Raw genomic sequence first — 115,343 nt, 5'->3', positions numbered from 1 at the left:
CCTCGCCGCTCGTGAGCCGGGCGCAGCCGTGCCCCGCGCCGACGGCCACCGACGCGACGCCGTCGAGAAAAGGAACGGGTTCGGCCTCGAGCCCCGCGCCGAGCCCCGGTTTGCCCGCGCCCCAGCATTGCACGGTGCCGTTCGCGAGGGCGGCACATCCGAGACGCCCTCCGACGCCGATCGCCGTCGCTCCCACGACGCCGCGCACTTCTTCACGCGATGGCATCGAGGCTCACACCGGGATCCCCGGAAAGCAACACCCCCCGCTCCGAACACCGACCCCCCGTATCCGACCTCACACCCCCCTGCTCCCAACAACGATCCCCCTGCTCCCAACAACGATCCCCCGCCTCCGACCAACGATCCCCCGTATCCCACTTCACATCCCCCTGCTCCCAACAACGATCCCCCGCCTCCGACCAACGATCCCCCGCGGGGGATGACCTCCCGGAGCCGGGGGCTCGCTGGCGCGAGCAGCTTTTCGACGGCTTCGCGTCCGTCACATACGTTCCCGTCGGGAACTGCCTGGATCCACACCCCCCTAGGGAGGTTCCGTCATGGCAAAGCTCACCATTGGTCAGAAGGCCGAACGCGTCCTCAAGCTCCTCATCGCGCTCCGCAACCCGCGGATCGCCGCCGCCCTCGCCCGGCACGGCTTCACGAACGCCGACCTCGACGAGGGATGGACGCTGCTCAAAAACGTGACGCGCACGAAGCTCGATGTCGTCGAGGCGCCACAAAACACGGACCCCGATGCCCTGCGCGCCCTCGACGCCTGGGAGAATCAATGGTTCGTGATCGCAGATGCGACCTTGAAGCGGCACGCGCCGGAGATCCACGCGCAGGTCTTCCGGAATCTCTCCCAGACCGACGGCATGGCCGTCATCGTCTCGGTCGGCACGTTCGTCGAACGACTCGACATCATCGACCACCCCGAATGGGACGGCGGATTCGGCCCGGCGGGGAAAGACGCGCGAAGTCTCCTCGCCCAGCGCGGGCTCACGGAAGTGGTGGTCGACGAGGCCAAGGCGCTGCTCGAAAGGTTCCGCAACGTCGACGGGCCGATCCCCGATCTCGCGAAGATCGCCGCCGAGGACGAGAGCTTCGAGAAGGCCGAGGGGGCGCTCTGGGCCTGGTACCTCGAATGGAGCGCCATCGCGCGAAGAGCCATCACCCAGCGCAGCCTGCTCCGGCAGCTCGGATTCCTGCGCACCGCGCCGAACGGAAAAGACATCGAGGTGACGGACGACGAGGTCCTGGAAGACGCGCCGGCCGCACGCGCCCCGTCGCTTCGAGATGACGCCACCGCGATTCCGGCGTAATCCATCCCTATCGTCCTCCCCCTGCTCCTCGGCGTCCTCGCCGCCCTGATCCTCGGGCTGCTGCTCGTCACGGCGAGCGGGATGATCCCGCGCCCGCGCGCGGAGCGCCGCGCGCGGGAACGAAGCACCGAACGCGCGAACGCCGTCGCGGACGCCCTCGGGTTCGTCGCCGAGCAGGACGCCGAGGTTCCCACCACGTTCCGGCTGTATTCACCCGCCGCGCCCGACGACGTCACCCTGTGCATGGGCTCGCCCGCGCTCGTCGCGGGGTTGTTCGAAAAAGAAAAGCTCATCGACTGGATGACGCTCGAAGGCAAAGGCCCCAAAGGGTTGCCCGCAGGCGTGAACGTGCGGACGCCCGTGCGGACCGTCTTCGAATGGCGCGACGGCCTCCCCGGCGAGGCGCCAACGATGGTCACGCCAGGCGGCGTCGAGCTCGTGATCGAGAACGAAACGGGCGCGGCGTTCGATAGCGAGGCCCTCGCCGGATGGATCGATTCGTTCCCCAAAGGAATTTGGCTCGTCCTGATGAGCGAAGGCGCGCTGGAGCTACGTGCCCATGCGCCCGCGACCGACGACGCCGTGCACTGCGCGCGGTCGCTCCTCGGGGTCGCTTCGTCCCTGCCCAAGGTATCCGCCAGAAGACGCGGCGATTGACACCCTCCCCCGGCTCGTGCTCCCGTGCCGACATCTTGGGACCTCAAAGGATCCACGCGCAGGGAGGATGATGCCGTGAGCCGAACGATGACGTCCGCGATGGTTGCTTCGTTTCTCTTTCTCGTCGGTTGCGGAGGCGGAGGCAGCGCCCAGGTCGAGCTGAAGACCGGCGGCGACGCGACCCCGCCGCCCTCGGACACCGCGGCAGCCGCTGCCGGCAACGACGTGGGCGAGGCGCACCTCAAGGGAGATCACCTGGAGATCGATCACCAGATCCTGTTCGACACGGACAGCGATCACATCAACGAGGCGCAGTCGCAGAAGGTCCTCGGCGACCTCGTGGCCCTGCTCAAAGCACACCCGGAGCTCGTGCACCTGCGCATCGAGGGGCACACCGACGTGCGTGGCTCGGCCGAGCACAACCAGGATCTGTCGGAGCGACGCGCCAAGGCCGTCGCGCAGTACCTCAACAGCCACGGCCTGCCGAACGTGAAGATCGACTCGAAGGGCTACGGCGTCACCAAGCCGCTCTGCTCGGAAGACACCGACGCGTGCCACGACAAGAACCGGCGCGTCGAGTTCCTCGTCGTGAAGGACTGAGCCCTCGTCACGCCACCGACGGGATCGCGGGCTCGCTCGGGGCCCGCAGGATGATCCGACGCACGGCCTCCGGGTCCGTGATGCGACGAAGCACCGGCTGGAGGCCTTCGGCGTCACGCTCGCCGAACGCGCCGCTCGACGCAAAGGCGCGCGCACGCGGTCCATCGAGCACCAGGAACAGATCGTTGAGCCCGCCTGCCGCAGGGCTGTCGATGACGTCGACGATGCGCGTGCGCTCGAGGTGCAGCTCTTCGTCGCCGCGCTGGATGAGGACCCGCCGGTTCGTCACCCAGTAACGCGTCCGCGTTTCGAGCCGCGCAGGCCGGACGATCGAGGCGTACACGACGAGCGCGCCCGCCGAGACGAGCAGGAGGATCGTCAACGCGAGCGAGGTAACGAGCGCGAAGAAGGAGAGCGATTCGGGCGAGAGGCCACCACGCACGACGGTGCGGGTCGCGTGCACGGCGTGGGTCGACGAGACGATCGCGGCCACGAAGAGGCCGATGCCGAGGGCGAGGCCGAGCGCCGCGCGTCCACTCGACGGGAGCCACTTGCGAAGGCCGTCGGGCGGATGGCCCGACCAGAGGACACGCTCGCCGTCGTCGAGGCGCTGCGCGAGGAGGCGCTGGCCGTCGCCCGCCGGCGTGGAGGGCGTGACGCCGCGGACGATGGCCCAGACGCGGTCGGGCGCGACGAGGCCGGTGAAGACGATCGCGAGGCGGCGGCGCAAGGCGCCCGTGGGCACGGCGCGCACGAGCTCGAGGTCGCCGATGCCCGGGCGCTTGGGGTCCCAGTGGATGCGGGCGAAGCTGATCGCCGAGCGATCCATCATGCGCCGGAGGTGGCCGCGCTGGAGGATGACGTGGCGCTCGGTGACGACGAACTCGAGCTCGCTGCGCCACCACTTGGGGCCAAGCGCGAACGCGACCGCGAGCACGGCCATCCACGCGGCGAACGCGAGGAGCGCGCCGGGGCTCGCTCCGAGCGCCGTGGCGACGACGATGGCGGACGCGGTGGTGATCGCCGAGACGACGCCCGCGATCCCCGCCACGATCTGGTAGAGCACCGGGCACGTGACGGCCTTGGGGCGCCCCGACCAGACTACCGACTCCTCGAAGAGCGAATCCCGCTTCAACGAACGCCCTCCGCCGTGGTGACAGTGGAGCGTGGAGCGTCCTTGGGTCACCGTAAAGGGGGGTCCGTACGATCTCAGCGTCGTCGCGCCGCCGAAAGGACCCGATCCCGCTCCTTCTTGCAAGCTTCGAGGCGCACGCGGCCGAGCGGCGCCCAGCGGTCGTCGTCCGGCGCACGTTCGAGGTACGCCTCCCAGCCCTCGATGGCACGCGAGTACGCCTCGGCGCGCACGGCGCCGAGGTCGGTGGCGCGCGCCGTGCTCCAGGCGCCGAGCGCGTCGTACCAGGCCTCGTCGTGCGGCGGCGAGAAGAACCAGCTCGGCTCGTGGATCTTCCGATCGTCACGATCGTAGGCGCGCGCGAGCGCGATCGAGGCGAGCGCGCCGTCGAGGTCGCCGTCGCGATCGGTGGCGACGGCGAGGCCCCAGAGGGCCGTGACGCCGTACTGGAACATCTCGATCGGCAAGAGCGAGCGGAGCGCTTGGCGGTAGCCCTGGATGGCGTCGTCGAGCCGGCCCATGCCCATGTACGACTCGGCGCGGTTGGCGAAGAGGACGGCGCGGTGATGGCCGAGCGGCTCGTGCGCGAGCGCCTCGCCGTACGCGTGGACCTCTTGATCCCGCTTGCCGAGGATGGCGTAGGCGATCGCGAGCTCGTTCCACGCAGAGGTCGTGATCGCAGGCGGCGCGCTGCCGTGCGCGACGGTGAGGAGCACGCGGATCGCCTCCTCGATGCGGCCCGGGTTCGGCGGCTTGCGATCCTGCCCGAGCCGGCGCAGCACGTGGCCGAGGCGCAAGCGCACGCGCGCATCGGGGCTCTCCGCGCCGCCCGCTTGTTCGAGCCGCTTGAGCGCTTCGAGCAGGTAGACGTCCCGCATGCGCAGGAGGTCGACGCCGGTCGCGTCGAACATGGACTCGCTCTGCGCGAGGTCGTGCTTGAGGAGGAACTGATCGGCCTCTTCGAGCAACGTGGCGCGCGACGCGGCCGCGGGATCACGCACCTGCGTCCACACGGAAGGCCCAGCGAGCGCCTCGCGCGGGGCGGGCATGACGAGGGCGACGGCGAGCGCGGTCGCGACAAACGCGGTGCGGAACCACCTTCGCTTCACGGTCCCCCCTTCCCGCCCGCAGGGCGCGGCGCCTTCTTTGCAGCTTCGAGCCGCGCCCGCGCGGAGGCCGCCCACGGGGTCTTGCCGCCGGGGCCCGCGAGGTACGTCTCCCATGACTTCACGGCTGCCGCGCCCTCGGCCGCGAGCGCTTCGAGGCAAGCCTTGTCCTCGACCGCCGCGAGGTAACTCGGCCCGCCCGCGCGCAAGCGCACGCCGGAGGCGCGCGCGTCGGCGAGCGCCGCGTCGGCCTGCACGCGATCCCCGTTGCGATCGAGGACGAGCACGAGCGAGAGCAGCACGTCGCCCGAGAGCGCGCTCGGCGGACGCTGCCGCGCCTCGCGCAGGTACGCCGCGGCCTCGTCGAGCGACGCGCGCTTCGGCTCGGTCGAAGGCGCTTCCGCAGGCGCAGCCGCGCCGCTCGACGCACGGGCGGCCGCGACGGCCATGGAGACGTGCGCGGCTTCGAGGAGCACGGCGACGCGACGATCGGACGAGCCGAGCAGGTCGATGCGCGGCACGAGCGCGCGGTAGACGGCGAGCGCGTCGTCGAGTTTGCCCGTGCGGCGGAGGACCTCGGCGAGGTCGTGCATCGTGGGCGGGTCCTCGACGCTGCGCGGATCCTTGGTGCGCGCGGCTTCGAACTCGCGCGCGGCGTCGTCGATCTTGCCGAGCGCGAGGGCCGCGCGGGCGAGGAGCACACGCGGGGCGGCGTGGCCGGGCAGCACCTTCTCGGCGCTCTCGGCAGCACTCTTCGCAGCGGCCGGGTCCGAGACGAGCAGCGCCTTGGCGCGCGCGACGAGATCACAATACCGACCGAGCTCCGGGGCACGCGCGAGCTCCCACACCGTGGGACGTCGGGACAATCCACGCCGGACGGTCGAAGCGCACTCCCGTGGACGCCCCGACGCGGCGGCAGCGGCGACGAGGCTCGCGCCTTGTCCGCTCGATGGAGGCGTCGGGGACGCGAGGACGATCGAGGCGAGGAAGACGCTCGGAATCACGCGCCGCAGTATACCGGTCCCTCGCGTGACGCGCATCACGAGGTCCTCGCGAGAGCGAACTTGGACGGAGAGAGCGCACGCATTCGTCGCCCTTTGGCCGTATCTTTCGGGCCTCGCCTCCGGCAGTCTGTAGATCCGGAAAGAACGACCTCGAAGGGTTTCGACGTGATGGAGGGCGACCGCTGGCTCGAGCGAGGGGCGCGGGTCGAGGACTACACCATCGAGGATCTCCTCGGCGAAGGTGGGTTCGGCGCGGTGTTCCGGGCGCGGAGCGACGCCGGCGTGCCCGCCGCGCTGAAGGTCTTCAAGACGACCACGGCTGAGCTCACGGCCGAGCGGCTCATCAGCCAGCAGAACGAGATCGAGGCGCTGCTCAAGCTCGATCATCCCTCGCTGATCCAGCTCTACGGATACGGGTTCGTCGAGGGCGTGGGGTTCTACCTCGCGATGGAGCTCGCGGCGGGCGAGACGCTCGACGCCTACCTCGAACGCGTCGGCGCGCTCGACACGCTGGAGGCGGTGCGGCTCATGCGCAAGGTGGCCGAGGCGCTCGCGCACTGCCACGCGCGCGGCGTGCTGCACCTCGACCTGAAGCCGAGCAACATCGTGATCGTCGATCCGCACGAGCCGCGCGTAAAAGTGCTCGATTTCGGGCTCGCCACGCTCACGTCGAGCTGGGAGCCGGATGACACGCGCGTGACCGCGGGGACCGTGGGCTACATGGCGCCCGAGTGCCTGCGCAGCGGGCGCGCGCGGCCGGATCCGCGCATGGATCTCTACGCGCTCGGGACGATCCTGTACGAGCTCGTCTCGGGGAAGCTGCCCTTCGAGGGGCGCGGGCAGCGGACGATCATGATGAACCGGACCGTCGGCGAGATGGTGCCGCTGCGCGAGGCGTCCCCAAGCGCGCCGCCGGCGATCACGGCGCTCGTCGACGAGCTGCTCGCGCAGGATCCGTCGCAACGGCCGGGGAGCGCGGCGCAGCTCTGCGCGCGGCTGAAGGAGATCTACTACGACACGCTCCGCGGCGAGGAGCCGGACGCCGAGCGCGGGCCGCAGAGCACGCGGGCGCCGCCGAGCGCGCGCACGTCGATGCCGCCGCGGCACAACATCGAGGAGGCGCCCTTCGTGGGCCGCGAGAGCGAGCTGTCGCTGCTCGCCTCGCGCGTGCTCGGGACGACGTCGCGCGGCGCGGCTCCCGTGGTGATCGTGGGGGACGCCGGGATCGGCAAGAGCCGGCTCGTCTCGGAGCTGCTCAACGTCGTCGAGCAGGATGGCGCGGCGGTGGTGATTTACGCGCGGTGCCGCGAGCTCAGCGCGCTCGTGCCATACTCGCCCCTGCGCGAGGCGCTGAGCCGGGTCGCCGCGGCCACGCGGCGCAAGGGCATCACGGGCGCGCTCGTGCAGGCCGCGATCGACGCGGCCAACGACGAGGACGCGGAGCTGCTCACGGCGCTCGTGCCCGAGCTCGGCCGGGGTCTCGGCGACGCCGACGTGCGACGAACGCTGCTCCGGCCCTCGTCGGCGCGGCGGGTGGCCGAGCTCGTGCGCAGGCTCGTCACGCGCATCGCCGCGGACCTGCCCGTGCTCGTGGCCATCGAGGACCTGCACTGGGGCGACGAGGCGACGCTCGCGGTGCTGGAGGTCCTCTCGGGGACCCTCGGCGCCGCGAAGGTCTTCTTGCTGGGCACGACGCGGCCTCCTTTGCGCGCGGCGTGGCGCAGCGTGAAGCTCATGGATCTCGGCCCGCTCGATCGCGAGGAGAACCAGCGGCTGCTCGCCGAGCTCGGCCGCGGCGGAGACGAGTCGATCCTGCGCGAGCTCGAACGGCACGTGCCGCTGCTCGCCGCGGGAAACCCGCTCTTCGGGATCCAGGTGATCCGCAACCTGGAAGTCGAGGGGTTCGTCGGTCGAACCCCGTTCGGCACCTTGTGCCTCGGCTCGCGCAACCTCGCCGATTACCGCGCCCCGGCCTCGATCACCGAAGCGCTCCGCCGCGGCGTCGACAGCCTCTCGCCCGAATCACGCGAGGTGCTCGGCGTGGCCGCGCTCCTCGGCCGCAGCTTCCTGCGCTCGGACCTCCAAGCGCTCGGTATCTTCTCGATCGGCCGCATCGATCGCGCCCTCGAAGAAGCCGGACAGCGATGCCTCGTGCTCGACGAGCCGACGAGCACCTCGTTCGTGCACGACGTCGTGCTCGAACAACTCGAACGACGCGCGGTACGCGCGGATCTGCGCCAGCACCACCTGCGCATCGCGCACCAGCTCGAACGACGCGGCGCCGATCTCGGCACGCTCGCGCGCCACCTCGAACGCGCCGGCGAGACGCGGAGAGCCGCGGACGCGTACCTCACGGCGGCCCTCGAAAGCCCCGCAAACGATCCCGGCGCCGGGCAGAAGCTCCACCACGCGATCGAGCTCGTCGCCACGCTCCCCGCCTCTCCGGAGCAGCGCCGCATCCAGCTCGTCGCGACGGCCGAGCTCGTGCGTCTGCGCTGCCTGCTCGGCGGCACGGAGGAGCTGCACAAGCTCGTGGAGCGGTGCACCGCGGACACGCCCGCGGCCTCGGCCATGCTCGGCGCCGCGCTCGCCCGCGTGCACGAGGTGCGCGGCGAGCTCGCGGAGGCGCGCAAGCACGCCGAGCAATCGATCGCGGTCGCGGGGAAGGAACCGTCGCTCGAACGGCACAGGTGCGCCGCGACGAACGTCCTTGGCCGCGTGGATCTCGCACGTGGCTTCGTCGAGGAGGCCGCGCGCTCCCTCGCCGTGGGCTCTTCGCTCGCCGAGCGCGAAGGCGACCTCGTCGAGCTCTGCCACGCGCAGAGCCTCTACGGCGTGGCGCTCGGCCGGACCGGGGATCTCGACGGCGCCGAGCGCGAGATCCAGGCCGCCGCCCACCTCGCCGAGCAGCTCGCCGATCCGGCGCGGCTCCTCGGCGCGTGGCACGCGTGCGCGCTCCTCGCCGAGGCGCGGTACGACTGGGACCTCGGCGTGAGCTCCACGGCGCAGCTCCTCGCCTACGCCGAGGAGCACAAGCTCGGCGGCCACTATCTCTCCACGGGCACGCTCTACGCGGGCCGCCACCAGTTCCACGTCGGCCACCTGCACCGCGCCCGCATGCTCGTCACCAACGCGCTGAACCTCGCGCGGATCGTGGGCACGAACCTCGGCCGCGCCCTCGGGCAAGCGTTCCTCGGCGACGTGCATCTCGTCGAGGGCCACCTCGCCGACGCGCTTCTCTCGTACGAGCGCGCCATCGAGCAGGGCTCGGGCCCGAACGGCGACGAGCAGGCCGTATGCCTCGGTCTCCTCGGCCGCATGCACGTCACCGCGCTCCGGCGCGGCGATCCGCGCGAGGTGCGTCGGCTCGGGGAGGAGGCCACCTCGCGCATCATCGTATCAGGCCAGCGCGCGCTCCTGCTCGGCGCGCTCGAGCGGTTTGCCGAGTCGCTCGCCGAGGTCCGGCTCGGCGACGATGCGGCGAGCGTGCGAGCCCGGCGCGAGGCGCTCGCGCATTCACTCGGCACGGCGAACGGCGGCTTCTGGCCGCGGATCCCGGACCTCGACGCGCGCGCGTCGGGCATGCGCGCGCGCGATTACTGGCGGAGCAAACAGGCCCGCAGCCGGGCCTCGGGCCCGTGGAGCTTGCCCACGCAGGCGGTCTCGCCGTCGCGGCTCCTGACGACGCGCGGACCGCAAAGCACGCAGGCGGCGGTGGCATCGACGGCGCAGGTGATGCCGAGCCGGACGGTGCTCGCGCCGCCCTCGGTGGGGCTCCAGAGCACGGTGCCACGCACGGGGCTCCTCGAAGCGCTGGCGACGGTGGAGGGGTTCGTCCCGGCGTTATTCGAGGAGGAAGCGGGGACGTAACAGTCCTGCCCCGACATTGCCGCGCCTTTGCTTTCCGTGTACGCAGGACGGATGATCAAAGCCCAAGGCTACGCCGCGCAAAACGCACAGTCTGGCCTCGCGCCGTTCACGTTCGATCGGCGTGACCCCGGCGCCAACGACGTCGTCATCCAGATCCTCTACTGCGGAGTCTGCCATTCCGACATTCATCAGGTCCGTGGCGAGTGGGGCAATTCGACGTTTCCCATGGTGCCGGGCCACGAGATCGTCGGCCGCGTGACCGGGACCGGCAAGGGCGTCACGAAGTTCCGCGCGGGGGATCTGGTCGGCGTCGGCTGCTTCGTCGATTCGTGCCGCGAATGTGGGAGCTGCAAGGAAGGCGTCGAGCAGTTCTGCACGGGCGGGATGGTCCTCACGTACAACGGCTTCGAGCGCGACGGCAAAACGCCGACGTTCGGCGGGTACGCGAGCACCATCGTGACGGACGAGAACTACGTGCTCCGCGTCCCGGAGGGCCTCGACCCCGCGGCCGCGGCGCCTCTGCTTTGCGCCGGCATCACGACCTATTCGCCCTTGCGCCACTGGAAGGTGAGCGCGGGGCAGCGGGTCGGCGTCGTCGGGCTCGGCGGACTCGGGCACATGGGCGTGAAGTTCGCCGCGTCGTTCGGCGCCGAGGTCACGGTGATCAGCACGTCGGCGCGGAAGGAAGCCGATGCGCGCCGGCTCGGCGCGAGCCATTTCCTCGTGAGCAGCGATCCGAGCGCGCTCGCCAAGGCGTCGGGCTCGTTCGACTTCATCCTCGACACCGTCTCGGCGACGCACGACGTCAATGCGCTGCTCGGCCTGCTCCGGCGCGACGGCACGATCGTGCTCGTGGGCGCGCCGGAGAAGCCGCTCCCCATCGGGGCGTTTGGCCTCGTCATGGGGCGCAAGACGCTCGCGGGCTCCTTGATCGGCGGCATCAAAGAGACGCAGGAGATGCTCGATTATTGCGGCGAGAAGGGGATCACCTCCGACGTCGAGGTGATCCCGATGCAGCAGGTCAACGAGGCGTACGACCGCACGGTCAAAGGCGACGTGCGTTATCGCTTCGTGATCGACATGAAGAGCCTGTCCGTTTGACCTTCAAGCAAATGCATCCCTGAGGACGATCGTCTCGTCCCGCCGCGGCCCCACCGACACCAAGAACACCGGCACGCCGATCTCGGCTTCGAGGTAGCGCACGTAGTCCTGCGCGGCCTGGGGCAGCTCTGCCATCGTCCGCGCCCGGGAGAGCGGCTCGCGCCACCCCGGTCGCTTCTCGTACACGGGCTTCACCGCTCCGACGTGCCGGATCGGCAATTCCTTCGTGCGTCCCTCGGGCGTGTCGTACGCGACGCACACCTCGATCGTGTCGAGCCCCGAGAGCACGTCGAGCTTCGTCACGGCGAGCCCGTCGAGCCCGTTCACCCGCGCCGCATACCGAAGCGCCGGCAGGTCGAGCCAACCCGTTCGCCGCGGCCGACCCGTCACCGAGCCGAATTCGCCGCCCGCGACCCGCAGCCGCTCACCGAGGTCGCCCGAGAGCTCCGTCGGGAAAGGCCCCTCGCCCACGCGCGTCGCGTACCCCTTCGTGATCCCGAGGACCCGCTTGATCCGCGTCGGCCCCACGCCCGCGCCCACACACGCGCCGCCCGCGACCGCCGACGACGACGTCACGAACGGGTACGTCCCGTGATCCAGGTCGAGCAGCGTCCCCTGCGCGCCCTCGAACATCACACGTTCGCCCTTCTGGATCGCCTCGTTCGCGAGCACCGCCGTGTCCGCGAGGAGCGGGACGATCCGCGGCGCGAGCGCCCGGAGCTCCGGCATCATCGTCTCGACGTCCGGCATCTCGCCGCCGAGCTCGCGCACCACCGGGCCCCACGCGCTCGCCGCCCGCGCGAGCTTCTGCGCGAGGCCGTCGAGATCCGCGAGATCCCCGACGCGGATCCCGCGCCGCGCCGCCTTGTCCTCGTAACACGGCCCGATGCCGCGCTTCGTCGTCCCGATCTTCTGCCCGTCCGTTGCGGCCGCCTCGCGCAGGCCGTCGACGAGCCGGTGGTAGGGCAGGATCAGATGCGCGAGATCCGAGACGAACAGGCGCCCGCGCGTCGCGTGTCCTTTCGCTTCGAGCACGTCGAGCTCCGACACGAGCACGGCCGGATCGACCACCATGCCCTGCGCCATGATGCACCGCGCCTGCGCCCGGAGGATTCCGCTCGGCACGAGCCGCACGACGATCTTGTCGTCGCCCACGACGAGCGTATGCCCGGCGTTTGGCCCTCCGGCGAAGCGCACGACGACGTCCGCGCTCTCCGTGTACAGGTCGACGATCTTGCCTTTTCCCTCGTCCCCCCACTGGGCGCCGACGATCACGACCGCGGACATCCGGCCTCCTTGCATGCTGCTCGGTCCGTCACGAGCCGGAACGTTAGTACACTCCCCGCAGCCGTCCCACCCATGAGCCGCTCGATCGTCCCGATCCCCCCCGGGCTCCGCCTCCTCGCGCTCCCCACCTGTCGGGACGTTTCGCTCGTGGCCGCGCTCGTCACCTCGGTCTCGCTCGCCGCGGGCCTCGTCCGTTCGATGCCGCTCCTCCTCGCGCCGAGCGTGCCCGCGCGGCTCGGCTTGCCGTTTGCCCGCGCCGCGCTCGCCGTCTCGCTCGAAGTCGCCCTCGTGCTCGCCCCTCCCCTCGGCGCGGCCCTCGCCGCAGCGCGGCTCGTCGATCGCGGCGAGGCGCGCGCCGTCTTCGCCCTGGGCGCTTCACCACGATCGCTCGTCGCTTCTGCCCTTCCCGTTTGGCTCCTCGTGTTCGTCCTGTCCGCGCTCGCCTCGCTCGCGTGGGGCCTCGAAGCCGAGGCGCCCGGCCGGCTCGCGTCTCGCCTCCTCGCGGACGGCCGTGCCGCCTGCGTCGATCGAGCCGCGCATGATCCCCAAGTCCCACACGCCGCGACGGTCCCGATGGCCGAGGCCACGTGGATCTGCTTGCCCGGCGAGCCCCCGCGCCTCGTCATGAGCCCTTCCCTCCTCGGCGGATCCGCGCTCGCGGCACGCTCGATCGAGCTCTCCGCCGATACGGCTTCCCTCGTGGCCGACGACCTCGTCCTTGCTTTGCCCTCGAACGAAACGACCGGCCCCATGACCGTCCGTGTCGCCCGCGCGTCGGTGCGGGGCCTCCTGCCCCTCGGCCGCCCCTCGAACCTCCGCGCCCCCGTGCGGGCTGCGCTCCTCGGCGCGACGTCGGCGGCGAGCGCCCTGCTCGCGAGCCTCGCCGTGCTCGTCTCCTCGATCAGCGGCCGCGCGCTCGCTCTTTTCGTCGGCCTCGCCGGCCCGGCGCTCGCGCTCCTCGTCCTCTCGGCGCTCGAACGCGAAAAGAGCCCGCTCTTCGCTTATGCCCTCATCCCTGCGCTCGGCCTGCTCGGTCCGCTCCTGGCGGCCCGCTTCGCGCGAATTCTCGGGTCACGCCGCGCCCCGGGCGCATGACGAAAGAAGACGGCGGATCCAGCGACCCGCGTCCCCTTCACCCGCGATCCTGCGGCCTTGGCGTCCATTGCCGGAGGCGCCCGAGGGTGGTACGGGTGGAGTGGACGCGGGAAGCTCGACGCTTCCCCGGGCAGGAGCACGACCATGGGCCGACTGAGCATCACCGAACTCCTTCTCATCCTGGGCGTCGCTCTGCTCTTGTTCGGCGCCGGGCGCATCTCCGACATCGGGAAGGGCCTCGGCGAGGGCATCCGAAACTTCAAGAAGGGCCTCAAGGACGAGGACCAACCCCCGCCGAAGCAGCTCCCGAAGAAGGAAGACGAAGGCGGCGAGAAGTCGACGTCGTAAGCGCGTCGGCCCGCGATCTTTCTTTCCAGGCGAGGGGCCGGCCGCGCAGCGCGTGGTCGACGCGGACGCCCTGAGGTTTATACTCGGGGAATCGTATGAAGGTCCTCGAGCGTCTCGGGAAGATCGGCATCGCGTTTGCCACGTTCGCCATCGCTGCGTTTTTCGCGGTGCAGTTCGGGGCGGGCGGTCTGTGGCGCGGGTTCGAACCCGCCCTCGCCGTGACGGGCGGCGGCCCCACGACGAAAGCGCCCTACGATCTGACGCGCCTCGAAGCCGTCAACGAGACGCTCAAGCTCATCCGCGACAAGTACGTCGAGCCGGGACGGGTCAAGCCGAAGGAGATGCTTCTTTCGGCGCTGAACTATGTCCAGCGTGACGTCGCCCAGGTGATCGTCGTGAACGACGATCCGAACGAGGTGACCGTCCGCGTCGAGACGGCGGAGAAGAAGTTCCGCATCGACAACGTGCAGGGCCCCTGGGACGTATCGGCGCGCCTGCGCGAGGTCTTCGCGTTCCTCCAGAAAAACCTGCGCGGCACCGAGGTCGATCTGCGCGAGGTCGAGTACGCGGCGTGCAACGGCATGTTGCACACGCTCGACCCGCACTCGGTCTTTTTGAGCCCCGAGGCCTACAAGGAGATGAACCTCTCCACGTCGGGCCATTTCGGCGGCCTCGGCATCGTGATCTCGATCCGCGATCAGGTCCTCACCGTGATCAACCCCATGCCGGACACGCCGGCGGGGCGCGCGGGCATCAAGCGTCACGATCGGATCGTCAAGATCAACAACGAGTCGACGCTCAACATGCCGCTCGACGACGCCGTGCGCCGCCTGCGCGGCGACCCCGGGACGAAGGTCACGGTGTGGGTCACGCGCGACGGCGAGCAAGGCTGGCAGACGCCGAAGCCCTACGAGCTCGTGCGTGAGGTCATCAAGGTTCGCTCCATCGAGTCGCGCCCACTCGAGGCCTCGGGCATCGGCTACGTGCGCATCAAGAACTTCCAGGCGACGACGTCGACGGAGCTCGACCTCGCGCTCGACGATCTGCGAAACAAGGGCTCGCTGAAGGGCCTTGTGCTCGACCTGCGCGGCAACCCGGGCGGCCTGCTCGATCAGGCCACGCGCGTCGCCGACAAGTTCCTCGCGGACGGCGTCATCGTCTCCACTGTGGGCGCCTCCGAGGGCCGCGACGAGAAGAAGGCCAAGGGCCCCGGCACCGAGCCTACGTACCCCATCGTCGTCCTCGTCAACGGCAACTCCGCCAGCGCGAGCGAGATCGTCGCGGGCGCGCTGAAGAACCACGATCGCGCGGTCATCGTCGGCTCGACGACGTTCGGCAAGGGCAGCGTGCAGCTCGTCTTCCCCGACGTCACGCCGGAGAAGGCCGCGCTCAAGCTCACGATCGCGCAGTACCTCACGCCCGGCGACGTCTCGATCCAGGGCGTCGGCGTCACGCCCGACATCGAGCTCGATCCGATGACGGTCGACGAGCTCGAGATGGATCTCACGATCCAGAAGGACGGCCTGCGCGAGCGTGATCTCTCGGCGCACCTGACGAACGGCAAGGCCCAGCCCGGGTCGAAGCCGCGCGAGGTCGTGCGCTACCAGCTCACGAGCGCCGAGCGCGAGGACATGCGCGAGCGCGGCGGCGAGACCGACGACGACTTCCGCGTGGACTTCCCGATCCGCTTCGCGCGTGACCTCGCGCAGCGCCTGCCCCCCGGCGCCGCGCGCAACGCGCAGATCGACGCCTCGCGCGACTACATCGAGAAGGCGCGCAAGGACGAGCTCGACAAGGTCGCCGCGGAGCTGTCGAAGCTCGGCTACGACTGGTCCGACGCACCCGAGGGCGCACAGGGACCGGCGAAGAGCGACCTCGAAGTGAAGGTCGAGACGGACCGCGCGAACAACGAGGTGACGGCGGGCGAGCCGATGAACCTCTCGGTCACGGTGAAAAACAACGGCAAGCTGCCGATCTACCGCCTGCGCGCCTCCACCGAGAGCGACAGCGGCTACCTCGACGGCAAGGAGCTCGTCTTCGGCAAGATCGCGCCCGGCCAGAGCAAGACCTCGAAGGCGCCGCTCGGCTGGTGTGAGGTCGAGGGCCGCAAGGTCGGCACGACGAAGCCGCGCCTCGCGAACCAGAAGCGCATCTGCAAGATCCCGATGGACGCGTTGAGCCGCGCCGACGGCGTGAAGGTGAAGTTCGAGGCCGCAGGCGGCTTCGAGCCCCCGGCGGCCGAGTTCCGCCCGACGATCCGCGCCCTCGAGCGCCCGCTCTTCCAGTACGCCTACCAGATCGTCGACGACCGCAGCGGCAACGGCGACGGCCGCATCCAGCGCGGCGAGGGCGTGTCGATGTACCTGACCGTGAAGAACGTCGGCAAGGGCCGCTCGTTCGAGACGCAGGCGAACATCGCGAACCTCTCGGGCGAGGGCCTGCTCCTGCGCGCCGGCCGGTTCGACATCTCGAACATGAACCCCGGCGACGTGCGCAAGGTGGTCTTCACCTTCGACGTGCAGCCCGAGCTGCAAGACACCGAGGCGACGCTGAGCCTGTCCGTCGGCGATCGCGATCTGCGCGAGGTCGCCACGGAGAAGGTGAAGATCCCCGTCGGCGGCCCGATCACGCTCACGAAGGCCGCGGGCACGGCGAAGGCCGGCCTGCAGGGCGCGACGCTGTTCGCGACGGCGGACGCGAACGCGCTCGTCTTCGGCAAGCTGCGGCCCGGCGAGACCGTGGCCATCACGGGCAAGGTGGGCGACTTCTACAAGGTCGACCTCGGTTCGAGCCGCTTCGCCTTCGTGCTCGCCGCGGAGGCCACGCAGGGCAGCGGCGCTGCGTCCGTCACGCCGTCCTTCGAGGACGTCTACTCGAAGGCGCCGCCCACGCTCGACGTGAACGCCTCGGCCATGGCCACGCGCGACGAGAAGGTGAAGATCACGGGCGCCGCCTCCGATGGCGAGCGCTTGCTCGACCTGTACGTCTTCGTCGGTTCGCGCAAGCTCTACTACAAGTCGAACCGCGACGGCGCCGACCCCAAGAAGGCGACGTTCGAGTTCGATGCGCCGCTCCGGCCGGGCGTGAACGTCATCACGGTCGTGGCGCGTGAGAACTCGGACACGATGACGCGCCGCACGCTCGTCGTGCGCAAGGACGGCTCCGACGGCACGATCCTGAAGACGCCGAAGACGGACGATCCGGTCGCCGAGTGGCTCGGCGAAGCGGCGCTCCCCGAGGATTGACCCCCGAGAATCACCCCGAGTACGTTGGTCTGTCGTGGGACTTCTAGCCTGGCTCGGCCTCAAGCGAGGGGACACGTATCCGAACGTGGATGCGCTCCTCGCAGAGCTGCGCCGCGCCCTGCCTGACGACGAGAGCGTCGTCCTTCGTTACATCGCTGCGGTGGTCGTCCTGCTCGGCAAGGTCGCGGGCGTGGACGGCCGCCTCACCGAGGGGGAAGAACAAACGCTCCGCGGCCTGCTCGCGCACATCGAGGGCTTGTCCCCCGAGGCGATCGAGGCCGTCACGCGCGCCCTCAAGGGCAAGCTGCCGGAGCTCCGCGAAGAGGAGCTCGCGCTCTGCGTGCGCGAACTCAAGACCCTCTGCGACGGCCGCGAGCGCGTCGAGGTGATCCGGTTGCTCGCCAAGGTCGCGGTGGCGGATGGAAGGCTCTCGCCTGCCGAGCGCGCGGAGCTGCACCACGTCGCCGCAGACCTCGGCGTGCCCGAGAGTGAGCTCGCCGCCGTCGAGGAAGAGGTCGACTAACGCTTCGCGCTCGTCTCCCCTCTCCCGGGAGGGAGAGAGGTTGAGGAGGAAGGCGTCGTTCCGCTAGCTCTTCGCGCTGCGCGCGGCTCGTTGCTTCATCGCCGTAAGGGCGACGAACAGGACGAACGTCACGGCCCCGCCGACCGCGAGGAACATCCCTGCGTTGAACACGTAGTGCAGGTCGCGCGCTCCCCCGAGACCCATCACGAAGATGCCGAACAGCGCGAGGCCGGCGCCGATCACCGGATCGGGCCCCTCTGCCTTCCTCGTGTCGAGCGCTTCCCCGGCACCTTCCTCGTCGCCGCCGGCTCCGTGCAGCCCGTCTGCGCTCTCGTCCATGCGCACCTTCCTTGCTCGATCCCAGTCTAGCGCAGACTCGGCGTTCGACGAAGCGCTGGCGGCGCGGGACCTGTGGGCGCACGATGGCCCACGTGTCTCCCGGTCCTGCCTCCTTCGGCGGCCGTCGGGTCGTCTCCTTCGAGAGCCGACGCGCGCCCGAGATGGCCTCGCTCGTCGAGCGTCACGGCGGTGAGCCCGTCCGCGCGCCTGCGCTCCGGGAGGTCGGTCTCGACAAGCCCGAGGGCGCCGTCGTGTTCGCCGAGGCCCTCGCCGCGGGCACGATCGACGTCGTCGTCCTGATGACCGGCGTCGGCACGCGCGGCCTCGCCGAGGCCGTTGCACCCGTGCTCGATCGCTCCGCGTTCGCCGCGGCGCTTGCCCGTGCGACCGTCGTCGCGCGTGGACCGAAGCCTGCCGTCGCGCTTCGTGAGCTCGGCGTCCCCGGTTTCGTCACGGTCGCCGCGCCGAACAGCCATCGGGAGGTCCTTTCCGCGCTCGACACACGAGGCCCGCTCGTGGGGAAGCGCGTCGCGGTCCAGGAGTACGGCGTTCCGAACGCCGCGCTCCACGAGGGCCTCGCCGCGCGTGGCGCCGAGGTCCTGCCCGTCTCCGTCTATCGTTACGCCTTGCCCGAGGACACGGCGCCGCTCCGCAGCGCACTTCGGAGGCTCGCGACCGGCGAAATCCCGATCGCCCTCTTCACGAGCCGCGCGCAGGTCGAGCATGCGCTGCTCGTCGCGGCCGAGGAGGGGATCGACGTCCCTGTTCGGGAAGCGCTCGGGCGCGGCCTTCTTGGATCGATCGGCCCTGTCTGCTCGGAGGCGCTCCGGCAGGAGGGACTTTGCCCCGACGTCGAGCCGGAGCATTCCAAGATGGGCCACCTCGTCAAGGAGGCGGCGAATCGCGCCGACGAGATCCTCGCGCGAAAGGGCCGCCCGTAACGCCGGGCGCGGCCCCTCGAATCATTCGAAATCTTCGTAATCGCTGCGGGCGACCTGGGGCTCCGAGCCCTTCTTCGTCTCGACCACGTGGCCGACGTTCAAGACCTCGGCGCGATAAATGACCGAGCCGTCCTCGGCCGCGATCTCGCCGGAGAGGTCGCCCCAGGGGAATTTGTCGCTGACGACCGTGGTGAGCGTGGCCTTCTTTTCGCCGATCTTCACGCGGAAGCTCGTGCGCTTCGCGGGCAGCAGATCGTTGCCCATCACGGCGACCACGTGCTCCGAGCCGAGGGCTTCCTCGTTCTCGTCGGCGACGACCATCGTCTTGCCCATCAGCGCCTCGTATTCGTCGGCGCCGGCCGGGACGAGCTTGCCTTTTTCGATGCGCTGCACCGAGAGCACCTCGCCGCGCGTGTCGGGCGCGTCGCTCAGGCGCACGCGGAGCTCGCTCGTCGCCTTGCCTTCTTCCAGGATGAAGTCGATCACGAGCGAATTCTTGTCGCGGCCCACGACGCGCTCGGTGAGCGTCACGGGCGCCTTCTGGAAGCTGCCCGAGAATCGATAGACCACGTAATCGCCGACCTCGCGACGACCCTTCACGGGCGCCTGCTCCTCGACGGCCTCAGGCTCGGCCTTCGCGACCGTTTCTTTTTGCGCGGTGACGACCGGCGCGGGCTTTTCCGGGGCGAGCGCTTGCGTGCGGACCGCGGCTTTGCCGCAGCCCATGGCGAGGAGCGATACGAGGGCGGGGAGCAGGATCCGATTCATGCGCATCGGGTACATCCGCCAGGCCGATCGGGACCAGTTTTGTGCGATCCAAAGATCGCCGCCGGTTGGTCCCCTCGACCTGGTTCAACGCAGATCCACCCTGGGGCATCTGTCATCCACCCCCTCGCAGCGAGGGCGTCTTCCGGGCCTCGTTCGTACGGCTCGGGTGCAAACACACAGGCAGAGCGGATGGCGCAGGGCGTGCAAGAGCGTTTGGGGCTTCTCGCCGCTCGGCGACTCGGCCATTCTCGACCCATGGGCATCCTTGCGACGATGAAACCAAAACAGCAATACTTTCGAGCGATTGCCATCGGCCTTGGGGCGCTCGCGGTCGCGGCTTCCGCGGCCGCAGGCTGCGTCGAGGCTCCCTCGGGCCTCGCGCCCGGACCGACGGGCGGCGGCGCGGAGGACGGTGGCCCCAGCGACAGCGGCGGGCTCCCCGTCGTCAGCGGGCGGGACCTTTTCGAGTCCATGCAGGCCGACCTGATGAGCGCGTGTGGCCTTTGCCACGACGTCGCGGGACTCGCCGACACGCCCTTCCTCGCGGGGCCGGATCGTTATCAATCGTTCGCGAGCTGGCCCGGGATTGTCTCGACGGACCCCACGCACAGCCTCTTGCTCACGTATGCAATGACGGGCAAGGGGCATAGCGGGACGAACCTCGATTCGCCGGCGCTGAAGGAGACGCTCTTGCCGAAGGTCAAGGCGTGGCTCGCGCAGGAGGCGAAGAACTTCTCGGAGCCGCCGCCGCAGGCCGGCCCGCACATCGATCCGTTCGTGCCCATCATGGGCTTCAATGCGATTTACCTCGGCGCGCTCGGGGCCGAATTCGAGGGCATGGCCGTCACGTTCCAGGCAGACGTGCTCGCCGAGACGACGCTCGAGCTCTCCAACATCGAGCTGCACCCGACCTCGAAGACGGGCTTGAAGGTCGTCCACCCGCTCTGGGTCGTGCACCCGCTCGGCAAGACTCCGAATCCGGATCCGGTCGACAGCTTCTCGAACGTGGACACGATTTACCAGGTCGGCGAATCTGGCCCGCTCGGGCCCGGCACGCTCATCCTCGTGAACTGGTCGAAGGACGCGAAGCTCTCGCTCGCGTTCGAGCTCATCGAGAAATACGAGCCGGCGTCGCCGGACGCGGGGGACGGCGGACCCACGGGCGGCTGCAAGAACGTCCCCTCGTTCGAGGCCAATGCGCGGCAGCAGCTTCAGACTTGTCTTAGTTGCCACGGGGGTGCCAATGGTCAGGCCGTCGCGGCGGTCGACATGACGTCGCTCCAGAGCGACTCGACGAAGGCGTGCGGGCAGATCAAAAATCGCGTCAATCCGAACGATCCCCCCGCGAGCCAGCTCTTCATCACCACGAATCCCGGCGGGAATGCCGCGCATCCGTTCAAGTTCGCCGGACAGAGCGGCGCGTTCAACAACTTCCGCGACAGCGTATCCATCTGGATCGCGGCGGAGAAATGAAGAGGACGAAAGGTAGGGGCCCATGAAGCGGACCAGAATGCTCACCTTGCTCGCCGCGCTCGCGGCGGGCGCGTGCTCGAGCTCGGGGCCTAGTAGCCTCGAGCCGCCGTCGGGAGGCAATTCAACCGGCGAACCCGACAACACCACCAGCGGCAACCCGACGACGAGCGGCGACCCCGAGGCGCCCCCGATCCCGGACAAGACCGTGCTCGACGATCGGGTCACGAGCTACACGGAGGCCCTGCGCACGGCGTCGCTCAAGCTCGTGCGAAACCTCCCGACGCTCCAGCAGATCAAGAACGTCGAGACCGCGACGGACCAGCGCGCCGCGTACGAGGCCGAGATCGACGCGCTGCTCGCCGATCAGCGTTTCACGTCGCGCATGATCAAATGGTGGCGCGATACGATGCGCCAGGGCGGCGGCGCGCAGGACAACAAGCCGAGCCGCGACACCGCGCCGGTGTTCGCGACGCGCGTGATGATCGAGGAGAAGCCGTACACCGACCTCTTCACGGCCAACACGAACACCTGCCCGACGTACGACGGCGCGACGAACACGTTCAACGACGGCGATTGCAACAATAACGTCCCCGCGCACGCCGGCGTGCTCACGAATCCCGGCGTCATGATGCAGTTCTACGGCAACATGGCGTTCCGGCGCGTGCGCTGGGTGCAGGAGGTCTTCGTCTGCACGAAGTTCCCGGCCGAATACGCGGCGGAGCCGAGGCAGATCAACGGCGCCGATTACACCGGCCCCTGGGCCTTCGAATCGGTGGGGACGGCCCCGATCAATTTCCAGGACACGTCGTCGGTCGTCTGCGCGAATTGCCACGTGACGATGAACCACATCGCACCGCTCTTCGCGAACTTCAACATGAACGGGCAATGGATGAACGACAGCCAGGTCGAGACGCCGACCGTGCCCGATCCGCAGAAGACGGTCATCTCCCATTGGCTCCGCAATGGTGAGACCACGTCCTGGCGCTTCGGCGAGCCCGTCGCGGACCTGCCCGCGCTCGGCCAGGCCATGGCCGCGGACACGGACGTCCACGATTGCGCCGTCGCGCGCATGTACAACTTCGCGATGTCGAAGGAAGACATCGTCTCGGACCTCGCGACGGTACCGCCCCAGGTCCTCAAACCCTATGTCGATGAGTTCCTCGCGAATGGCATGAACCTGAAGAAGACGCTGCGCACGATCCTGCTCAGCGAGGACTTCACCAAGTTCTAGGCGCATGCGGAAAGAAAGGAGAGAGACCATGAATCGCATCATCTCGATGTTCCTCCGCGGCGCGCCGATTGCTCTCGCCGCAGGCCTCTTCGCGACGGCCTGCGTGCAGGAGCCTCCGTCCGGAAACCTCTCGCGGCCGTCCCCCGTCATCGACGATCCGACGACGGACTTCGAAAACCAGCCCGGCGTCTTCGCGGGCGACGAGGACAACACGCACAGCCACATGGGCGACCTCGGCGAGGGCGTGTTCAAGGATCCGTTCGAGGTCCTCGCGCAGCGCCAGGAAGAGGGCCCGCCGGAGGTGCGCACGCGCCTTCATTCGTGCCAGAAGGTGCAAAACGCGGCGCTCCAGAACCTGCTCGTCTCGCTCGGCGTGAACATCGACGCGACGGCGCAGGTGCCCACCGCGGGCCAGCTCTTCAAGGGCGGCGGCGGCGCGCTCGGCGCGGCGAGCTACGACGCCCGCGTCGGCGAGGCGGTCGTGTGGAGCGCGGCTGGCGCGGCAAAGCTCTTCGACATCTTCGTGCAAGCGGCGCCCGAGATCATCGCGAACCTGCCGAACGTCGACCAATGCAAGGTCGGCGGCGTCGGGACCGAGATGTTCGACGCGAACAACCAGTGCAACCGGGACGCCATCGCCTGCATCACGGGTCGCCCCGCGACCGACTCGCACGTCGCGATCTGCAACAAGGTCGTGACGAGCGCCTCCGATGTGGAAAAAGGCAAGCGAATTGCGGTCGGTACGATGATGGCCGCAGCCCATTCGTGCGAGTGACGGAGGAGACCATGGTCGACGACAAGCTCAAGAGCCTCCAAGGCAATGCCAGGCGCAACTTCCTGCGCTGGACCACCGCAATGGGCGCCGTCCTCGCGCTCGATCGCGCGAAGGTGCTCGACGTCATCGCGGACTCGGCCGGCACGGCCATGGCCGACGACGCGTGCGCCGCGACGAACCGCTCGGTGCACCTCGTGGCCGGCGACGGCGGATTCGCGTGGTTCCAGCTCCTCTGGCCCCACACGCAGATCGCCAAGGCGAACAACGACAACTTCGCGTTCCACGCGTTCGGCCAGACGGAAGACGCGAAGGACACGGACAAACCGTTTGTCTACGCGCCCGAATCCCCCTGGAGGAACCTCGACAAGCGCAAGCGCATCTCGGCGTTCATGGCCGGGACGAACCAGACGCACACGCCGACGCCCGGCTCCGCCGCGACGCTCGGCAATGGCGTCAGCATGCTCGCCACGGCCGCCTCCATTCAGCGACAAACCCCGTCGCTCCTGCCGGTCATCGCGATCAACCCGCTGAACTTCGGCGCCGCCCCGGGCGCGCCGCAGGTCGCTACGGTGAACAACGCGGGCGGCATGGTCGATCTCTTCGACAGCGCGGCGTCGCGCGTGACGCTCGCCGTCGAGGAGGACGCGGCGCTCTTCGAGGCCTATTACAAGGCGTTCGTCGGCCTCAATGCGGCCGCCGGCCGCCCGACGTGGTCGCGGCAGCTCCGCGTGGGCAAGACGAGCGCGAACTTCCTCGGGAAAAACCTCTCCGCGCAGCTCGCGCCGTCGGCCGACGACCTCACCCGCTACAACATCGGGCAGGGCACGCCGAACCGCCTCGCCGAGATTGGCCGCGCCTTCATCACGACGGCGCGCGCGTTCAAGCTCGGCCTGACGCAAAGCGTGATGATGCCGGCCATGCGCGACGACCCGCACGGGGCGTTCAATGACATGAACAACCTGCGCAACACGGTCGCTCAGCTCGGCAGGATGTTCGACGAGTTCATGAACGACCTCGCCGCCATCCCCGACCCGGTCTGCACGGCGCGCAACCTCGCCGACAACATCGTCATGACGGTGCACGGCGACACGCCGAAGAACCCGCGCGACCGCGGGGGCTGGCCCGACGGGACGCCGAACAATTCGAACTGGCTCTACGTCATGGGCAATGGCTTCACGAAAACGGGCTGGTTCGGCGGCGTGCGGGCCGACGGCAGCACGGACGGCTTCGACCCCACGACGGGCGAGAACGTGCCGGGCCAGCAGAGCAATGCGACGAGCGCGGCGGCGGGCGCAGCCGTGGCCTTCGCAGTGGCCAAGGGCGACATGCGCCGGGTGCAGGACTTCTACACCGGTCCGAGCATCAAGGGCATCGTGAACGAGAACCCGGTCTGAGGACGGTGGGGGGGTTTTCGGGACAACCCGAAAGCCCCCTCTCCCCGATCGCGCAGCTCATTCCGGAAGGCGAAACGACGATTTCCGCTCTTTCGGGCCGCTCGGCGCACGCCCGCGCTGGCAGACGACCTCGCCATTCTGCGTGATGATACAAACCGCCGCGTGGGACATGGCCACGCTCGTGGCCTTCGGCAGGTCGAGGCGCACGGGCGTCTGACCGGTCGAAGACGCGGGGATCACGCTCGTTTGCCCCCAGCACCACACGGAATTTCCTTCGTCCACCGCGCAGGTCGCGCTCCTGCTCGCGACGACGTCGAGGACCTTCCCGAGGCCGACCGGCGCCACGGGCGTCGCGCTCACGCGCGCGGGCTCGTTTTCGGCCGCGCCCTGGGGCAGGCGCGGGCCGCCATTGCCGAGGGCGCCATACAGATCCTCCCCCCAGCAGCGCAATTCACCCGTCTGCAAGCGCGCGCAGACGTGCGCCACCGCCGCGGCGACCTGGACTGCGGGATCCGGGAGCGCCGCCGTGCCCTCGGCCATCACGAACCGCTTCGTCTTCGCGTCGAACGCGCCCTTTGCCGCCACCCGGCCGTCGCCGAGGATCCCCACGTCGGTGTCATTCACCCGGCATTGCACGGCGCCCTTATCGTCGAGGAGGCACGCGTAATAGCGGTTCATGTCCCATCCGGCCGCGCGCGCTCGGATCGACTTCACGTCGTACGCGGACACGCACGCATCGCCTCGAATCGGGCAGCGGGTCTGGATGAGCTGGCCCTCCGGCGTGATCGCGCCTGGGACCGCGGAATCGACGAGAGACGCATAACGACGTTTCGCCAGCGGGCCCTGGAGAGGCGTCGGCGCGCCCGCGACGAGCCTGTTTCCCTCGTGGAGGTCGAGCGGGATCTCGACGACGCTCCCGTCGCGCCGGAGCGCAACCACGCGCACGAGGTTTACGGTGATGTCGAGGGCATCCTGGATCGGCAACGCAATGGGCGCCGTTTCTCCGACGACCCAGCAAGAGACCGCGCCGCCGCGGGTCCGCGCGCAGGCAATGGGATGGTCCTTGTCCACGTCGGCGCTCAGCCGGACCTGCGCCACGTCGGCGAGGCCGGCGACGGGCGCGGGCTTGCTGGGCTCGCCGAAGCGACCATCGCCGAGCTGCCCTCGATCGCCGATTCCATGACATTCGATCCGGCCGTCGGGAAAACCTCCACAGCCTACCTCACTGCCCAAATAGTGCGCCACGGCGAAGAGCGGCGGCCGGGCCTCGAAATGCCGTCGCCACGCCGGGGGCGCATCGCTGAAATCGTCGAGGCCGATCTTTTCCTCGACGGGGCACGCGCGCCCTTTCGGGCCGAGGAAGCAGCCGTCGTCGTCGATCGCGGTCGCGCCTGCGGGCGCGGGGATCGTCTCGATGCTGCTCCGACAAACTGGCGTCCCCGGGGCCGGGAGGGTTTGTCCACAAACGAAAATGCTTTTGATGGCGCGGGGCCGATGGCCATCGCGAAACGGGACGAGCTGGTCGATTCGGCGCAGCGTGCCGCCAAACAGCGTGCTGTTTCCCGGGCCCGCCTCGACCTCGACGACGATCGTGTCGCCTCCGAGCGCCACATCGCGCGCTTTGCCAGGCAGTGGCACCACACGCGGCGTCTTCCAGCGCCCTTCGCCCCAGCAGGTGAGAGACCCATCGCCGACGATGGCGCACGTCGCTCGGCCGCCCGCGGCAATCCGGGTCGCGCCCGTGATCCCCTCGACCAGCCGCGGCGTGGCAATCGCCTGATCGTCGACGTTGCCCGCCTGAAAATCCTCGTTATGGCCCCAGCAGAGGACCCGGCCGTCGCCGCGCAGCGCGCAGAAATGCTTTTCCCCGGCCACGAGCGCACGCAGGCGCGGGGCCGCCGCAGGGGCGACGGTGGGCTCCCCGGCCTTTCCCGGCTCGCGCGCAGGCTTCGGGCTCGATTGTCCGCAGCCCGCCGCGGCCAGGACGATCAGCGCAGCAAAAGGAAGGCGGTGTTGCGTCATGGGATGACGACGATACACCGCGGACGATGAGGCTGGGTTGGAATTACTAGAGCTTACCCTTGCTCACGAGGTCGTCGAACGCGAGATCGAAATCGTCGCCGAGGAGCTCCGCGCCGGCCGCCTTCGCCTGCTTGGCCGGGACCGGATTCGGCTCCAGCCGGCGAATACGATCCTGCACGCCGCCGCGCGGATCTCGGTGATTCGGGTCGATCTGCCCGGCGCGCTTGAAGTAATAGAGCGCCTGCTCCGGGTTTTTCCGGGCCTCGTACGCGTCCGCGAGCTCGTATGCGAGCGCGAGCTCCTGCTCCCGCGTCTTCTGCCGCGCCTCGAGCCCACGCAGGAACGCGTCGATCGCCGCGTCGACGTTGCCGAGCTGCAGGTGGATCATCCCGATGACCGACCGGCACACGCATTCGCGGGACGGGTCTCGCGCCGCGACCTCGAATTCGTGGATCGCGTCCATGTACATGCCCATCTCGCGATAGGCGACGCCGAGATCGTAATGCGTGGCCGAATCCGCGTCCGAGATCTGCGCCTGAACGCCCTGCTTGAACTCGTCGAAAATCTTCTCGACGTTGACGCCGGGGAACTCGGGCGGCGCCGCCGCGGCTTCGGGCGCGAACTCCAGGTCATTGATCATGTCCTGGATCTCTTTGAAGTCGTTGTCGGCCGGGTACTCGCTCTTCTTCGTGATGATCCCGCTGCCGCCGCCCGGCAGATCCGGGACGTACGACGGGCGGCCCATCTGCTCGAGCTCGGCGCGCTTGTAGAGCAGGAGCGGGTGGTTCGGCAGGAGCGCGAGCTGCTCGTCGAGCATGGTGCGCGCGTCATCGAGCATGCCTTGGTTGGCGTAGAAATCGATCTGCTCGAGGACGTCCTCGTCGAGCGTGTGCCCCGTCTGGCTCCGCGTCGGCGCGGGCTGCTGCGGCGGCGCGTACGGCTGCGCCGGGTACTGCGGTTGCTGCGCGTAGGCGTGATGCTGTTGCGCCGGGACGCCCGAGAACGGATCGTCGAGCGCGCTGAGCTGCCCCTGCTGCTGCGCGTACGGATACGCTTGCTGCTGCGGGTAGACCTGCTGCGGCTGCGGAGCCTCGACCTGGTAGCCGAGCGCGCGCAGCATCTGGATCGCCTCGGGCTGCGACGAATCCATGAGCAGGACCTCGTCGAGCAGCTCCGCCGCCCTCTTCACGTCGCCTTCCACGCTCAGGCGCTGCGCGAAGATCAACATCTGGCGGATCGCGCCTTCCTCGTCGCCCGCCTCCTTGAGCACGTCGACGAGCCGCGATCGCAGCTCGTGCGAGGTGGGCACCATCTGGACGGCGTCGTGCAGGATCGCGAGCGCCGAGGGGTAGTCGTACTGGCTGCGGTAGGCCTCCGCCCGCTGCATGTACTGCCGCGCGCGGAGCGCCTCGTCGTCGTGGTGCGAAGGCTGGAGCGGGATCGGCGGCTCCGAGTCGGGCGGCAGATCGTCGACGTCGACGTAGTCGTCCCCCACGACGATGACCGAGTCGTCCTCGACCTGCTTGCGCGGCGGCGCGGGCCGCTGCGCCGCGAGCTGCCGGACCGCGTCGTCGTTCGGCGCGCGCGCGAGGAGCGCGTCGACGAGCTCGTTGAACTCGTCGTTTTTCTTGGCTTCTTTTGCGAGGCGCGCGGCCTCCTTCAAGACCTCGGTTGCCTTCGGCGCCTGACCGAGTTTGTCGAACGCCTTCGCCAAGAGGCCGAGCGTCTCGAGGTCCTTCGGGTTCTCCTTGAACGAGATCTGGAGCTTCGCGAGCGCGGTCATCGCGTCGGTTTGCTGCGCGCGCTCCAGGTACATCCTCGCCGCGACCTTGGCGTACTTGCCGTCGGGCTTGATCGCGAGCAGCCGGTCGAGGACCTTCATCGCGTCGTCGCGCCGGCCGATCTTGACGAGGACCTCCGCCGCTTGTCCGAGCTGCCCGATCGCCGCCGGCGTGTCCTTGATGCGGCTGTACGCCTCGGCGAGGCGAAGGCGCGGCACAGGGTTTTGCGGGTCGAGATCGACGACCTTCTTCAGCGGCTCGATCGCCTCGCGATCCTTGTTCGCCTTGTGCAGCCGATTCGCGATGTCGTCGTACGTCGCGGCCGCGTCGCTCGTCAGGCCGAGCTGCGTGTAGAGCTCCGCGAGGCGCGGCAGGACCCAGCCGAAACGTTCGAGGAGCTTCGGCGCGCGTTTGTCGATGATCTCCAGGATCTGACGGTAGACGCGGATCGCCTTGAGCGGCTCGGGCGGCTTCTGCTCGATGTAGAGCCGCGCCACGACCTCGTACGTCTCGATGGCCTCGGCGTACTGCTCGATCTTGAGGTGGCAGTCGCCGATCTTGAGCAGGACCCGAACGTCCTTCGGATCTTCGGCGATGAGCTTCTGGAACTCGGCGATCGCTTTGTCCCAGCGCTTTCCTTCGACGAACTTCTGCGCTGCTCGGAGCACCTTGTCGCGATCGACCGCCACGGCGATGGGATTCTCCTCGAGAGAGCGACCGGGGACGACGCGACGCGACGCTTCGCGCCGCCTCATCCACGATTCATCATCTAACGGAACGACGACCCGCACAAGCACGGTCGCGTGAGAACGGAATGTCGAAACGAAAACCGGGCGATCTCAGGCGAGCCGCGATCCCGGCTTTTTCAGTTCGGCAGCTTGAAAATCGCGAAGAAGGCGGCGATGACCGCCGACGCCGCGAGGATCATGGCCATCATAGCAGTCGGCCCGGCGTCCTGCACAGTTCCCCGCGCGAGCTTCTTCGCCCGGCCGCCGATCACGTGGTGGATCCCGATGATCACGAGCGCGAAGAGCAGCTTGCCGTGCATCCAGTGGTGCTCGACGAGGTAGTAACGCGTGTCCATCAACAGGCGCGCCACGCCGGTCACGAACGAAAGCACGAACGCAGGCACGCTGAGCAGCCGGTAGATCCGCTCTCCCAGCACGCCGCGAACCTTCGGATCGGTCCCGCCCGCCGTGAGAGCGAACGCGACCGCGAGGATCGAGCCGATCCAGACGAGGTTGCCCGACACGTGGAGCCACACGAGGGCGATCTGGGGTCCGTTCATCGTGAAAACGCGTTACCTCTTCGCCCGAGCGACGTCGACTTTTCTGCGCCCGCGGTCGCGAGAAACCACACGCCGAGGCCGGATTTCCGGGGCTTCGGCTCGACCGATCCAGGGCCGCGCTCTACATTCGGAGGCCCATGACCAGAAGCGCTGCCTATCGTGCCCCGTTCGCGCCGGGCGGAGACAACGAGATCGACGCCGACCTGTGCGGGCGCCTCCTCGCCGTCGCCCTCTCCAAAGGCGGCGAGTACGCCGATCTGTTCTTCGAATACCGCGCCGGCGGCGGCTTCTCCTTCGACGAAGGCATCCTCAAGGCCGCCTCGCGCGGCGTGTCGATGGGCGTCGGCGTGCGCGTGCAGCGCGGTGACGCGACGGGTTACGCCTACACCGAGGACCTCTCGTGGGAGTCGATGAAGCGCGCGGCCGAGACCGCCGCGCAGATCGCCACGAGCACCGGCGGCACGATGCACGTGCTGCCGAGGTTCCGGCCGCTGCCGAACCGCTATGACGTGCCGCTCGTCTCACTCGACGTGCCCGGCATGGAAAAACGCGCGCTGCTCGAACGAGCGAGCGCCGCGGCCCTCGCCGAAGGCCCGCACATCGTGAAGGCAGAGGCGAGTTTTTCCGAGGAGATCCGCGAGATCCTGCTGGCGACGAGCGACGGCGTGATGGCCCACGACGTGCAGCCGCTCTTCCGCTTCAGCGTGCGCGCGATCGCGGAGCGCGACGGCAAACGGCAGGAAGGATCGAGCAGCGGCGGCGGACGAACCACGCTCGCGGCCTACTTCGCCGATCTCTCGCCAGAGATGCACGCCCGAGAAGCCGCGCGGCAAGCGACGACGATGCTCGACGCCGAGGAGGCGCCGGCCGGCGAGATGAACGTGGTGCTCGGCCCCGGCGACAGCGGCATCCTCCTGCACGAGGCCGTGGGCCACGGGCTCGAAGCCGACTTCAACAGGAAGGGCACGTCGAACTACGCCGGCAAGGTCGGCGAGCCGGTCGCGAGCCCGCTCTGCACCGTGGTCGACGACGCGACGCTGCTCTCGTCGCGCGGCGCGATCAACGTCGACGACGAGGGCAACGAGCCGGGGAGAAGCGTGCTCATCGAGAACGGCACGCTCGCCGGATACATGCACGACCGGCTCTCGGCCAAGCACTACAAGCTCGAACCGACGGGCAACGGCCGGCGCGAGAGCTTCGGCGCCGCGCCCTTGCCGCGCATGACGAACACCATTCTGCTCGCGGGTCCGCACGACCCGGAGGAGATCGTTCGCAGCGTCAAACGCGGCGTCTTCGCGAAGAAGTTCGGCGGCGGCCAGGTCGACATCTCGAACGGCGATTTCGTGTTCTCGTTGACCGAGAGCTACCTGATCGAGGACGGCAAGATCACGCGGCCCCTGAAGGGCGTGAACCTCATCGGCAACGGCCCCGACGTGCTCGGCAAGGTCACGATGCTCGGCACGGACCTCGCGATCTCCGATGGCATCTGGACGTGCGGCAAGGACGGCCAGAGCGTGCCCGTCGGCGTCGGATGCCCGACGATCAAGATCGACAAGATCACCGTGGGCGGCACCAAGATCGGCTGAAGCCTCGGCGCTGCAGGCTCGCGCTTGCCGCGCCGCAGCATGAGCTTTATAGCGACGCCCGATGTCGCGCCGCGCGTCGTTCATCGTCATCGTGGGGCACGGCCCCGAGCTCGAACGCGAAGAAGGCGCGGCGAGCGTGCTGCGAGGCCTCGGCGCCACGGTGCGCACGCTCGATCTGTGGGACGAACCCTCGCGGTGTTTCCAGCGCGAGGAGGACGAGGCGCGGGCGATCCTCGTGGAGACGCCGGAGCGGCCGGATCTCGCAGTGGCGGCGCTCCGCGCATTGCGGCGGGAGGCGCGGCTCACGGGCGTCCCGGCCATCGCGGCCGTCTCGGTGGCGCAGGTCGCGCGGATGGATCCCGCGAGCGGCTTCGACGATTTCGTCCTTTCGCCGTACGTGCCTGCGGAGCTCTACGCGCGCATCCGCAAGGGCGAGTGGCAGAAGAGCGAGTTTGCCACGGAGGAGCGCGTGAAGGTGGGCGCGCTCGTCGTCGATCGATCGGCGCACGAGGCGTGCATCGATGGGCACAGCGTGCCGCTCACGGCGAAGGAGTTCGCGCTCCTCTCGTATCTCTGCGAGAAGCGCGGCAAGGTCGTGTCGCGCGAAGAGCTGCTCGTGAAGGTATGGGGTCCGCGGTACGAAGGCGGGCCCCGCACGGTGGACATCCACGTGCGGCGGTTGCGCTCGAAGCTCGGCGGCGCGCTGCCACTCGTGACGCTGCGAGGCGCGGGCTACAAACTCGAAGCGCCGGACACGCCGAACCGGGCCGCGGTCGAGCCGCGGAGGGCGATGCTCGCATGAAGCGGCTGACGATCGCGGTGAGCGTGGGTTGTCCGAGCGGGATCGGTCCCGAGGTCGCGGTGCACGCCGCGGCAAACGCCGAGGCCGAGGCGCGGTGCGTGCTCGTCGGGGATACGGCGTCGTTGTGGCGCGCGGCGCACGACGGGAAGATCGCGGCGTCGAGGTTACGCGTCGTGGCGAGCGCGCAGGAGATCGAGGCCCTCGCGCTCGGCGAGATCGGCGTGTGGGGGCCGAGCACGCAGCTCGCTACGCCCGCGCAGCCCGGCGCCCCGGATCGCAAGGCCGGCGCCGCGCAGCTCGCGTGGGTGAACGAGGCGCTCTCGCTCGTGCAAGACGGCACCGCCGCCGCGCTCGTGACCGGCCCGGTGTCGAAGCTCGCGATCGCGACGAGTGGTGCTCCGGGGGCAAAAGGTTTTTCGGGACATACGGAGCACCTCGCGGCGCGGCTCGGGGCGCGCGAGGTGGTGATGGCGTTTCGCGCGGCAAACATCACGACGGCGCTCGTCACGACGCACCTTCCGCTCGCGGAGGTCCCGGCGGCCGTGACGCCCGACGCGGTGGCGACGAGCTGTTACTGGCTCGTGCGGCTGCTCCGATCGCTCGGCATGGAGGCGCCGCGCGTGGCCGTCGCAGCGCTGAACCCGCACGCGGGCGAGGGCGGGATGCTCGGGATCGAAGAGGAGACGAGCATCAAGCCGGGCATCGAGCGCGCGAACGAGCGGCTCGCCGCAGATGGTTTTTTCGCGCAGCTTTCGGGCCCGCTCGGCGCCGAGACCGCGTTCCGCAAGCAAGCGGCGGGGGCCTTCGACGGGGTCGTCGCGATGTACCACGACCAGGCGACGATCCCCTGCAAGCTCGTGGGGTTTGGCGAAGCGGTGAACGTGACGCTCGGCCTGCCCGTGATCCGCACGAGCGTCGATCACGGGACGGGGTACGACATCGCAGGCACGGGCAAGGCCGATCCACGCGGGATGGAGAGCGCCCTCGCCCTCGCGCTTACGCTCGCGAAGGTGCACGGGCGCGCGTCGCTCACCGCGGGCGCATCATGACGCGCGGAGCCGCTGCATGAGGTGATCGAGCTGGGGCATGTCGAGACCCTGCTCACGGCCGAGCTCGCGGATGCTGTCGCCCATGGCGAGGTGCTGCGCGTGGAGCTTCGGGCCGAAGTGGCGCTCGACGAAGCGCACGGTCTCGGGCGCGAGGCGGCGCGCGAGGGCCACGCCAGGCTTGATGGTGTACGGCCCGACGAAGCGCGTGAGCACATGCGCCCACGGCGCGACCTTGCCGAGCTTTTTCGCGAGGCCCTCGCACTCCTTGGCGGCCGCGACCGCCGTGTCGAAGAGGTCCTTGTCCTGGAGCACGCCGTCGATGCCGCGGCCCGCGTCGATCGACGCGATGAGCGGGAAAAACGAGACCGTGCTGGCAGCGTTGAGCGAGGCGACGTCGCGTTCGAAGCGCGTGGGCAAGCCGCCGTTCGTGAGGCGACGCGCGAGGACCTCGAGCGCATCGCGGGACATCGAGTGCGCGGGCCCCGAAGCGTCGTCGTCGAGGAGCGTCGAGGCGATGCCGGTCGACCAGTACCGAACGACGCCACGATCGTCGACGTCGTCCACGTATCCCGCGACGCCGGGCATGGCGCTGACGGCGCGCCGCCCGATCGCCTTCTCCAGCGCGGCGAGCTGCGGCGGCAGGACGGGCGTGAGCACGACGAGTGGCACGGCAGGGCCCGTGCGGAGGGCCTCGGCGAGCGCGTCGTCCTGGTTCTGGCAAAGGTGGTCGAGCTGGTCGAACCGAACCGCGAGGAGGATGAGCGTCGTGTCGGCGGGAATGTGCTCGATGCGGCGCGGCTGCTCGATGACGTCGCGACGCTTCTCCCCGTTCACCTGCTCGACGACGAACGAGTACGTCTCGGCGAGGCGCGAGGGCCGGACGACGAACGAGACCTGAACGCCCGCCGCGGCGAGGCGTACGCCATAAATGCGCCCGAGCGCGCCTGCTCCGAACACGATCACGTGCATGGTGAGGCGTTACGTACCGCCGCGTGTGGCGCCTGGGAAGACGGTCAGAACAAGCGGCGCGAATCGACGAGGATCGTGACCGGTCCGTCGTTCTCGACGAAGACACGCATGTCCGCGCGGAAGCGCCCGGTCTCGACCGGGACGCCGCTCTTGCGAGCGGCCTCGACGAAACGATCGTAGAGCGCCTCGGCGCCGACGGGCTCCATCGCGCCGTCGAAGCTCGGGCGGAGGCCGCGGCGTACGTCGCCGAAGACCGTGAACTGGCTGATGACGAGCAAGCCCCCGCCGACGTCGGCGAGCGCGCGGGTCATCTTGCCGTTCTCGTCGGGAAAGACGCGGAGGCCGAGGACCTTGCTCACGACGTAGTCGAGGTCGGTCTGCGCGTCGCCCTTCTCGGCGCCGACGAACGCGACGAGGCCCTGGCCAATGCGGCCCGTGACCTCGCCGTTCACTTCGACGCGGGCTTCGATCGCGCGCTGCACGACGGCGCGCATCGACCGATCAGCCGAGGCCGAGCTCGCGCGTGAGGCGGCTCGTGATCGCGAAGTACGTGCTGCGGTCGTAGGGCTTGTTCAGGATGTGGAAGTCCTTGCGAACGAGCCCGACGCAGCCGAAGCAGTACGTGCACTCGGTGCAGTCGGCAGAGCGGACCACGTACGAGCACTGGGTGCAGCGCTCGCACGCGACGCAGTGGTTGCAGCGCACGAGGTCGCGCGAGCCGCGGCAGTGCGTGCTGTCCGAGCAGCGCTGCGAGTCGACGCAGTAGTGGCAACGCGCGAGCGCCTTCGAGTTCTTGCAGAACGTACAGTCGACGCAGCGCTCGCAGCCTACGCACTGCACGCAGCGCTCGTTCTCGGAGCGGGTCTCGTGGGCCTGGAAGAGCTTGCGCAGCTCGGCCTCGAACTCGGCTTTGTTCATTGGGCGGACTGGTTCTGCGTGTCGGGCCTGCCGCTCACTTGCCTGCGGAGCTGGGCGGCGGCGTCGCGGGTGGACTCGTCCTCGGCGAACTCCTCGATGCGGCGCAGGCGCGACTCGAGCACGGCGCGGCGCTTCGGCAGCTCGCCGACGAGGAGCGAGGAGAGCGAGGAGAGCGCCTCGCGCACGCGCGACTCGTCGCTGTGCTCGAGGAGCTTCAGATGCACGTCCTGGTCGTCGGGGAAGGTGAAGCCGGCGCCGAGGAACTCGTTCGCGGCCTTCGTGATGTGCGGGCGCCCCTCGACGGCGAGGAGCTTCGACAGGAGCCGCTGGCGCTCCGTGGCGCGCGGATCACTCTGCGGAGGCGGTGCGAGCACGATGCGACCTGGCTTCGGCGTCGAGTCGCGGCCGTTCTTGCCGTTCTTTCCGCTGCCTTCTGGCTCCGGCTCCCGGCGCGGCGCGAAGAGCGCCTCGAGCGCGGCGCGATGTTCCTTCGCGACGCGGCTGTCCTGGGGAGTCGTGCCGCTCCGGGTCGTGCTGCCGGACTTCGGCGCCCGCGCAAACGGCGCGAGCTCGGGATTGTGCCAGACCTTGGTCTCGTCTTTCCGCATCCGCCGCATAAATTCGTCCTTGCTGCCGCCGGAGGGGGAGAGCTTCGCAGGGCTCGCGGTTCTTGGTCCCGGGACTCATGAGCCCGGAGGCAACGTTCATGCTCGACGTCCGCGCCTCGTAGCGTGCTCGTGCTTCGCTGGCACTCGCTCGCTCACGCGCGGGCCTGCCGTGCGGCGTTGCCCTTCTCTGGTTCTCCAAGAACGCTCGTCTGCTTCGAGCCGACCTTTCCCCCGGTGCGGGCCAACTGCGCGGGCGCCTCGGTTGGACTCTACCCGCCGCCGTCCGAGCGACGGGACGTGCCATGAACGAGGGCGACGTCCGCGCCATCGAGGCGCGCATGGCGCCGCGATGGGTGCCCCACCTCTACCACAGGCACCCGTGGAAGCCTCAGAAAATTAGGCCCGCGCACCCACCCCATGACACAACGCGAGACACCGGCGTACCCAGCGTCCCGCGCATGGACGGATGGGCGTCGGTGGAGAGCACGACACATGGTCAGCGGTCGTTACGGTCGGATCAGGCGTAGGGTTGCGTCCACGCTCGCGGCGGTGTTGACGCTCGCGGCGCCCTTCGCTTTCGGCGAGGCGTTCGCGGAAGAGGCAGCGCCGAAGGCGGCGGAGCCCGCGAAGGCGCAGGCGCCCGCGAAGACGGAGAAGGCGCCCGAGGAGCCCAAGAAAACCGCCGCTGCGCCGAAGAAACGCAAGAACCGACGCAAGGCCCCGCCGAAGCGCATGGTGCAGGCCGAGCCGAAGACGGCCGAGGCCGCGAACAAGGCAGCGTCGACGAAGGCCAAGCCCGCGCCGGCCACGAAGCCCGCCACGCACGAAAAGGGTGCGACGACGACGGCCAGCACGAAGGGCGCGACGACGACGGCTAGCACGAAGACCACGAGCGCCAAGAAGTCTGAGGGCGCGACGACGACGGCCAGCACGAAGGGCGCGACGACGACGGCCAGCACGAAGACCGCGAGCGCGAAAAAGACCGAGGGCGCGGCGGGTATGTCGCGCTCGAAGAAGGCGTCGACGCGGGCGTCGAGCAAGAAGCGCAAGGGCACGAAGAAAGCCGAAGCCGAGACGGATCGCCCACCCTGCTTCGCGCCGGCGGTGTCGATCGATCGGAACGGCCTCGAAGGTGAGACGTTCTCGCTCGTCGACTGCAAGGGCAAGGTGCTCGACGACGCGCGCGAGAAGCTCAGCGTGCTCGCGCGGCCCTGGGGCACGCCGCGGCCCGAGCTTCCGAAGGCGAAAAAACCCGACCCGCGCACGGCGAAGCAGGAAAAACCGGCCGCGGCCAAGGGCAAGGGAGGCAAGGAGAAGGCGCCAGAGCCGGCGGTTGCGTCCCAGGAGATCGCGCCGAACGTACGGCTGCTCGATCCAGGGCTCCTGTCGCGGGTCGAGGCGATCGCGAAGCATTTCCCGGGCAAGGGGATCTCGCTCGTGAGCGGCTATCGCCCGAAGAGCCGGGGCAGCTTGCACCAGAGCGCGCGCGCGCTCGACCTGCGCGTCGCGGGTGTATCGAACGAGGAGGTCGTCGCGTTCTGCAAGACGATCGCGGACACGGGCTGCGGCTACTACCCGAACAGCTCGTTCGTCCACGTCGACGTGCGCACGCCGGGCACGGGCTCGGTGACCTGGATCGACGCATCGGGGCCGGGAGAAACGCCACGCTACGTGAGCCAGTGGCCGCCGCCGCCGGAGCCCACGGACGCGCAGGCGACGTCGCCCGTCGCCGCGGTGGACGAGGCGATGGAGCAGCAGGGCAAGGAGCAGCCCGCGGCGAAGGAGCTGCCGGCTCCGAAGGATCAGCAGCCCGCGGCGAAGGAGCTGCCGGCCCCGAAGGACCCTCCCGCGGCGCAGGCGCAGGCCCCCACGAATCCGACGGCGCAGCCGCCGGCGGAAAAGGACGAGGAGCCCAAGGAAGCCGACCCGAAGGATCCGGTGCCTCCGCCGAAGAAGACGCAGCCGACCCCGCCCCCCGCGGCTCCGTCACCGACGACGCGATAACGCCCAGCCGCAGTCGTCGAAAGGAGCGACAGCGCAAGCGCGACGCTCCTTTCGACGCGCGAAATCTTCATGGTGTGCCCGTCGGAGCCGCAGGAACGAACGCCTCGGGCGGGAACCGGATCTGCGCCAGCACAGCGAGTTTGTCCGGCGCGGCGATGGCTTTCCCACCAAGCGCGCCCCCGACGCACGTCGCCTCGACGCCCTTCGTCGCGACCTTGCCGACCGCACCCTGTTCGACGCGGAACCCGACGCTCACGATCTCGCCGCGTTGCCCGGCCTGCACGATCTCCGGGCAAAGCTCGACCGCCGCGTGCAAGGTCGCGCCGAGCACCGGGACGAGCGGCGCGATGTCGGTCCCTTTGGAGACGGCGACCGCGATTTCATAGTCCGGGATCCCGCGCTTCGTCGCCATCCGAAGCCCGACCGGCTCTCCATACTCGATCTCAGGCTCCGACGGTTCCGAGCGGCATGCGCATGCCAAAGCCCCAAGAACCACGAGCCCCACCCACGACATTCGATGTTTCATGCGAGGAAACGGTCAGGGCGTCTCGCCGTCGGCGGCGCAGTCGGTCAAGCCGCGATCGGCCACCTTGCAGACGTACACCTTCCGGAGCGCGCCGAAAAGGAAGAGGTCGTTCCGCGTGATCACGACCTTGTCGCCGACCGTCGCGATGCCGCCGTACGAGCAGCCGCCGAGCACGCTGCCGAAAACGCCCGCCGCCAGGAGAAACCCGAGGGTCTTCTTCATCGCTCGCCTCCTTGACTCACTCGTGAGATGCGCCCGAAACGCTCGAGTGGATCGGGCGGATCCGCACATATCACAGACCCTGGGTGTTCAGGCCGAGCGATGTTCGAGCGCGGCGCCGGCGGGAGCGGCGAGGACGTCGGCGAAGGCGCGTTCGAACTCGTCGATCAACGGGTGCGGCGGTAGGCGCACGATGCGCTCGCGCAACGCGCGGAAGCCGGCGATTTGTGTATCGCGGCCGCGGCGAAACATGGGCCAGGGATCGCCGTGGGTGGCCGCGCAGACGACGATCGATTGGAAGTTGTCGATCTTGTCCGCAATGGTGATGGCCTGGGCGTCCCAGGGGTTGTTCATGAATTGCTCGAGGTAGCGCTGTTTGCGCTCCTCCCAGGCGAACGTCTTCGCGGGCTCGGTCACGGCGAGCACGAGATCGGCGACGCGGCGCCCGAACAAACGCGCGATGTCCTCGGCTGTCGCGCCGGTGTCCTCGATGGCATCGTGCAGCGCGCCTGCCGCGATGACCTCTTCGTCGAAGCCATGCTTGGCGAGGAGGACGGCGACGCCGGCCAGGTGGCTCACGTACGGCACGTCGACGCCGGGGTACTTGCGTTTCTGTCCTCGATGCCAAACCGCCGCCTGATCGAGCGCACGCTTGAGGAGGGGCGTCATGCCTGGAATCTAGTGTCCCCGAGGCGCCTCGGCGAGCGCCGAGCGCGCGCCGCGACAACTTCACGCCGCAGTCAAGCCGGCGCGCCTGCTTCGGACCGCATCGAGCTCAGTACATGTGCGGGGTCCGCTGCGCCGCCGTGACGCACGCGCGCAGCATCCCCCACACAAACATGGACAGAATGGAAAAACCCAGCATTTTTGCGCCACTGGCCTCGCCTTTGGTGACCCGGACGAGCCCGACGATGGCCGCGGGGCATGAGCAGAGGACGATGAGGGCCCAATCCGCCCCGCTGAGATCCGCGCTCTGGCTCCACGAGTTCTCGAATCTCGGCGGAGGCGCCTCTTTCGGGGGTTCGTAGGGGTTCGGCGCATCGTCACGCATGATCGAACCACTCCACCAGTGCGTAAGTGAGCTGTCAAGCCCAGCCCACAAGCCCACCTCGAACGTAGTTCCGTCACCTCCCATTGCAAACCCGTCACACGAACCCGAACGCGCGTGGGGTTTGTCTGGTTGAATCATCGCCTGCGAGGCCGCCACGCGCGCAATGAGGATTCAAACCCGCAAGAGCAATGCCGTGCAGGCCTCCCCCGTCGCCCGCCCGATCGCCGTCGCATAAAGTGACACCTGCCGCCGATACACGGGCCCCGCGCGGTCGATCTCGCGGTCGGTCTTGAAATCCACCACGGTCCATCCGTTCGGCTCACGAAACGCGAGGTCGACGATGCCCTCGATCAGCGTCCCATCCTCGGCCATCAGGCTAAGCGGCGTCTCCCGCCGGCATTCGCCGCGCGCCTCGGCCGCGCGTGCCCTCTCGATCACCGGATGCGCGAGCGCGAGGACCACCGCGCGTACCGCCGCCGCCTCCTCGATCTCGGTCGCGCCGAAGAGCCGCGCCGCGAGCGCCGCCGCCTGCTCCACCACATCCCGGTCAGCCGAAAGCGGGATCTGCGCGAGCACCGCATGCACGAGCTCGCCGAAGCGAGCCCCCCCGGGCCGGCCCGCTTCGCGACCGACATCGACGATCGGCACGTCGAGACCAGGCGCTTCGTTCGACGTCTCGGCTCGCTCCGTGACCGTCTGCACCTTGTACAGCGGACGCGCGCCGCGCTCGCGATCAGCCGCGCGCTCCCGGACCCAACGTCGATACGTCTCCAGATCCTCTTCCACGCGGCCAACGGGCGCGTCCTTGCGCAGCATGTCCTCACGGCGCACGCCGAACGCAGGCTCGCGCGCGAGGTCGAGGCGCGTCACGTCCCACCACACGACATCGTGACCGCCGGGCAAAGAATATTCGCCCGGACAAACCGTCGCCGGCCCGCGTGAAATGCCCGGCGGCCGTGACAGGACCGTATCGTCACCGAACGGCGGGCAGCCGGGCGCCGCGTCGGCGGACGGCATCGCGCCCGAGGGAGGCGCGATCGCCGCGTGGATCGGGCCGATCCACGACTGCTCGGGGAACCGCGGATCGTCGCCCACGGCCGGCACGATGACGAGGTCGCGCGCGCGCGTCGCGGCCACGTACACGAGCCGCGTGCCTTCGGCCTCGTCGCGCCGCATCTCGAGCGCCTCGTGCTCCACGAGGTCCAAGGGCGCGACGCTGCCGAGGCGAAGCGCGCAGAGCGAGCGCGAAGCGTCGACGTAGCGGCTCACAGCTTGCGCGCCGAGGCGCGCGGTCACGTCGGCGAGCACCACGACGGGGAATTCGAGACCCTTGGCTCGATGCGCCGTCATGATCCGCACGCCGTCGCCGCCCTCTTCGAGGATCGGCGCTTCGGGCGCGCGGCCGCGCTCGGCGTCCTCTTCGAGTTGCTCGACGAACGCGCGGAACGACGTGCCACCCGAGGCCTCGTAGGCGCGCCCGAGCTCGGCGATGTGCAGCACGTTGGCGAGCGCGCGTTCGCCCGAGGGACGCAGGGCAAACCCTACGCAGGCGCGTGTCGCGTCGCAAAGCTCGGTCACCGTGGTCTCGATCGGCCGGGCGTTTCGCCCCTCGGAGAGCTGCGCGAGGAGCGAGAGCGCGGCGGCGATCGGCGCGAGGTGCGGCGGCAGCGGGGCCTCGGGAATTCGTTGGGGGTGCAACTTCCCGTAGGTGAACCGATATTCGAGCAACGCCTCGTCGCCGACGGCGAAGAGCGAGCCACGCAGCGTCGCGAAGACGGCGAGCTCGTCTTCCGGACGCTCGATCGCGCGCAGCGCCGCGAGCATCGTCTCGACCTCCTCGCGGGCGTAAAACGATTTTCCGCCGACGAGCACGTGCGGGATGCCGCGCGCTTCGAGAGCCTCGACGTAGGCGCGCGTGACGTCCTCGCCGTGGCTCTCGAAGCGGCGGAAGACCAGACAAACGTGCCGCGGCGCCACCGGAACGAGCCCACCTGGCTGATCTCGCTCGGTCACCTTCCAACCGCTCTCGTGCAGGAGCCAGTCGAGGTACGCGCCCACCGCTGCGGGTACGCTCGCTTCGACCGCGGCCGAGGTGAGCCGCTGCTTGCCGTACGGCTCGGGCACGGGCACGCACACGATCGCGGGCTGCTCTGCGATCGCCTTGCGCGCGGGCCGAAGCGGCACGTACCGCGCGGAGAGCGCCTCGCGATCACCCACCATCACGGGCGCGAAGGCCGCGTTCACGAGCTTCTGGATCGCGGGGACCGATCGGAAGCTCGTGCAGAGCTCCACGAAGAGCGCGCCGCGCCGGACGAGCAGCTCTTTGACCTCCTCGTACACGGAAAGATCGGCCCGACGAAACCGGTAGATTGCCTGCTTCGGATCCCCGACGAGGAAGAGCTTCCCGGGCACGGGCCGCACGTCGCGGTAGGCGCGGACGCTCGGATCGTCGGCCGCGAGCAACATGAGGATCTCGGCCTGGAGCGGGTCCGTGTCCTGGAACTCGTCGACGAAGATGCAGCGGTACCGCTCCTGGAACGCGCGGCGCACTTCGCCCTGATCGCGCACGAGGTCGCGCGTGCAGACGAGCAGATCCTCGAAGTCGAGCGCGCCCACCTCGGCCTTGCGCGCCTGGTACGTCGCGACGAGCGCGCCGAGCTCCTCCTGCAAAAGCGCCGCGAGATCCCCGTCAGCCGCGCGCTGAAACCGTTCAAGCGACGCCACGAGCGCCGCGTGCGCCGCGAGCAGATCGGCCCGCGTCGTGTGCGCTCCGTAGCGGGATCCCGCGCCGCGCCGCGGTCGCATGAAGTCGCGTTGCCTGCTGAGGGCGCAGAGCTCGGCCTCGATCTCGTCACGATCCCAGCGATGCTCGCCCTCGGCGCGCAGACGCATGACGAGCGCGCGTGCCGGCTCGGTGTCGCGGTGCAGCGGGTCGTTTCCGTGGAGCGCGCCTTCGCTCGCCTCGGCGAAGGCCGACATTTCCGCGAGGATCGCGTCGACGGCGCGGTCCCGATCGAAGGGAGGCCGCTGCCAGCGCGCGGTGAAATGTCGCCAGGCGATGAGCTCCTGTCCGGCGCGGCGCAGCCTTTCGATCGGCCCGGGGCCGTGCTCACGCCGCCGCAGGAGCCTCCGAACACCTTCCGGCGGGCGGCCGAGGATCTGTTCCAGCCACCGATGGAACGCCTCGCCGTACCGCCGATCCGCCTCGGCCTCGGTCACCACGCGAAACGCCGGATCGACGCCTGCCTCCACGGGACGTTCGCGCAGGAGATCCGCGCAAAACCCATGGATCGTGCTGATCCGCGCCTCCTCCAGATGCGCGAGCGCCCGCTCCAGGTTCGCGCGTTGCGCCTCGTCCGGGGCGAGCCTCCGCGCGCGCTCGATCCCGCTGCGCAACCGGAGCTTCAGCTCGCCGGCGGCTTTTTCGGTGAACGTGACCGCGACGATCTCCTCGATCTCCGCGCGCCCCTCCGCGAGCACGGCGACCATGCGGAGCACGAGCTCAGTCGTCTTGCCCGTGCCGGCCGCGGCCTCGACGATCATCGTGCTCCCGAGCGCACCGCGGATGAGCGCGCGCGCCTCCGCGTCGGCGAGCCCCTCGCCTTGCAGCGCCTCGAACGCGAGCGCGCCTTCAGTCACGGCTCACCTCGGAGCATACGGAGCCGCGTGAACAGCGCGCCGTCGTCGAGCGAACTCTCGTCCTTGCGCGCTGCGCGCCTCTCTTCGTGCGGCCCACACACGAGCCTGTAGCCACACGTCTCACACGCGCCCGATCTCGGCGCGGGCGGGAAAAACCCTTTGTCGATCGCCTCGTCCACGAGCGAGAGCACGCGGACGGCCTTCGCACGCGCCGCCTCGTCGAGCTCGATCACGTGCTCGACATACCCGCCACGTGCGGTGCAGAACGACAAACTCGCGTCCGCCACCGGCTCCTTCCACACCACCTCGTACGCGAGACCGTAGAGCACCGGCTGTAGCACCTCGCCGCCATCGATCACGAGCCCCGGCCGCGCAAAGTTCGCCCCCGTCTTCACGTCGGTCACGCGCGCATGCCCCGTCGCCGCGTGCCGCTCGACCACGTCGATCGCGCCGTGCAGCAAGTACTGCCCCTCGATCAACGCGGCCTCGGCCACGCTGCGTGGGTCCTCGTGCTCGTGCGGCGGCAACCCGAACGCGAGGTCGTACCGCACCGGCCACACGAGCCAGCTCTGATCGGCCACACGCGCGAGCCACGCATGAAGCTCCACCCGCGCGCGCTCGATCTCGTCGCGGAACACGCTCTCCACCGGCGGCAGCGTACGCTCCTCGTGCTCGCGCGCCGCCGCGTCGAGCCGCTCGTCGAGCACCGCCTCGGCCCGCGACAAACCTTCCGGGCCAAACGGCAGCGCCCCTTCCCGCTCCAGCGCCGCGAGCGTCTCGGCTTGCACGCGGTGGAAGAGCACGCCGCGCGAGATCGGATCGAGCCTATCGGGCGAACCACGCCGCTCACGCGCCGGCAGCCGGTGGATCGCCGCCAGTAAAAATCGATACGGGCACGCCGCGAACTTCTCGAGCGCCGTCACCGCATACGGCCGCACGCGCAGCCGGCTCGCCGCGAGCACCGCCGCCGTCGCCGCGGTCTTGCGCACGATGCCGTCATGATGCGTCACGGGTTTGTCCCAGCGCGCCGACCGCGCGCGGAGCGATCGCGCGAGGTGCGGGTTCAAATCGAGCAAGTACTGCGCGCGCCCCGCCGCCTCGGCCTCCTCGCCTCCGTGCAGGAGTCGCCCCAGCATCGCGAGATCATGCTCGGCGTCGTCAATCGCGTCCTCGGGCTCGGCAGGCGCGGGCCACGCGAGCCGCGCGCCCGACGCACTCGCCGCGTCGCGCTCCAGCGCGTCGTGATCGGGCAACGTCCCCGTCGTCGCGCGTCGCACGTCGAGCCCGTAAAACGAAGGCACGCGCGGCCGTCCCGCCGCCACCTCGACACGCGGATACGAAAGATGCACCCGCTCCCGCGCGGCCCCCACGGACAAACGCAGGAGCAGCCGCTCGTTGCGGCTCCGATCTGCCTGCATCCGCAGCGCCTTCGAGATCACGCGCCGGTCTCCGTCGAGCAGGATCGGATCCTCGCGCGGCGCTTCCGGAAACAGCCGCTCGGCAAGCCCGGGGACGAACACCACGGCGAACGAACGACCTCGCGCGAGCTCCGGCGTCCCCACGAATACCGCGCCGTATCGCCTCCCCGACGGCGGCGTCACGCGGGACCCGAGCCGGCCTTCGAGCACGCGCCGCACCTCGTCGAACGACACCGCCGGCAGCTCCGCCATCGGCGCGAGCTCGGACAGCGCGGAGAGCACGTCCTCCGGCTCTTCCAGCGCCATCCGCGCGAGCTTACCGAGCTCCTCGATCCACACGCCCCAGCTCCCGTGATCGGGCAGCAACGCGAGCGCCTCGACGAGCGGCAGCGCGAACCGCGTGAGCTCCGAGAGCGCCTCGATCTCGCGCTCCACCGTCTCGATCCGCGGCGAGCTTGGATCCCGCCGCCGGAGCAACGCGAGCTCTCGTTTGAAGGCTTTTTCGAGGGCCGCGAGCCGCTCGGCCCAGCGCTCCTTGCGCCCGACGATCGAGGCCTTCGTGAGCAGCCGCTCCCACCCGATCGGCGCCGACCGCGCGGGCACACGCGCGCCCTCGCTCGCCTGCTCTCGACGCATCCGCTTCGCCGACGTCTCGCCTTCAAGCAGCGCGCCGAAAAGATCGGCCCGCGGCATCAAGGGCTGCGGCGCCGCTTCCGCCGCGACGTTCTCCTTCGGCATCGGCGCGAGCGACAGGTACTCGGCGAACCGCCGCGGCGAGAGGTCTTCGGCACGGCAGGCGAGCAGCGCGAGGAACGCGCGCCCCGACGGATCCGGCCGCGCGGCGCCGATCGCGAAGTGCGCCGGGATCTTCGCGCGGCGCAGCGCGCTCTCGAGCAGCGCCGCGTACGTGTCCGGCGCGCGCAGGAACACCGCGATGTCGTCGAACGGCACGCCGCGCCGCGCCTCCGCGAGGATCCGACGCGTGATCTCCACACACTCGCGCCCCTCGCCCGGCGCCGAGAAAAACGACACGTCCTCGCCCGCCTCCGCGACCGGCAGCTCCGCGGCGGCGAACAGGTATTGATGCAGCCGCGAGAGCGACGAATGCGACCGCTCGCTCCGATCCGTCACGACCTCCGAAGCGAGCGCCGCGAGCGCCTCCACCGCGCGATCATCCCCTGTCGGCGCCGTCGCGAACGTGACCTCCGCCGCGGCGACGAGCTCTGCGACGAACCTCTCTTCGAGCCGCGACGCGATTGGCACGTCGAGGAGCACGAGCCGCGCCCTTCGAATCTCGCTCGCCTCGCGCACGGCCACCATCGCCGCTGCGAGCACCTCCGCGCGATCGGCGATCCGCGCCCGCTCCCGCTGCTCGTCGTAGCGACGCGCGAGCTCACGCAGATCGCGACGTCTCGGATCATCTCCTCGGATCTCCGCGGGCCCGATGCCCTCCACCCGCAGCTCGCTCAACGTCGCCGCGAGCGTGCTCGCGAAGCTCGGCGTCCGCGCGACCGGCGCGAAATACCCCAGCGCGCCCGCTTCGAGCGCGCTCGCCACCGCGCGCGCCACCACGGCCTCCACGCCGAGCGGCGTGGCCGGCGCGAGCCTCCGCCGCGCGAGCTCCGGGGCTGCGAGGCGCGCCGCGAGTTGCCCGAGCGTCAGCCGATGCAGCCCGAAGATCGCGCCTCGCGACGAACCCACCCGCGCCGCGAGATCGAGCGCCGCCCCGCGGGACGGACCCACCAGGAGCGCGACCGCGTCGGCGTTCCCCTCCCCGAGGAAAACCTCCGCGGCCCGGAGCCGCTCCTCGCTTCGGGGGGACACGAGCAGACGCAGCACGTGCCCGTCATGCCCGGGGTCGGACGCGTTGTCGAGCGTTCCCTTGCATGCCGAGCCCGAGCGCCTGCCCGCTCGCTCCTACCGCCGCATTCCTTTGACCTCGATCACACACGCCTCTGCGCTGCGCTCATCCATCCGCACCTCCGTTCCCAGGAAGGTCCGGATCACCTCGACTTGCGTCCGCGTGTGCCCGGACGGCGAGAGCGTGCGAAAGGCCCCGCCCTCGCCGAGCACCATCGGCAAGAGCAGTTGATCGGCGAGGTGCTCGCCGACGGGAACGCCTGCTTCGAGGTATCGCTTCACCTCCTTCGCGAGCTTCTCGGCCACGACTTCTGCGCGCACTCCGCGCTCGCCGAACGACGCAAAGACCTCCGTCACGTGCTCGCTCTCCACGTCGGCCACGAGCGCGTTGCCCGGCCCCGGGCTGTTCTTCACGACCTCGGGCCGCGCGCACGCGCGATCCCACGGCACCTCCGCGAGGAACGCGTCGACCTCGCGCAGCCCGACCGTCCCCGGGATCTGCGACACGAGCGCGCGGAGCTGCGTCCTTCGCACCTCGCCTCGATCGAGCAGCGAAAGAGCCGCGAGCCGCGGGCACCCCTCCACGGTCACCTCCACGCGGCCCCCGCCGGCCGGGTAAAACCCGTACGACACGAGCCGCGCCGAGATGCTCGCGCCCATGCGACGCACGATCGGCAAGAACGCGCGCTCCACGAAATCGTAGGGCGGCGCCATCGGGTTGTGCGTCCCGCCCTCGAACACGAGCGACGAGTTGCCGGCCGTCGCGAGCAGCGCCGGCAGCACCGTCTGCAGCACGAGCGTCGCGCTCCCCGCGCTCCCGATCGCAAATCGATGCGACCCGTGCTTCACCGCGCCCGGCTTGAACACGAGCTCGCGCGACCCGATCGCGTCGCCTTCGAGCACCGCGCCGCTCACCTCCGCGGCCGCGCGCACGGCCGCGAGGTGCTGACGCATGAGCCCCGGCTTCGACCGCTTCGCGCGGATCGAGTGCACCCGGAACGCCTGACCCGTCACCATCGACAAGGCCAGGGAGGAGCGCAGGATCTGCCCTCCGCCCTCGCCCGTCGCTCCATCCAGCGTCAGCATCGCCTCACCCCTTCACGCACACCACTTGCCGCAGTGTGCGCACGACCTCGACGAGGTCGCGCTGCGCTTGCATCACGTCGTCGATCGACTTGTACGCGCCGGGCGTCTCGTCGATCACGTCCTCATCCTTGCGGCACTCGATCCCCGCCGTCATGCGCGCATGGTCCTCGAGTGAGAACGCCCGCTTCGCCGCCGAGCGCGACATCTTCCGACCCGCGCCGTGGCTGCACGAACAGAACGACTCCTTGTTCCCAAGCCCACGCACGATAAAACTCTTCGCGCCCATGCTGCCGGGGATGATCCCGAGCTCCCCCTCGCCTGCGCGCACCGCGCCCTTGCGCGTCACCCACACATCCTTGCCGTAGTGGTGCTCCTTCGACACGTAGTTGTGGTGGCAGTTCACGGCCTCGTTCATCAGCTCGAACGGCGGCAGAAGCCCCGACTTTCGCACCGCCATGATCGTCGCCTCCATCATCAGCGCGCGGTTCGTCCGCGCGAACTCCTGCGCCCAGGCGAGCGCGCGCCAGTACGCGCCGAACGTCTCGCTCCCATCCGGGATGTAGGCGAGGTCCGCGTCCGGCAAGTTGATGAACCACCGCTTCATGTCCTTCTTCGCGAGGTCGATGAAGTGGCTCCCGATGCGGTTTCCCACGCCGCGCGACCCCGAGTGCAGCATGAACCAAACGTGGTCGCGCTCATCGAGGCAGACCTCGATGAAATGGTTCCCCGTCCCGAGCGTCCCGAGGTGCCCGAACGACGTCCCGCGCCCGAGCGACGGGTTGTCCTTCACGATCGCCTCGTAGCCCGACGCGAGCGCTGCCCACGCCTTCTGCACGCGCTCGGGCGCCTCGCCCCACGCGCCGCGATCGCCGGGCCCGCCGTTGTTCGTGCGACCGTGCGGCACGGCCGCCTCGATCGCGCTGCGGATCCCCTTCAGATCGTCGGGCAACTGCGACGCCGTCAGCGACGTCTCGACCGCGATCATCCCGCAGCCGATGTCCACGCCCACCGCGGCCGGGATGATCGCGCCGCTCGTCGCGATCACGCTCCCGACCGTCGCGCCCTTCCCGGCGTGCACGTCGGGCATCACGGCGACCCACTTGTGGATGAACGGCAGGCTCGCCAGGCGCCGCACCTGCGTCTCCGCCTCGCTCTCGAACGGCACGCCGCGCGTCCAGGCCTTGATGGGCACGCCGTCGGTCTCGAACGTCAGGTGGGTCGTCGTCTCCTTCATGGTCGCCTTGCCTTTCACGTCACGGGTGGACGCGGAGCGGAAGAGCACGCCGCGTGCCTGGCTCCTGGGGCCTTTTTCCGAGCCTGCTCATAGACGCCTGGATAAATTCCGATACGGGGGACGAAGATCGTGCTATCCCGTCGCCGACCTTACCATGTCCTCTCGACCTCTCGTCGTGTTCGGCATCCTCGGCACCTCGCTCGACGCGGGCAAAGGCCCGGCGCGCTGGGAGAAGTGGCGGCCCACGGTCTCGCTTTGCCAGCACGAGGACCTGCTCGTGAGCCGCCTCGTCTTGCTTGCGGAGCCCAAATTCGGCGAGCTCGCCAAGCAGATCGAAGAGGACGTCCGCCACGCCTCGCCCGACACGATCGTAGAGCGAATCGCGGTCACCTGGAAGGATGCCTGGGACTTCGAGGAGGTTTATGCCGGCCTCCACGACATCGCGCGCGCCTATCCGTGGAAACCCGAGCGCGAGGATTATCTCGTCCACCTCACGACGGGCACCCATGTCGCGCAGATATGCCTCTTCCTCCTGACGGAAGCCCGTTATTTCCCGGGCCGCGTCATTCAGACCTCGCCGCCGCGCAAGGAGGGCCGCGGTGGCCCCGGCGCGTATACGATCGTCGACCTCGACCTCTCCCGGTATGACCGCATTGCGTCGCGCTTCTCCCGCGAGCGCCACGAGGGCCAGAGCTTCCTCAAGGCGGGCATCGACACCAAGAATGCCTCGTTCAATCGCCTGATCGAGCGCGTCGAGGAGGTCGCCAAGGCCTCGCGCGCCCCGATGCTCCTCATGGGCCCCACGGGCGCCGGCAAGAGCCAGCTCGCCGCGCGCATTTACGAGCTCAAGAAAGCGCGACGCCAGATCCAGGGCGAGTTCGTCCCGATCAACTGCGCCACGCTCCGCGGCGACGCGGCCATGGCCACGCTCTTTGGCCATAAAAAAGGCGCGTACACCGGCGCCGTCGCCGATCGCCCGGGCCTTCTGCGCAAGGCCGACGGCGGACTCCTCTTCCTCGACGAAATCGGCGAGCTCGGCCTCGACGAGCAGGCCATGCTCCTCCGCGCGATCGAGCAAAAGGCGTTTTATCCGGTCGGCGCGGACCAGGAGGTCAAGAGTGATTTCCTCCTCATCGCCGGCACGAACCGTGACCTCGGGGCCCGCGCGGCGCGCGGCGATTTTCGCGAGGACCTATACGCCCGTATCAACCTCTGGACCTTCCGCCTCCCGGCCCTGCGCGAGCGCCCCGAGGACATCGAGCCGAACCTCGCGTACGAACTCGAACTCGCCTCGCGCCTCCTCGGCGTCAACGTCACCATGAACCGCGCCGCGCGCGAGGCATTCCTCGATTTCGCCGCCTCCCCGCGCGCCCTCTGGATCGGCAATTTCCGCGACCTCAACGCCTGCGTCACCCGCATGGCCACGCTCGCGCACGGCGGCCGCATCACGAAGGAGAACGTCGCCGAGGAGATCGAGCGGTTGGAGCTCGCCTGGGCGAGCGGACGCATTCACCTGCCAAATGGAAGCTCCGCCGGCGGCGGCGAAATCCTCGCCGAGGTCCTCGGCGCCGAGGCCTCCGCGAAGCTCGATCGATTCGACCGCGCCCAGCTCGAAGAGGTCTTGCGGATCTGCCGCGCCTCGCGCACCCTCAGCGAGGCGGGACGCACGCTCTTCGCCGAATCGCGCAAGGAGCGCACCACGGTCAACGACGCCGATCGATTGCGCAAATATCTCGCCCGCTTCGGCCTCGACTGGCAAACCGCGAGCGGACGCTCCACCTGATTCGGACCGAGGCCCCCATGCCGCTCGTCTCCCAGGACCTCGGTTTTTCCAGCCAGAACCCGCTCGCCCTCGTGGCCCTTTTCGCCGTGGGCTTCGTGGCCTCTTCGATCAACGCCGTCGCCGGCGGCGGCTCCCTCCTCTCCTTCCCGCTCCTCATCGCATTCGGCGTCCCCCCGCTCGCCGCGAATGCCACGAATGCGGTCGCCCTCTGGCCCGGCTCGCTCGCGAGCGCGTATGGCTTTCGCGACCAGCTCGCGCGCACAAAACCCTATTTACGATACCTCACGCTCCCGACGATCACGGGCGCGCTCCTCGGCGCGTGGCTGCTCACGCACACGCCCGAGCGCCTCTTCGATTTCGTCGTCCCGCTCCTCGTCCTCCTCGCCACGCTGCTCCTTGCCTTCCAGGCGCGGATCCGCAAGGCCGCGCTCCACAACAAGGCGCGCGTCCCCGTGGCGCTCGGGATCTTCTTGCAATTCCTGGTCAGCGTCTACGGCGGCTACTTCGGGGCCGGGATGGGCATCGTCATGCTCGGCGTCTTTGGCCTCTTCATCGAGGGGACGCTGCACGAGCTCAATGCCATGAAGGCCTGGCTCGGCGTGGCGATTAACCTCGTCGCCTCGATGTTTTTCCTCCGCGAGGGCCTGCTCTGGCTCGTCCCCGGATTCGCCGTCATGGCCGGCGCCATCGCAGGCGGCTACTTCTCGGCGCGCCTCTCGCAACGCGTCGACCCCGACAAACTGCGCCGGGGCATCGTGGTGCTGGGCTTCGCCATGACGGCCTGGTTTTTCCGGGCCGCCTTCTTCCGCTGATCAGGGCGCCTCGGCGGGCCTCCGTACGAGCCTGCGCTCGAGGTGCGAGGTCGGCCCCCAACTCTCGGCCCCCACGCCGAGTACCTCTTGATCGAAGAGCAAGACCACGTCACCGCCTTCGGCCCACGCGACCGCGTGCGCGAAATCGGTCCCGGATCCGCCGAACGCCTTGGCCGAGCGCACCTCTCCCTCGGGCGACAAGACCGAGAGCCAGGCGTCGAGGGTCGACCAGTCAAATGAAGTTCCATCTTGCCACGTGCGGCGGATCCGCTTGGCCGTGAGGGTCGTCCCGCCAACCACCATCTCGGCCTCGAACGTCCCGAAGAGCGCGATACGCCCGCTTGGGTCCACATCAAGGGCCCTCACCTCCTCGTTCTTCGTCCCGCCGAACGACTTCGCCCACAGCGCCGCGCCATTCCGATCGAGCTTGGCAACCACCGCGTCGTCCCCCCCCTTCGATTGCAACGCTTTTCCCGCGAGCTTGATCCCGCCGACGAATCGACCGCCCACGACGAGCTCGCCGCCCGTCGTCGTCCGGAGCACGTCGACACACGCCTTTCCTTCGATCGGCGCCTCCCACGCCTGCCGCCCGAACGGCGCGAACGAGACGACCCGTGCCGCGCCCGAATCCGCGTCGACCCCGCCCGCGACGTACGCGACGTGGACCGCCGACGACCCGTCCGTCGCAATGCGAGGCGCGCGCTCATCGGTCGGGCCTCCCAGCCGAAGCGCTTCGATCGGCTTGCCCTCGGGTGAAATGCGTACGACGAACACGTCGTGCCCGCCAGCGCTTTTGAGCGTCTGGTTTCCTGCCTTCAAGACCCCCGCGAACGTCCCCGCGACGAAGATGTCGCCGGCTGCATCCACCGCGACATCCGTCGCCACCGATTCGCCTCCGAAATCGAGCGCCCACAAGGGCCCCCCCGACGCCCCGCGTTTCTCGATGCGGGCGCGGAATCCCTTCCCTTTCAGCCCGACGGCGACGATATCGGACGCCGCGTCGAACACGACGGCCTTTGCCATCATGTCCTCCCCGACCAAGTCCCATGCCTTTTGCCCCTCACGATCGAATCGCCCGAGCCAGGCATCTCCCGCCCCCGCCACGGCCACGCCCCCGCCCTTGTCGAGCGCGACCGCGCGCGGCGACGAGGCCATGACATGGCCGTCGCCGAGCGTCCGATCGTACCGCGCGGCCGCGTCGCTGAACGACGCCGCGACCCAGCGCAGCCGATCGAACGGCAGGACACACGGCATTCGCCCGGTGCATGGCCCGGAAAAACCATCGAAGCGCGACCCTGGATGCGGGTGCCCAACGATCCGCACCGCCGCGCCTTTCCCCATGACGTCTAGACAATCGAGCCCGCACCCCTCCTTCAACATGGAGATCTTCATCTCGCCGCTCCCGATGCCGTTCATCACGACAACCACCTCGGGCGCGGACGGAGCCCTCGGCGCGGCGCAACCCGCCGCGAGCGCGAGCAAGACCCCGAGGGACGCGACACGCTTCATTGCAAGACCCGCACGAGCGCCGCGGCCCGCGCCCGCACGTCTTCGTTTGGATCGTCCTCCGCCATCGGCTCGGCGATCCCCGCGAATTCGCGCCAGCACGCCTGCTCCATCGCGTAAATCGCCGCCCGGCGCACGCCTGCGTCGCGGTGATTCGCGAGATCCCCGAAGCAGCCGAAGAGCTCCGCATCAAACGTGGGCCCGGCCGTCACCGCGAGCTTGTAGGCCGCCCAGATTCCCTCGGCCTCGGTCCGCGCTTCGCTGCAAAGCGTGAGGATCTCGGCGCGCTCGTACACCGGGAGGCTCCGCCGGATCACCTCGAGCGTGGCCTCGCACCGCGGCCCTTCCACGTCGAACCACTTGAGCCCGAGCCGATGATCGTCCACGTATCGGATGCGGCAATCGCTCGCGGGCGTGGCCCACTCGTAGACGAGCGGCTGATGGTCGAGCGGCTCGATCCGGTTCCACAGGAACCAGTTTCCCGCGGCGAACTGCCGGACCGCCTCCGTTTGTACCCCGTCCTTGAGCAGAAGCCGCCTCGCCTGCATGAGAATCGCCTCCGAGCGCCGATGGTACAGGTCACGCCCGGGACGTCAATCCCGTCGCCAGAAGATGACGAGGTGCGGCAATCGTCTGGCTCTGTACGCGTCCGCAATCCGCCTTGACGCCCGCTCCCTCTCGCGGTGCAATCGTTGTCCCCTCGCCATGCACCGGCCCGGATCCATACCGCCTGCCTCTGCCACCGTGCCTGGTGCCGGATCGATCGTCGTCGAGCGCGTCGCCTCCGCGTCCACGGTCCTCAGCGCGCGCGCGTCCGCGCCGCTCAAGCTCCTCGTCCCGCGCCCGCGCGGCGCATCCGCGTGGGCGTATGCGGCGACCTTCGGCGGCGGCTTGCTCGCGGGCGACTCCATCGACCTCGAGGTCCGCGTCGGCCCCGGCGCGGCGGCGCTTTGCGCCACGCAGGCCTCCACGAAGGTCTACAAAAGCGAACTCGGACAATTGGCTTGCCAAACCTTGTCGGCGACGGTCGACGAGGGCGCCCTTTTTGCCCTGCTCCCGGATCCGGTTTGTCCTTTTGCCGGCGCCGTCTACCAGCAGCGCCAGCGGGTCGAGCTCGCGCCCGGCGCCTCCCTCGTCCTCGTCGATGGCCTCGTCTCGGGCCGCGCGGCGCGCGGCGAGCGGTATGCATTCACCTCGTACCGGACCGTCACCGAGGTCGTCCAGGAGAACCGCCTTCTCGTGCTCGATGCGCTCACGCTCGAAAATACCGCCGAATCCACCATTGCCGAACGTATGGGGCGGTTCGATGCGTTCGCGACGGCCGTCCTCGTCGGCCCGCAGGTCGAGACGGCCGCGGCCGCCCTCGTCGAATCCCTCACGCGTACGCCCCTCCGCTCCCCGGATCACGCACGAAACCCCCTGCTCGCGACCACGAGCGCCATCCCCGGAGGCGCCGTGCTGCGCGTGGCGGGCGAGGAGCCGGAAGCCGTCGCGGCCTTCCTCCGCACTTCCCTCGCTTTCCTCGCCTCGCTCCTCGGTGACGATCCCTGGGCGAGAAAATGGTAGCGCCCGAAAAACAAACTTGACGCGGCGCGTCGATGTGGTGTAATCGAGAGTTGGGCGGGGGGCTCCCGGTGAGGCCATGCATCTCTCTCCTCGCGAGCTCGACAAGCTGCTTCTTCATAATGCCGGCTTTCTGGCGCAGAAGCGCCTCGCCCGCGGCGTGCGGCTCAACGTGCCGGAGAGCATCGCGCTCATCGCCACGCAGCTCCTCGAATTCATTCGGGATGGGCGGCGCGTCGAGGAGCTCATGGACCTCGGGCGCAAGCTGCTCGGACGCAATCAGGTCCTGGAGGGCGTGCCGGAGCTCGTGACCGAAGTGCAGGTCGAGGGCACGTTCCCCGATGGAACGAAGCTCGTCACGGTCCACCACCCCATTGCGGCCGAGCACGGCGATCTCGGCCTCGCCCTTTACGGGAGCTTCCTCCCCGTGCCCGATCGTTCGCTCTTCGCCGAAGCGCCGAGCGGGCCCACGCCGGGGGAAATTCTGCCTGCGGAGGGGACGCTCGTGCTCAACGAAGGCCGCTCGTCGATCTCGCTCCGCGTCACGAACCTGGCCGACCGCCCGATCCAGGTGGGCAGCCACTACCATTTCATCGAGGCGAACCCGTACCTGCGCTTCGACCGCGAGAAGGCCTATGGCCGGCGGCTCGACATCCCGGCGGGCACGGCCGTGCGCTTCGAGCCGGGCGAGACGAAGACCGTCTCGCTCGTGGAGATCGCCGGCGAGCGAATCATCCGAGGTGGCAATGCCCTCGCCGACGGCCCCGTCAGCCCCGAAGGCCTCGCCCGCGCGATGGAGCGCGTCCGCGCGCTCGGCTTCGCCCACGAAGCCGAACCTTGACTCGATTTCTCGATCGGAGGACGCCATGTCCCGCATCATCGACCGACGCACGTACGCCGAGATCTTCGGACCGACCACCCGAGACCGGGTCCGGCTCGGCGACACCGATCTGATCATCGAGATCGAAAAAGATTTCACGGTGTACGGCGACGAGTGCAAGTTCGGCGGGGGCAAGGTTCTCCGGGATGGAATGGGCCAGCGCGCGGGCGTTGCCCAGTGGGATGCCCTCGATTGCGTGATCACGAACGTCGTCGTCGTCGACTGGACCGGCATCTACAAGGCCGACATCGGCATCAAGGACGGCCTCATCGCGGGGATCGGAAAAGCGGGCAACCCCGACGTCATGGCCGGCGTCACGCCGGGGATGGTGTTTGGCCCGACGACCGAGGCCATCGCGGGCGAGGGGCTGATCGTGACGGCGGGCGGGGTCGACACGCACATCCATTTCATCTGCCCGCAACAATGCGACGAGGCGATCGCCTCGGGGATCACCACGATGATCGGCGGCGGCACCGGCCCGGCGACCGGGACGAATGCGACGACGTGCACCCCGGGCGCCCACCACCTCCGCATGATGCTGGAGGCGACCGACGGGCTGCCGCTGAATTTCGGGTTCACTGGAAAGGGCAATTCGTCCAAACCCGAGGGCTTGCACGAGCAGATCCAGGCCGGCGCGATCGGGCTCAAGCTGCACGAGGACTGGGGCACGACGCCCGCGGCCATCGATTGCTGCCTCTCCGTGGCCGAGCAATACGACGTGCAGGTGACGATTCACACCGACACCCTGAACGAGAGCGCGGCCGTCGAGCACTCGATTGCCGCCTTCAAGGGCCGCTCGATCCACGCGTACCACAGCGAGGGCGCGGGCGGCGGCCACGCGCCCGACATTCTCCGTGTTTGCGGCGAGCCCAACGTGCTCCCCTCGTCGACGAACCCCACGCGCCCCTTCACGGTGAACACGCTCGACGAGCACCTCGACATGCTCATGGTCTGTCACCACCTCGACCGGAGCATCCCCGAGGACGTCGCATTCGCGGAGTCGCGCATTCGAGGCGAGACCATTGCGGCAGAGGATATCCTGCACGACATGGGCGCGATCTCGATCGTGTCCTCCGACTCGCAGGCCATGGGTCGGGTCGGCGAGACCATCACGCGCACCTGGCAAACGGCCGACAAGATGCGCAAGCAGCGCGGGCGGCTCGCGGACGAGCGCGGCGACAACGACAACTTCCGCGTGCGCCGTTACGTCGCGAAATACACCATCAACCCGGCCGTCGCGCACGGCGCCTCGCACCACGTCGGCTCGGTCGAGGTCGGCAAGCTCGCGGACCTCGTCCTGTGGCGCCCGGCGTATTTCGGGGCCAAACCCGAGATCGTGATCAAGGGCGGCGTCATCGCGTGGGCGCAAATGGGCGATCCAAATGCATCGATCCCGACGCCGCAGCCGGTCCGCATGCGTCCGATGTTCGCGAGCTTCGGCCGCGCGCCGGGGCGAGCCGCGAGCGCCTTCGTGAGCGGCGCGTCGATCGAATCCGGCGCGGCGGCCTCGTATGGTCTGGGCAAACGGATCGAGGCCGTGCGCGGATGCCGCGCGCTCGGGAAAAAGGACATGCGGCTGAACGACGTCATGCCGCACATCACCGTGGATCCGGAGACGTACGCGGTGACGGCGGACGGCGTGCGCCTCACGTGCGAGCCCGCAAAGGTCTTGCCCCTCGCGCAGAGGTTTTTCTTGTTCTGAGCGTCCGTGCGCCATGGCCCTCTCGCTCCTCCTGCTCCAGCTCGCCGATTCGGCCTTTCCGACGGGCGGATTCGCGCATTCAGGCGGGCTCGAAGCGGCGGCGCAGCTCGGGGAAATCACGGGGCCTTCGAGCCTCGAACGATTCCTCCTGCACAACCTGGAGCAAGCAGGCGCCGGCGCCCTGCCGATGGTCACGGCCGCCCACACCTCCCCCGAGAGATTCCCCGCGCTCGATCGACGTCAGGATGCGTTCCTGACGAACCATGTGGCAAACCGAGCGAGCCGCGCGCAAGGACGGGCGTGGCTCGCGGCGGCCTCGCATTCATTCGGAATCGCGTCCCTCCGCGAGCTCCGCGCACGCTCGCGCGAGGACAAATCGTTTTGCGGGCATTTCGCTCCGCTCTTCGGCGCCATCGCCGCGCGGCTCGGACTCTCGCGCGGCGATGCCCAGCGGCTCTTTCTGTTTTTACACCTCCGCGGCCTCGTCTCCAGCGCTGTACGCTTGAGCCTCCTCGGCCCGCTGGAGGCGCAGGCGCTGCAATACCGCCTCACGGGCGCAGTCCTCGCGGTCCTCGCCCGGCACGAAACGCGCGGGGAGGAGGACCTCGCGACGACCGCGCCGCTCGTCGATCTTTTCCAGGGCCACCAGGACCGGCTTTATTCGCGTCTGTTTTCGAGCTGAATTCCGGAAAGAAACATGCACGGCCATTCCCACGAACATGGGCACGATCACGGGCACACGCATGAGCACCTGGAGCACCCGGGGCGCTTCGACGAGCGTGATCGGCCGCTCGCGCGCGCCTTCGACGAGCGAGCCTTCACGGTCGGCATCGGCGGGCCGGTGGGCAGCGGCAAAACGGCGCTCGTGCTCGCGCTGTGCCGGAGCCTGCGGGAACGCATGAGCCTGGCGGTCGTCACGAACGACATCTTCACCCGCGAGGACGGCGAGTTTCTCATCCGGAACAAGGCCCTGCCCTCGGATCGCATCCGCGCTGTGGAGACGGGCGGCTGCCCGCACGCGGCGATCCGTGAGGACATCACCGCGAACCTGCTCGCGCTCGAAGAGCTCTCGGCGCAGCACCGGCCGGAAATGCTCATCATCGAGTCCGGCGGCGACAACCTCGCGGCGAACTTCAGCCGGGAGCTCGCGGATTACATCATCTACGTGATCGACGTCGCCGGCGGCGACAAGGTCCCGCGCAAAGGCGGGCCCGGGATCACACAATCGGACCTTCTGGTCATCAACAAGACGGACCTCGCGGGCGCGGTGGGCGCCGACCTCAGCGTGATGGAGCGGGACGCCAAGGCGATTCGTGGCGGCGGTCCCATGGTCTTCGCGCAAGCGACGAAGGACGTCGGGGTCGAAGCGATCGTGAACCACATCGTCCACGCGTACCAGCATGCGCGTGGCATCGCTCATTGAGCCGATGGGATAATCTTTATCCCGTGGGCTAGCCGCTCTTCCAGGCGCCTCCCCGTCCTTTGCGAAACAAGTTACCAAATCCGGCCCCAAACGGACTGTGGCGGGGTCCTGGCCGGCTTGGCACGCCGTCTGCTTCAAGGGGGAACACGAAGACGCCAGGATAGCTCAGCGGTAGAGCACGTAAAAAAAACCTTGGCCGGTTTTCTCCGGCGATGGCAGTGATGGCCAGGGTTACTTCCATTAAAGGACGTGGTCGCGGGTTCGAATCCCGCTCCTGGTACCGCGAAGGGTTCGGGTTCCCCCTCGTTCCTTTCGCGCGCAAGCTCCCCGGGCAGTGAGGCACGCGGTTCCTTCGTTTTGGGTACGAAAAAGACCCCGCGGCCAGTTTTCTCCCGAGGAGCAAGCATTTTCCAAAGCGAGATAGACGGATACGAGACGTATAGATGCCAGGATAGCTCAGAGGTAGAGCGCGTAAACACCTTGGTCGCTATTCTCCGGCGACGGCAGTGATGACTAGGGTTACTCCGCTGTCAACGGCGAGGTCGCGGGTTCGAATCCCGCTCCTGGCGCTTGGAAGGCTCGGAAGGAGCTTTCTGCCCGATCCCCGCCATGGGGATCGGGCTTTGCTGTTTCGAATGGAGACCCATTATAGAGTCTTCTTCATTCGAATCATTTCCTCACCAAAGCCTTGCCGTGCGTAGAGCGCACGGGCGCGCGTATTCGCGGGCCACACGTGGAGCGTCAACGCCGACAGCCCTCGGTCGCGCGCCCACGCCTCCGTGGCGGCCAAGAGCGCGCTCCCCACACCCTTCCCTTCATGGCCCGGCACCATCGCGAGGTCTTCGACGTGGCCCACCGGCTGCTGGGTAAAATGGTCCACCGCCGTCCTCACCCATACGAAGCCGATCAACTCTCCGGCCGTCTCCGCGATCAGCACGACCTCGCCCATCGGCGTCTTCGACGGCGGCGGGGGCGCGGCCTGCCGTTCGAGCAGCGCCGCCGCGCTCTCGCGCTGGCGAGCGACGAGCTCTTGGAGCGTGAACCAGGCAGGAAAACCGACACTCGTCGAGCGCTCGAAAAGCGCGAGCACGAGCGCGCGCTCGGCCTCGTTCTCGATTCGGAGGGGGCGAATGGTCACATCGGCGATCGACTGAGCCATGCCGGGACGCTACTACGTCGAGGACAGGTTCGGCAAGCCAAACGATGTCGCTACCGTGGCGCCGCGGCCTGCTGCGTTGGTTCGAACGCCCTACCCCGGGGTGAGACAAAGCGCCAAAAGCTCGCTGCGGCTGGCCACGCCGAAGTGGCGGTGCAGCGTCTTCACGTAATGTGCACGGTGTACTGGCTCAGGCCGAGCTCCGCGGCGATCTGCTTTTCGCTCAGGCCCCGCGCGAGCCCGCGCAGCGTGTCCTGCAGGCGCGGGGAGAGCCCCTTCAGCCGAGTCGCAGGCACCCCGGCGGCTCGTGCAGACGGCCCCTTGCGCGCGCGCCGCGAGCTTGGGCAGGGGTCAACCGAAGCTGCCGTCGTAGCTCCTCGACCCGAACCATGTCCCTTGCGCCGTCCGCAGGCATGCGTGCTCCTCGCCCGTGTCCGCCAAATCTACCGTACCCCCTCTGTTCCGGGGAATGGCCCGCGCCGCTTCGTCACCGCATGATGCGGCTCGTCAGGCGGGGCCATGCGCCCCGACGGGTCTCATACTTTCTCTCGTGGGTCTCGTGATTCTTTCGTCGTACGGCGCCGGCGGGAGTATGCACCGGCCGAGCAGGACGAGGAGGCCGTGCTGGAAGCGGAGCAGGCGCTCTGCGGATCGCCGTCCAGCGCGGGGTGCGACGAGCCTGCGGTTCCGGTCCCGGAGGGGGCCTTCTGCGAGCTCCCGAACGGCTTCGAGTTCCAATATCACTGCGGCAACAAAGGCACGACTGGCTGCAGGGTTTTCAACTGCACGGCCGGGGGGGACCACGTATACGGCGACGGCGGGCCCCGCCTGCGCGGATCTCGTCGCGCTTTCTTGCCACTGAGCCATTACGGCCGCGTCGTGATGATCGGTCCGCGCATCACGCTTCCCGCGCCGAGCCCGATCAGGATCATCGACGTCCCACCGAGGAGCAAGTCGATTCCGACGAGAAGGCCGAGCGCCCAGGCGGCCGTGCTCGGCCAGCCGGCAAAGATGAGCACGCCGAGCGCCAGGGAGACGATGCCATCGAAGAAGAGCCAGCCCCAGGCGGGGATGTGACGGCTCTGCACGGCTCGAATGAGCTTCACCACGCCGCTCGCCATGAAAAAGGCCGACAGCGTGAGCGTCAGGGTGAGCGTGCCCGTCACCGGGAAGGCCGCCACGAGCGCGCCGGCGATCACGAGCAGCACTGCGCCCACGAGCGACCAGGCTCCGCCTTTCCAGCCGCGGGCTTTGACGGCGTGAAACGCCTGGAAGATGCCGGCGATCACCATGATGAAACCGATCACGAGCGCCGTGACCAGGGAGGCGATCAGGGGCATGAGGAGCAAGAGAACGCCGAGCACCATGAAAGCGGCGCCGAGCCCGAAAAACCACGCGCGGTTTTTCCGTACGACGTCCTCGATCTGCCCGACCACCGTTATGCGGGTCGTGTCGACCGGCCCTTCCGGAGGCTGCATCATGAGGGTACCCTCCTTTTCCTGCACGGAACAGGGTGCCCCTCTCGGTGGGTGTCAAGCAGGTCGCCGCGCGTGAGGCGGGCCGAGCGATGGCAATGGCGGGCAGGCCGCTCGTGGGCCGAGCGGACTCAGGGGCGGGGGTCGCTCACGGCATCGGAGGCGGTCCGCCGCCGGGGCCGCCCATTCCTCCCGGCGCCTGGCACAAGGCATTCGCGAGCGAAGAGCGAATGACGAGCGTCTTCCACGCGAGCAGCGCGCCGTCCGACATCTTCTTCGTCTGCAGCGTGTAATCGGCGGCGGCGTCGGCCGAGATCACCGTGTCGTTCTCGTTCGTCGTGTCGCGCGCGCCGCGGTCCTTGTAAATGGGCTGCGACGCGATGATGTCGTCGCTCAGCTCGTCCGGGAAGAAGAGCTGGGACGTGACGTATTCGTTCCCGCCGACGCGCACCGTGAAGTGGATGTGGATCGTCCGGCTCGAATACCAGCCCGGAAAACACGAATCGAAATCGACCCGACCGTTCGCGTCGGTGGTCTGCACGCCGCGGAACCACCGGGCCGCGAGGGCCTCGGCATCATTGCCCGTGCACATCTCCACGGAGTCGTCGCCCGAATAAAGGCCCGTGGCGGCCGTATGCCAGACGTCGACCTCCGCGCCCTCGATGGGCTTGCACGTCTCGTCGACGACGCGCAGCGCGAGGCGCATCGGCAGGCCGGCCGATCCCTCGCTGATGTCTTTCCGGACGATCGTCTTGGCATAACACGGCCCGAGCGTCATGGCGCAGACGAGCGCGCACGTCGCCCCCGGGTCGTCAGTGAACGGGTCCGCGTAATCGCCGGACATCGAGGCCGTGCCGCCCGTGGCCCATTCGCCGTTACCGGCGCCGCCGGTGCCGCCGCTTCCGCCGCTACCGCCCGAACCGCCGGTGCCGCCGCTGCCGCCTGCGCCGCCGGACCCGGTGTTTTCGTTGGTTCCTCCGCAACCGACGAACGCCACGAGCGGCGCGGCGCAGAGAGCCGTGCCAATGCCGCGGAGAACGGATCGGCGCGTGATGGTTTCCTGGGAGCGGTCCTTTTTCGAGTGGCGAGGCATGCGCGTTCCTCCTGGACTCGTATGTAGATCGGAAATCTTACGACTTCCTTACGTGCCGGGACATGCGTTCCGTCCTCGGCTATGATGGGGCTCGCGCCACGCGCGTCGCCGATCCAGAAGAGGGGCCATGGGAAAGAAGGTGCTCGTCATCGAGGACGATCAGGAGCTTGGCGCGCAGATCGTCAAGCGCCTCCGCGACGCCGGCTACGAGGCCACCTGGTGGAAGGAAGGGCGGCGTTTGTCCCGAGAGACCTTGCCCGACGTCGAGCTCGTCGTGCTCGATCTGATGCTGCCCGGTACGTACGGAATGGACATCCTCAAGGATCTGCGCGTGTTCTCCGAGGTGCCGGTGCTCGTGCTCAGCGCGCGCAACGACACGGCTGACAAGGTCCGCGCGCTGCGGCTCGGCGCCGACGACTACATGACGAAACCCTTCTGGCCCGAAGAGCTCGTCGAGCGCGTGCGCGCCCGTCTCCGCAGGCCCACGCTCGGGCGCGGGGACGTCGTCGAGGTCGGAGCGCTGCGGATCGATCGCGGGCGGCGCGAGGTCTCCGTGCGGGGCGAGCGCGTCGAGCTCACGCGACTCGAGTTCGAATTCCTCGCGGCGCTCGCCGAGCGGCCGGGCGAGGCCATGACGCGGAGCTCGCTCGCCGAGCGTGTGCTCGATCCGGAGCGCGACGGGACCGAGCGGACGCTCGACGTGCACGTATCGAGGTTGCGCAAGAAGCTCGGGCGCGGCGCGTTCGTCGAGACCGTGTGGGGAATCGGGTATCGGCTGGGCGACGGGCGCGACGAATGAAGCTCCGCGCGCGACTCGCGGCCGCCACCATTGTGGTGATGCTCCCGATGACGTTCGCGCTGTTCTGGTACGACGCGACGGCGCGGCATCGAGCCGCGGAGCAGAACCTCACGGAATTCGTGTTCGGGCAAATGCCCACGGCGCGCGAGGCGTGCGAGGCGGCGCCTTCGTCGTTCGGCGGCGAGCTGCGGCCGAGCCGAGCGATGGGGCCTCCCCGCGGCAATCGTCCTCCGTCTGGAGATCCCCCACCCGGGGAGCCTCCGCCTCGGCCGGGGCCGGGATCTGCGCCTCCGCATGGGCCCCCGCGGCCCCGCGCGGCGAGGCCCGCGGTCGTGCACGCGTACGACGAAACCTTCCATTCCGAAAATCCCGACGCGCCTGCCGTCCCAGAGGCGCTCGCCCGGGCCATGGAGGAGCAAGACGTCGCCATTACGTCGTACATCTTGCCGACGGCGTCGGTCGAGATCCTCGCGCGAATGCCCTGGGGCACGGGCCCGTGTGCGTACGTGCTCGCCCGCGGGACGACCGATCCGACCTGGGGCGCGGTGCTCCCCGAATCCAACGTATGGCTGCTGCCCACGGTCGCCGTCTTCGCAGCGATGCTCCTCGCCCTGGGTCCGGTGGTCCGGCGCATTCGCAAGCTCACCGAGGCCGTGCAACGCTCGGCCTCGGCCACCTATGCGGACGCCGTCCTGATCGAGGGCGACGATGAGATCGGCGTGCTCGCGCGGGCCTTCAATGCGGCGGGGCGCGAAATCCGATCACAGCTCGAAGAAAAGGACCAGCGTGAACAAGCGCTCCGCCATTTCCTGGCCAACACGACGCACGACGTGATGATCCCGCTCACGGTGCTGCAAGGCCACCTCGCGACGCTGCGCGAAGACGCGGCGGCGGGAAAACCCGTCGACGTCGGCGCGCTCGTCTCGGCGATGGACGAGGCCCATTACATGGCGTCGCTCGTGCACAACCTCGCGGCGACGGCTCGGCTCGAAGCGGCAGATGTAAAACTCCAGCGGAGCGAGGTGGATCTCGAAACGCTCGTGAAGAGGGTCGTCGGACGGCACAAGCCCATAGCGAAACAACTTGGGGTGTCGATCGAGACCGCCGTGCCCGGAGAGCCCGTGACCGTCTCGGCCGACGTGACGCTCCTCGAACAGGCGATCAGCAACGTCACGTACAACGCCGTCCGTTACAATCACTCCGGTGGTCACGTCGCGGTCATTCTGGAGCGCGTGGCGAAGGAGGCCGCTTTCCGTCTGCGTGTGGTCGACGATGGCCCCGGCATCCCGGAGGCGGAGCTTTCGCGGCTCGCGGAGCGCGGCTTTCGCGGCAACGAGGCGCGCTCGCGTGCGCCGGACGGACAGGGGCTCGGGCTGCACATCACGCACCGCGCCGCCGAGCTGCACGGCTTCCGCCTGACGCTCCGGCCGTCGGAGTACGGCGGCCTCGAGGTCGAGCTCGAAGGAAAACTCGACGCTCCCACGGGATAAGCATTTATCCAACTGTCTACGCGCGGCGCGTCGGATCCCTCCCCGCGCGGCCGAATCCTCGAAACATTTGCGCAAACCCCCGCGTTTTGTGGTTCCACGGGGCGCTGGCACGCCCGCTGCAATGCCTCCTCGCCGAGCACCCTCCTCGCGAGGGCCGCTCCCCCGAGCCCCGGGCAGTGAAGGCAGCGGTTCCTTCGATTTCCACGAAACAAAACCGCGGCCGATGGTTCTCCCGGGCTCCTCGGGTGTTTTTTATCCGCGCGGCGCGTGCTGCGCGGGGAACCGGTAGATTCGTCATGGCGTTTTTCAGCTTCATCAAGAAGGAGAAGGCTCGCGCGAAGGCGGCGGTTCAGACGCCCCCGGCCTCGGGACACCTCAATTTCATGGGCGGCGTCTCGTACGACCTCTCGTCGCCGATCCTGCGCCTCCGCCTCGCGGCGTCGACGTGCTTCTTCGGCGAGCCCATGTATTACCACCGTGACGAGAAGGACGCGCGGCCCGTGAAGGCCACGAGCCCGTGCCGGCTCTCGAACAAGGAGGTCGATTACCTCCGCGCGACGCTCGATGCGGTCGATCCGCAGGCGTGGCGCAAGATGTCGCCCGCGGAGCTCATCGAGAGCGCAATCGACGAGGCGCTCGACCACGACGCGGAGGCGACGCTGGAAGAGGCGGCGCGGCTCCGGAACGACGAGCACATGCGCACGACGCCGCAGGTGATCCTCGTGCGCGCGGCGAATCATCGCGCCGTGAAGGGGACGGGCCTCGTGCGCAAGTATGCGCCGCGGATCGTGAAGCGTGCGGACGAGCCGGCGGTGGGCCTGGCGTATCAGATGTTTCGGTATGGCAAGCCGATCCCGAATGCGCTGAAGAAGGCGTGGCGTGACGCGATCACGCGCTTCGACACGTACGGGCTCGCGAAGTACCGGCTCGAGGATCACGCGGCGAAGACCGTGGACGTCGTGAACCTCGTGCACCCGAAGAGCGAGGCGGTGCACAAGCTCGTGAAGGGCGAGGCGAAGAACACGGGGCGCACGTGGGAGGCGATCGTGAGCGCGCGCGGCTCGAACCGGACGGCGTGGAAGAAGGCAATGGCGGTCATGGGCCACATGGCGATGCTGCGCAACCTTCGCAACATGCTGGAGGCGGGTATCAAGGCGGACGAGATTGTCCCGTCCTTGCTCGCGGGCGCGAAGGACGGCAAGCAATTGCCCTTCCGTTACTTCTCGGCCTACAAGGCCGTGGAGGAGAAGGCGCCGGGGCCGCTGCTCGACGCAATCGAGACGTGCCTCGTCACGTCGCTCGGCGAGCTTCCGTATTTCCGCGGTCGCGTGATGGTGCTCGCGGACAACAGCGGCTCGGCGCAGGGGACGGCGACGAGCGCGATGGGCACGATGAAGGTCTCGACGATCGGCAACCTGACGGGCGTGCTCGCGGGGATGCGCGCGGACGAGGGTCACCTCGGCGTGTTCGGGGACGAGCTGGAGACGTTCGCGATCCGGAAGGGCGCGTCGATCTTCGATCAATTGAAGCGCGCCGAGGCGCTCGCGAAGCACATCGGCCAGTCCACGGAGAATGGGATCTGGCTCTTCTTCGACCGGGCGATCCGGATGAAGGAGCACTGGGACTCGATCTTCGTGATGAGCGACATGCAGGCGGGCCACGGCGGCCTGTACGGTACGAACAAGGCGCAGTATCGCGAGTACGGCTGGGGTTCGGGCGGGCAATACATCGACGTGGCGAAGCTCGTGTCGACATATCGCAAGCGCGTGAACCCGAACGTGAAGGTGTTCTTGGTGCAGATCGCCGGCTACAAGGACACGCTCGTGCCGGAATTCTACGACCGTACGTACATCCTCGGCGGCTGGGGCGAGGGCCTGCTCCGCTTCGCCGCGGAGATGGAGAAGGCCTCCTCCGGGAAGGCGGCATGATCGAGGGGGCGAGGCGCGTCTCGTGCCTCGCCCCCCGGCTTGTCCGAACGTTTTTCTCGACAATCGACGCGAGCGTCATTCCTCGCAGCGCGTCTGCTCCGCGGAGGCGCATTTGCCGCCGATGCAGACGAGCGACGTGCAGGCGAGGGTCAGGCCGTCGACGGGGCAAGGTTCACCCGCGGCGGCAGGCAGCACGCAGGTATACCCGGCGAGGAGGTCGCAAAGGCCCTCGGCGCATGCGAACGGCGTGATGTTCGCGAGCATTTGCTCCTGGCAGCTCGCGCCGAGGGCCGGCGCGGGCAGGCAGCGTTTCTCGGTGCAGCCCTCGTTGTCGCAGGTGCAGGCCATGCCGAGCGGGCAAGCGCCGCTCTCGACGCAGCTCTGGCCCTCTTCAAGCAGCGGGAGGTCGGCGATGAGCGGCTCCTCGCCGGCACATTTTCCGTCGACGCACGTGAACGGGTGCTGGCAAGCGCCGTACGAATCCCCGCACGCCGCGCCGAGGGCGCCGCGCTTCGCGCAGCGGCCCTCGTCGCCGAAGTTGCAGTAAAGGCCCTCGTCGCAATCGAGCGCCATGTTGCAAGGCTCGCCCTCGGCGCGCGCGGGGCGGCATGCATAATCGGCCTCGCTCGCGCAATTCGCTGGGTCCGCACAGAGGCAGGCCGCGCCTTCACCGCAGGCGTGAAGGTTTGCCCCGGCGCATGCCGCGCCCGCGGCGAGGTCGGCCACGCAGACGGAGCCCTCGCAATGGGCGCCGGCCACGCAAGGGTCGTCGCGGAGGTTTTCGAAATCGAGCTGCGTCTCGTCACACGCTTCACCGATGGCCGCGCGGTCCTTGCAGGTACCGTCGGAGGCGCAGAACGCGTTCGCGCCGCACGAGCCCTCGCTGCAACGCTCGGACGCGCGCGTGCAGGTTCCCGGGCACGTGTTGCCCTCGAACACGCAGGAAAGGCCCGCTGCGCAATCGGAGACGGTGCCGCCGCGGCAGCTCTCGCCCTCGGCGCGCGTGCCGACGACGTAATGAGCACAGGAAGGACTGATACCGAGGCCCTGCGCGGCGAGCGCCCCGCAGCTCGCAACCTCGATCGCCGCGACGCAGCTCTCGACAGCGGCGGGGTCGACCACGACGTCGGGCGACGTGAGCACGTCGGCGACCGTTTCGCAGCGTTGCGCTTCGAGGCAAGCGTCAACGTCGCCCGGCGTGTTGTTGATGAAGGGATGCCCGCACGCGACCTGCCGCTCGCACGCGGCGCGCATGAGGTCGCAGACGAGCGTAACGGCATCATCGGGTTTGTCGGGACCATCGCCCGGGTAAGGCTCGCTGGGCCCGGGGCCGCCCGAGCAGGCGGGAAGAAACGATGCAAGAAAAAGGAAAGCAAGCGAGATTCGCACGCGTTTGGCTCCGCGAAAGGGTTCGTCCCGCCGCATTGCAAGGGGAAGGCCAACGTGCATTCGTCGGCGCGCGCGGGCCATCAGGGCCTCGATTGCGCCAGGGCTGCTCGATTTGCGCAGGGGCGGCACCGTCGTTTCGTTCACACTCCCACGGGGCCCGGATCCGCCGCCCCGGCGCCCCGGACACCCTCCCGCACGATCGCGACGGGCGGCTGTAAGGTTCGCCGGGCGCCGCCGTTTCCTCAGGCGAAACGCCACCCGGAGGACTTCTGCCATGTTGCGCTCTCGCCCCGTCGTCGCCCTCGTCGCCCTCGTCACGCTCGCCCAGACCCTCGCCGGTTGCGGTGCCGCACCCTCCTCGTCGGGAGGCGCCGCCGAGCCGAGGACCGCGACGGCGGTCAGCGATGACTCCTCCCCGAGGCAATACACGGCCGCCGAGACGGCCGCGCCGGCCGCAGACGAGGCCGCGCCCGTGGCAGCCGGGGCGGCCGCGCCGATGCCGCAGCAGCCCGTGAACCCCTCGCCCACGATGATGGCGCCGCCTCCGCCCGCGCCGCCCCCGCCTTCGATCGTGCCCACGCAGCCCATGAAAAAGGCCGAGGCCGAGCGCAAGGTCGCCGTCGCCACGCAAAAGCCGGCGCCGCAGCCCGCCCCGATCGCCGTCGCGCCGCCCGAGCCGAAGGGCACCGAGGATTACAAGGATTACGGCGTGAACCCGGTCGTCGACCCGCAAAAGGATCGGCTCTCGACGTTCGCCATCGACGTCGACACCGCGTCGTATTCGATCGCGCGCCGGAAAATCATGGAGGGCACGCTCCCGCCGTTTGCCTCCGTCCGCGCCGAAGAGTTTTTGAACTATTTCGATTACAACTACGAGGCGCCGAAGAGCGGGCCGTTCTCGGTGCACTTCGCCGCCGCGCCGTCGCCGTTCACGAAGGGCCATCACCTCGTGCGCGTCGCCGTGCAAGGCAAGCGCGTGCCGGAGAGCGCGCGCAAGCCCGTGCACCTCGTGTACCTCGTCGACACGAGCGGCTCGATGGAATCGGCCGACAAGATCCCGCTGGCCAAGCGGAGCCTGAAGCTCCTCACGAGCTCACTGAAGAAGGGCGACACCGTGGCGCTCTGCACGTACGCCGGCAACGTGCGCGAGGTGCTCGCGCCGACCGGGATCGAGGAGAAGGACAAGATCTTCCGCGCGATCGACGACCTCTCGGCCTCGGGATCGACCGCGATGGCGAGCGGCATCGAGCTCGCGTACAAGCTCGCCGAGCGGACGCTGGTGAAGGGCCACGTCAATCGCGTCATCGTGCTCTCGGACGGCGACGCGAACGTGGGGCCGACGTCGCACGAGCAGATCCTCGACATGATCGGCCGTTACAAGGAGAAGGGCATCACGCTGAGCACGGTGGGCTTCGGGTCCGGCAATTACAAGGACACGATGATGGAGCGCCTCGCCGACAAGGGCGACGGCAATTACGCGTACATCGACAGCGAGGTGCAGGCGAAGCGCGTGTTCCAGGACCAGCTCTCCGGCATGCTGGAGGTCATCGCGCGCGACGTGAAGATTCAGGTGGAGTTCGACCCGAAGATGGTGAAGGAGTACCGGCTCATCGGTTACGAGAACCGGGACATCGCGGACAAGGATTTCCGCAATGACAAGGTCGACGCGGGCGAGATCGGCAACGGCCACGCGGTGACGGCGATCTACGACGTGGTCCTCAAGGATACGAAGTCCTCGCCGATCGTGCTCCGCCTCCGCCACAAGCAGCCGCTCGCGGGGGATACGGCGACGGAGAGCGAGTTCAAGATGGATCCGGGGGCGATCGCGGCCTCGTTCGACGCGGCGGGGCGCGATTTCCGGTTCGCCGCAACAGTCGCGGCCTTCGCCGAGGTGCTGCGGCAGAGCCCGCACGCGCGCGATTGGTCGATGAAGGACATCGCCCGGCTCGCCGACCAGGCCGCGACGACGCAATCCGATCAGCAGGAGTTCGTGAGCCTCGTGCACCGCGCGGAGAAGCTCGCGACGGGCAATCAGGGGCCGGCCATCGCGCGCTGAAAAAGCACGCCGGGACCTCGACGAACGCCCTCGATCCTCCTATTCTGGCGCGGCTCTCCGATGTCGCGCCTCGCCCTCCCCCTCGCCGCCTCGCTCCTCGTTCTCGCCGGTTGTCCGCACGAACCGGCCCCGCAAACGCCCGCGCCCGCCCCGACGCCCGGGGAGCCGTTCGTCGCAGGGATGCCCCTCGAGATCGTCGAAACCCCGCCCGCCGAGACCACGCTCGATCATCCCGACGTGCAAAACGCCGCCGAGGTGTGGCTCGCGATGATCCAGGGCGCGAAGCGGTCGATCGACATCGAGCATTTTTACATCAGCAATGCGCCCGGCGGAAAACTCGAGCCGGTGCTCGCGGCGATCGAGGAGGCCGTGCGCCGCGGCGTGCGCGTGCGGCTCCTCGCCGACGTGAAGTTTTACCTGCGATACCCCGAATCCGTCGATCGGCTGGCCTCGCACGGGGTCCTCGTCCGCAAACTGGACCTCCGGTCGCGCGACGGCGTGCAGCACGCGAAATACATGGTGGTCGACGAGGGGGACGCGTACGTCGGCAGCCAAAACATGGATTACCGCTCGCTCGAACACATCCAGGAAATCGGCGCCCGCGTGCGCGTGCCCGAGGTTGTCGCGGCGTACGCGCGGGTCTTCGCGCAAGATTGGTGGATCGCCGGCGGGGAGGTCGCTGCCGAATCACCGGATACGAAGCCGCTCGCGCTCCCCGCGCGCTTCACATTCGGCGCCGAGGAGGTGCGAATCCTGCCCACGGCGAGCCCCAAGGATCTCCTGCCCGCGGGCGTGCCGTGGGAGCTTCCCGAGCTGCTCGCGCGGATCGACGGCGCCGAACGCACGCTCGACGTGCAAGTCCTCACGTACCGCACGAAAATGCGAAACGGCACGCCGTGGACGGACCTCGACGATGCGCTCCGAAGAGCAGCAAAGCGCGGCGTGCGCGTACGTTTGCTCGTCGCGGATTGGAGCAAACGCGAGGCGTCGCTTGAAGGGCTGCGCGAGCTTTCGCGCGTCCCCGGGATCTCCATCCGGTTCCTCGTGATCCCGCAGAGCTCGTCCGGCTTCATCCCGTTCGCCCGCGTGGCCCACGCGAAATACATGGTCGTCGACGGCAAGAGCACCTGGATCGGCACGAGCAACTGGGAGGGCGACTATTTCACGGTGAGCCGGAACGTCGGCTTGTTCATCGACGGCAAGGCGATCGCCGGGCAGCTCGAACGCATCTTCGAGGACGGGTTCGGCGGCGCGTACGCCGAGGTGCTCGATCCCGACCGCAAGTACGAGCCGCCGCGCATCGAATGAGATTGACGGGCGGGGGTACTTCGTTTTCTCATCGCCGCGTGCACGACTTCCGCCGCGTCGCCCCGCTCCTTCCGCTCGTCCTCGTCGCCGCGTGCGACCGCGGGTCGAGCGACATCACGCCCACCCCGACCCCCGCGCCCTCCGCCGTCGCGACCGCCTCGGCTGCGCCGCAAGGCTCGGCCACGCCCGCCGTCGCCGCCGCGACCACGGCCGCGCCGATCAAGCCCCCGGAGGGGCCGCCCGCGTGCAAGGCAGGCGAAAAGAAGGTGTGGGGCTCGGGTGCGAACAAGCTGACGGGCCTTTCGGTCGTGGATCTCGGCGAAGGGCGGCACGGCGTAGGCCTGGCGATGGGCTACGATCCCTACGTGCTCGTCGTCGACAAGTCGGGCGAGGGCCGGCTCGTGAAGGTCGCCGTGGGCAAAGGCTCGCACCTCGCGAAGCCGCCGAAGGCCGAGGAAGGGACGCGCAAGGTCATGCGCGTGACGCCGTCCAAGGTGGACGGCGAGAAGGTCTACGCGTTCGTCGATTACCACGACGAATACAAGGACAAGAAGCGCCGCGTCGCGTGCGGCCCGGCCGATACGAGCGACGCCTGGAACCATTTCGACGGGACGCCCTGGCTCGATCGTCCGGAAAAACCGATCGGCGAGGAGCGTGCGAAGCTCCTGAAGGGCCACGATTACGATCGGGGCCACGCGGAGGACGACGCGAAGGCCAAGGTCGACGAGGCCGAGGACGAGAAGGGGTATCACGAGCTGCGTGATTGCCGCACGTTCTCGGACGGCGGCGGCCATGCGTGGATCGTCGGCTCCGAGCTCGAAGCGGACGAGAAGGCCGAAGGCGCGCTCGAATGGAAGAGCACGCTGATGGTGGACACGGGCAACAAGGACAATGAGGTCCACCTGCACGAGATCGTGCTCAAGGGCGATCCGCCCGCGCTCGCCTCGTTCGAGGTGCCGATCTCGCACGCGTTCGAGGATGGCTCGCTCCTGCTCGCGACGCGGTTCAGCTCGACGCTCCGCGTGGGGATCCTCGGGAAAAACAAGCGCCTGAAGAGCAAGCTGGCGAGTTACGCGGGCTTCCCGACGATTCCGCACGCCACGAAGGACGGCGAGGACCTCGTGATCGTCACGTCCGTGGCCAAGGAGAAGGGGCAATTCGCGCTGCGCGCGCTGCGGGTGCCGAAGAGCCACGAGCTGCCGAAGAAGCTCGTCGCGATCGATACGCACATGGGCGACGCGGGCCACGACCACGCGCACGGGCACGATGACGAGGCGGACCACCACGACCATTCCGAGACGGATCCGACCTTCCTGCGCGACACGCAGGGGCGGCGCTGGCTCGCGTTCATCGAGGGCAAGCGCGGCAGCGGCGACCTCGAGCTCGTGCCGGTCGACGAGAAATTCCAGGCGATCGGCAAGCGCTTCTCGGTGCTCGACGACAAGAGCCTGGCCTCGGAGGTGCGCCTGCTCCCGCTGCCCGACGGCAAGATCCTCGTGGTCTCGTTGCGTGAAGGCACGGGCGGCACCGAGCTCGTCTCCGAGGAGCTGACGTGCGATATCGTGAAGGAGTGAGCCGCTAAGCGCCGGCTTGCTTCTGCTCCAGCTCTTCCCACCGCGCAATCAGGGTCGCGGCGCGCGCCTTGGCCTCGTCGAGGCGCCGCCCGAGCACCGGGACCTCCGCCCCGCGTGACGAATAGAGCGCCGGATCCGCGAGCTCTTTTTCGAGCGATGCGACCTCGCCCTCCGCCTCCTCGATCCGGCCCATGATCCCTTCGAGCTCGCGCTGCTCGGACCACGTGAGCCCCTTCGATTTCGGTGCAACCGGCTTCGCCGCGGCGGGTTTGTCTTTGCTGGCCACTTTCGCGGCAGCCGCCGCGGCCTTCACCGCCTCCTCCTTCGCCGCCTCCGCTGCCGCTTTTTGGACGAGATAATCCTGGTGCCCGCCGGCATACCGCACGACGCGGCCGTCCCCCTCGAAGACGAGGAGCGAGGTCGCGACCCGATCGAGGAACCACCGGTCGTGCGTCACGACGAGCGCGCTGCCGCCGTATTCGGTGAGCATCTCCTCCAGCGCCGAGAGCGTGGGCAGATCGAGGTCGTTCGTGGGTTCGTCCAGGATGAGCAGGCTATGGCTCTGCGAGAGCATCTTCGCGAGGACGACGCGCGCCCGTTCGCCACCGGAGAGCGATTTCACGGGCTGCCGCTGCGCGTGGCCGTCGAAGAGGAACCGTTCGAGGAACGAGCGGACCTCGATCGGCTGGCCGCCGAGCTCGATCTTGTTCCCCGCCGCCGCGACGTTGTCGTAGATCGATTTGTCCTCGTCGAGCCCGCTCCGGTGCTGATCGAAATACCCGACGCGGGTGTTTTTCCCGACCACCACCTCGCCGCGCGCCGGCGCGACGTCCCCCAGGATCGACCGGAGGAGTGTGGTTTTCCCCGTGCCGTTCCGGCCCACGATCCCCACGCGCTCGCCGGCCGCGAGCACAAAATCGAAGTCCTTCACGAGCGTGCGGCCCGCCATCTCCAGCGTGAGCTTGCGTAGCTCGAGGACGGTTTTCCCTGTAAAACTCGACTCTGCCAGGAGCTTCGTGGTCTGCTCGGCGCGCGCGGGGGTGGCCGCCTTCGCGGCCTCGGCCCGCTGGATCCGCGCCTTCTGCTTGGTCGTGCGCGCCTTCGGCTGGCGCCGGAGCCATTCAAGCTCGGTCCGGAGCAGGTTCTGCCGGTTCTGCTCGGTGCGCGCCTCGATCGCGAGCCGCTCCGCCTTCGCTTCGAGGTAGTCCTCGTAGCCGCCCTCGTACGAATACACCTTGCCGCGGTGGAGCTCGATCGTCCGATCGACGACGCGGTCGAGCAAATACCGATCGTGCGTGACGATGAGCAGCGCGCCCTTGTACTCCTCGACGAGCCAGCGTTCGAGCCAGTCGATCGTCTCGGTGTCGAGGTGGTTCGAAGGTTCGTCGAGCACGAGCAGCGCAGGCGGCGCGATGAGCAGGCAAGCGAGCGCGACGCGCCGTTTGTCTCCGCCGGAGAGCTCGGCCGTGGGCGCGTCGGGGCGCGTGACGCCGACGTGGCCGAGGATCTCGTCGACCTTGTGAAGCTGATCCCAGCCGCCGAACCGCTCGATCTGCGCAGCCAACTCCGCCTGCTCGGCGAGGAGGGCATCCTGATCCCCGTCGCCGTGGCCGAGGCGCGCCGAGATCGTCTCGTATCGCGCCTTCGCCGCAGCCCACGGGCCGAGGCCATCGACGACCAGCTCGCGGGCCGTTTTCACCGGATCGAGCGCGGGCTCCTGCGAGAGATACGCGACGTCGGCGCCACGTCGCTGCGCGACCGTGCCCGTGTCGGGCTTGTCGAGGCCCGCGAGGATACGCGCGAGCGTGCTCTTGCCGCTCCCATTGGCTCCGACGAGCCCTACATGTTCTCCGCTGTGGATGGAAAGCGAGACGCCATCAAGGATGCGCCTCTCACCAAACGACTTCGTTAACTCCTGCGCGACGAGGACGGGCACGGAGCCGAGCGTAGCACTGCGGCGAACCTCTGGTGCGGGAGGAACGACAGACCTTCCGTCACGAAGCCGCGAACGGCGCGTTGACGGCGCGAGGGGCCATCGGCTAGAGTCGGGAAAATCCTCATGTCCCACCGCCTCATCGCCGGCAAATACGAGCTCGTGCGGCAGATCGGGCGTGGGGCCATGGGCTACATCTGGGAGGCGCTCGATCTCCATCTGCGTCGGCGGGTGGCCCTCAAGCTCATGTCCCCGGACCACGTGGCCTCGACCACCGCGCGGACCCGCTTCGATCGGGAAGCGAAGGCGATTGCGCAGCTCAAGAATCAGCACGTGGTGCAGATCTACGATTACGGCATTGACGAGGGTTCGCCGTACATCGTGATGGAGCTCCTGGAAGGCGAGGACTTCGAGAGCCGGCTCGAACGGATCGAGCGTATGCCGCTCAGCGCGCTCGTGCCAATCGTGACGCAGGCAGCGATAGGCCTCGCGGCCGCGCACGCGAAGGGCATCGTGCACCGCGATTTCAAGCCCGCGAACGTATTCATGGCGCGCGGCGAGGCCGACGAGACGGTCAAGATCCTCGACTTCGGCGTGGTCTCGATGCTGACGAGCGAGGAGGACGCGACGGAGGACGAGCTTCAGCTCACCACGGCAGGCAGCATCGTGGGGACGCCGCTCTACATGAGCCCCGAGCAGATCCGCTGCGGCGCCGTGGATCTGCGGAGCGATCTGTGGTCGCTCGCAGTGCTCGCCTACCGCGCCCTGACGGGGCAGCACCCGTTCCCCGGGCAATGGCTGGGGATGCTGATGGTGCGCATTTGCACCGATCCGTTCCCGCCGCCTTCGACCTATTTGAAGGAGCTGACGCCGGAGGTAGATCGTTTCTTCGAGCGCGCGCTGGCGAAGGACCCGGACAAGCGCTTCCGCTCGGCGCGGGAATTCGCCAGCGCATTCGCGGCGCTCGCCGAGCGCAACCAGCCAGGGACGGCGAAGATCCTCGTCGTCGACGACGAGCCCGACGTCCCGCACCTCATCAAGCAGCGCTTTCGCCAGCAGATCAAGAAAGAGGTGTATGCCTTCGTCTTCGCGACGAACGGCGAGAGCGCGCTCGAAGAGCTGCGCAAGCACGGGGACATCGACGTCGTCCTGACCGACATCAACATGCCAGGCATGGATGGGCTCACGTTCCTTTCGCGCGTAGGCGACGTGAATCCGCTCGTCCGGACGATCATCGTCTCGGCCTACGGCGACATGAGCAACATCCGCACCGCGATGAACCGCGGCGCGTTCGATTTCCTGGTCAAACCGATCGATTTCAAGGATCTCGAGGTCACGATCGAGAAGACGCTGAAGCACGTGACGGAGCTGCGGACGAACGCCCGTTCGAGCGAAGAAAACAGCGTGCTGCGCATGTTCGTGAGCCCGAGCCTGGTCGACAGGCTGAGGTCGGCGTCGTCGTTCGCCGCGATCGATACCTGGCAAGGCACGGTGGTGTTCATCGACGTCGCGGGCTTCCACGCGAGCTCGAAGACGCAAGAGCCCAATGAACGCGTGCGTACGCTGAACGCGAATTTCGAGGTGATCGTGCCGGCCGTGACGAACCGCGGCGGCGTGGTCGACAAGTTCCTCGGTGACGCGGTGATGGCGACGTTCCGGGGCGATCATCACGTGACGCGCGCGCTCGAAGCGAGCCTCGACGTGCGAATGCAGCTCCGCACGCTGGCATTACGCGCCGGGCAGGATTCGCCGTTCGCGCTGGGCGTGTCGATCGGCGTGGCGACGGGGGACATGCTATCCGGCGAGATCGGGTCGAAGGCGTTCGGGCGGCTCGATTACACGATTCTCGGCGAGGTACCGCGCGCGGCGGCGATGCTCCAGGCCGCGGCCACGAGGAATCAGATCCTCATGAATCGAGGCGCGTTCGACGTGGCGAAAGATTCGTTCGATTGCGTGCCCGTTCACCCAACGATGAGCGAGCCGCTGGAAGCGTTCGAGCTCGTGCGTCGCGCGGGTGGAGAAACGATCGGCGGCAGGGGCGGGCCGAATTCAATGGCCGAAACGATCGACCTGACGGGCGGGCCGCCTGGGGGGAATGCGGCGACCGGGGGCGGGTCGCCGCTGATCTGATTCACGAATGCTGGCTGCGCGCCGCGTCGCGCTCCTGGCGCATGCGGCGGTGCTTGAGCTCGGGCGACTCGGCGACGGCCATGCCGATGAGGCGGAATGCCTCGAGGAAGTGCTTGAGGCCGATGCGGATGAGCTCGGGGCTGACCTCGCCGACGTCGGGATAACCGCGGCCCTCGGCGTCGGGCTGCACGTGGCCCCAGTTCGCGAAGAGGCGGCCCCACTCGCTCGCGAGGACGCGCTGCACGTTCTTCTGCGCGTACATCGGGTACCAGAACGCGTCGTGGTACGCGACGGACGCGACGTACGCCCACGGCGCGAGCCACGTCTTCAGCGACCACTCGACCGGCTTCTTCAGCGGGCCCCAGTAGATCCGGTGCTGGTTGCGCGAGGCGAAGGTCATCTCCTTGAACGGGCCCTGGAAGTCCCACTTGTCGTTCAAAGCATCGACGTCGCCGACGATCTCGATGTCGCGCACGTCGCCGCAGCCGAGGCCGAGGTCGTGCGCGAGGCGGACGAACTTGAGGTCACGCAGCGGATCGAAGCCCATGAGCTTGCCCGCGACCGCGTCGATCGCGACCTGATCGGCCGACGCGAGGATCACGTTCTTCACATGCGGGATCATGCAGCGCGGCCCCGGGCCGTCGCCGGCGAAGGTCCCGTCCATCACGGCGAAGACGCCGCGGTGGATCTTCTTCTGGATCATCAAAAGATCGACGAGCGTCTCGTGGATGACCGGGTGCGTCCAGTGGCGGTGCTCGTTCAAGAGGCCGCCGAACGCGTTCTTCATCGCGCCCGTCGTCGTCGTGAAGATGTGCGTCTTCACGGTGGGCAGGTGGATGATGTTCTCCCCGATGAAGCGCTTCGGGATGCTGAAGCCCTTCGGGTAGACCTCGTTCAAGCAGAGGAACTTCTTCGTCAGATCACCGACGGCGTCGCGCACGTCGATCCACGCCTCACCCTCGTAGAGGTGGACGTTGCGCAGGCCGTGGGCCTGGACGACGTCGATCTGCTTATTCTCGCGCTCGCCGAGGTGCGCGTCGATCACCACGGTGCGGTTGTGGCAGGCGTGGATCAGATCCTTCGCGTAGCCATCCCGCTGCATCGCGCGGATGACGCCTTCGAGCTGCCAGGGCACGGTGGACGAGCCCGGAAAGAAGAAATGCCAGGAGATGTTGACCTTGAGGGCCGTGTCCGCGTCCTTGGCGACGACGTCCTGGTAGCCCGCCAGGTTCATCAAGCGGTGGTAGTCCTCGAGGACGGTTCCGGGAGATGTCCGCAGGATCGCGACTTTCGACTTGCTCATCGAGACCTCGGCGACGGTCGGGTGTGCCTATAGCACGGGGGGACGCGTGGCCGCCGAGGCCGCCTCGGGCGTTGCAGATCGCCGCCAGGGTGGGTAGAGTCCGGGTCCAAGACGAGCCGAAGTGGCGGAATGGCAAACGCGGTGGATTCAAAATCCACTGTCCTCACGGGCTTGTGGGTTCGAGTCCCACCTTCGGTACCGAGTTCGTCGCTGCGTAGCAGGCAGACCAGCGCGAAGAGGCAAAGTTGAAGCGGGGAAGAGGGCGTTCGGGGATGGAGCCGCTCTTCGCGGTGCTCGCCCGCGAGCGCGGGATCACGCCGCCGTCGGACGCGTCGCGTTCTCCGGTCCGCGCACGTGACTGGGAAGCTGCTGTCGGCTCGCGCATCGCGGCGCGCGCGCGGCCCGTCAAGCTGGAGCGCGGCGTACTCCACGTGCGCGCGGCGAGCGCGACGTGGGCGCAGGAGCTCTCGATGCTGTGCGAGCCGATCCTGGAGCAGCTCAAGGCGCGCGGCGTCGCGGTCGAGTCGCTGCGCTTCCGCGTGGGCCCCGTGGACCCGCCCGAGCGCGCGAAGACGCGGAACGACGTGCGTACGGCGCCGCCTGCCGTGAAGCTGCCCGAGGTGCTCGCCGCGGAGATCGAGCACGTGGCCGATGAAGCGCTGCGCGAGGCGATCCGGCGCGCGGCGGCGAAGAACCTCGGCTGGCAACGCATGCGCACGAGCCGCAAGAGGACCACGGCGCCCGAGGCGCGCGTCGAGAGCGACGAGCGTGTCCCGCGCGCGCCCGAAGCGGAGACGGCTACGACGACGCGAGCCGCTCGAGGCCCTCGACCCGCTGCACGAGGAAGCGATCCGCAGGACCGAGCTGGGGCGCAATCTTCTGCAGTTCCGCGACGTACGCGCGGATCATCCTGATGTCGTAGCCCTTGGCCTTGCGCACGATCGTGTAGAGCTCGTCGATCACGGAGCCGGGCAGCGGCGCGCTGATCGTCGTGTAGAGATCGAAGACGTAGTCGATCCACGAGCCCTTCGCCGTCGCAGCGGCGAGGCGCGCGGCATAAAGCGCGGCGTACTCGGCGACGCCGCCCTTCGGACGCTGGCCCGTCTTGGCGCGCTTCAAGATGCCCTGCAGGAGCGAGGCGAGGATGCGCTCGGCCTCGTCGGCGCGGCCCATCGCGAGTGCCTTGTCCGCGACGCCGCAGAGCAGACGCACCGACTGGAAACGTCGCGACGTCTCCGATCGACCGCCGAGCCGGATGTCGACGTCGCCCTTCGAGTCGATCGCCGCAGCCTCGATGGAGGCATGGATCTCGGCGACCTGCATGCCGCCGATCGTCTGCATCGCGCGGCGATGCTCCTCGTCCGCGAGCGGGCTCGAGCGCGGCTCGTCGGTCTTGTAGATGATGATCTCCTGGTTGCCGATGCGGATCTTGTCGCCCGGCACGAGCTCGCGCGGACCTTCGATGCGCACGCCGTTGACGAGCACGCCGTTGCGGCTGCCGAGGTCCTTCGCGACGACGCCGTTCGAGCCGACGACGAGCGCGGCGTGCTTGCGCGACACGAGCGGATCATCGACCGCGAGCTGGCACTCGGGCCCGCGCCCGACGACGAACTCCCCGAACGGGAGCTCGAGGTCATGCGCGAGGTAACGGATCCTGAACGGCATGTCCGAACCTCACTTGAGCCCACCGAGGCGCTCGAGGCCCTCGATTCGTTGCTGCACGAACCGCTCGCTGGGACCGAAGCTCGAAGACCGGCTCCGCAACGACTCGGTGTATGCCCGCATCTTGCCCATGTCGAGCGTCTTGACCTTGCGCACCGCGGAGTAGAGCTCGTCGACGACCGTACCCGGGACGAGCTGATCGATGCGCGTGTAGAGCTCGAAGATGTAGTCGATCCAGATGCCCCTGCCCGTCGCCGAGGCGAGCTTCGCCGCATAGATGGCGGCCGTCGACGCGAGGTCGAGCGGAGGCTCTTTCCCGTCGCGCGCCTTCTGCAGCACGTCGTTCAACGAGCGCAGGAGGATCCGCTCCGCCTCCTCGGCGCGGCCCATCGCGAGCGCTTTGTCCGCGACGCTCCCGATGAGCGAGAGCGCGTTGACGTGCCGATCGGGCTGCACGTTCGCGGCCGCCACGATGTTCGCGCTGTTCACGCTCGGCGTCGGGGACGTGTTCTGCTGCGACGCGACGCCGGGCGTCGTGTAGTCGCTCCAGAAGTCCTCGCGCGTCTCGAAGCCCTCGTGGCCCGCCACGGTGGGCATGCGAGCCGAGCGCGCGGCGCTGCGCGGATGGCCGAACGCGATCGACTCGGGCACGCTCGAGAGGCCCTCCTCGGGGATGTTCTCGAGCACCATCTCCTGACCGCCGATGGTGATGTGATCACCGTGCGAGAGCTTCTGCGGTCCTTCGATCTTCGTGCCGTTCAAGCTCACGCCGTTGCGGCTGCCGAGGTCCTCGATCGTCACGCTGTCGCCGCGCACCGTGAGAAGCGCGTGCCTGCGTGACACCAGCGGATCGTCGAGGGCGAGCTGGCAGTCGGCGCTGCGGCCGATCACGAACTGGCCCAGCGGCACTTCGAGCTCGTGCGACAGATACCGCAGTCGGACCGCCATGTTCGAGCCATACCAATGGCGTAGAACGCCGTCAAAGCGGCTCTTTTCGGTCCGGCCGGCCGACCCACCGAAACCCGGGCCACGACCGGCCTGGGCCTTCCTCGGACAGAACCCTGAGGAGGAAGAGGAGCAGCCGCGGATGCGAGAGGAGCCCGTACATCGTGAGCTTCTCGTAAGTCATCGCACGCGCAACGTCCCACAATGTCGCACCGCCCTCCGGCGAACGTGTGAACACCTTCGGCAGGCGCAACCACCGGGAAAGACTAACGTTTGCGAGGCGCCGGAGGACGGCTTCGTCGCCGCAGAGGGTCACGGAGGGGATGCCCACGGTGCCGTCGTGGATCGTCAACCGCCCGTGATCGAAGCGCATCGTCAGCGTCTGCGTCGTGTCCTGCGCCACGACGAGCACGGAGCCACGGAGCGCCCGAAAATCCTGCATTTTCCGGGCGGAGTGGGCGACGTTCTGCCGGATCCGGTCGGCGAGCAGGATCGCGAGGGTGTTTTCTTCCGTGCCTTCGGCGAGGTCGATGATCGGGTCCACGGTACCGCTCGTCCCGGACCTAGCGCCCGGTGAGAGGAGCATGACGAAGGCGCGCCGCGCGGTCGAGCGCTACCGCGTACCGTCGAGCGCCGAGGCACCGATGTCGGTCCGGAAGTGCGCGCCCGCAAAGGAGATGCACCGCGCCGCCTCATAGGCGCGCTCCCGGGCCTCCAGGATCGAAGCCCCCACAGCCGTGACGGCGAGCACGCGCCCGCCCGCCGTGACGATCCCTTCGGCCGACCGCTTCGTGCCCGCATGATGCACGATCACGCCGGGCACCTTGGCCGCCTCGTCGAGACCGCGGATCACGTCCCCCGCGCGCGGCGTGCCCGGATAGCCGGCCGCCGCGAGCACCACGACAACCGCGCTCCGCCCTGGCGCGACCCGCACGGCCGTCGGATCGAGCTTGCCACGCGCGACCGACGCGCACATCGCGGCGAGGTCGCCGTCGAGCAACGCGACGAGCGCCTCGCACTCGGGATCCCCGAAGCGGACGTTGTGTTCGAGCAAGAGCGGATCACCCGCCGGGGTGATCATGAGCCCCGCGAAGAGCACGCCCCGGAAGGGCCGGCCCTCGGCGCGCATGCCGTCGATCGTCGGCCGCAAGATTTCCCGCTCGACCCGCGCGAGCAGCTCGGGCCCGACGTGCGGCGACGGCGCGAACACGCCCATGCCGCCCGTATTCGGGCCTCGGTCGCCGTCGAAGACACGCTTGTGATCCCGGGCGACGGGGAGCACGAGGAGCGACGTGCCATCGGTGACCGCGAGGACGCTCGCCTCCTCGCCGACGAGGGCCTCTTCGATCACGACCACGCGCCCCGCGTCCCCGAAACGACGCTCGACGAGCATCGCGCGCGCCGCCTCGATCGCCTCCGCCTCGGTCTGCGCCACGACGACGCCCTTGCCCGCGCAGAGGCCGTCGGCCTTCACCACCACGGGCGCGCCGCGCCGCCGGATCTCAGCCTCGGCGGCGGCCATGTCCGTCACGATCTCGAAGTCCGCCGTGGGGATCCGGTGCCGCGCGGCGAACTGCTTCATGAACGCCTTCGACCCTTCGAGCCGCGCTGCCTCCGCGCTCGGCCCGAAGACCCGGATCCCCGCCGCGTCGAGCGCGTCCGCCACGCCCGCGCAGAGCGGCCCTTCGGGGCCCACGATCACGAGGTCCACCGCTTCGCGCTGCGCGAGCGCGACGACGTCCGCGGGATCGAGCCGCGCGACCTCGATCGAGCGGATCGGCGCGGCGCCCGCCCCGCCTTCGTCCAGGGTGCCCGCGTTCCCCGGCGCCACGAGGACCTCGGCCGTCGTGCTCGACCGTGAAAGCGCTCTGGCCAGGGCGTGCTCTCGCGCGCCCGAGCCAAGCACGAGCACCCGCCGCCCCGACGACCGCTCCGATCCGGAAGCCCGCTGATTCACGGTGCGCCGGCTACCACGCGCCCCGACCTCGCGCGAACGAAAAGTGACCCCGCGCGCCAAACGAGCAGGGACATGCGCCCGCGCCCGGGACGCACCCCGAACTTTTTTCGGCCGGGCGCTCGACAGGCGCGTTTCGATGAAGTACGACTGTGGCCGTTCGGGACTCGTCCCGTTGTGGGTCCGCCGACAGCGCACTGTGAACCCCGCCAGGCCCGGAAGGGAGCAACGGTAGCAGGAAGCGGGTGTGGCGGGCCCTTTTCCCTTTTTGTCCACGGACATCCCGCGAGGGTTGCTCTCCCGACGCCTGGCCGTACGCTACGGGCGTCGTGGATTTTCTGTCCCCGGGCAACGACGAGCCGCGCGAAGGCCGGGTGTTCCGGTGGGTCGCGTTCATCGCGTCCGCCGCCCTCGTCGCAGCGGGCCTGCGGTTTGCCCTGCACGAACCGCTCGTCGCCGGCGCCGTGATCGGCATCGTCCTGGCGGCGTGGCTCGGCCGGTGGCTCTCGCGCAGGCGGCTCCGGCGCGTGCTGCGCTCGGGGGACGTGATCGCGGTCCTGCGAAGCTGGGCGGGCGCGCTCGAACGGATCCCCTACCCGGCCACGATGGGCCCGCTCATGGCGGCCACGGCGTTCGCCGCGTGCGGCTGGATCGACAAGGCGCGCGCTGCGCTCGCTGCCGCCGAGCGAGGGCCCGTGTGGGAAGCAGCGATCGAGCATCGCCTCTTCCTCGACACGCTCCTCCTCACGTTCGAGGGCGACCGCGACGCCGCGCTCGAAAAAGCCCGGCGCCTCGTGCGTTTGCCTCTGCCGCGTGGCGCGAGCGCGCTGCGGGATCGTGTCCTCGCCTTGCGCTCCGCGGCGTTCGCGCTCGCACGCGCATTCGCGCATCAGAGCGAACCCGGTGACGACGATTTGCTCGAACGGGCGAGCGAGAACAGCCCGCTCGTCTTCTGGGCCATGCGGTACGCAGCCGCCGTCATCGCGATCGACCGCGGCGACAACGACAAGGCCACGCGCTTGCTCGCTGACGCGCCGCCCTGGCCGGAGGAGTCGATCTTCCGCGCGTTCCACTTGGAGATCGAGGAGCGGGCGCGCCTCGCGCCGTCGGCTTGTTCGTGAACGAACGAGCCGCGCACGAGGTCGTTCGGCAGCCGAACGGCGGTCGTGCTAGAGCGAGCGCCTCATGAGCGGCCTCGAAGTCTTCAAGCATGCCGACAGCTGGGCGAGCCTCGCGACGCTCACGGGTCTCGAGGTCGTGCTCGGGATCGACAACATCGTCTTCCTCACGCTCACGACGAACAAACTGCCGGCAAAGCAGCAGCCCGCGGCGCGTTCGCTCGGCCTCGCGCTCGCGCTGTTCATGCGCCTCGGCCTGCTCTTCGGGCTGACGTGGGTGATGAGCTTGACGAGTGATCTTTTCTCGGTCCTCGGCCACGCGTTCTCCACACGCGACCTCATCCTGCTCGGCGGCGGCCTCTTCCTGATCGCGAAGAGCACGCACGAGATGTTCGAGCGCCTGGAGGTCGAGGGCGACAAGGACGGCAAGCCCGTCAAGCACATCTCGTTCGGCTTCGCGGTCGCGCAGATCGTCTTGCTCGACATCGTCTTCTCGCTCGACTCGGTCATCACCGCGGTCGGCATGGCGCAGCATCTGAGCATCATGGCCACGGCCGTGGTGATCGCCGTCTTCGTGATGCTCCTCTTCGCGGGAGCGATCGGCCGCTTCGTCAACCGTCACCCGAGCATGCGCATCCTCGCGTTGAGCTTCCTCCTGCTCATCGGCGTGCTGCTCGTGGCTGAGGGCATGCGCCAGCACATCAACAAGGGCTACGTCTACTTCGCCATGGCGTTCTCGCTCGGCGTCGAGCTCATCAACATGAAGCTGCGCGTGCGCAGCAGGCGCCCGTGGAGCTGCACAACCCGTACGAGGATCGCGCGCAGTGACCCGCGCTTCTCACCTCACCGCGCTCGCCGCTCTGATGCTCGCCCTCGTGGGTTGCCCCGAGGGCTCCGCCGTCGCGCAAAACAACGACGCAGGACCCCCCGTCGACGCAGGTGCCTCGGACGCACAGAGCACGACACCTTGGCACGCGTCGTCGTCCACGCCGTCGTCCCCACCTGCCGAGCCGAGCAGCGAGCATGCTTCGCTCGAGTTGCTTCAGCTCACGCTCACGTCCGACGTGCAGAAGAAGGAGCCCGTCGACACGCTCGACGTCGCACCTCCGGGGACGCGCGTCTACGCGCACCTCAAGCTGCGCAACCGCTCGCAGGACAAGCGCAAGGTGCATGTCGACTTCTTCGTGAACGGCAAGCTCCGCACGCCGCTCGACCTCACCGTCGAACCTTCGTGGTCGTTCCGCACGTGGGGCTACAACACGATGCAAGCCGGCGACACCGGCGAGCTCGAAGTGCGCGTGCTCGACGACGGCGGCACGACGCTCGCCACGGCGCGGCTGCCCATCAAGGCCAAGTCGAAGGCCAAGTAGGCGCCGCGCGCGTGGCGCGCCTTGCAGCAACCTGCTAGCCGCAGCGCCTCCAGTGCAGCCGGAGGACCTCGATGCCCCACGCGGGCGTGAGCCGGATGCGGCCCGCACCCGCGGGGTTTCCGAGCACGCTCACGTTCACGGCGGTGCGGATGTTGAGCGGCCGCGGAGCCCCGCACGGCGAGTACGGACCCACGGAGTCGGCCGGCTCGCGCACCACGAAGCGCTCGGCGAACGGCCCGCGCAGCGTCGTCTTCACCGGGTTCTCGCCGAGCTCCCCCGTGAAGTACCGCTCGACGCCGAACGTCGCGGTGACCCCCGCGTCGAGCTCCGCGGAGCCGCGATATCCGTACGCGTTCGTCACGGCGTACGAGTAGCCGGGCGTGTGATCGAGATCGAGGATCACTTGGCAAAACACGCGTTGCTCCGAGGGCGGCACGCCAGGCCCCGCGGAGGCCGAAAGCGCGCCGTCGACGAGGGCGATGTACTGACCGTCGCTCGCGACGATCGCCCGCACCGCACCCGACGGGCATCCGGTGCCGAGCGCCGTGACCGAGCGGAGAGACACCTCCGGCGGCGTCTCCGCCTTCGCAACGGCGGGCGCGACGAGCGCCGAGAGCCCGAGCCCAAACAACACCCGAGCCAACGTCTTTTTCATGGAATCCTCCCCCTGGGGCCCGCGCCCCGGTATCGACGTGGGCGGCGCACGCGCATGCGCGCCGGCCGTGAGCACCTCGAGTCGATCGAGCTCGACGGCAAGTCGATCCGCGCCGGACTCGTTCGCTCTGTTCGCCACGGATTCCCGGGGGAAAACGGATTCGCCCGTTCGCCGTCATCTTCGTCTTCAGCTCGGCGTACACTCCGCGCCATGAGCCGCGAGGTCGACGCTCCGCTCCGCTCCGACGTACGTTTCCTCGGTCGCCTGCTCGGCGAGGTGCTCGTCGAGCAAGAGGGCGAGGCGCTCTTCTCCGTGGAAGAGGTGATCCGCAAGCTCTCGATCCGCAGACGTCGAGGGCCTCGCACGGGCAGGGCCGAAGCGCAGAAGGAGCTCGTGCAGCTGCTCGAAGCGCTACCGATCGAGCAGGCCGAGCCCGTGCTTCGTGCCTTCGCGATGTACTTCCGCCTCGTCAACATCGCCGAGCAGCACCACCGCATCCGTCGCGCGCGCGCTCACGCGAGCAACCCGGGCGAACCGCCGCAGCGCGGCTCGCTCGCGGCCGCGATGATCACCGCGAAAAAAGCAGGCGTCTCGGCCGAGGCCATGCGCGAGGCGCTCGCGCGGCTCGAAGTCACACTCACGTTGACCGCGCATCCGACGGAGGCTGCGCGACGCACGGTGCTCGAAAAGCTCTACCGCATCGCGCGGCGCCTCGAAGAGCGCGACCGATGCCGGCTGCTCCCGCGCGAAGAGGAGGAAGCACGCGCGGCGATCCGCGAAGAGATCACCGTCCTCTGGCAGACGGACGAGGTGCGTCGAGAAAAACCGACCGTCGGCGACGAGGTCAAAAACGTCCTCTGGTACGTGGAGGAGATCCTTTGGGACCTCCTGCCCGAGCTGCCGCTGGAGCTCGTGCGCGCGTTCGAACGTGCGTACGGCGAGCCGCTCGCCGCACAGCCGATGCCGCTCCGGATCCACGCCTGGCCCGGCGGCGACATGGACGGCAATCCGAACGTCACGCCCGAGGTCGTCGAGGACGCGATTCGCGCGTATCGCGCGCGCGGCCTGCGTCGCTTGCTGGGGGCCGTGCGCGAGCTCGGCGGATCGCTCTCGCAGTCGGCGCGGCACGTGCGCGTGCCCGAAGCGCTGATCGCTTCGCTCGCGGACGACGCGGTGGCCATGCCGGGCGTGGCCGCGCAGGAGAGCGCGCAGACCGAGGGTGAGCCGTGGCGGCGCAAGCTGCGCTTCGTCGAGGCGCGGCTCGCGGCAGCGCTCGAAGCCGTGGAGACGGAGCGCCAGGTGGCGAGGCAACGCGCGCCGCGGGTCGGCAGCGTGCCGCCGCCGTCGCGGGCCCTCGCGAGCGCGATCGGAAGTCACGCCGAGCTCGGCGTCGCGTACCGCACGAGCGACGAGCTTCATCGCGACCTCCTGCTCGTCGCCGACACGCTGCACAAGGCGAACGCTTCGAACGCAGGAGAGATGCGGACGCGTGCGCTCGCCGAGCGGGTGCGTGTCCTCGGCCTATCGATCGCCGAACTCGAACTCCGCGCGCCCGCGGAGGACGCGACGGCCGCGGCAGCGTGGCTCGCGGGCGGCGGCGAGGAGACGCCCGGCGCCGCGCGCTTGCTCGCCGCGCTTCGCAAGCTCTCCGAGGCGCAGCGCCAGTACGGCGAGCGCTCGGCACGTACGTTGATCCTCTCCATGACCCAGCGCGCGGAGGACCTCCTCGCGGCGCTCACCCTGGCGCGAGCCGCGGGATTGTACGATGTCGACAAACAGGCCGTCACGGTCGACATCGTCCCGCTCTTCGAGACGCACGACGCGCTCGTCTCCGCGCCGACCATTCTGCGCACGCTGCTCGCGCACCCCGAGTATCGACGCCATCTCATGGCGCGCGGCGTGCAAGAGGTCATGGTCGGCTACAGCGATTCCGGCAAGGAAGTGGGGCTTTTGGCGGCGGCCTTCGCGCTCCGCAAAGCGCAATCCGAGCTGACGAAGGTCTCGCGCGAGGCGGGCATCGCGCTCCGGGTGTTTCACGGCCGCGGCGAATCCGTCGCGCGCGGCGGAGGGCCGGCGCAACAGGCCATTTTGGCGCTCCCCGCGGGGAGCGTGGCTGGGCGGTACAAGGCGACCGAGCAGGGCGAAGCGCTCGACCACAAATATGCGCGCCCCGAGCTCGCCCTGCGCACGCTCGAGCTCATGGTCGGCGGCGCCCTCTTGCATACTCTCGGCGCCGAGGAGCGCCCCTCCGAGGAAGACGAGCGTCGTTATGCGCAGGCCTTCGAAGAACTCGCCGAGGAGGGGCGGCGCGTCTATCGCGCGCTCGTCTGGGAAAACCCTCGTTTCGTCGATTTCTTCACCACGGCGACCCCGGTCGACGAGATCGCGCGATTGCCGATCGGCTCACGCCCGAGCAAACGCAAGGCCGGCGGCCTCGAAGCGCTCCGCGCGATCCCCTGGGTCTTCGGCTGGACGCAGAACCGCGCCATCCTTCCCGGCTGGTATGGTGTCGGCAGCGCGCTCGATGCGTTCGCCCGGCGCGAGGGCGGCGCCGAGCTGCTCGTCGAAATGACGAACCGGTGGCCGTTTTTCCGCACCGTGCTCGACAACGTGCAAATGGTGCTCGCGAAAAGCGACATGGAGATCGCCGCCCGGTATGCCGCGCTCGCCTCGCCTGCGACCCGCAAGGCCGTCTGGCCGCCCATCAAGGACGAGCACGCGCGCACGGTGGCGTGGATCAAACGACTCTTCGGCGTGAAGCGATTGCTCGACGGAAACCCCACGCTCCAGAGATCGATCGACCTCCGCAACCCGTACGTGGACCCGATGTCGTTCTTGCAGGTGGCGCTGCTTCGGCGGAAGCGGGCAGGGGACGCGTGTTGTGACCGGGCGATCCTGCTCTCCATCAACGGGATCGCCGCGGGAATGCGAAATACCGGCTAGAACAGGCGATTTCCGTCGAGATCGCAGCCCGGCTCGCCAGGCAGGCACTTGCCGCCCGTCTTCGGGCCCTCGTGCTGCTTGGGCACCGGCCCCTTTTGCACGGGGCGCGTCGCCGGGGCCTCGTTCGCTGCGCTCTTCGCCTCTTCGAGCTCGCGCGCCCGGCGCTTCTCCTCTTCGAGGCGCGCCGCGGTCTCGTCGAGCCGCTTTCCATTCGCGTCGAGCTTCGCGCGCAGCCGCGCCGCCTCCTCGCGCGTCGCCTCGACCTCGGCCGACTGGTTGGCCAGCGACGCGTCCTGGTCCGGCTTGATCTTGCCGAAATACAGGCCCATCCCGCCGCCGATCAGCGCCGCGGCGCCGAGCACGCTCGAGACCAGGGCGCGCTTCAGCTTCTTCTTCTTTTCATCCTCGCGCAGCGCTGCGAGCGCCCGCTCGTGCTCGTCGGCCTTGCGCATCATCTCCATGCGGGCCTGGGCCTCGACCTCGGCGCGCGCGCGCTCCACCTCCGCGAGCCGCAGCGCCTCGAGCCGCGCCGCCTCCTCGCGCCGGGCCGCCTCTTCCCGGGCGATTCGCTCGGCCTCGGCCTGCGCCTTTTGCTGCAGAGCCACGGCCTCGCGTCGGGCCGCCTCTTCTCGGGCGATTCGCTCGGCCTCGACCCGAGCCCGCGCGGCCTCTTCTTCTTCGCGCACGGCCTGCTCGTGCAGAGAAAGGAGCTGGTTCAGCGAAAAAAGGACGGAGTTGTCTCGCGTGGCGGCCATGGGGGAATGCCTCCCGATAGGGCAAAGGATCACGTCATCGACGGGCACCGCCGAGGGCGGCCATCACGTCGTGCGCAAGGATTGGACGCACATCCCCCATGGAACTTTGAACCCGCCCGGTAATTTTTTCGCCAGGTGGTCTGGTGTGCGCGGACCCCGCGAGGACGTCCTCAGTGGAGGCACATGTCGCTGGAGCGGCAGGCGGCCATCTGGGCGAGGGCGTCGAAGGCGGACTCGCAATTGGCCGTGTTGATCTCGTTCAGGCACTCCGAGAGCTCCTTCTGATCGACGCCCCCGGTGCATTCGTACAGGTTGATGTCCTTGCGCTCGGCTTGGCGCACGGACTGGATACACGCATCGCGGCTCGACCAGCGCTGCCCGGCGCCGATCTGGTTGCAGCGCACGGCGCGGTCGCAGCGCGCATCGGCCAGCGATTGCAGCGCGCGGGCGACGTCGCCGCGGGGCGACTCGCCGAGGGCGCGGTTCTCACGGCTGCAGGCGCCGAGCGCGACGCCGGTGCCGAGGACGACGAACAGAAGAGCGGGAGCGTATCGGGTGCGGATCTTCTTCATGCCGCGTCCGCGGTGCAATCGGGGCGCCAAGGGCGGACCGCGCGGGACGGCACGGGATGTAACGGACGGACGGCGCGAGGGGTCGGCGAGCGCGGACGAGTCGAGCGAGCCCAGCCACGGGATCTCTTGAATGCGCATCTATTCGCCGCTACGGGTGGAACATGCCCGACCTCCTTATCCAGGCCTCCTTGCCCGAGCTGGCCTTGATCGTGCTCGCCTTCTTCCTGGGTTTGACGATCTTCAACGTGCCGATCGGGTTCGCGCTCGAGCGCCTGCTGCCGCGCCGCCGCATTTTCGACGTGCCTCTCGCGGAGGGCCAGTACCGCTTCGAGCTCGTGGGCAACCTCGTCTTTCTCGCGGTCGCCGTGACGACGTTCACGGCCGTACTCTCCTCGGGCCTGGTGCGCTTCGGCGAGACCTCGCTCGTGCGGGACGGCCTCACGTTCTTCGCGATGGGCGCGGGCTTTCAGGTGTATTATTACTTCCTGCATCGGGCCATGCACCACCGCGCGCTCGTGCGGTTTCACCGGTGGCATCATCGCTCCCACGTGACGACGCCGCTCACGGGACAATCGATGAGCTTCGTCGAGTCGTGCGCCTGGATGATCGGGTATGCGGGGATGCCGCTCGTGATGTCGTACGTCGCGCCGATCGGCTTCTGGGGCTGGGCCGCTTATCTCGTGGTCAACATCGGCGGCAACATCGTCGGGCACGCGAACGTGGAGATCACGCGCTCGGTGACGGGCATCCGATGGCGCTCCATCAACGCGAACCCCTTCGTCTATCACGCGCTCCATCACGCCCGCTGGACAGGCCATTACAGCTTCCAGTCCGCGATCATGGATCGACTCTGCGGCACGGAATGGAAGGACTGGCCGGTCCTCCTCCGGCGCGTCATGGACGGCCAACCGCTCCGGAGCCTCAAGGAGCGCGCCGATCCGTCCTGACCCGCACGTCCTGGATCTACGGGCGGCAAGGAAAAAGCACGACCACGCCGCTCGGCTCCCCTGTGCCGGCCAAACGCAAATCGGATACTCTGCCCCCGTGCCGGCAAACCCTCCCCTCGACAGGCCCTCCATCGACGAGCTGGAGATCTCGGACGCGGAGATCGCCTCCTTCCGCAACGCGCCGCCACCTCCGCCGCCGCCGGCGACGCGCCCCGCGCTCACCCCCGCGTCGCTCCCGCTCGTCCAGCGCACGGCCTACGCCGTCAGCGGTGTCTTCGCCGAGGGCGGGATCGGCCGCATCATGAAGGCGCGTGATACGCGGCTCGACCGCACGGTCGCCATCAAGGAGCTGCTCTCCACGGACGCGGCCGAGGCCGAGCGCTTCGTGTACGAGGCGATCATCACGGCGCGCCTCCAGCATCCCTCGATCGTCCCCGTGCACGAGGCCGGCCGCTGGCCGACGGGCGAGCCGTTCTACGCGATGAAGCTCATCACGGGCAAACCCCTCGGCGACGTGATGAACGAGGCGCACACGCTCGAAGCGCGCCTCGCCCTGCTCCCGCACCTGCTCGCCGTGGCCGACGCGATGGCGTATGCGCATAGCCAGCGGATCGTCCATCGCGACCTCAAGCCGGCGAACGTCCTCGTCGGTCGGTTCGGCGAGACCGTGGTCATCGATTGGGGCCTCGCGAAGGACCTGAACGACGACTTCGCCGAGCCGCTCTCCGGCAAACCCCGGCCGCTGGCGTCCGAGGAGAAATCGGTCAGCAGGAGCGCGCATTTGACGTCCGTCGGCGCGATCATGGGCACGCCCGCGTACATGCCCCCGGAGCAGGCCATGGCCAAACCCGTGGACGAGCGCGCGGACGTGTATGCGATCGGCGCGCTGCTCTATCGCGCGCTCTCCGGCGTGGCCCCGTACGACGTCCCGGGTGGAGACGTGATCGACGTGGCCCTCAAGGTCCTCGAAGCGCCGCCCGTGCCGCTCGCCGAGCGGCAAAAAGGAATCCCCGAGGACCTGCTCGCCATCGTGGAGAAAGCGATGGCCCGCGACGCGGCGAAGCGATATCCGACGGCGAAGGAGCTGGCGGACGACCTGCGTCGTTTCCAGATGGGCCAGTTCGTCGCGGCACACACGTATTCGCGCGGCGAGATCGTCCGCCGCTTCATCAAGCGCCGCCGTACGCCGCTCCTCGTGGGCCTGGTCGGCGTCGTGGCCCTCTCGGTCGTCGGCATCTTGAGCCTCACGCGCATCATCCAGGAGCGCAATCGAGCGCAGGCGAACGAGATCGAGGCGCAGCAGCAAAAGGCCGAGGCCCAGGCGCAGCGCCTCGAAGCCCAGCAAAAGCAGGCCGAGGCCACGAAGCGCGCCGACGAGCTCACGATCTCGCAGGCCCGCGGCCTCATGGAGCGGGACCCGAGCCAGGCCATCGCGTGGTTGAAGACGCTCTCGCCGAACAGCCCGCGTTTCCCCGCCGCGCGCACCCTCGCCGCCGACGCGCTCGCACGCGGCATTGGAAAGGTCTTCCGGGCGCACAGCGGCGGCATCAATGCGGTCGCGGTCGCGCCCGACGGCCGCACCATTGCGACCGCAAGCGACGACCGAACCGTGCGGGTATGGGACCTCGAAACCGGCACGCACAAGGTCCTCTCCGGGCACGGCGACGAGGTCTGGGTCGCGGCATTTTCGCCTGACGGAAAGCTCCTCGCCACGGGCGGCAAGGACAAATCCGTGCGGATTTGGGACCTCGCGTCGGGCACCTCGCGTGTCCTCGCGGGCCACGAGCAATGGGTGACGAGCATCCGCTTCTCGGCGAACGGCCAATGGCTCACCTCGCAGGGCTTTGGCGACGGCGTCTTTCTCTGGAACGTCCCGGCGGGCACGGGAAAACGGGTCGCGGAGAACACCGGCGTCGAATTGAGCCGCGGCGCGGTCTTTTCGGGGGACGGCCGCACGCTCGTCCTCGTCGAAAAGGGCAAACTCGTCGTTTGGGACGTCGCGACGGACAACAGCCGCAGTTTCGGTGGCCAAACCTCGGTTTGCTCCAGCATCGCCGTCTCCAGCGACGGGATGTTCGTGGTCACGGGCGGCGTCGACGGCTCGATGCGGCTGTGGAACACCTCGAAAGGCGCGCTCCGCACGTTCCCCGGTCACACGAAGGAGGTCACGGCGCTCGCGTTCTTGCCGAATGGCACCGCGTTCGTCTCCGGCTCGAAGGACCGCGCGGTTCGTTATGCTGACCTCTCGAACGGCGCGACCCGGCTGCTCGGCCAGTATGGCGGCGAGATCAAAACGCTCGCGCTCTCGCCCGATGGCAGCCGCGTCGCCGCGGTGGGGCAGGACCGCAACGTGGTCTTGTGGGACGTCGGCAATGGCCAGCGCCGCACGCTCGGCGGCTTCCAGGATTGGCTCGGGCTCCACGGCGTCGCGTTCTCGCCGGATGGAAAGCGCCTCGCCGCGGCGGGCTTCGACCAGACGATGCGGGTGTGGGAGCTCGGCACGCAGATCGATCGTGTGGTCGGCGAGCACGACGGCGCAGCCACGACCGCGGCCTTCCTGCCTGATGGAAAACGCGTCGTTTCGGCGGCGGACGACGGCACGGTGCGCCTCTTCGACCTCGCCTCGGGCGCGCCGCAGATCGTCGATCGGCACAGCGGCAAGGTCAGCGATTTGCGGGTTTTTCCGGATGGAACCGCGATCGCCTCCGCCGGCGAGGACGGCGCCGTGCGTATTGCCTCGCTCTCGGGCCAACCCCCCAAGGTGCTCCGCGGCCATGCGGGGCGCGTCGCGCGTATCGCCATTGCGCCCGACGGAAAACACCTCGCCTCCGGCGGCGCCGACAAGAAGATCCGGCTTTGGAACGTCGCCTCCGGACAGGCCGAGGTCCTCTTCGAGCACGACAAACCCGTCGAGACGCTCGCGTTCTCGCCGGACGGCGCGGTCCTCGCCACGGGCAGCGCCGACAAGACCGTGCGCGTGTATCGATTCGCGACGAAAGAAGCAAAGACGCTCGGCACCTACGAGCGCCCGGTCCGCGCGGTCGCATTTTCGCCAGATGGAAAGACGCTCGCCTCGGGCAGCGCCGACCATACCATCGGGCTCTGGGACCTCGCGACCGGCCAGGGGCGGGTGATCGACGCGAGCGGCAATGGCGTCACGCAGATCGTGTTTTTCCCGGACGGCGCCACGTTCGCCTCGCTCGGCTCGGAGCCCTCCGTGCGGCTTTGGGAGACGGCGACGGGCAAACCCCGCGAGATCCTGCGCGGACACGGAAAAACCGTGGTGAGCATTTCCGTCTCCTCCGACGGAAAACGGATCGCCTCGGCGAGCCTCGACGGCAGCGCCCGCATCTGGGACCTGGAGAGCCACGAGGATCGACCGCTCGCCGGACACGCGGGCGGCGTTGCGTCGGTCGCCTTTTCGCCCGACGGTCGGGCGCTCGTCTCGACGGGCCAGGATCGGACGGTGCGGCTCTGGGGCGACGACCTGCCCGCGGACGAGACGGGCCTGCGGGCCTGGCTCGATGGGGCCACGAAGGACGTCGTGCACCTGGACGATCGCCCGGCGTCGCCCGAACCCACGCGCTGAGAAATCCCCCTTCCGCCTCGCCCCGGGAGCCCTAGCCTTATCGTGGGGGTTTTCGTGTGGCGAATCGCGCCTCGTCTCGACGTCGCGTAGGGGTTCTCGTGCTCGCTCTTTGGGCCCTCCTGTTCGGCGCGTCCGCGCGCGGCCAGGCGACGGCGCGGCCCATCGTGTACGTCGCGCCCCTTCGGGGTGAAATCGACAATGGCCTCGCGCCTTACGTGCAGCGCGCCGTGCGCGAGGCCGAGCAGGCCGGCGCCGCCGCGCTCGTCTTGCCCATCGATACCCTCGGGGGGCGCGTCGACGCGGCCCTCGTCATTCGGGATGCGCTGCTCGACGCGCGGATCCCCACGGTCGCGTTCGTCGATCCGCGGGCGATCTCCGCGGGCGCGCTCATCGCGCTCGCGGCCGAGGACATCACGATGGCCCCGGGCGCGACGATCGGCGCCGCCGCGCCCGTCGTCGCCGGGCCCCAGGGGCAAACGGAGCCCGCGGGGGAAAAGGCGACGTCGTTCGTACGCAAAGAGTTTCGCGCCACGGCCGAGGCGCGCGGCCGGCCGCCTGCGCTCTTCGAGGCCATGGTCGATTCTGATGTGGAGATCCCGGGCGTCGTGGCGAAAGGCAAGCTGCTCACGCTGACGACCGAGGAGGCGCTTGCGCTCGGCGCCGCAAACGATCGCGCCGACTCCCTCGACAACATCCTGGCGAAACGTGGTTTGTCCGGCGCGGAGATTCGCACGCTCGCGCCGAACTGGGCGGAGAGTCTCGTGCGGTTCTCGACGTCGCCCTTGGTCAGCTCGCTCCTGCTCGGGTTCGGGTTGATGGGGCTCTTCGTGGAGATCCGCACGCCCGGGTTTGGCGCGCCAGGCATCGTCGGCCTCGTTTGCCTGGCGCTGTTTTTCTGGTCGCACGCGATCCTCGCGCTCGTGGGCTGGGAGGAGCTCGCGCTCGTGGGCGGCGGAATCGCGCTCCTTTTGCTGGAGATTTTCGTGATCCCGGGGTTTGGCCTGGCAGGCGTCCTCGGCGTCGCGGCCGTGCTCACGGGGCTCGGGATGAGCTTCGTCGGGCCGGGCGTGACCACGGAGGGCGCCGTGCAAGCCGCGGCCGAGGTCGCCGTCGCGCTCGCCGTCATGCTCGTCGGGGCCGCCCTCCTTTTGCGATTCCTCCCTCGATTGCCCTTCGGCCGCAGGCTCGTCCTCGAAACCGGGCATCTCGAGCACGCGCTCCCCTTCCCGGCCTCGCCCCTCGACGCGATTTTGCCCGGCGACCTCGGCAAGGCGGCCTCGCCGCTGCGGCCTTCAGGCGTCGCGGAGATCACGGGCGCGCGGGTCGATGCGCTCTCCGAGGGCGAATACATCCCGGCCGGCACGCCGCTCGAGGTGCTTCGCGTGGAGCGGAGTTACGTGGTCGTGCGGCGCGCCGGCGAGAAAGAAAAAAGGTGAATGGCCATGTTCGGCGTGGAGCTCGGGATCATCGGGATCGTCGGCCTCGTGCTCGTGGGCCTCTTCGTCGTCCTGTACCTGATCCCCCTGCCGCTCTGGATCGCGGCGTGGGCCTCGGGGGCGTACGTGGGGCTGTCGTCACTCGTGGGCATGCGGTTTCGCCGGGTGCCGCCCGGCGTCATCGTGAATGGGCGGATCAGCGCGGTGAAGGCCGGGCTCGACGTGTCCACGAACGACCTCGAAGCGCATTACCTCGCGGGCGGCAACGTGACGCGCGTGGTCAATGCGCTGATCTCGGCCGACAAGGCGAACATCCACCTCCCGCTCAAGCGCGCCGCGGCGATCGACCTCGCCGGGCGAGATGTGCTCGACGCGGTCAAGATGTCCGTGTTGCCCAGGGTGATCGAGACGCCGCGGATCGCCGCGGTGGCGAAGGACGGCATTCAGCTCATCGCGATCGCGCGCGTGACGGTGCGGACGAACCTCGACCGGCTCGTCGGCGGCGCCGGCGAGGAGACGGTCATCGCGCGTGTCGGCGAGGGAATGGTGAGCACGATCGGCTCGGCCTCGACGCACAAGGAGGTGCTGGAGAACCCCGATCACATCTCGAAAAACATCCTCGCGCGCGGGCTCGACGCGGGCACGGCGTTCGAGATCCTGTCGATCGACATCGCGGACGTGGACGTCGGCGCGAACATCGGGGCGAAGCTCCAGATCGACCAGGCGAACGCGGACAAACAGATCGCGCAGGCGAAGGCGGAGGAGCGCCGCGCAATGGCCGTGGCGCTGGAGCAGGAGATGCGCGCGCGGGTCGTGGAGTCGGAGGCGGACGTGCCACGCGCGATGGCCGAGGCGTTCCGGTCGGGCAACCTCGGCATCTTCGATTATTATCGAATGCGGAACCTCGAAGCGGACACGGCCATGCGGCATTCGGTGGCGAACGACGTGCCCTCCGACGTGAGGCCGGCAATCGGACAAGGACGACGGTGAGGCCATGGAGGGGCTCGTCTCGCTGCTCGTCGTGCTCCTGTTTTTGATGATGCCGGTGCTGCCGGCGCTCCTCGCGCGGGCCGCCCGCAAAGCGCAGGAGCGCGCCGCGAGGGAGCTCACGGCGCACCGGCGAGCGCTTTTGGGAAGGGCGCCGCCGTCACGCCCTCTTCCCGACCGTCGCTCGCCGGTGGAATATCAATTGCTGGAAGAAATCCCCGCGCGCCCGGTCTCCCTCGAAGAGGAGCTCCCCGCGATCCCGAGCACGCTCGACGCGACCCCTGCTCCGCCGCGCCGCCGGCGCACGTCACCAGTTCTTCTGGAAAAACCTAGCGACGTGCGTCGCGCGATCCTGCTCGGGGCCCTGCTCGGTCCGCCGCGCGGCGCCGATTGAAATCACTCCGCCGGGGGCGGCTCGGGCGCCTTCTTGATGCCGAAGATGACCTCGATCGAGGTCGAATACGTCACCTCGCCCATCGCGAGCGGCGGGCCGCCGCCGCCCCATTTCGCCTCGGCCGTGGCCATCATCGGCATCGGGCCGATCGGGCCGCGCCCGATGACCTCGCTCACGCTGATCACCGGCCCGAGCTCGACCCCCGAAAGCTTCGCCAGCACCTCGGCGCGCGCCTTCGCGTCCGCGACCGCCTTCTCCCGCGCCGTCGCTTCGAGCGCCTTCGTCTCGTCGATCCCGAAGCTCACGTTCCACACATTGTTCGCCCCCGCGTCGACCGCCGTCTGCACGACGCGGCTCGCCTTCGACACGTCGCGGATCGTCACTTCCACGGTGTTGCTCACCCGGTATTTCACGGCCGGCGGAGGCGGCAACGCGACGGGACCCGAAGCCGGCGCCGCAGCCGCGGCGGCCTTCCCGCCCTTCACCGGCGCGGGCGCGGGGAGCGCCTCCGGCATGGGCATGGGCACGGGCATCGGCCCATCGATGAAGGGACGCTCGACCTGGATCGAGAAATTCGCCGTCTGGATGTCCTTGTCCTCGATACCGAGCTTCTTCAGCGCGTCGAGGATCGCCTTCATTCGCGCGCTCGTCTGGTTCATCGCCTCTTCGACCGTCGGCGCCGAGGCTTCGACGCCGAGGCTCGTCCGCGCGATGTCGGGCTTGCCCATGGCCTCGCCATGGCCGACGACAGTGATGTGACGGACCGCCTCCTGCGAGGCACCGCGCGCCCCCCAGCCGCCGTGATGGGAACCACCACAGCCGATGAGCCCGAACGAGGCGGGGACGAGCAAGACGAACGCGAGCACGGAACCGAAGCGCATACGAAAGATCCTCCTTACGAAGAAGATAACGCCGAACGGCCGCCCAACTTACAGGCGGCCGCCGGGACTCTGGCAGATGGTCAAGCGGGTGTCGAGTTCTCCCAGGGTTCCACAGACCGCTCGATCCGAGTGGAAGGGTTCATGCAATGACGCTGAATCGCCCGCCCCGCGCGCAATGTTCGTACCCGGCGCGCACGGGGCCGCCGAGCGACGAATCACGAGCGTCGCGAAACTGCACCATGTTAGCGCGATCCAAGCACCAGGAGCGACGGCAGCCCCCGCGAGCGGGCGCCGAAGGGAGGGACGGGAAGGCCTCCGGGCAAACGGCTTCCCGAACGGGCGAGCCCGATTTTCGCGCGCTCTTCGAGTCCGCGCCCGAGTGTTACCTGGTGGTCGACCCGAGCTTCACTCTCGTCGCCGCGAGCGACGCTTTCCTGCGCACGAGGCTGGTCTCGCGCGAGGCGATCCTCGGCCGCAACCTGTTCGACGTCTTTCCCGATAACCCGGACGATCCGAACGCCACAGGTTCACGCAACCTTCGCGCCTCGCTGGAGCGCGTCTTCGCGACCGGGACCCCCGACACGATGGCCGTGCAGAAGTACGACATTCGCCGGCCAGCGTCGGAGGGCGGGGGCTTCACGGAGCGGTACTACAGCCCGACGAATACCCCGGTCTTCGACGAGAAGGGAAACGTCACGCACGTCGTTCACCGCGGCGAGGACGTGACCGAGTTCATGCTCCTGAAGAAGCTCGGCGGCGAGCAGAGCCGGATCGTGGAGGAGGAGCGGACGCGGGCGCACCGGATGGAGGAGGAGCTCTACCACCGCGCGCAGGAGATCCAGCGGGCCAACGAGCAATTACGTATTGCGAACGAAAAGCTCAGCCGATTGGACGAGCTCAAGACCCGCTTCTTCTCCAACGTGAGCCACGAGTTCCGCACGCCGCTCACGCTGATGCTCGGCCCGGTCGAGGAGCTCCTCCACGGCGCGCACGGCCTGCTGCACGACGAGCAGCGACGCGAAATCGAGGTCGTCCGGCGCAATGCGCGGCGCCTGCTCAAGCTCGTCAATACATTGCTCGATTTCTCCCGGATCGAGGCGGCGCGCCTGCAGGTAGCCTACGAGCCGACCGATCTTGCGGCCTTCACCGCGGAGCTCGCGACGATGTTCCGCTCGGTCATCGAGCGCGCGGGGCTCGCGTACGTCGTCGATTGCCCCCCGCTCCCGGCCAGTCTACATCGACCGCGAAATGTGGGAGAAGATCGTCCTCAACCTGATCTCGAACGCCTTCAAATTCACGTTTGAAGGCACGATCGAGGTCGCGGTGCGCTGGGCAGGCGATCGTGTGAAGTTCTCGGTCCGCGACACCGGCACGGGCATCGCCGAGGAGGAGCTGCCGCGTCTCTTCGAGCGGTTCCATCGCGTGCAGCGGGCGCGCGGGCGCACATTCGAAGGCTCCGGCATCGGCCTCGCGCTCGTCCGCGAGCTCGTGGGGTTTCACAAAGGCACGGTCTCCGTCACGAGCACCGTCGGGCAAGGCAGCACGTTCACGGTCAGCCTTCCGGCCGGCGCGGCGCACTTGCCCGCCGAGCGCATCGGCGTCGAGCGCGAGCTCGGGCTCTCGGCGACGAACGCCGCCGCCTTCGTGGAGGAAGCGGCGCACTGGATCGATGCGCCCGCGCGGGTCGAGACGGAGCGCCCGCCGCCCGCGCGCCCCGCGCCCGCGGGCATCCGCGCCCACATCCTGCTCGCCGAGGACAACGTCGACATGCAGCGCTACATCCGCCGCCTGCTCGAACACCACCACGACGTCGAGGTGGTCGGAGACGGGATCGAAGCGCTCACCCACGCCCGCGCCCAGGTGCCCGATCTGATCCTCACGGACGTGATGATGCCGGGCCTCGACGGCTTCGCCCTCGTCCGCGCGCTGCGCGCCGATCCGCGGACGCAGGCCGTGCCTGTGGTGATGCTCTCGGCACGCGCCAGCGAGTCGGCGCGCGTGGAGGGGGCCGAGTTCGGCGCGGACGATTACCTGGTCAAACCCTTCTCGCCGCGGGAATTGCTGGCGCGGGTCGACGCGCGGATCGAACTGTCGCGTCTGCGCCGGCAGGTGGCGCAGGAGACCGAACGCCTGCGTGAGAGCGAGCAGCGCTTCCGCACGCTGGCCGACACGGCGCCCGTCGCCATCTGGATGGGCGACGCGTCTGGGGCGTGCGAATACATGAGCGCCGCCTGGCTGCGGCTTACGGGTCAGACGCAGGAACAAACGCTCGGCCTGGGCTGGGTCACTCCGATCCACCCCGAAGATCGCCAGCGTGTCGCGCAGACCTTCGCCACCGCGGCGGCCGTCGGCGAACCCTTCACGCTCGAGTATCGCTTGAAGGTCGCCGACGGATCGTACCGGTGGGTCCTCGATTACGGCGCCCCGCGACGGAGCGAGGATGGGAACTTCCTCGGCTTCATCGGCTCCTGCACCGACATCACCGAGCGCAAGCAGGCCGAGCAGATGCAAGTCGAGGCGGATCGGCGCAAAGACGAATTCCTCGCAATGCTCGCGCACGAGCTCCGTAACCCCCTCGCGCCCATGCGGACGGCGCTGCACATCATCCGGGCGCGGCAGGCAAACGCGGCGACCGATCGGCACCTTCAGATCCTCGAACGCCAAACCGACAACCTCGCGCGCCTCGTCGACGACCTGCTCGACGTCTCACGCCTGACCCGAGGCAAAATCGAGCTCCGCAAGGAGCGGCTCGACATCAGCACCGTGGTCGCGCGCGCTGTGGACGCGACGCGCGGGCTCATCGAGGGGCGGCACCACACGCTCACGGTCGAGCTCCCGGACGAGCCCGTGCCCGTCTTCGCGGACGCCGTTCGCCTGGAGCAGATCCTCGTCAATCTGCTCACGAACGCGGCGAAATACACCGATCCAGGCGGGCACATCGATCTGCGCGTCACGCGAATGGGCGCGCAGGTGGAGATCAGCGTGCACGACGACGGCGTGGGGATCGCGCCGCACATGCTCGACCGGGTGTGGCACATCTTCGAGCAAGTGGAGCGCACGCTCGATCGGGCCCAGGGCGGGCTCGGGATCGGGCTCTCCATCGTGCGACACCTGGTCGAGATGCACGGCGGGACCGTGGAGGCGCGGAGCCCCGGCCTCGGCCACGGCAGCACGTTCCTCGTGTGGCTGCCCCTCGCGCCCGAGGAGCCGGCGCGCGCCTCGACGGTGCCTGCGCTTCCGGCGACGATCCTCCCGACAAACCATCGAAATGCAGGCCGGAGGCTCCGTGTCCTCGTGGTGGACGACAATATCGACGCCGCGGGTATGATCGGCGAGCTCGTGCGGGAGCACGGCCACGAGGTGCGGGTCGTCCACGACGGGCTCACCGCGCTCACGGCCGCGGGCGAGCAGCGCCCCGACGTCGTCTTCCTCGACATCGGATTGCCCGGCATGGATGGCTACGAGGTCGCCCGGCGCCTGCGCGCCTCGGGTCATTGCCCGGCCGAGCTCGTCGCGCTCACCGGGTATGGACAGGAGTCGGACCGCCGGCAGACCGCGGCGGCCGGCTTCACGCAGCACCTCGTGAAGCCAGCCCATCCCGACGAGGTCCTGGGTCTGCTCGACGCGGTCTCGGCCGCCGCTGATTGACGCTTACTTCGGCGAATTGCAGGCGCCGCTCGCCGGCGCCGAGACGTTGTTGTCGGTGCGGCACTCGGTCCAGGCCGGGTGCGGCACGCTGGTGTCATCGACGACGGCGTAAATCGGCACGGTCCCATTCACGACGTCGCCGGGCGCCCCAGCGAGCGGGAGCAAGACCGACTCGGACTCCGCCGGATAAAGGACCTTCGAGGTCGTCCCCTGCCCGAGAAGCTCACCATTGGGGTGGTTTCCCTTGTAAAACCCGACGACCACGCCCGCGGGCAAGGACGCCTCGCCCACGTTGCGCACGACCGCCACGAGCCCGTAAGGACCAAAGCAGACGGGCGCGAGCGAGACGACCGCATCCGGCGCGGCAAACTCGCTGCCCGGCTGCTTGTTCTGGCGGAAATTGTTGAGGCCGGGCTGGAGGTAGTTCGGCAGCTCCTTTGCCGGGATCGTCCCGTCCTCCTCGACGTTCGTGATGTGGTAGGCGTGCTCGTTCCACACGCGCCGCGTGCGCACCCACTTGCCCGAGGTGTCGCCGAAGATCCGCACGCCCGATTGCGCGATGCTCACGCCGTCGTTGCATTGCAGGCTCGCGCTCGACTGCCCGTAGGCATTCGACACGGCCACGATGTCGGCGTGCCCGTCGTTGTCCACGTCCGCCACGACCGGGTTTTCGATCAAGGTCGCGGTCGTGTTGCACCGCTCCCATAACACGTTCCCCGTCGGCCCCTCGTAGACGCGCAGCCGCTGCTGATCCGAATACACGACCTCGGCCTTGCCGTCGCCGTCGAAATCGAAGACCGTGCTGCCCGTCGAGGCGCTCGAACAATCGGACGTTTGCTTGATCCACAAGAACGCCTCGTTCCCCGGCACGGCCGCGTCGACGAGCTTCTTGCCGTCGAGCACCGCATAGCCCACGCCGCCGGCCATCGCCACGTCGGGCGTCCCATCGCCATTGAAATCGGCGATCGTGGGCGGACCGCCGCCGTGCGTGCTGCCCCAGCTCCCCGCGGGGCAAAGCGAGGGGCTGAGCGGGCCGTTGATGTCGAGCGCGGGGCGCACGATCGCGAACTTGCCCGGCGCCGCCGCGTCGTACCGCCACACGACGAGCGCGTGGTTCAGGTTGTCCACGACGACCACCTCGGGCTTGCCGTCGGCGTCGAAATCACCGACCGCCGGCCAGGGGCTCTTCCAGTCCTGCGTCGCGTAGAAGTTGCTCTGGTTCGCCGTCGCCGTGTCGAGCAACAACGTGCCGGCCGCGTCGAAGACCTGGCTGCCCGTCACGATGTCGAGCACGCCGTCACCGGTCACGTCGCTGACGACGAACGAGCTCGAAAGCTCCGTCGAGAACGAGGCCTTCACCGCGCCCGTCGCGCCGTCGAGGATGCCGCCCTCGACCACGACCTCCACCGTCCCGTCGCCGTCGAGATCCGCGACCGCGGGCATGAAGCAACGCATCGGCGGCGTCGTCCAGAGCAGGCTCCCGTCGCCCTTCAGCGCGCGCACGCCCGCGTCCGCGCCCTCGGCGCACGCGACGACCTCGTTGCCCGCCGCGCCGTCGATGTTGCCGGCCGCGAGCTGCTTCGTCGGGTGGATGCCCGGCGCAGTCCACTTCTCCACGACCTGCCCGCCCACGACGCTGATCGCGTGCAGGATCCCGGCGCCGCCGTAGGCGCCGCCCGTGAAGGTCGTGAACACGATCTCCGGGATGTCCTTCGCCGTGATCTTCCCGTCGCAGTCGTCGTCGTCGAGCTCGATCACGATCGGCGACATCATCACGTCGGTCGAGAAAGGCGCCACGAGCTGCCCGCCCCAGGCGAACTTGAGCTCGGGCGCGAACGTGGATGCCACGGGCTTGTATTGGCAGGACTCGAGGCACGTGAGCGGATCACCCGGGTTCGGCGCGGGCATGCCCAGCGCGCACGTCGGCGGCTTCGGCAGGCATTTGCCCGAGGGCACCTGCGCCCCGCCCATGCACCCCGCGTCCACGCCGCCGTCCGTGCCCTGCGGATCACCGAGCGAGAACTCGCAATACTCGCCCGCCGCGCAGTCGCCCGACTCGGCACAGCTCGCCCCGGGCGTCACACACTTCTGGAACGAGCAGACCTGGCCGCCGCCGCAACACGCGTCGCCGCACGCGAGGTCCACCGCGCAGCACACGCCGCCTGCGCAGACGCCGCCATCACACGCCTCGCCGGTCGGGCAGCTCCCCGCGTCGAAGAGCGTGTCGTCGCCGCCCGTCCCCGACGACGACGATCCGCCCATGCCGCCCGTGCCCGTCGTGCTGCCCGAGGCCGCGCCCGCGCCCCCCGAAGATGATCCACCGTCCCCGCACCCTTGACCCAGCGCCGCGAGCAGGGCCGCGGCCGATGAAGAAAGTACCAGGAAGGCAAACCGTCGTCGCATCCCGGGAGAAGTGGCACTGCGACGCACGGGCGTGAAGGACAAATCTCGGGGGTCGACCCTTCCAGACTCCGGTGACACCCGAGATCCGCGTCGGGGTTCGCTTGACGCACCTCACCGCCCCAGCCTAGGCTCGTCGTCCCGGATCGTCGGGGGGAACTCCATGCCTCAAGTCGAGCGGATCAGGACCGCGCTTTTCGTCGATTTTGACAACATTTACCTCGGGCTCCATCGGGTCGATCCGGAAGCCGCAGAGGTCTTCGCCACCGAGCCCACGCGCTGGCTCGCGTGGATGGAGCGGGGTCTCATCGCCAAGGCGCAGAGCAGCGAGTCGGGCACGACGCCCCTCTCGGTCCTCGTCCGCAAGTGCTACCTGAACCCGAAGACGTTCCACAAGTACCGGCCGTACTTCACGCGCGCCGCGTTCGAGGTGGTCGATTGTCCGCCGCTCACGTCGCTGGGCAAGACGAGCTCCGACATCCGCATGGTCATGGACATCCTCGACACGCTCGGCCACCCGACGCGCTTCGACAAGTTCGTGATCATGTCGGGTGACGCCGACTTCACGCCCGTGTTGCTGCGGCTCCGCGCACACGACCGGCGGACCGTGGTCGTGGCCGTCGGGTACGCGGCCTCGGCCTACACGGCCGCGTGTGATCGGCTCATCACCGAGGACCGCTTCATCGAGGACATGCGCGTCCCGGGCGAGAGCGAGGGCTACGAACCGCCGGCAGCCTCGCCGCTGCGCGAGCGGTCGTTCTCGATGTTCCCGTTGGCTTCCATCGCGCCCCCGCCAGCCTCGTTGCCCGCGGGCGACGCGGGCGCGGAGCTGCTCGCGCAGATGGCCGCGGCCGTCGTCGGCGCCGCGCGTGCGGCCGGGAGTTTGCCCGCCGCGAGCCTGCCGCGCGTCTACCGTCGCTTCCAGGAGTTCTCCTCCGCGAACGACTGGCTCGGCTTCAAGAGCCTCCGCGCCCTGACGGAAGAACTCTGCCGGCGCGACAGCCGCCTGCGCATCATCGAAGACGAGGCCGAAAGCTGGCGCGTGGTAAGCGACACCTCGGCCGCGGCCGCGCTCTCGCTCCCCACGCCCACGTTGTCCACGCAGGCGCTCGTCCCGCCGCCGCCGCCGGTCCCCATGCCGATGTCGAGCCCGGCGCCGAGCCTCCCGCTCCCGTCGGCGCCGAGCCGAACATCCAGCTCTCGACCGCGATCGAGCCCTCGCCCGACACCCTCGCGCGCCCCTCGGATCTACGTGCTGAGATCGTCCGCGTCCTGCGCGATTACGTGTCGAGCTCGCCGCGCCCCGTCACCATGGCGTCGGCCTCGCAGGAGGTCATCCGGCGGCTCGGCAACGTGGTCGTCGACAGCCGCTGGGCCGGGACCGGGAGCTTCAAGGATCTGCTCCTCCACGCGAGTGATCCCGGCTTCGTCGTGCACACGGCGAGCCCGGGCCACCTCTACGATCCCACGCGGCACGACGCGCCGCAGGCCGAGAGCGAGGACTGGCCGCCGCCCTCACGCGACGAGTTCTGGGGCGTGCTCCGGCGCGTCCACGAGATCACGGGCGTGCCCGTCCTCCGGCCGCCGGAGTTCGGCCTGCTCTTCCTGACGATCGCGGACATCCTCGGCCGGAACTCCTTCCAGGTCACGTCGACCTCGAAATCGGTGCGAGACGCGCTCCTCACGGAGGGCCATTCCGTGTCGCGATCGGCCGTGACGTTCGTCCTGCGTGGCATCATGTACGGCGGGCTGCCGCTGCACGAGGCGCCAAAGCCCTGGGGCGCGCGCCTGCTCGCCGAGGCGTTCCAGCGCAACGTGCTCGCGATGTGCGAGGACGCCGAGCTGAACCTCTCCGCGGCCGAACGCGCGGCGGTCGAGCGGTGGCTCCTCGGCGCCATCGAGGACGCGTCCCCCGTGCAGGCGGGCGAGGTCAACGGGACGGCACAAGAAGCCAAGGTCTGAGCCTCGAAAGGATCGCTTCCATGGGCCTCGTCGAAGACCTCCTCCTCGCGCTCGACAAGAAGAGGCCGAGGCCCCGTTCGTTCCGGCCAAACCCTTACCTCGAAGGCAATTTCGCGCCGGTGGGCCGGGAGAGTGATGCGCCGTCGCTCGAGGTCCTCCAGGGCGAGGTCCCGCGCGCGCTCCGCGGCACGCTCTATCGCATGAGCCCCGGCCCCCGGTTCGAGCCGCCGAACCCGGATCTTTACCATTGGTTCGACGGCGACGGCATGATCGACGCCTTCGTGCTCGCGGACGGCCGCGTCTCCCACAAGAATCGCTGGGTCCGCACGGAAAAACTCGCCCTCGAAGAGCGCGCGGGGCAAGCGCTGTACGGCGGGATCCGCGACCTCGCCCAGTCGACGACGATCGAGGGCTGGCTCGCGCTCGGCTTCTCCGGGCAGGAGCTGATCACCCTCCAAGCGCAGGCGCTCCTTGGAAAAGGGCCGAGCCACGAGCAATTCGAACGCATCTTGCGCGCCGTCGACCGCAGCAACACGAGCATCCAGCGAATGGCGGGCCGGCTGCTCACGCTCGTCGAGGGCTCGGCCGCGCACGAGATCGACCCGGTCACGCTGGCGACGACGGGCCGCTTCGATTTCGGCGGCGCCGTGCAACCCGGCAAGGGAGGCATGGTCGCGCACCCCAAGATCGAGCCGGGCACGGAGACGATTTACACGTTCGGCTACTGGGGCGGCCGCGGCGGGCTCACGTACCACGTGTTCGGCAAGGATGGCTCTTCGCGCCTCTCGCGGGACATCGAGGCGCCGTTCCCCTCGATGATGCACGATTTCAGCGTGACCGAGACCCGCGCCGTCTTTTATCACCTGCCGGCCGTGTTCCGCGTGGACGACATGAAGAGCACGAACACGGTCCGCTGGCAGCCCTCGCGCGGCGCGCGGATCGGCGTGGTTTTACGCGACGACCCCGCAGCGCCCGTGCGCTGGTACGAGATCCCGCCCTGTTACGTCTTCCATCCGATGAACGCGTTCGACGACGGGAATGCAGTCGTCCTCGACATCGTCCGCTACCCGCGTTTGCCGCTCTTCGATCCGGGCGGCGAGACCTTGAACCCGCGTATCGAGGAATATCCGCCGGGCCTGCTCGTGCGGCTCCGGCTCGACCTCGACACCGGCCGCATCAGCGAAACGGTGCTCGACGACGCGCCCTGCGAGTTCCCCGTCGTCGACCCGCGGTTCGCGACACGCCGCCATCGATACGGCTGGGTCGCGGCGCGCCTCGCCCCGACGTGCGGCCGGGGCATCATGAATGCGATCGGCCGCGTCGATTTCGAGACCGGCGAGGTTCGATATCGCAACCTCGGCCGCTCGACCTACACGAACGAGGCGTTGTTCCTCCCGCGCGACGAACAAGCGCCGGAGGGCGACGGGTATCTGATCACCACGGTCTACCACGCCGACGAGGGCACGAGTGATCTCCTGATCCTCGACGCGGCGAACGTCGACGCCGAGCCCGTCGCCGTGGTCCGCGCCCGCCAGCGCGTCCCGTTCGGCTTTCACGGCACGTGGGTCCCCGCGTCGGCCTGATCAGGCAAGCGCGCCCCATAACTCGCAGAGCTGCTCCGTCGAGAGATCCCCCCGGTACGCCTCGGGATCCCTCCCCTTCCCTGCCTCGAACGCTTGCACGCACCGCGCGACCGTCGCCGCGGAGGCCCCGGTGATCCTCGTGATCGCCTCGCTCGAATACCCCTCCTGGTGCAGCCTGACCACGAGGTGCGGGCGCCCCTTTTTCGTTCGGCGAGGCTCGATCGTGAATCGGTAAGCCCGCGCCAGAAATGCGCGCCGCTCCGGCGTCGCGCCCTTCTTCAAGGTCAACCCCACCCGCGGCGAGTCGAAGACCTGCGCCGTGCCGCCCCGGGGATCCTCGTGGGCCAAAAACAACGGCGAGCCTTCTCGAGGATCGATCGACCCCTCAAAAGAACCCGCGAGCGCCGCCACACTCTCCTTGCCGGTCCGCGAGAGCACGTGATCGACACACGTGCACGACCCTTCGATCACTACGTCGCTCGGCGCTTCCGCGATACTACGAATCAGAATGCCGACGTAGGTCTCGGGCCGGCGCCCCATGGCGATGTCGACGCCCTTGTACGTCCCGCCCTTGTACGTCCCGCCCTGCCGATGAAAATACCAGATCCCGGAATCGACCTGGCTCGGATCCCGATGCGCGAATGGGTCATCGTGCCCGGGTCCGTGCCAGTAAAACTCGATCTCGGTGAGCCGATGCGGCGAGCCGGCGATGAAAAGCGTCGCGTGATTGAGCAAAACATCCGCCGCGCGGCGAAATGCCTCGACGTGGAGCTCGTCCGGAACGCCCGGTCCGGGCAGCGTCGACGCGAGGATCGGTGTGAGCGGGGTCGGGCTCGGCATGTCACGTCCTCGGGCTCGGCCGACCCTGACCCTTACCTGCCTTCGCGGCGAGCCGGCGGCGCCTCGCCTCCTCCGCCCCCCGCATGCCCGCCCGGAGGTCCGCGTACGTCACGAGCGCGCCGAAATCGACCCCGAGGTCCACGATCGTGCGCGCCACGTCCGGCGACACCCCCACGAGCGCGGTCTCCGTGCCGAGCAGGCCTGCCGCGCGCGTGGCCCGGAGGAGCTGCTCGGCCACGGACGCGTCGATCGAAGGCACGCCCGTGATGTCGATGAGCACCGTCTCCGCCTGATGATGCTGAATGCCCGCGAGCAGCGCCTCCATGAAATGCTGCCCCCGCGCCTCGTCCATCTGCCCCACGAGCGGCGCCACGAGCACGCCCTTCGCCAGCGGCAAGAGCGGCGTCGAGAGCTGCCGGATGAGCTCCATCAGCTTCGTCTGCGTCTCCAGGAGCACGAGCTCCCGCCGCTTCGCGTCCTCGGCCGATTTCCGATCCGTGATGTCCTCGCTCATTCCAATGAGGAAGAGCGGCTCCCCTGCTTCATCGTAAAGCGGGATCTTGCGGGTATGGCAGACGCGCACGCCCGTGCCATAGGTCGGGACGGTCTCCTCGGGGATGTCCACGATGACCCGGCCCCCGAAGACCGCCCGGTCCGCCTCGATGAACTCGGCGGCGGTCTCCTTCGGAAAAATATCGTGATCGGTATGGCCGAGCCAGCTCCCGATCGGCGACGTGAACTGCTCCTCCATGTACTTGTTGATGTGGATGTACCGCAGATCCTTCGCATCCTTGATGAAGATCATCATCGGGATGTTGTCGAGGATCGAGTCGAGGAACTGCGACGTGCTCCGGAGCGATTGCTCGGTCTCCCGTTGTTTCGTGACGTCCTCGAAGATCGAGCCCACGCATTGCCCCGACAGCGGGAAGGCCTTGATCGCCCAGGCAGCGTCCTTGCCCGTCTTTGCGTCCGTCGTCGTGTAATCGATATCCACGGTCTTTTTCTCGTGGACCACCTCGACGTACCGATCGATGAGCCCCCTTTGCCGCGGAACGCTGGAGACCTCGTCGAGCAGCTTTCCCACGAACTTCGACGTGGGCCGCTGCGTGAGCTGCTCGGCGGCGGGGTTGCCGTACACGCAGCGCAGCCCCGCCTCGCCCCCTTGCGATTCTTCCAGCCGGTAGACGTAGAGCCCGAGCTGCATGGCCTCGACCACCTCGGCACAACGCGCTCGGTGTTCCTCCTCGGCCGTACGCAGGCGCACCCGCACGAGCGCGCCCCGACCGCCGTCGACGGCACATGCAATCGCGAGGAGCGAGCTGCCCGGGGCCCCGAGGTCGAGCTCGAGCCGCTCGCGCGCCCCTGCGAGCACGTCCTCGATCCCCCTCGCGGCCCCGAGCGCCGCGCCTTCGAGCACGCTCGTCGGCAAGAGCCGGAACGCGCCATGGCGCTCGAAGAACGGCAGGAAGCGCGTGCCCTCCTCGGAGGCGAAGAGACGGTCCATACGCGGGTTCGTGAGCCGAACGCGGCCGCGGCCGTCGACCAGCGCGGTCGCGTCATCGAGGACCGAAAGCAGGAGATCCGGGTGGATCGAGAACGAGGCTGGCGCTCCGTCGTGGGTTGCCATGACTTTGCCGGGGACGATAACACGGCCCGGCAAGTTGGGCGACGGCGCACGAGAAGGCGGGCACGCCTCGGACGAGGGCGCCCGCACTTCACCGTCATCTCGCTGTCACGGAACGACGAACACCGCGCCGTTCATGCCGAGCGTCGCGTGCGGCACGCAGTAGAACGGATACGTGCCCGGCGTCGACAGCGTGAAGTCCTTCGTGCTGCCCGAATTCGTCACCGGGACGAAGGGGCCACTCGCCGCGGGCGTGGCCGTGCCGTTCGCGACCTCGCCGCCCTGCAACGGATGGCTGGCGAAGTTGCCCGAAAACGTCACGACCGTCCCCGCCTTCACCTTGATGCACTTCGGGTTGTAGGAAAGGCCGCTGAACGTCACCGTTGTCGCCGTCTGGGCCGTGAGGTCATCCGCCCCTGCCAGCGTGCAGCCATTGACGACACTCGCCACGCACTGGTTTTCGACGCACGTGTCGCCGTTCGTGCAATCGCCGTCGACGTTGCACCCGACGCACGAGCCCGCGGCGTTGCAGACCTTGCCGCCGGACTCCATGCACATGCTCCCCTCCGCCAAGGGGATATACTCGGGCAAACCATTGCTGCAGGCGTCCGTCGTGCAGGACTTCCCGTCGTCCGGGAGGTCCATGTCGTCGTTCTCGAACGTCGTGGCGCCGAGGCCGTCGCAAACTTGCGACTTGCAGTCGCCGGCCGTTTGCGCCGAGGTCGGCGTGCCGGCCATCGTGGCCTCGACGCCGCACATGCCATTCGTGCACGTCGCCTGCTCGCACTCGTTTGACGGGGTCGGGCAGTCGGCCGGCGTGGTGCAAACAGCGCTGCCGCCCCCAGCGCCGCCCGTGCCGCCCATTCCACCGGCGCCGCCCATTCCACCGGCGCCGCCCATTCCACCGGCGCCGCCCATTCCACCGGCACCGCCCATTCCACCGGCACCGCCCATTCCACCGGCACCGCCCATTCCACCGGCGCCGCCCATTCCACCGGCACCGCCCATTCCACCGGCGCCGCCCATTCCACCGGCGCCGCCCATGCCGCCCATGCCGCCGCCGCCCATACCCCCGACACCGCCCATGCCGCCGGTCCCGCCGCCGACACCGCCCATGCCGCCGGTCCCGCCGCCGACACCGCCCATGCCGCCGGTCCCGCCGCCGACACCGCCCATGCCGCCGGTCCCGCCGCCGACGCCGCCCATGCCGCCGGTCCCGCCGCCCGAGCCCCCGGAGCCCGTCTGTTCGATCTGCGAGCGATCCACGCTCGCGATGAGCTCGCAGCCCGAAGCGAAGGAAACGAGCCCCGCGGCCGCAAGCACGGCGCCGGTCAGGATTTTTGCATTCTGCATCTTCATGAGGTGCCTCGAAGGGTAAGGGTCTCTGAACGGCCAGCCAGCGGCCTGAACGGCACCGGCAATTGGCAAACTTTCACCCGCCTGTCAAGCATCTTGCGGCGGCAGATATTTGCAGCTCCCACGGTCCACACGTCCTGCGGGTTTGTCGTTCAATCGGTGGATTTGCAGTCCGCCGCGCAGCCGTCGAAATTCGCGACATTCCCGTCGTCGCACACTTCGCCCGCGTCGAGGATTCCGTCGCCGCACGTCGGAATCGTGCAATCGAGCCGACAAGCCGAGGGCACGTCGAGCGCCACGATCCGGACCATGGCCGTTCGATCGAGCACGATCGCGTCGCCGCTGCCGTCCGCCCATTCCCAGCGCTCGATGCCCTGGACGAAGCTCGGCACGACGTCGATCACCCACGCGCCCGGCGAGAGCAGGCCCGAGAGCGCACCGCCGTCCGTGTTGCCGTCGAACTGCCAGTCCCCGCGCGCCGTCGTCGGATCGAGCAGCGAGAATTCGCCCTTCGTGTCGTCCGAGGCCGCGACGAACGTGCCCGTGGGCAAGCCGAAAAACGACATCTCGACGCGCCCAGGAGGCTGGATCTCTCCGCCTGCGTTCTTGTCCACCCCGTGGACCGCGACGAGCCCGAGCAGGCCGTTTGGCGTGACGTCACGGTACAAGAAAAGTTTGCTCGCCCCGAGCTCCTCGAACCCCGTGTGCGCGCTCGCCGAACCGTAGTCGTAAAACGAGACGAGCGGCAAGGGCCGCGTGACGGGCAGGACGGGCCGCACGAGCGCGCCTTGCAGCAGCAAAAAAGCCGGACGGTCAGCGTTCTCCGCGCCCGCGTCGCAGGCCTCCACGCCCACCTGCACGAAGCCGTCGCCGCACGTCGCCGGCAAACACCGCGACGGGCAATCGTCCGTGTCGATGCCATTGCCATCGTCGCAAACTTCCCCCGGCTCGACGATGCCATTGCCGCAGCTCGGCAGCGCGCACGTCGCCGTGCATCCGTCGCCGGAGACGAGGTTGCCGTCGTCGCAGGCCTCGACGAAGGCCCATACGATGCCGTCGCCGCAGCGCGCGAGGGCGCAGCCGGGAACACAAGCATCGACGGCGACTTCGTTGGGGTCGTCGCAAGCTTCGCCGGGATCGACGAGCCCGTCGCCGCAAAACGGGTCACGCCGCTCGGCCTCCGGGGCGAAAAGCGTGCTGCGTGCGCCGCACGCGACAGCGAAGCCGAGGAGCGTCACGACCGCGAGACCCCGCGCGTGCATGCGAGCGACCCTACCACGATCGCGCCGCCTCTTGCCGCGCGCGCGGCGCTCCGATAGAGCTTTTCCTCGTGGGTGGACCAAACCCTCGCCTTCTTTTCGCCTTCGCGATCGCGATCGCCTCGCCCCTCGCTTGTTCGTCGCCCAAGGACACGCCGGACGCTTCCGCGCCCGCGCCTTCGGCCTCGCAAGCCATCGCGCCGCCTGCTTCGAGCGCCGCGCCCGCACCGCCAAAACCCCTTTCGCCGGCCGAACAGCAAGGCAGCGTGATCGCGCGGAGCCGCCAGGGGGATGCTCTCTTCGTGGCCGACGAGGATCACAAGGTCCTTCGCCGAATCCCGCTCCCGCTCGCGCCGGGCGTGGCCGCGACGGAGGTTCCGCTCCCCGGCGCGCCGGCCGCGGTCCTTCCGATCGACGGCGCCGTGCTCGTGACGATTCGCGATCCCGGCCTGCTCCTCGTGCTCAAGCCCGACGCGTCCGGCGCCCTCGCCGAGGCGAGCCGCGTGCCTTTGCCCGCGGATGCATGGGGCCTCGCGGCGACGTCGGACGCGCGCCACGCGTTCGTGACGAGCGCGTGGACGCACATGGTTTCAAAGATCGATCTCGTGACAGGAAAGGTCGTGTGGTCGGCGGACGTCGCGCGTGAGCCGCGCGGCATCGTGGTGCTCGGGAGCGGCGAGATCCTCGTGAGCCACCTCGTGGGCGCGGACGTGACGCACATCGGCGAAGAATCCGGCGCGCCGGTCGTGACGACGATCGGCGTGATGCCCTCGCCCGTGCGCGCGCCGTCGGGCAAGAAGCTCCACGCTTCGCTCGGATATTCGCTCGTGACCTCGCCCGACGAGGGTCGGCTCTTCGTGGCGCGGCACGCGGTGGGCGCGCTCGCGCGGCGCTCGTGGTTCGGGCAGCCGACGGTGGACGTCGTGCTCCTGCCCGGAAAAATTGGCCGCGCCGCGCCGGAGCAGCTCGCCGCGACGCACGTGGGCGGACTGCCTTCGCAAAAGAGCCGGGTCGCGGATCTGACGATGACCGCGGACACGCCTGTGTCGATCCCGGGCCGCGACAAGGGCCCGTTCACGCAGCCGCGCGCCATGGTCTACCGCGCGAAATCCGACACGCTGCTCGTCGCGGGCGAGGGCGACGACGTCGTCACCGAGCTCGACGCGGTCGCGCTCGATCCGACGCTCGCGATCGTTCGTATCTTCCAGGTGGGCCAGAAATACGACCCAGGATACGGCGCGGCCGGTGAATGCGGCGCGCCCGCGGGAATCGCGCTCTCGGCCGACGAGGATACGGCGTACGTGTTCTGCCGCGCGACCTACGACGTGGTCGCGCTCGACCTCACCGCGCCGGCGCCTGTGGATCCTATCGTGCGGGATCGACAAGCCCTCGTGCACCTCGCCGACGACACCCTCTCGGCCGAGGCGCAAAAAGGGCGGCGGCTCTTCTACAACGCGACGGATCCCATTCTGAGCGGCGGCCTCGGCTGCGCGGGTTGCCACCCCGAGGGGCGCGACGACGGGCACGTCTGGCACGAGGCCACGTTCGACACGATCGACGGGCTGCATACGAACTTCGTGGGCGTCTACGAAAACATCCCCGACCTGGCCAAGGCCAAAGGTTTTCCGCGCCGAACCCCCATGCTCGCGGGCGTCGTGAGCGCGGCGGGCCCTTATGGCTGGCACGGCGAAAACGCGGACCTCGGCGCGCGCGTCACGGCCGGCATGAGCCTGCATCGCTGGGGCGGCATGCCGCAGAACATTGGCGGCGCCGCGGTGGGGCGCGCCTCGCTCGTGGCCACGTTCGTGCGCGAGGGCCTCGTCCCGCCCCCGCGGGAGAACCGCGAGCTCACCGACAAGGAAAAACGCGGGCGCGAGCTCTTCCTCAACAAAGGCACGAAATGCGCCCACTGCCACGTGCCGGAGACGCATTACACGGATCGCACGCCGTATCCGCTGAAGCGCCTGCCGCCCGTGAGCGGCTTCGACGAGGAGTCGAAGCAGGAGTTCAAGACGCCCTCGCTTCGGTTCGTCGCCGGCAGGGCGCCTTATTTCCACGACGGCCGCGTCTCGACGCTCGAAAAGCTCGTCGAGCTGAACGGCGATCGTATGGGCAACACGAGCCATCTTTCCGCCGAGGACCGCGAGGCCCTCGTCGCCTTCCTGAAGACCTTATGAGCCGCGCCCGGACCCTCGCCGCCTTGCTCTTCCTCGCGCTCTTGCCGGCCGCCAAGGCCGATCCGCCGGCACCTGCGAACGAGGAAGAAAAGCCGATCGATTTCGAGCCGATCCCGATCGAGGAAGGCACGCCGAAGCCGCCCACGCCGGCCGAATGGCAATCCGCGACGCGCGTGCGAATCCACCGCAAAGGCCCGCGCGCCGAGCATTGCCGGGCGTGGCGGGCGCGGGGCTGGCTCAAGGTCCATTGCGACACACAGACCACCGCGGCCTCGCTCGTCGGTGGCACGAACCGCGGCGTCTCGCTCTGGATGCCCGAGCCCAAGGAGGGCGTGCCCGCGCCCCCGTCGGGCCAGGTGATGTTCCCGATCAAGCCGGGCGATCGGCGGATCTTCGAGCTGTTCTCGTTCGGCGAGACCTACGGCGGCTCCATGGTCTCGCCGGGGCTCGTCCTGCAAGAGCACTGGATCGAAGGGGAGCCGGCGCCGACCCTGGTGCTGCGCTGACAAACCGTTTTTCTTTCGTCGCGGGAGGAATGTTTCCATGAAGGCTCTTCGTTGGCTCACGTTCGGCACGGCTTTCCTCGGCTTTGGCCTCGCCGCCGCGTTCGGCTGCGGCGGCGGCGCGCAGGAGGGCGGCGGCGCCGTGAAGGAGCCGGGCGCGGGCACGACGGAGGCAAAACCCACCGAGACGACGGCCAAGGCCGACCCGC

The 115,343-nt window shown here is 68.9% G+C and carries 92 protein-coding genes, 3 tRNA genes, 1 other RNA gene and 2 pseudogenes (1 of these 98 running past the window's edge); 53 read left to right on the top strand and 45 right to left on the bottom strand.

Going from position 1 to position 115,343, the window contains the following annotated elements; all coding sequences use genetic code 11:
* Positions 1-226: the 5' portion of an RCC1 domain-containing protein gene (locus POL67_RS00490; protein ID WP_271914269.1), read on the bottom strand. It extends 170 nt beyond the left edge of the window; 226 of the gene's 396 nt are visible here — the first part of the coding sequence; it begins with the start codon at positions 224-226; the stop codon falls past the left edge of the window.
* Positions 227-557: 331 nt separating this feature from the next.
* Between POL67_RS00490 and POL67_RS00485 the strand changes: the two genes are divergently transcribed.
* The 3 genes from POL67_RS00485 to POL67_RS00475 all read left to right on the top strand — a co-directional run bounded on the left by POL67_RS00485 (position 558) and on the right by POL67_RS00475 (position 2,579).
* Positions 558-1,322 (top strand): hypothetical protein, encoded by a 765-nt coding sequence (locus POL67_RS00485; RefSeq protein WP_271914265.1) that lies wholly within the window; start codon positions 558-560, stop codon positions 1,320-1,322.
* A gap of 81 nt (positions 1,323-1,403) precedes the next feature.
* Positions 1,404-1,979 carry a hypothetical protein gene (locus POL67_RS00480; RefSeq protein WP_271914263.1) on the top strand — a complete coding sequence of 192 codons (576 nt, stop codon included), beginning with the start codon at positions 1,404-1,406 and terminating at the stop codon, positions 1,977-1,979.
* A 75-nt stretch (positions 1,980-2,054) separates the two neighbouring features.
* Positions 2,055-2,579: an OmpA family protein gene (locus tag POL67_RS00475; RefSeq protein WP_271914261.1), complete on the top strand. Its 525-nt coding sequence runs from the start codon at positions 2,055-2,057 to the stop codon at positions 2,577-2,579.
* A 7-nt stretch (positions 2,580-2,586) separates the two neighbouring features.
* On the opposite strand, the gene POL67_RS00470 is transcribed toward POL67_RS00475, so the two are convergent.
* The 3 genes from POL67_RS00470 to POL67_RS00460 form a co-directional block, all read right to left on the bottom strand.
* Positions 2,587-3,714 (bottom strand): hypothetical protein, encoded by a 1,128-nt coding sequence (locus POL67_RS00470; protein WP_271914259.1) that lies wholly within the window; start codon positions 3,712-3,714, stop codon positions 2,587-2,589.
* Between the two features lie 74 nt (positions 3,715-3,788).
* Positions 3,789-4,820: a tetratricopeptide repeat protein gene (locus POL67_RS00465; protein WP_271914256.1), complete on the bottom strand. Its 1,032-nt coding sequence runs from the start codon at positions 4,818-4,820 to the stop codon at positions 3,789-3,791.
* Positions 4,817-5,821: a tetratricopeptide repeat protein gene (locus POL67_RS00460; RefSeq protein ID WP_271914254.1), complete on the bottom strand. Its 1,005-nt coding sequence runs from the start codon at positions 5,819-5,821 to the stop codon at positions 4,817-4,819. The genes POL67_RS00465 and POL67_RS00460 overlap by 4 nt, the downstream gene beginning before the upstream one ends.
* Before the next feature lie 168 nt (positions 5,822-5,989).
* Between POL67_RS00460 and POL67_RS00455 the strand changes: the two genes are divergently transcribed.
* Together POL67_RS00455 and POL67_RS00450 are read left to right on the top strand one after the other, a co-directional pair.
* A complete protein-coding gene (locus POL67_RS00455) occupies positions 5,990-9,691 on the top strand; it encodes a serine/threonine-protein kinase (protein WP_271930705.1) in 3,702 nt (1,233 codons plus the stop codon).
* A gap of 51 nt (positions 9,692-9,742) precedes the next feature.
* On the top strand, positions 9,743-10,792 hold the full coding sequence (locus POL67_RS00450) for an NAD(P)-dependent alcohol dehydrogenase (protein WP_271914252.1): 1,050 nt from the start codon (positions 9,743-9,745) through the stop codon (positions 10,790-10,792).
* Between the two features lie 3 nt (positions 10,793-10,795).
* Here POL67_RS00450 and POL67_RS00445 read toward each other — a convergent pair whose 3' ends face one another.
* A complete protein-coding gene (locus POL67_RS00445) occupies positions 10,796-12,079 on the bottom strand; it encodes an adenylosuccinate synthase (protein WP_271914250.1) in 1,284 nt (427 codons plus the stop codon).
* Between the two features lie 72 nt (positions 12,080-12,151).
* Between POL67_RS00445 and POL67_RS00440 the strand changes: the two genes are divergently transcribed.
* The 4 genes from POL67_RS00440 to POL67_RS00425 all read left to right on the top strand — a co-directional run bounded on the left by POL67_RS00440 (position 12,152) and on the right by POL67_RS00425 (position 17,290).
* Positions 12,152-13,174: a hypothetical protein gene (locus POL67_RS00440; RefSeq protein ID WP_271914248.1), complete on the top strand. Its 1,023-nt coding sequence runs from the start codon at positions 12,152-12,154 to the stop codon at positions 13,172-13,174.
* Between the two features lie 144 nt (positions 13,175-13,318).
* Positions 13,319-13,522, top strand: coding sequence for a twin-arginine translocase TatA/TatE family subunit (tatA, locus tag POL67_RS00435; protein WP_271914246.1), 204 nt, complete (start codon positions 13,319-13,321; stop codon positions 13,520-13,522).
* A gap of 95 nt (positions 13,523-13,617) precedes the next feature.
* Positions 13,618-16,767 carry an MXAN_5808 family serine peptidase gene (locus tag POL67_RS00430; protein ID WP_271914243.1) on the top strand — a complete coding sequence of 1,050 codons (3,150 nt, stop codon included), beginning with the start codon at positions 13,618-13,620 and terminating at the stop codon, positions 16,765-16,767.
* Between the two features lie 34 nt (positions 16,768-16,801).
* Positions 16,802-17,290: a tellurite resistance TerB family protein gene (locus POL67_RS00425; protein WP_271914241.1), complete on the top strand. Its 489-nt coding sequence runs from the start codon at positions 16,802-16,804 to the stop codon at positions 17,288-17,290.
* 63 nt (positions 17,291-17,353) lie between these two features.
* On the opposite strand, the gene POL67_RS00420 is transcribed toward POL67_RS00425, so the two are convergent.
* Entirely contained in the window at positions 17,354-17,629 is a 276-nt protein-coding gene (locus POL67_RS00420) for a hypothetical protein (protein ID WP_136930436.1), read from the bottom strand.
* A gap of 83 nt (positions 17,630-17,712) precedes the next feature.
* On the opposite strand from POL67_RS00420, the gene POL67_RS00415 reads away from it, so the two are divergent.
* Positions 17,713-18,570 (top strand): uroporphyrinogen-III synthase, encoded by an 858-nt coding sequence (locus tag POL67_RS00415; protein WP_271914238.1) that lies wholly within the window; start codon positions 17,713-17,715, stop codon positions 18,568-18,570.
* 21 nt (positions 18,571-18,591) lie between these two features.
* On the opposite strand, the gene POL67_RS00410 is transcribed toward POL67_RS00415, so the two are convergent.
* The gene (locus POL67_RS00410) at positions 18,592-19,338 is read right to left on the bottom strand and encodes a hypothetical protein (protein ID WP_271914236.1); all 747 of its coding nucleotides are present in this window, start codon (positions 19,336-19,338) and stop codon (positions 18,592-18,594) included.
* A gap of 273 nt (positions 19,339-19,611) precedes the next feature.
* On the opposite strand from POL67_RS00410, the gene POL67_RS00405 reads away from it, so the two are divergent.
* The 4 genes from POL67_RS00405 to POL67_RS00390 are packed head-to-tail and all read left to right on the top strand — an operon-like array spanning position 19,612 to position 24,211.
* Entirely contained in the window at positions 19,612-20,811 is a 1,200-nt protein-coding gene (locus tag POL67_RS00405; protein WP_271914235.1) for a hypothetical protein, read from the top strand.
* A 22-nt stretch (positions 20,812-20,833) separates the two neighbouring features.
* Positions 20,834-22,042, top strand: coding sequence for a DUF1549 domain-containing protein (locus POL67_RS00400; protein WP_271914232.1), 1,209 nt, complete (start codon positions 20,834-20,836; stop codon positions 22,040-22,042).
* Between the two features lie 28 nt (positions 22,043-22,070).
* A complete protein-coding gene (locus POL67_RS00395) occupies positions 22,071-22,817 on the top strand; it encodes a hypothetical protein (RefSeq protein WP_271914230.1) in 747 nt (248 codons plus the stop codon).
* An 11-nt stretch (positions 22,818-22,828) separates the two neighbouring features.
* Positions 22,829-24,211 (top strand): hypothetical protein, encoded by a 1,383-nt coding sequence (locus POL67_RS00390; RefSeq protein ID WP_271914226.1) that lies wholly within the window; start codon positions 22,829-22,831, stop codon positions 24,209-24,211.
* Between the two features lie 57 nt (positions 24,212-24,268).
* On the opposite strand, the gene POL67_RS00385 is transcribed toward POL67_RS00390, so the two are convergent.
* The 3 genes from POL67_RS00385 to POL67_RS00375 form a co-directional block, all read right to left on the bottom strand.
* Positions 24,269-26,233, bottom strand: a complete 1,965-nt coding sequence (locus tag POL67_RS00385; protein WP_271914224.1) for an RCC1 domain-containing protein — start codon at positions 26,231-26,233, stop codon at positions 24,269-24,271.
* A gap of 46 nt (positions 26,234-26,279) precedes the next feature.
* A complete protein-coding gene (locus tag POL67_RS00380; protein ID WP_271914221.1) occupies positions 26,280-28,703 on the bottom strand; it encodes a tetratricopeptide repeat protein in 2,424 nt (807 codons plus the stop codon).
* A 176-nt stretch (positions 28,704-28,879) separates the two neighbouring features.
* On the bottom strand, positions 28,880-29,302 hold the full coding sequence (locus POL67_RS00375) for a HemJ family protein (RefSeq protein WP_271914218.1): 423 nt from the start codon (positions 29,300-29,302) through the stop codon (positions 28,880-28,882).
* Positions 29,303-29,439: 137 nt separating this feature from the next.
* Here POL67_RS00375 and POL67_RS00370 point away from each other — a divergent pair, with 137 nt between their 5' ends.
* The 3 genes from POL67_RS00370 (at position 29,440) to pdxA (ending at position 32,739) form a co-directional block, all read left to right on the top strand.
* Positions 29,440-30,888: a TldD/PmbA family protein gene (locus POL67_RS00370; protein ID WP_271914216.1), complete on the top strand. Its 1,449-nt coding sequence runs from the start codon at positions 29,440-29,442 to the stop codon at positions 30,886-30,888.
* A gap of 61 nt (positions 30,889-30,949) precedes the next feature.
* Positions 30,950-31,690: a winged helix-turn-helix transcriptional regulator gene (locus tag POL67_RS00365; protein WP_271914214.1), complete on the top strand. Its 741-nt coding sequence runs from the start codon at positions 30,950-30,952 to the stop codon at positions 31,688-31,690.
* On the top strand, positions 31,687-32,739 hold the full coding sequence (gene pdxA, locus POL67_RS00360; RefSeq protein WP_271914212.1) for a 4-hydroxythreonine-4-phosphate dehydrogenase PdxA: 1,053 nt from the start codon (positions 31,687-31,689) through the stop codon (positions 32,737-32,739). Before POL67_RS00365 ends, pdxA begins: the two co-directional genes overlap by 4 nt.
* Here the strand turns inward: pdxA and POL67_RS00355 are convergent.
* From POL67_RS00355 to POL67_RS00340, 4 genes are read right to left on the bottom strand one after another with little or no spacing between them, the layout of a single operon-like run.
* Positions 32,734-33,708, bottom strand: coding sequence for a ketopantoate reductase family protein (locus POL67_RS00355; protein WP_271914209.1), 975 nt, complete (start codon positions 33,706-33,708; stop codon positions 32,734-32,736). The two genes, pdxA and POL67_RS00355, sit on opposite strands and share 6 nt — an antisense overlap.
* A 44-nt stretch (positions 33,709-33,752) precedes the next feature.
* Positions 33,753-34,202 carry a D-aminoacyl-tRNA deacylase gene (dtd, locus tag POL67_RS00350; protein ID WP_271914205.1) on the bottom strand — a complete coding sequence of 150 codons (450 nt, stop codon included), beginning with the start codon at positions 34,200-34,202 and terminating at the stop codon, positions 33,753-33,755.
* 7 nt (positions 34,203-34,209) lie between these two features.
* Positions 34,210-34,626: a hypothetical protein gene (locus tag POL67_RS00345; protein WP_271914202.1), complete on the bottom strand. Its 417-nt coding sequence runs from the start codon at positions 34,624-34,626 to the stop codon at positions 34,210-34,212.
* Positions 34,623-35,234 (bottom strand): hypothetical protein, encoded by a 612-nt coding sequence (locus POL67_RS00340; RefSeq protein WP_271914200.1) that lies wholly within the window; start codon positions 35,232-35,234, stop codon positions 34,623-34,625. Before POL67_RS00340 ends, POL67_RS00345 begins: the two co-directional genes overlap by 4 nt.
* 549 nt (positions 35,235-35,783) lie before the next feature.
* Between POL67_RS00340 and POL67_RS00335 the strand changes: the two genes are divergently transcribed.
* On the top strand, positions 35,784-37,238 hold the full coding sequence (locus tag POL67_RS00335) for a YcbK family protein (RefSeq protein WP_271914197.1): 1,455 nt from the start codon (positions 35,784-35,786) through the stop codon (positions 37,236-37,238).
* A 67-nt stretch (positions 37,239-37,305) separates the two neighbouring features.
* Here POL67_RS00335 and POL67_RS00330 read toward each other — a convergent pair whose 3' ends face one another.
* From POL67_RS00330 to POL67_RS00295, 8 genes are all read right to left on the bottom strand, one after another.
* Positions 37,306-37,650 carry a hypothetical protein gene (locus POL67_RS00330; RefSeq protein ID WP_271914195.1) on the bottom strand — a complete coding sequence of 115 codons (345 nt, stop codon included), beginning with the start codon at positions 37,648-37,650 and terminating at the stop codon, positions 37,306-37,308.
* Between the two features lie 126 nt (positions 37,651-37,776).
* Positions 37,777-37,986: a hypothetical protein gene (locus POL67_RS00325; protein WP_271914192.1), complete on the bottom strand. Its 210-nt coding sequence runs from the start codon at positions 37,984-37,986 to the stop codon at positions 37,777-37,779.
* An 87-nt stretch (positions 37,987-38,073) separates the two neighbouring features.
* On the bottom strand, positions 38,074-38,652 hold the full coding sequence (locus tag POL67_RS00320) for an HD domain-containing protein (RefSeq protein ID WP_271914190.1): 579 nt from the start codon (positions 38,650-38,652) through the stop codon (positions 38,074-38,076).
* Between the two features lie 106 nt (positions 38,653-38,758).
* The gene (locus POL67_RS00315; protein WP_271914187.1) at positions 38,759-39,034 is read right to left on the bottom strand and encodes a hypothetical protein; all 276 of its coding nucleotides are present in this window, start codon (positions 39,032-39,034) and stop codon (positions 38,759-38,761) included.
* A 171-nt stretch (positions 39,035-39,205) separates the two neighbouring features.
* Complete coding sequence (locus POL67_RS00310; RefSeq protein ID WP_271914185.1) at positions 39,206-42,673, bottom strand: UvrD-helicase domain-containing protein; 3,468 nt, start codon at positions 42,671-42,673, stop codon at positions 39,206-39,208.
* Positions 42,670-45,915: a PD-(D/E)XK nuclease family protein gene (locus POL67_RS53405; protein WP_271914182.1), complete on the bottom strand. Its 3,246-nt coding sequence runs from the start codon at positions 45,913-45,915 to the stop codon at positions 42,670-42,672. Before POL67_RS53405 ends, POL67_RS00310 begins: the two co-directional genes overlap by 4 nt.
* Positions 45,916-46,008: 93 nt before the next feature.
* Positions 46,009-47,037, bottom strand: coding sequence for an RNA 3'-terminal phosphate cyclase (rtcA, locus tag POL67_RS00300; protein ID WP_271914179.1), 1,029 nt, complete (start codon positions 47,035-47,037; stop codon positions 46,009-46,011).
* Between the two features lie 4 nt (positions 47,038-47,041).
* Positions 47,042-48,271: an RtcB family protein gene (locus POL67_RS00295; protein ID WP_271914177.1), complete on the bottom strand. Its 1,230-nt coding sequence runs from the start codon at positions 48,269-48,271 to the stop codon at positions 47,042-47,044.
* 154 nt (positions 48,272-48,425) lie between these two features.
* Here POL67_RS00295 and rtcR point away from each other — a divergent pair, with 154 nt between their 5' ends.
* Together rtcR and POL67_RS00285 are read left to right on the top strand one after the other, a co-directional pair.
* Entirely contained in the window at positions 48,426-50,054 is a 1,629-nt protein-coding gene (gene rtcR, locus POL67_RS00290) for an RNA repair transcriptional activator RtcR (protein ID WP_271914174.1), read from the top strand.
* Between the two features lie 17 nt (positions 50,055-50,071).
* Positions 50,072-50,866: a sulfite exporter TauE/SafE family protein gene (locus tag POL67_RS00285; RefSeq protein WP_271914173.1), complete on the top strand. Its 795-nt coding sequence runs from the start codon at positions 50,072-50,074 to the stop codon at positions 50,864-50,866.
* Here POL67_RS00285 and POL67_RS00280 read toward each other — a convergent pair whose 3' ends face one another.
* Positions 50,867-52,375 (bottom strand): NHL repeat-containing protein, encoded by a 1,509-nt coding sequence (locus POL67_RS00280; RefSeq protein WP_271914170.1) that lies wholly within the window; start codon positions 52,373-52,375, stop codon positions 50,867-50,869.
* Positions 52,372-52,920, bottom strand: a complete 549-nt coding sequence (locus POL67_RS00275; protein ID WP_271914168.1) for a hypothetical protein — start codon at positions 52,918-52,920, stop codon at positions 52,372-52,374. The genes POL67_RS00280 and POL67_RS00275 overlap by 4 nt, the downstream gene beginning before the upstream one ends.
* A 196-nt stretch (positions 52,921-53,116) precedes the next feature.
* Between POL67_RS00275 and POL67_RS00270 the strand changes: the two genes are divergently transcribed.
* The 7 genes from POL67_RS00270 (at position 53,117) to POL67_RS00240 (ending at position 58,509) form a co-directional block, all read left to right on the top strand.
* Positions 53,117-53,938, top strand: a complete 822-nt coding sequence (locus POL67_RS00270; RefSeq protein WP_271914165.1) for an urease accessory protein UreD — start codon at positions 53,117-53,119, stop codon at positions 53,936-53,938.
* A gap of 76 nt (positions 53,939-54,014) precedes the next feature.
* Complete coding sequence (locus POL67_RS00265) at positions 54,015-54,776, top strand: urease subunit beta (RefSeq protein ID WP_271914164.1); 762 nt, start codon at positions 54,015-54,017, stop codon at positions 54,774-54,776.
* A 25-nt stretch (positions 54,777-54,801) separates the two neighbouring features.
* Positions 54,802-56,517 (top strand): urease subunit alpha, encoded by a 1,716-nt coding sequence (gene ureC, locus POL67_RS00260; protein ID WP_271914161.1) that lies wholly within the window; start codon positions 54,802-54,804, stop codon positions 56,515-56,517.
* 13 nt (positions 56,518-56,530) lie between these two features.
* Positions 56,531-57,199, top strand: a complete 669-nt coding sequence (locus POL67_RS00255) for an urease accessory protein UreF (protein ID WP_271914158.1) — start codon at positions 56,531-56,533, stop codon at positions 57,197-57,199.
* Positions 57,200-57,214: 15 nt separating this feature from the next.
* Positions 57,215-57,940 (top strand): urease accessory protein UreG, encoded by a 726-nt coding sequence (ureG, locus tag POL67_RS00250; protein ID WP_271914155.1) that lies wholly within the window; start codon positions 57,215-57,217, stop codon positions 57,938-57,940.
* Positions 57,941-58,094: 154 nt separating this feature from the next.
* Positions 58,095-58,220, top strand: a tRNA-OTHER gene (locus POL67_RS00245).
* 165 nt (positions 58,221-58,385) lie between these two features.
* Positions 58,386-58,509: transfer RNA gene (locus POL67_RS00240), tRNA-OTHER, on the top strand.
* 77 nt (positions 58,510-58,586) lie between these two features.
* Here the strand turns inward: POL67_RS00240 and POL67_RS00235 are convergent.
* The 4 genes from POL67_RS00235 to POL67_RS00220 form a co-directional block, all read right to left on the bottom strand.
* Positions 58,587-59,099 carry a GNAT family N-acetyltransferase gene (locus POL67_RS00235; protein ID WP_271914151.1) on the bottom strand — a complete coding sequence of 171 codons (513 nt, stop codon included), beginning with the start codon at positions 59,097-59,099 and terminating at the stop codon, positions 58,587-58,589.
* A 161-nt stretch (positions 59,100-59,260) separates the two neighbouring features.
* Positions 59,261-59,392 carry a LuxR C-terminal-related transcriptional regulator gene (locus tag POL67_RS00230; RefSeq protein ID WP_271914148.1) on the bottom strand — a complete coding sequence of 44 codons (132 nt, stop codon included), beginning with the start codon at positions 59,390-59,392 and terminating at the stop codon, positions 59,261-59,263.
* Positions 59,393-59,962: 570 nt separating this feature from the next.
* Complete coding sequence (locus POL67_RS00225) at positions 59,963-60,577, bottom strand: HdeD family acid-resistance protein (protein ID WP_271914146.1); 615 nt, start codon at positions 60,575-60,577, stop codon at positions 59,963-59,965.
* 142 nt (positions 60,578-60,719) lie between these two features.
* Positions 60,720-61,664, bottom strand: a complete 945-nt coding sequence (locus tag POL67_RS00220) for a dioxygenase family protein (RefSeq protein WP_271914145.1) — start codon at positions 61,662-61,664, stop codon at positions 60,720-60,722.
* 127 nt (positions 61,665-61,791) lie between these two features.
* On the opposite strand from POL67_RS00220, the gene POL67_RS00215 reads away from it, so the two are divergent.
* The 3 genes from POL67_RS00215 (at position 61,792) to POL67_RS00205 (ending at position 65,881) form a co-directional block, all read left to right on the top strand.
* Positions 61,792-62,463, top strand: coding sequence for a response regulator transcription factor (locus tag POL67_RS00215; protein WP_271914143.1), 672 nt, complete (start codon positions 61,792-61,794; stop codon positions 62,461-62,463).
* A complete protein-coding gene (locus POL67_RS00210) occupies positions 62,460-63,953 on the top strand; it encodes a sensor histidine kinase (RefSeq protein ID WP_271914141.1) in 1,494 nt (497 codons plus the stop codon). The genes POL67_RS00215 and POL67_RS00210 overlap by 4 nt, the downstream gene beginning before the upstream one ends.
* A gap of 296 nt (positions 63,954-64,249) precedes the next feature.
* The gene (locus POL67_RS00205) at positions 64,250-65,881 is read left to right on the top strand and encodes a TROVE domain-containing protein (RefSeq protein WP_271914139.1); all 1,632 of its coding nucleotides are present in this window, start codon (positions 64,250-64,252) and stop codon (positions 65,879-65,881) included.
* Between the two features lie 75 nt (positions 65,882-65,956).
* Here the strand turns inward: POL67_RS00205 and POL67_RS00200 are convergent, their stop codons facing one another.
* The gene (locus POL67_RS00200) at positions 65,957-67,270 is read right to left on the bottom strand and encodes a hypothetical protein (RefSeq protein ID WP_271914137.1); all 1,314 of its coding nucleotides are present in this window, start codon (positions 67,268-67,270) and stop codon (positions 65,957-65,959) included.
* A gap of 274 nt (positions 67,271-67,544) precedes the next feature.
* On the opposite strand from POL67_RS00200, the gene POL67_RS00195 reads away from it, so the two are divergent.
* From POL67_RS00195 to POL67_RS00185, 3 genes are read left to right on the top strand one after another with little or no spacing between them, the layout of a single operon-like run.
* Entirely contained in the window at positions 67,545-69,326 is a 1,782-nt protein-coding gene (locus tag POL67_RS00195) for a vWA domain-containing protein (RefSeq protein ID WP_271914135.1), read from the top strand.
* A gap of 60 nt (positions 69,327-69,386) precedes the next feature.
* A complete protein-coding gene (locus tag POL67_RS00190) occupies positions 69,387-70,634 on the top strand; it encodes a phospholipase D-like domain-containing protein (protein WP_271914132.1) in 1,248 nt (415 codons plus the stop codon).
* Between the two features lie 38 nt (positions 70,635-70,672).
* Positions 70,673-72,208, top strand: a complete 1,536-nt coding sequence (locus tag POL67_RS00185; RefSeq protein WP_271914130.1) for a hypothetical protein — start codon at positions 70,673-70,675, stop codon at positions 72,206-72,208.
* Positions 72,209-72,212: 4 nt separating this feature from the next.
* Here POL67_RS00185 and POL67_RS00180 read toward each other — a convergent pair whose 3' ends face one another.
* Positions 72,213-74,144 (bottom strand): ABC-F family ATP-binding cassette domain-containing protein, encoded by a 1,932-nt coding sequence (locus tag POL67_RS00180; RefSeq protein WP_271914127.1) that lies wholly within the window; start codon positions 74,142-74,144, stop codon positions 72,213-72,215.
* A gap of 123 nt (positions 74,145-74,267) precedes the next feature.
* On the opposite strand from POL67_RS00180, the gene POL67_RS00175 reads away from it, so the two are divergent.
* Entirely contained in the window at positions 74,268-76,271 is a 2,004-nt protein-coding gene (locus tag POL67_RS00175) for a protein kinase domain-containing protein (protein ID WP_271914123.1), read from the top strand.
* 1 nt (position 76,272) lies between these two features.
* Here POL67_RS00175 and POL67_RS00170 read toward each other — a convergent pair whose 3' ends face one another.
* On the bottom strand, positions 76,273-77,574 hold the full coding sequence (locus POL67_RS00170) for a DUF362 domain-containing protein (protein WP_271914121.1): 1,302 nt from the start codon (positions 77,572-77,574) through the stop codon (positions 76,273-76,275).
* A 115-nt stretch (positions 77,575-77,689) separates the two neighbouring features.
* On the opposite strand from POL67_RS00170, the gene POL67_RS00165 reads away from it, so the two are divergent.
* Positions 77,690-77,772, top strand: a tRNA-Leu gene (locus tag POL67_RS00165).
* A gap of 74 nt (positions 77,773-77,846) precedes the next feature.
* Positions 77,847-78,488, top strand: coding sequence for a DciA family protein (locus POL67_RS00160; RefSeq protein WP_271914119.1), 642 nt, complete (start codon positions 77,847-77,849; stop codon positions 78,486-78,488).
* On the opposite strand, the gene POL67_RS00155 is transcribed toward POL67_RS00160, so the two are convergent.
* The 4 genes from POL67_RS00155 to purD form a co-directional block, all read right to left on the bottom strand.
* Positions 78,373-79,239, bottom strand: a complete 867-nt coding sequence (locus tag POL67_RS00155) for an FHA domain-containing protein (RefSeq protein WP_271914116.1) — start codon at positions 79,237-79,239, stop codon at positions 78,373-78,375. The genes POL67_RS00160 and POL67_RS00155 overlap by 116 nt on opposite strands.
* 9 nt (positions 79,240-79,248) lie before the next feature.
* A complete protein-coding gene (locus tag POL67_RS00150; RefSeq protein WP_271914114.1) occupies positions 79,249-80,184 on the bottom strand; it encodes an FHA domain-containing protein in 936 nt (311 codons plus the stop codon).
* 31 nt (positions 80,185-80,215) lie between these two features.
* Complete coding sequence (locus tag POL67_RS00145) at positions 80,216-80,725, bottom strand: hypothetical protein (protein ID WP_271914113.1); 510 nt, start codon at positions 80,723-80,725, stop codon at positions 80,216-80,218.
* A 69-nt stretch (positions 80,726-80,794) separates the two neighbouring features.
* Positions 80,795-82,138, bottom strand: coding sequence for a phosphoribosylamine--glycine ligase (gene purD, locus POL67_RS00140; protein WP_271914110.1), 1,344 nt, complete (start codon positions 82,136-82,138; stop codon positions 80,795-80,797).
* Positions 82,139-82,311: 173 nt separating this feature from the next.
* On the opposite strand from purD, the gene ffs reads away from it, so the two are divergent.
* The 4 genes and pseudogenes from ffs (at position 82,312) to POL67_RS53395 (ending at position 84,623) form a co-directional block, all read left to right on the top strand.
* Positions 82,312-82,399, top strand: an RNA gene (ffs, locus tag POL67_RS00135) — signal recognition particle sRNA small type.
* 65 nt (positions 82,400-82,464) lie between these two features.
* A complete protein-coding gene (locus POL67_RS00130) occupies positions 82,465-83,256 on the top strand; it encodes a hypothetical protein (protein WP_271914108.1) in 792 nt (263 codons plus the stop codon).
* Positions 83,257-83,320: 64 nt separating this feature from the next.
* Positions 83,321-83,968 (top strand): annotated as a pseudogene (locus POL67_RS53400) (TerC family protein); the annotation flags it as partial.
* 109 nt (positions 83,969-84,077) lie between these two features.
* A complete protein-coding gene (locus POL67_RS53395) occupies positions 84,078-84,623 on the top strand; it encodes a hypothetical protein (protein ID WP_271931047.1) in 546 nt (181 codons plus the stop codon).
* Between the two features lie 34 nt (positions 84,624-84,657).
* Here the strand turns inward: POL67_RS53395 and POL67_RS00115 are convergent, their stop codons facing one another.
* Positions 84,658-85,278 (bottom strand): DUF4360 domain-containing protein, encoded by a 621-nt coding sequence (locus POL67_RS00115; RefSeq protein WP_271914105.1) that lies wholly within the window; start codon positions 85,276-85,278, stop codon positions 84,658-84,660.
* A gap of 210 nt (positions 85,279-85,488) precedes the next feature.
* On the opposite strand from POL67_RS00115, the gene POL67_RS00110 reads away from it, so the two are divergent.
* Complete coding sequence (locus POL67_RS00110) at positions 85,489-88,221, top strand: phosphoenolpyruvate carboxylase (RefSeq protein WP_271914102.1); 2,733 nt, start codon at positions 85,489-85,491, stop codon at positions 88,219-88,221.
* Here POL67_RS00110 and POL67_RS00105 read toward each other — a convergent pair.
* Together POL67_RS00105 and POL67_RS00100 are read right to left on the bottom strand one after the other, a co-directional pair.
* Positions 88,218-88,976: a hypothetical protein gene (locus POL67_RS00105; protein ID WP_271914099.1), complete on the bottom strand. Its 759-nt coding sequence runs from the start codon at positions 88,974-88,976 to the stop codon at positions 88,218-88,220. The genes POL67_RS00110 and POL67_RS00105 overlap by 4 nt on opposite strands.
* 170 nt (positions 88,977-89,146) lie before the next feature.
* Complete coding sequence (locus POL67_RS00100) at positions 89,147-89,548, bottom strand: DUF6184 family natural product biosynthesis lipoprotein (RefSeq protein WP_271914097.1); 402 nt, start codon at positions 89,546-89,548, stop codon at positions 89,147-89,149.
* A gap of 161 nt (positions 89,549-89,709) precedes the next feature.
* Between POL67_RS00100 and POL67_RS00095 the strand changes: the two genes are divergently transcribed.
* The 5 genes from POL67_RS00095 to POL67_RS00075 all read left to right on the top strand — a co-directional run bounded on the left by POL67_RS00095 (position 89,710) and on the right by POL67_RS00075 (position 96,901).
* Complete coding sequence (locus POL67_RS00095; protein WP_271914094.1) at positions 89,710-90,495, top strand: sterol desaturase family protein; 786 nt, start codon at positions 89,710-89,712, stop codon at positions 90,493-90,495.
* Between the two features lie 97 nt (positions 90,496-90,592).
* Positions 90,593-94,084 carry a WD40 repeat domain-containing serine/threonine protein kinase gene (locus POL67_RS00090; protein ID WP_271914091.1) on the top strand — a complete coding sequence of 1,164 codons (3,492 nt, stop codon included), beginning with the start codon at positions 90,593-90,595 and terminating at the stop codon, positions 94,082-94,084.
* 98 nt (positions 94,085-94,182) lie between these two features.
* Entirely contained in the window at positions 94,183-95,520 is a 1,338-nt protein-coding gene (locus tag POL67_RS00085; protein ID WP_271914088.1) for an NfeD family protein, read from the top strand.
* Between the two features lie 6 nt (positions 95,521-95,526).
* Positions 95,527-96,510, top strand: coding sequence for a flotillin-like protein FloA (gene floA / locus POL67_RS00080; RefSeq protein ID WP_271914086.1), 984 nt, complete (start codon positions 95,527-95,529; stop codon positions 96,508-96,510).
* Positions 96,511-96,514: 4 nt separating this feature from the next.
* Complete coding sequence (locus tag POL67_RS00075) at positions 96,515-96,901, top strand: hypothetical protein (RefSeq protein WP_271914084.1); 387 nt, start codon at positions 96,515-96,517, stop codon at positions 96,899-96,901.
* Between the two features lie 2 nt (positions 96,902-96,903).
* Here POL67_RS00075 and POL67_RS00070 read toward each other — a convergent pair whose 3' ends face one another.
* Complete coding sequence (locus POL67_RS00070; RefSeq protein WP_271914081.1) at positions 96,904-97,782, bottom strand: SIMPL domain-containing protein; 879 nt, start codon at positions 97,780-97,782, stop codon at positions 96,904-96,906.
* Between the two features lie 146 nt (positions 97,783-97,928).
* On the opposite strand from POL67_RS00070, the gene POL67_RS00065 reads away from it, so the two are divergent.
* Together POL67_RS00065 and POL67_RS00060 are read left to right on the top strand one after the other, a co-directional pair.
* The gene (locus POL67_RS00065; RefSeq protein WP_271914078.1) at positions 97,929-99,086 is read left to right on the top strand and encodes a PAS domain-containing sensor histidine kinase; all 1,158 of its coding nucleotides are present in this window, start codon (positions 97,929-97,931) and stop codon (positions 99,084-99,086) included.
* Entirely contained in the window at positions 99,031-101,430 is a 2,400-nt protein-coding gene (locus POL67_RS00060; RefSeq protein ID WP_271914075.1) for an ATP-binding protein, read from the top strand. The genes POL67_RS00065 and POL67_RS00060 overlap by 56 nt, the downstream gene beginning before the upstream one ends.
* 3 nt (positions 101,431-101,433) lie before the next feature.
* Here POL67_RS00060 and POL67_RS00055 read toward each other — a convergent pair whose 3' ends face one another.
* On the bottom strand, positions 101,434-103,833 hold the full coding sequence (locus POL67_RS00055; protein WP_271914073.1) for an FG-GAP repeat domain-containing protein: 2,400 nt from the start codon (positions 103,831-103,833) through the stop codon (positions 101,434-101,436).
* Positions 103,834-103,993: 160 nt separating this feature from the next.
* Between POL67_RS00055 and POL67_RS54050 the strand changes: the two are divergent.
* Positions 103,994-104,440: pseudogene (locus POL67_RS54050) on the top strand (NYN domain-containing protein); the annotation flags it as partial.
* A 299-nt stretch (positions 104,441-104,739) separates the two neighbouring features.
* On the opposite strand, the gene POL67_RS00045 reads toward POL67_RS54050, so the two are convergent.
* A complete protein-coding gene (locus tag POL67_RS00045) occupies positions 104,740-104,967 on the bottom strand; it encodes a hypothetical protein (protein ID WP_271914069.1) in 228 nt (75 codons plus the stop codon).
* Between the two features lie 147 nt (positions 104,968-105,114).
* Between POL67_RS00045 and POL67_RS00040 the strand changes: the two genes are divergently transcribed.
* Together POL67_RS00040 and POL67_RS00035 are read left to right on the top strand one after the other, a co-directional pair.
* A complete protein-coding gene (locus POL67_RS00040; RefSeq protein ID WP_271914067.1) occupies positions 105,115-105,792 on the top strand; it encodes a hypothetical protein in 678 nt (225 codons plus the stop codon).
* A 20-nt stretch (positions 105,793-105,812) separates the two neighbouring features.
* Positions 105,813-107,375, top strand: coding sequence for a carotenoid oxygenase family protein (locus tag POL67_RS00035; RefSeq protein WP_271914065.1), 1,563 nt, complete (start codon positions 105,813-105,815; stop codon positions 107,373-107,375).
* Here POL67_RS00035 and POL67_RS00030 read toward each other — a convergent pair whose 3' ends face one another.
* The 4 genes from POL67_RS00030 to POL67_RS00015 all read right to left on the bottom strand — a co-directional run bounded on the left by POL67_RS00030 (position 107,376) and on the right by POL67_RS00015 (position 112,457).
* The gene (locus tag POL67_RS00030; RefSeq protein WP_271914063.1) at positions 107,376-108,215 is read right to left on the bottom strand and encodes a hypothetical protein; all 840 of its coding nucleotides are present in this window, start codon (positions 108,213-108,215) and stop codon (positions 107,376-107,378) included.
* A gap of 1 nt (position 108,216) precedes the next feature.
* On the bottom strand, positions 108,217-109,842 hold the full coding sequence (locus POL67_RS00025) for a PAS domain-containing protein (RefSeq protein ID WP_271914059.1): 1,626 nt from the start codon (positions 109,840-109,842) through the stop codon (positions 108,217-108,219).
* A 105-nt stretch (positions 109,843-109,947) separates the two neighbouring features.
* On the bottom strand, positions 109,948-111,198 hold the full coding sequence (locus tag POL67_RS00020) for a plastocyanin/azurin family copper-binding protein (protein WP_271914056.1): 1,251 nt from the start codon (positions 111,196-111,198) through the stop codon (positions 109,948-109,950).
* A gap of 149 nt (positions 111,199-111,347) precedes the next feature.
* The gene (locus POL67_RS00015; RefSeq protein ID WP_271914054.1) at positions 111,348-112,457 is read right to left on the bottom strand and encodes a DUF4215 domain-containing protein; all 1,110 of its coding nucleotides are present in this window, start codon (positions 112,455-112,457) and stop codon (positions 111,348-111,350) included.
* Positions 112,458-112,525: 68 nt separating this feature from the next.
* On the opposite strand from POL67_RS00015, the gene POL67_RS00010 reads away from it, so the two are divergent.
* Both POL67_RS00010 and POL67_RS00005 read left to right on the top strand, forming a co-directional pair.
* A complete protein-coding gene (locus tag POL67_RS00010) occupies positions 112,526-114,631 on the top strand; it encodes a cytochrome c peroxidase (protein ID WP_271914052.1) in 2,106 nt (701 codons plus the stop codon).
* On the top strand, positions 114,628-115,137 hold the full coding sequence (locus POL67_RS00005; RefSeq protein WP_271914049.1) for a hypothetical protein: 510 nt from the start codon (positions 114,628-114,630) through the stop codon (positions 115,135-115,137). The genes POL67_RS00010 and POL67_RS00005 overlap by 4 nt, the downstream gene beginning before the upstream one ends.
* Positions 115,138-115,343 lie beyond the last annotated feature (206 nt).

Origin of the sequence: Polyangium mundeleinium (assembly GCF_028369105.1) — a bacterium.
GTDB classification, from domain to species: domain Bacteria; phylum Myxococcota_A; class Polyangia; order Polyangiales; family Polyangiaceae; genus Polyangium; species Polyangium mundeleinium.
Note: the sequence above shows the minus strand (reverse complement) of the source record. Positions and strands in the feature narration are given on the sequence as shown.

What these genes read in the sequence shown, in the direction of transcription:
- POL67_RS00195 (WP_271914135.1), top strand. Translation starts at nt 67,545, where the DNA reads ATGTTGCGCTCTCGCCCCGTCGTCGCCCTCGTCGCCCTCGTCACGCTC.
- POL67_RS00025 (WP_271914059.1), bottom strand. Translation starts at nt 109,842, where the DNA reads ATGGCAACCCACGACGGAGCGCCAGCCTCGTTCTCGATCCACCCGGAT.
- pdxA (WP_271914212.1), top strand. Translation starts at nt 31,687, where the DNA reads ATGAAGCGGCTGACGATCGCGGTGAGCGTGGGTTGTCCGAGCGGGATC.
- POL67_RS00235 (WP_271914151.1), bottom strand. Translation starts at nt 59,099, where the DNA reads ATGGCTCAGTCGATCGCCGATGTGACCATTCGCCCCCTCCGAATCGAG.
- POL67_RS00265 (WP_271914164.1), top strand. Translation starts at nt 54,015, where the DNA reads ATGCATCTCTCTCCTCGCGAGCTCGACAAGCTGCTTCTTCATAATGCC.
- POL67_RS00115 (WP_271914105.1), bottom strand. Translation starts at nt 85,278, where the DNA reads ATGAAAAAGACGTTGGCTCGGGTGTTGTTTGGGCTCGGGCTCTCGGCG.
- POL67_RS00320 (WP_271914190.1), bottom strand. Translation starts at nt 38,652, where the DNA reads ATGACGCCCCTCCTCAAGCGTGCGCTCGATCAGGCGGCGGTTTGGCAT.
- POL67_RS00030 (WP_271914063.1), bottom strand. Translation starts at nt 108,215, where the DNA reads ATGCCGAGCCCGACCCCGCTCACACCGATCCTCGCGTCGACGCTGCCC.
- POL67_RS00480 (WP_271914263.1), top strand. Translation starts at nt 1,404, where the DNA reads ATGATCCCGCGCCCGCGCGCGGAGCGCCGCGCGCGGGAACGAAGCACC.
- tatA (WP_271914246.1), top strand. Translation starts at nt 13,319, where the DNA reads ATGGGCCGACTGAGCATCACCGAACTCCTTCTCATCCTGGGCGTCGCT.
- POL67_RS00100 (WP_271914097.1), bottom strand. Translation starts at nt 89,548, where the DNA reads ATGAAGAAGATCCGCACCCGATACGCTCCCGCTCTTCTGTTCGTCGTC.
- POL67_RS00385 (WP_271914224.1), bottom strand. Translation starts at nt 26,233, where the DNA reads ATGACGCAACACCGCCTTCCTTTTGCTGCGCTGATCGTCCTGGCCGCG.
- POL67_RS00065 (WP_271914078.1), top strand. Translation starts at nt 97,929, where the DNA reads ATGACGCTGAATCGCCCGCCCCGCGCGCAATGTTCGTACCCGGCGCGC.
- POL67_RS00405 (WP_271914235.1), top strand. Translation starts at nt 19,612, where the DNA reads ATGAAACCAAAACAGCAATACTTTCGAGCGATTGCCATCGGCCTTGGG.
- POL67_RS00220 (WP_271914145.1), bottom strand. Translation starts at nt 61,664, where the DNA reads ATGCCTCGCCACTCGAAAAAGGACCGCTCCCAGGAAACCATCACGCGC.
- POL67_RS00450 (WP_271914252.1), top strand. Translation starts at nt 9,743, where the DNA reads ATGATCAAAGCCCAAGGCTACGCCGCGCAAAACGCACAGTCTGGCCTC.
- POL67_RS00340 (WP_271914200.1), bottom strand. Translation starts at nt 35,234, where the DNA reads ATGCGGAAAGACGAGACCAAGGTCTGGCACAATCCCGAGCTCGCGCCG.
- POL67_RS00210 (WP_271914141.1), top strand. Translation starts at nt 62,460, where the DNA reads ATGAAGCTCCGCGCGCGACTCGCGGCCGCCACCATTGTGGTGATGCTC.
- POL67_RS00370 (WP_271914216.1), top strand. Translation starts at nt 29,440, where the DNA reads ATGACCAGAAGCGCTGCCTATCGTGCCCCGTTCGCGCCGGGCGGAGAC.
- POL67_RS00110 (WP_271914102.1), top strand. Translation starts at nt 85,489, where the DNA reads ATGAGCCGCGAGGTCGACGCTCCGCTCCGCTCCGACGTACGTTTCCTC.
- POL67_RS00105 (WP_271914099.1), bottom strand. Translation starts at nt 88,976, where the DNA reads ATGGCCGCCACGCGAGACAACTCCGTCCTTTTTTCGCTGAACCAGCTC.
- POL67_RS00215 (WP_271914143.1), top strand. Translation starts at nt 61,792, where the DNA reads ATGGGAAAGAAGGTGCTCGTCATCGAGGACGATCAGGAGCTTGGCGCG.
- POL67_RS00440 (WP_271914248.1), top strand. Translation starts at nt 12,152, where the DNA reads ATGAGCCGCTCGATCGTCCCGATCCCCCCCGGGCTCCGCCTCCTCGCG.
- POL67_RS00455 (WP_271930705.1), top strand. Translation starts at nt 5,990, where the DNA reads ATGGAGGGCGACCGCTGGCTCGAGCGAGGGGCGCGGGTCGAGGACTAC.
- POL67_RS00035 (WP_271914065.1), top strand. Translation starts at nt 105,813, where the DNA reads ATGGGCCTCGTCGAAGACCTCCTCCTCGCGCTCGACAAGAAGAGGCCG.
- POL67_RS00225 (WP_271914146.1), bottom strand. Translation starts at nt 60,577, where the DNA reads ATGATGCAGCCTCCGGAAGGGCCGGTCGACACGACCCGCATAACGGTG.
- POL67_RS00390 (WP_271914226.1), top strand. Translation starts at nt 22,829, where the DNA reads ATGGTCGACGACAAGCTCAAGAGCCTCCAAGGCAATGCCAGGCGCAAC.
- POL67_RS00055 (WP_271914073.1), bottom strand. Translation starts at nt 103,833, where the DNA reads ATGCGACGACGGTTTGCCTTCCTGGTACTTTCTTCATCGGCCGCGGCC.
- POL67_RS00365 (WP_271914214.1), top strand. Translation starts at nt 30,950, where the DNA reads ATGTCGCGCCGCGCGTCGTTCATCGTCATCGTGGGGCACGGCCCCGAG.
- POL67_RS00155 (WP_271914116.1), bottom strand. Translation starts at nt 79,239, where the DNA reads ATGCCGTTCAGGATCCGTTACCTCGCGCATGACCTCGAGCTCCCGTTC.
- POL67_RS00445 (WP_271914250.1), bottom strand. Translation starts at nt 12,079, where the DNA reads ATGTCCGCGGTCGTGATCGTCGGCGCCCAGTGGGGGGACGAGGGAAAA.
- floA (WP_271914086.1), top strand. Translation starts at nt 95,527, where the DNA reads ATGTTCGGCGTGGAGCTCGGGATCATCGGGATCGTCGGCCTCGTGCTC.
- POL67_RS00275 (WP_271914168.1), bottom strand. Translation starts at nt 52,920, where the DNA reads ATGCAGGCGAGGCGGCTTCTGCTCAAGGACGGGGTACAAACGGAGGCG.
- POL67_RS00485 (WP_271914265.1), top strand. Translation starts at nt 558, where the DNA reads ATGGCAAAGCTCACCATTGGTCAGAAGGCCGAACGCGTCCTCAAGCTC.
- POL67_RS00400 (WP_271914232.1), top strand. Translation starts at nt 20,834, where the DNA reads ATGAAGCGGACCAGAATGCTCACCTTGCTCGCCGCGCTCGCGGCGGGC.
- POL67_RS00160 (WP_271914119.1), top strand. Translation starts at nt 77,847, where the DNA reads ATGGAGCCGCTCTTCGCGGTGCTCGCCCGCGAGCGCGGGATCACGCCG.
- POL67_RS00315 (WP_271914187.1), bottom strand. Translation starts at nt 39,034, where the DNA reads ATGCGTGACGATGCGCCGAACCCCTACGAACCCCCGAAAGAGGCGCCT.
- POL67_RS00410 (WP_271914236.1), bottom strand. Translation starts at nt 19,338, where the DNA reads ATGAATCGGATCCTGCTCCCCGCCCTCGTATCGCTCCTCGCCATGGGC.
- POL67_RS00170 (WP_271914121.1), bottom strand. Translation starts at nt 77,574, where the DNA reads ATGAGCAAGTCGAAAGTCGCGATCCTGCGGACATCTCCCGGAACCGTC.
- POL67_RS00325 (WP_271914192.1), bottom strand. Translation starts at nt 37,986, where the DNA reads ATGAAGAAGACCCTCGGGTTTCTCCTGGCGGCGGGCGTTTTCGGCAGC.
- POL67_RS00330 (WP_271914195.1), bottom strand. Translation starts at nt 37,650, where the DNA reads ATGGCGACGAAGCGCGGGATCCCGGACTATGAAATCGCGGTCGCCGTC.
- POL67_RS00285 (WP_271914173.1), top strand. Translation starts at nt 50,072, where the DNA reads ATGCCGCTCGTCTCCCAGGACCTCGGTTTTTCCAGCCAGAACCCGCTC.
- POL67_RS00280 (WP_271914170.1), bottom strand. Translation starts at nt 52,375, where the DNA reads ATGAAGCGTGTCGCGTCCCTCGGGGTCTTGCTCGCGCTCGCGGCGGGT.
- dtd (WP_271914205.1), bottom strand. Translation starts at nt 34,202, where the DNA reads ATGCGCGCCGTCGTGCAGCGCGCGATCGAAGCCCGCGTCGAAGTGAAC.
- POL67_RS00015 (WP_271914054.1), bottom strand. Translation starts at nt 112,457, where the DNA reads ATGCACGCGCGGGGTCTCGCGGTCGTGACGCTCCTCGGCTTCGCTGTC.
- POL67_RS00045 (WP_271914069.1), bottom strand. Translation starts at nt 104,967, where the DNA reads ATGGGGACCGGCGGCGGCGGCGGGACGAGCGCCTGCGTGGACAACGTG.
- POL67_RS00075 (WP_271914084.1), top strand. Translation starts at nt 96,515, where the DNA reads ATGGAGGGGCTCGTCTCGCTGCTCGTCGTGCTCCTGTTTTTGATGATG.
- POL67_RS00060 (WP_271914075.1), top strand. Translation starts at nt 99,031, where the DNA reads ATGTGGGAGAAGATCGTCCTCAACCTGATCTCGAACGCCTTCAAATTC.
- rtcR (WP_271914174.1), top strand. Translation starts at nt 48,426, where the DNA reads ATGTCCTCTCGACCTCTCGTCGTGTTCGGCATCCTCGGCACCTCGCTC.
- POL67_RS00150 (WP_271914114.1), bottom strand. Translation starts at nt 80,184, where the DNA reads ATGGCGGTCCGACTGCGGTATCTGTCGCACGAGCTCGAAGTGCCGCTG.
- ureC (WP_271914161.1), top strand. Translation starts at nt 54,802, where the DNA reads ATGTCCCGCATCATCGACCGACGCACGTACGCCGAGATCTTCGGACCG.
- POL67_RS00345 (WP_271914202.1), bottom strand. Translation starts at nt 34,626, where the DNA reads ATGAACAAAGCCGAGTTCGAGGCCGAGCTGCGCAAGCTCTTCCAGGCC.
- POL67_RS00375 (WP_271914218.1), bottom strand. Translation starts at nt 29,302, where the DNA reads ATGAACGGACCCCAGATCGCCCTCGTGTGGCTCCACGTGTCGGGCAAC.
- POL67_RS00005 (WP_271914049.1), top strand. Translation starts at nt 114,628, where the DNA reads ATGAGCCGCGCCCGGACCCTCGCCGCCTTGCTCTTCCTCGCGCTCTTG.
- POL67_RS00020 (WP_271914056.1), bottom strand. Translation starts at nt 111,198, where the DNA reads ATGAAGATGCAGAATGCAAAAATCCTGACCGGCGCCGTGCTTGCGGCC.
- rtcA (WP_271914179.1), bottom strand. Translation starts at nt 47,037, where the DNA reads ATGCTGACGCTGGATGGAGCGACGGGCGAGGGCGGAGGGCAGATCCTG.
- POL67_RS00355 (WP_271914209.1), bottom strand. Translation starts at nt 33,708, where the DNA reads ATGCACGTGATCGTGTTCGGAGCAGGCGCGCTCGGGCGCATTTATGGC.
- POL67_RS00070 (WP_271914081.1), bottom strand. Translation starts at nt 97,782, where the DNA reads ATGCGCTTCGGTTCCGTGCTCGCGTTCGTCTTGCTCGTCCCCGCCTCG.
- POL67_RS00420 (WP_136930436.1), bottom strand. Translation starts at nt 17,629, where the DNA reads ATGGACGAGAGCGCAGACGGGCTGCACGGAGCCGGCGGCGACGAGGAA.
- POL67_RS00095 (WP_271914094.1), top strand. Translation starts at nt 89,710, where the DNA reads ATGCCCGACCTCCTTATCCAGGCCTCCTTGCCCGAGCTGGCCTTGATC.
- POL67_RS00395 (WP_271914230.1), top strand. Translation starts at nt 22,071, where the DNA reads ATGAATCGCATCATCTCGATGTTCCTCCGCGGCGCGCCGATTGCTCTC.
- POL67_RS00205 (WP_271914139.1), top strand. Translation starts at nt 64,250, where the DNA reads ATGGCGTTTTTCAGCTTCATCAAGAAGGAGAAGGCTCGCGCGAAGGCG.
- POL67_RS00255 (WP_271914158.1), top strand. Translation starts at nt 56,531, where the DNA reads ATGGCCCTCTCGCTCCTCCTGCTCCAGCTCGCCGATTCGGCCTTTCCG.
- POL67_RS00175 (WP_271914123.1), top strand. Translation starts at nt 74,268, where the DNA reads ATGTCCCACCGCCTCATCGCCGGCAAATACGAGCTCGTGCGGCAGATC.
- POL67_RS00295 (WP_271914177.1), bottom strand. Translation starts at nt 48,271, where the DNA reads ATGAAGGAGACGACGACCCACCTGACGTTCGAGACCGACGGCGTGCCC.
- POL67_RS00190 (WP_271914132.1), top strand. Translation starts at nt 69,387, where the DNA reads ATGTCGCGCCTCGCCCTCCCCCTCGCCGCCTCGCTCCTCGTTCTCGCC.
- POL67_RS00415 (WP_271914238.1), top strand. Translation starts at nt 17,713, where the DNA reads ATGGCCCACGTGTCTCCCGGTCCTGCCTCCTTCGGCGGCCGTCGGGTC.
- POL67_RS00430 (WP_271914243.1), top strand. Translation starts at nt 13,618, where the DNA reads ATGAAGGTCCTCGAGCGTCTCGGGAAGATCGGCATCGCGTTTGCCACG.
- ureG (WP_271914155.1), top strand. Translation starts at nt 57,215, where the DNA reads ATGCACGGCCATTCCCACGAACATGGGCACGATCACGGGCACACGCAT.